General features: G+C 67.7%; 99 protein-coding genes, 5 tRNA genes and 3 riboswitches (1 of these 107 only partly in view). Of the genes, 57 read left to right on the top strand and 47 right to left on the bottom strand.

Annotated features, from left to right (window positions below; translation table 11 throughout):
• From OSC30_RS10775 to OSC30_RS10765, 3 genes are all read right to left on the bottom strand, one after another.
• Positions 1 to 610: the 5' portion of a hypothetical protein gene (locus OSC30_RS10775; RefSeq protein WP_267171846.1), read on the bottom strand. It extends 209 nt beyond the left edge of the window; only the first 610 of its 819 coding nucleotides appear in the window; it begins with the start codon at positions 608 to 610; the stop codon falls past the left edge of the window.
• Positions 611 to 763: 153 nt separating this feature from the next.
• Positions 764 to 3,322, bottom strand: a complete 2,559-nt coding sequence (locus OSC30_RS10770) for an NAD-dependent epimerase/dehydratase family protein (RefSeq protein WP_267171845.1) — start codon at positions 3,320 to 3,322, stop codon at positions 764 to 766.
• A gap of 228 nt (positions 3,323 to 3,550) precedes the next feature.
• Positions 3,551 to 3,790 carry a hypothetical protein gene (locus OSC30_RS10765; protein WP_267171844.1) on the bottom strand — a complete coding sequence of 80 codons (240 nt, stop codon included), beginning with the start codon at positions 3,788 to 3,790 and terminating at the stop codon, positions 3,551 to 3,553.
• Positions 3,791 to 3,948: 158 nt separating this feature from the next.
• On the opposite strand from OSC30_RS10765, the gene OSC30_RS10760 reads away from it, so the two are divergent.
• Genes OSC30_RS10760 through OSC30_RS10745 form a run of 4 tightly spaced genes read left to right on the top strand, consistent with a single transcriptional unit; the run spans position 3,949 to position 10,033 of the window.
• Positions 3,949 to 5,223 (top strand): TolC family protein, encoded by a 1,275-nt coding sequence (locus OSC30_RS10760; RefSeq protein WP_267171843.1) that lies wholly within the window; start codon positions 3,949 to 3,951, stop codon positions 5,221 to 5,223.
• Positions 5,220 to 6,518, top strand: a complete 1,299-nt coding sequence (locus OSC30_RS10755; protein WP_267171842.1) for an efflux RND transporter periplasmic adaptor subunit — start codon at positions 5,220 to 5,222, stop codon at positions 6,516 to 6,518. Before OSC30_RS10760 ends, OSC30_RS10755 begins: the two co-directional genes overlap by 4 nt.
• Positions 6,515 to 9,685: an efflux RND transporter permease subunit gene (locus OSC30_RS10750; RefSeq protein ID WP_267171841.1), complete on the top strand. Its 3,171-nt coding sequence runs from the start codon at positions 6,515 to 6,517 to the stop codon at positions 9,683 to 9,685. Before OSC30_RS10755 ends, OSC30_RS10750 begins: the two co-directional genes overlap by 4 nt.
• Positions 9,686 to 9,688: 3 nt before the next feature.
• Positions 9,689 to 10,033 (top strand): copper-binding protein, encoded by a 345-nt coding sequence (locus OSC30_RS10745; protein ID WP_267171840.1) that lies wholly within the window; start codon positions 9,689 to 9,691, stop codon positions 10,031 to 10,033.
• A gap of 263 nt (positions 10,034 to 10,296) precedes the next feature.
• Here the strand turns inward: OSC30_RS10745 and merR are convergent, their stop codons facing one another.
• A complete protein-coding gene (merR, locus tag OSC30_RS10740; RefSeq protein WP_267171839.1) occupies positions 10,297 to 10,701 on the bottom strand; it encodes a mercury resistance transcriptional regulator MerR in 405 nt (134 codons plus the stop codon).
• Positions 10,702 to 10,770: 69 nt separating this feature from the next.
• On the opposite strand from merR, the gene merT reads away from it, so the two are divergent.
• The 3 genes from merT to OSC30_RS10725 are packed head-to-tail and all read left to right on the top strand — an operon-like array spanning position 10,771 to position 11,633.
• Complete coding sequence (merT, locus tag OSC30_RS10735) at positions 10,771 to 11,121, top strand: mercuric ion transporter MerT (protein WP_267171838.1); 351 nt, start codon at positions 10,771 to 10,773, stop codon at positions 11,119 to 11,121.
• 10 nt (positions 11,122 to 11,131) lie between these two features.
• On the top strand, positions 11,132 to 11,428 hold the full coding sequence (merP, locus tag OSC30_RS10730) for a mercury resistance system periplasmic binding protein MerP (RefSeq protein WP_267171837.1): 297 nt from the start codon (positions 11,132 to 11,134) through the stop codon (positions 11,426 to 11,428).
• A complete protein-coding gene (locus tag OSC30_RS10725) occupies positions 11,418 to 11,633 on the top strand; it encodes a GDCCVxC domain-containing (seleno)protein (protein ID WP_267171836.1) in 216 nt (71 codons plus the stop codon). The genes merP and OSC30_RS10725 overlap by 11 nt, the downstream gene beginning before the upstream one ends.
• 101 nt (positions 11,634 to 11,734) lie before the next feature.
• Here OSC30_RS10725 and OSC30_RS10720 read toward each other — a convergent pair whose 3' ends face one another.
• Positions 11,735 to 12,370 (bottom strand): class I SAM-dependent methyltransferase, encoded by a 636-nt coding sequence (locus OSC30_RS10720; RefSeq protein ID WP_267171835.1) that lies wholly within the window; start codon positions 12,368 to 12,370, stop codon positions 11,735 to 11,737.
• 24 nt (positions 12,371 to 12,394) lie between these two features.
• Between OSC30_RS10720 and OSC30_RS10715 the strand changes: the two genes are divergently transcribed.
• The 3 genes from OSC30_RS10715 to OSC30_RS10705 all read left to right on the top strand — a co-directional run bounded on the left by OSC30_RS10715 (position 12,395) and on the right by OSC30_RS10705 (position 14,353).
• Positions 12,395 to 12,760 (top strand): hypothetical protein, encoded by a 366-nt coding sequence (locus tag OSC30_RS10715; RefSeq protein ID WP_267171834.1) that lies wholly within the window; start codon positions 12,395 to 12,397, stop codon positions 12,758 to 12,760.
• 41 nt (positions 12,761 to 12,801) lie between these two features.
• A complete protein-coding gene (locus tag OSC30_RS10710) occupies positions 12,802 to 12,930 on the top strand; it encodes a hypothetical protein (protein ID WP_267171833.1) in 129 nt (42 codons plus the stop codon).
• Between the two features lie 79 nt (positions 12,931 to 13,009).
• Positions 13,010 to 14,353: an MFS transporter gene (locus OSC30_RS10705; RefSeq protein WP_425474742.1), complete on the top strand. Its 1,344-nt coding sequence runs from the start codon at positions 13,010 to 13,012 to the stop codon at positions 14,351 to 14,353.
• 88 nt (positions 14,354 to 14,441) lie between these two features.
• Here OSC30_RS10705 and dmeF read toward each other — a convergent pair whose 3' ends face one another.
• Positions 14,442 to 15,386: a CDF family Co(II)/Ni(II) efflux transporter DmeF gene (dmeF, locus tag OSC30_RS10700; protein ID WP_267171832.1), complete on the bottom strand. Its 945-nt coding sequence runs from the start codon at positions 15,384 to 15,386 to the stop codon at positions 14,442 to 14,444.
• 65 nt (positions 15,387 to 15,451) lie between these two features.
• Between dmeF and OSC30_RS10695 the strand changes: the two genes are divergently transcribed.
• Positions 15,452 to 15,712 carry a metal/formaldehyde-sensitive transcriptional repressor gene (locus OSC30_RS10695; protein WP_425474741.1) on the top strand — a complete coding sequence of 87 codons (261 nt, stop codon included), beginning with the start codon at positions 15,452 to 15,454 and terminating at the stop codon, positions 15,710 to 15,712.
• 165 nt (positions 15,713 to 15,877) lie between these two features.
• Here OSC30_RS10695 and arsH read toward each other — a convergent pair whose 3' ends face one another.
• Complete coding sequence (gene arsH, locus OSC30_RS10690) at positions 15,878 to 16,696, bottom strand: arsenical resistance protein ArsH (protein WP_267171867.1); 819 nt, start codon at positions 16,694 to 16,696, stop codon at positions 15,878 to 15,880.
• A gap of 54 nt (positions 16,697 to 16,750) precedes the next feature.
• Here arsH and OSC30_RS10685 point away from each other — a divergent pair, with 54 nt between their 5' ends.
• From OSC30_RS10685 to arsB, 3 genes are read left to right on the top strand one after another with little or no spacing between them, the layout of a single operon-like run.
• Positions 16,751 to 17,068 carry an ArsR/SmtB family transcription factor gene (locus tag OSC30_RS10685; protein ID WP_267171830.1) on the top strand — a complete coding sequence of 106 codons (318 nt, stop codon included), beginning with the start codon at positions 16,751 to 16,753 and terminating at the stop codon, positions 17,066 to 17,068.
• Between the two features lie 24 nt (positions 17,069 to 17,092).
• Positions 17,093 to 17,608 carry an arsenate reductase ArsC gene (locus tag OSC30_RS10680; protein WP_267171829.1) on the top strand — a complete coding sequence of 172 codons (516 nt, stop codon included), beginning with the start codon at positions 17,093 to 17,095 and terminating at the stop codon, positions 17,606 to 17,608.
• Entirely contained in the window at positions 17,605 to 18,678 is a 1,074-nt protein-coding gene (arsB, locus tag OSC30_RS10675; protein WP_267171828.1) for an ACR3 family arsenite efflux transporter, read from the top strand. The genes OSC30_RS10680 and arsB overlap by 4 nt, the downstream gene beginning before the upstream one ends.
• An 87-nt stretch (positions 18,679 to 18,765) precedes the next feature.
• Here the strand turns inward: arsB and OSC30_RS10670 are convergent, their stop codons facing one another.
• On the bottom strand, positions 18,766 to 19,773 hold the full coding sequence (locus OSC30_RS10670; protein WP_267171827.1) for a sodium:calcium antiporter: 1,008 nt from the start codon (positions 19,771 to 19,773) through the stop codon (positions 18,766 to 18,768).
• Position 19,774: 1 nt separating this feature from the next.
• Positions 19,775 to 19,950: riboswitch (yybP-ykoY riboswitch) on the bottom strand.
• Between the two features lie 548 nt (positions 19,951 to 20,498).
• Here OSC30_RS10670 and OSC30_RS10665 point away from each other — a divergent pair.
• The 5 genes from OSC30_RS10665 to OSC30_RS10645 all read left to right on the top strand — a co-directional run bounded on the left by OSC30_RS10665 (position 20,499) and on the right by OSC30_RS10645 (position 27,381).
• Entirely contained in the window at positions 20,499 to 21,800 is a 1,302-nt protein-coding gene (locus OSC30_RS10665) for a TolC family protein (protein WP_267171826.1), read from the top strand.
• Positions 21,801 to 21,811: 11 nt separating this feature from the next.
• On the top strand, positions 21,812 to 22,894 hold the full coding sequence (locus OSC30_RS10660) for an efflux RND transporter periplasmic adaptor subunit (protein WP_267171825.1): 1,083 nt from the start codon (positions 21,812 to 21,814) through the stop codon (positions 22,892 to 22,894).
• Entirely contained in the window at positions 22,894 to 26,025 is a 3,132-nt protein-coding gene (locus tag OSC30_RS10655; RefSeq protein WP_267171824.1) for an efflux RND transporter permease subunit, read from the top strand. Before OSC30_RS10660 ends, OSC30_RS10655 begins: the two co-directional genes overlap by 1 nt.
• Positions 26,022 to 26,345, top strand: a complete 324-nt coding sequence (locus OSC30_RS10650; protein WP_267171823.1) for a P-II family nitrogen regulator — start codon at positions 26,022 to 26,024, stop codon at positions 26,343 to 26,345. Before OSC30_RS10655 ends, OSC30_RS10650 begins: the two co-directional genes overlap by 4 nt.
• A 91-nt stretch (positions 26,346 to 26,436) precedes the next feature.
• A complete protein-coding gene (locus tag OSC30_RS10645) occupies positions 26,437 to 27,381 on the top strand; it encodes a cation diffusion facilitator family transporter (protein ID WP_267171822.1) in 945 nt (314 codons plus the stop codon).
• A 19-nt stretch (positions 27,382 to 27,400) separates the two neighbouring features.
• Here OSC30_RS10645 and OSC30_RS10640 read toward each other — a convergent pair whose 3' ends face one another.
• Positions 27,401 to 27,976: a cation efflux transmembrane domain-containing protein gene (locus tag OSC30_RS10640; RefSeq protein ID WP_267171821.1), complete on the bottom strand. Its 576-nt coding sequence runs from the start codon at positions 27,974 to 27,976 to the stop codon at positions 27,401 to 27,403.
• Between the two features lie 125 nt (positions 27,977 to 28,101).
• Between OSC30_RS10640 and OSC30_RS10635 the strand changes: the two genes are divergently transcribed.
• The gene (locus OSC30_RS10635; protein ID WP_267171820.1) at positions 28,102 to 28,776 is read left to right on the top strand and encodes a MerR family transcriptional regulator; all 675 of its coding nucleotides are present in this window, start codon (positions 28,102 to 28,104) and stop codon (positions 28,774 to 28,776) included.
• Here the strand turns inward: OSC30_RS10635 and OSC30_RS10630 are convergent.
• The 12 genes from OSC30_RS10630 to serC all read right to left on the bottom strand — a co-directional run bounded on the left by OSC30_RS10630 (position 28,670) and on the right by serC (position 40,256).
• Positions 28,670 to 30,907, bottom strand: coding sequence for a S8 family peptidase (locus tag OSC30_RS10630; RefSeq protein WP_267171819.1), 2,238 nt, complete (start codon positions 30,905 to 30,907; stop codon positions 28,670 to 28,672). The genes OSC30_RS10635 and OSC30_RS10630 overlap by 107 nt on opposite strands.
• 11 nt (positions 30,908 to 30,918) lie before the next feature.
• Positions 30,919 to 32,079 carry an AAA family ATPase gene (locus OSC30_RS10625; protein WP_267171818.1) on the bottom strand — a complete coding sequence of 387 codons (1,161 nt, stop codon included), beginning with the start codon at positions 32,077 to 32,079 and terminating at the stop codon, positions 30,919 to 30,921.
• A gap of 355 nt (positions 32,080 to 32,434) precedes the next feature.
• Positions 32,435 to 32,521, bottom strand: a tRNA-Leu gene (locus OSC30_RS10620).
• Between the two features lie 119 nt (positions 32,522 to 32,640).
• Positions 32,641 to 32,714: transfer RNA gene (locus OSC30_RS10615), tRNA-Cys, on the bottom strand.
• 72 nt (positions 32,715 to 32,786) lie between these two features.
• Positions 32,787 to 32,862 (bottom strand) — tRNA-Gly (locus OSC30_RS10610).
• Between the two features lie 125 nt (positions 32,863 to 32,987).
• Positions 32,988 to 33,063: transfer RNA gene (locus tag OSC30_RS10605), tRNA-Gly, on the bottom strand.
• Positions 33,064 to 33,100: 37 nt separating this feature from the next.
• Complete coding sequence (pgsA, locus tag OSC30_RS10600; RefSeq protein ID WP_267171817.1) at positions 33,101 to 33,706, bottom strand: CDP-diacylglycerol--glycerol-3-phosphate 3-phosphatidyltransferase; 606 nt, start codon at positions 33,704 to 33,706, stop codon at positions 33,101 to 33,103.
• A gap of 50 nt (positions 33,707 to 33,756) precedes the next feature.
• Positions 33,757 to 35,583 (bottom strand): excinuclease ABC subunit UvrC, encoded by a 1,827-nt coding sequence (gene uvrC / locus OSC30_RS10595; RefSeq protein ID WP_267171816.1) that lies wholly within the window; start codon positions 35,581 to 35,583, stop codon positions 33,757 to 33,759.
• Between the two features lie 125 nt (positions 35,584 to 35,708).
• Positions 35,709 to 36,482, bottom strand: coding sequence for a 3-deoxy-manno-octulosonate cytidylyltransferase (kdsB, locus tag OSC30_RS10590; protein WP_267171815.1), 774 nt, complete (start codon positions 36,480 to 36,482; stop codon positions 35,709 to 35,711).
• Positions 36,483 to 36,705: 223 nt separating this feature from the next.
• Entirely contained in the window at positions 36,706 to 38,031 is a 1,326-nt protein-coding gene (aroA, locus tag OSC30_RS10585) for a 3-phosphoshikimate 1-carboxyvinyltransferase (RefSeq protein ID WP_267171814.1), read from the bottom strand.
• Positions 38,028 to 39,116 carry a prephenate dehydratase gene (gene pheA, locus OSC30_RS10580; protein WP_267171813.1) on the bottom strand — a complete coding sequence of 363 codons (1,089 nt, stop codon included), beginning with the start codon at positions 39,114 to 39,116 and terminating at the stop codon, positions 38,028 to 38,030. The genes aroA and pheA overlap by 4 nt, the downstream gene beginning before the upstream one ends.
• 54 nt (positions 39,117 to 39,170) lie before the next feature.
• A complete protein-coding gene (gene serC / locus OSC30_RS10575) occupies positions 39,171 to 40,256 on the bottom strand; it encodes a 3-phosphoserine/phosphohydroxythreonine transaminase (RefSeq protein ID WP_267171812.1) in 1,086 nt (361 codons plus the stop codon).
• 187 nt (positions 40,257 to 40,443) lie between these two features.
• Between serC and OSC30_RS10570 the strand changes: the two genes are divergently transcribed.
• Together OSC30_RS10570 and aat are read left to right on the top strand one after the other, a co-directional pair.
• A complete protein-coding gene (locus OSC30_RS10570) occupies positions 40,444 to 41,580 on the top strand; it encodes a GNAT family N-acetyltransferase (protein WP_267171811.1) in 1,137 nt (378 codons plus the stop codon).
• A complete protein-coding gene (aat, locus tag OSC30_RS10565; protein ID WP_267171810.1) occupies positions 41,577 to 42,311 on the top strand; it encodes a leucyl/phenylalanyl-tRNA--protein transferase in 735 nt (244 codons plus the stop codon). Before OSC30_RS10570 ends, aat begins: the two co-directional genes overlap by 4 nt.
• On the opposite strand, the gene OSC30_RS10560 is transcribed toward aat, so the two are convergent.
• The 3 genes from OSC30_RS10560 to OSC30_RS10550 all read right to left on the bottom strand — a co-directional run bounded on the left by OSC30_RS10560 (position 42,308) and on the right by OSC30_RS10550 (position 45,940).
• Positions 42,308 to 43,138 carry an HD-GYP domain-containing protein gene (locus tag OSC30_RS10560; protein ID WP_267171809.1) on the bottom strand — a complete coding sequence of 277 codons (831 nt, stop codon included), beginning with the start codon at positions 43,136 to 43,138 and terminating at the stop codon, positions 42,308 to 42,310. The genes aat and OSC30_RS10560 overlap by 4 nt on opposite strands.
• A gap of 150 nt (positions 43,139 to 43,288) precedes the next feature.
• Entirely contained in the window at positions 43,289 to 44,548 is a 1,260-nt protein-coding gene (ispG, locus tag OSC30_RS10555; protein ID WP_267171808.1) for a flavodoxin-dependent (E)-4-hydroxy-3-methylbut-2-enyl-diphosphate synthase, read from the bottom strand.
• Positions 44,549 to 45,454: 906 nt separating this feature from the next.
• Positions 45,455 to 45,940 (bottom strand): hypothetical protein, encoded by a 486-nt coding sequence (locus tag OSC30_RS10550; RefSeq protein WP_267171807.1) that lies wholly within the window; start codon positions 45,938 to 45,940, stop codon positions 45,455 to 45,457.
• Here OSC30_RS10550 and OSC30_RS10545 point away from each other — a divergent pair.
• Positions 45,939 to 47,237: an SDR family oxidoreductase gene (locus tag OSC30_RS10545; RefSeq protein WP_267171806.1), complete on the top strand. Its 1,299-nt coding sequence runs from the start codon at positions 45,939 to 45,941 to the stop codon at positions 47,235 to 47,237. The two genes, OSC30_RS10550 and OSC30_RS10545, sit on opposite strands and share 2 nt — an antisense overlap.
• Positions 47,237 to 47,704 carry a DUF2269 family protein gene (locus tag OSC30_RS10540; RefSeq protein ID WP_267171805.1) on the top strand — a complete coding sequence of 156 codons (468 nt, stop codon included), beginning with the start codon at positions 47,237 to 47,239 and terminating at the stop codon, positions 47,702 to 47,704. Before OSC30_RS10545 ends, OSC30_RS10540 begins: the two co-directional genes overlap by 1 nt.
• A 51-nt stretch (positions 47,705 to 47,755) precedes the next feature.
• Here the strand turns inward: OSC30_RS10540 and OSC30_RS10535 are convergent, their stop codons facing one another.
• Positions 47,756 to 49,705 (bottom strand): acetyl-CoA hydrolase/transferase C-terminal domain-containing protein, encoded by a 1,950-nt coding sequence (locus tag OSC30_RS10535; protein WP_267171804.1) that lies wholly within the window; start codon positions 49,703 to 49,705, stop codon positions 47,756 to 47,758.
• 80 nt (positions 49,706 to 49,785) lie between these two features.
• On the opposite strand from OSC30_RS10535, the gene OSC30_RS10530 reads away from it, so the two are divergent.
• From OSC30_RS10530 to OSC30_RS10520, 3 genes are all read left to right on the top strand, one after another.
• Positions 49,786 to 51,207, top strand: coding sequence for a phospholipase D-like domain-containing protein (locus OSC30_RS10530; RefSeq protein WP_267171803.1), 1,422 nt, complete (start codon positions 49,786 to 49,788; stop codon positions 51,205 to 51,207).
• A gap of 172 nt (positions 51,208 to 51,379) precedes the next feature.
• Positions 51,380 to 52,735, top strand: a complete 1,356-nt coding sequence (gene xseA, locus OSC30_RS10525; RefSeq protein WP_267171802.1) for an exodeoxyribonuclease VII large subunit — start codon at positions 51,380 to 51,382, stop codon at positions 52,733 to 52,735.
• A gap of 117 nt (positions 52,736 to 52,852) precedes the next feature.
• Positions 52,853 to 54,286: an aldehyde dehydrogenase family protein gene (locus OSC30_RS10520; RefSeq protein WP_267171801.1), complete on the top strand. Its 1,434-nt coding sequence runs from the start codon at positions 52,853 to 52,855 to the stop codon at positions 54,284 to 54,286.
• Positions 54,287 to 54,300: 14 nt separating this feature from the next.
• Here OSC30_RS10520 and OSC30_RS10515 read toward each other — a convergent pair whose 3' ends face one another.
• Positions 54,301 to 55,068, bottom strand: a complete 768-nt coding sequence (locus OSC30_RS10515) for a YdcF family protein (protein ID WP_267171800.1) — start codon at positions 55,066 to 55,068, stop codon at positions 54,301 to 54,303.
• A 113-nt stretch (positions 55,069 to 55,181) separates the two neighbouring features.
• Between OSC30_RS10515 and OSC30_RS10510 the strand changes: the two genes are divergently transcribed.
• From OSC30_RS10510 to OSC30_RS10490, 5 genes are all read left to right on the top strand, one after another.
• A complete protein-coding gene (locus OSC30_RS10510) occupies positions 55,182 to 55,772 on the top strand; it encodes an IMPACT family protein (RefSeq protein ID WP_267171799.1) in 591 nt (196 codons plus the stop codon).
• Positions 55,773 to 55,896: 124 nt separating this feature from the next.
• Positions 55,897 to 57,888 (top strand): OPT family oligopeptide transporter, encoded by a 1,992-nt coding sequence (locus tag OSC30_RS10505; RefSeq protein WP_267171798.1) that lies wholly within the window; start codon positions 55,897 to 55,899, stop codon positions 57,886 to 57,888.
• 162 nt (positions 57,889 to 58,050) lie between these two features.
• Entirely contained in the window at positions 58,051 to 59,820 is a 1,770-nt protein-coding gene (locus tag OSC30_RS10500; protein ID WP_267171797.1) for an ABC transporter transmembrane domain-containing protein, read from the top strand.
• A 186-nt stretch (positions 59,821 to 60,006) separates the two neighbouring features.
• Entirely contained in the window at positions 60,007 to 60,993 is a 987-nt protein-coding gene (locus OSC30_RS10495; RefSeq protein WP_267171796.1) for a ligase-associated DNA damage response exonuclease, read from the top strand.
• A gap of 3 nt (positions 60,994 to 60,996) precedes the next feature.
• Complete coding sequence (locus OSC30_RS10490; protein WP_267171795.1) at positions 60,997 to 62,589, top strand: ATP-dependent DNA ligase; 1,593 nt, start codon at positions 60,997 to 60,999, stop codon at positions 62,587 to 62,589.
• A gap of 105 nt (positions 62,590 to 62,694) precedes the next feature.
• Here the strand turns inward: OSC30_RS10490 and OSC30_RS10485 are convergent, their stop codons facing one another.
• Positions 62,695 to 63,462, bottom strand: coding sequence for an FHA domain-containing protein (locus OSC30_RS10485; protein WP_267171794.1), 768 nt, complete (start codon positions 63,460 to 63,462; stop codon positions 62,695 to 62,697).
• Between the two features lie 96 nt (positions 63,463 to 63,558).
• On the opposite strand from OSC30_RS10485, the gene OSC30_RS10480 reads away from it, so the two are divergent.
• Positions 63,559 to 63,843, top strand: a complete 285-nt coding sequence (locus tag OSC30_RS10480) for a polyhydroxyalkanoic acid system family protein (RefSeq protein WP_267171793.1) — start codon at positions 63,559 to 63,561, stop codon at positions 63,841 to 63,843.
• 83 nt (positions 63,844 to 63,926) lie between these two features.
• A complete protein-coding gene (infA, locus tag OSC30_RS10475; protein ID WP_019466733.1) occupies positions 63,927 to 64,145 on the top strand; it encodes a translation initiation factor IF-1 in 219 nt (72 codons plus the stop codon).
• 406 nt (positions 64,146 to 64,551) lie between these two features.
• On the opposite strand, the gene clpA is transcribed toward infA, so the two are convergent.
• Positions 64,552 to 66,822, bottom strand: coding sequence for an ATP-dependent Clp protease ATP-binding subunit ClpA (gene clpA, locus OSC30_RS10470; protein WP_267171792.1), 2,271 nt, complete (start codon positions 66,820 to 66,822; stop codon positions 64,552 to 64,554).
• A gap of 66 nt (positions 66,823 to 66,888) precedes the next feature.
• Positions 66,889 to 67,215, bottom strand: a complete 327-nt coding sequence (gene clpS / locus OSC30_RS10465; protein ID WP_267171791.1) for an ATP-dependent Clp protease adapter ClpS — start codon at positions 67,213 to 67,215, stop codon at positions 66,889 to 66,891.
• Between the two features lie 130 nt (positions 67,216 to 67,345).
• Between clpS and OSC30_RS10460 the strand changes: the two genes are divergently transcribed.
• The 3 genes from OSC30_RS10460 to hflD are packed head-to-tail and all read left to right on the top strand — an operon-like array spanning position 67,346 to position 69,586.
• Positions 67,346 to 67,834 carry an NUDIX hydrolase gene (locus OSC30_RS10460; RefSeq protein ID WP_267171790.1) on the top strand — a complete coding sequence of 163 codons (489 nt, stop codon included), beginning with the start codon at positions 67,346 to 67,348 and terminating at the stop codon, positions 67,832 to 67,834.
• Positions 67,831 to 68,943 (top strand): tRNA 2-thiouridine(34) synthase MnmA, encoded by a 1,113-nt coding sequence (gene mnmA / locus OSC30_RS10455; protein ID WP_267171789.1) that lies wholly within the window; start codon positions 67,831 to 67,833, stop codon positions 68,941 to 68,943. Before OSC30_RS10460 ends, mnmA begins: the two co-directional genes overlap by 4 nt.
• Positions 68,944 to 68,962: 19 nt before the next feature.
• Positions 68,963 to 69,586, top strand: a complete 624-nt coding sequence (gene hflD / locus OSC30_RS10450; protein WP_267171866.1) for a high frequency lysogenization protein HflD — start codon at positions 68,963 to 68,965, stop codon at positions 69,584 to 69,586.
• A gap of 128 nt (positions 69,587 to 69,714) precedes the next feature.
• Here hflD and OSC30_RS10445 read toward each other — a convergent pair whose 3' ends face one another.
• Positions 69,715 to 70,641: a LysR family transcriptional regulator gene (locus tag OSC30_RS10445; protein ID WP_267171788.1), complete on the bottom strand. Its 927-nt coding sequence runs from the start codon at positions 70,639 to 70,641 to the stop codon at positions 69,715 to 69,717.
• A 262-nt stretch (positions 70,642 to 70,903) separates the two neighbouring features.
• Between OSC30_RS10445 and acnA the strand changes: the two genes are divergently transcribed.
• Positions 70,904 to 73,582: an aconitate hydratase AcnA gene (acnA, locus tag OSC30_RS10440; protein ID WP_267171787.1), complete on the top strand. Its 2,679-nt coding sequence runs from the start codon at positions 70,904 to 70,906 to the stop codon at positions 73,580 to 73,582.
• Between the two features lie 149 nt (positions 73,583 to 73,731).
• Here the strand turns inward: acnA and OSC30_RS10435 are convergent, their stop codons facing one another.
• A complete protein-coding gene (locus OSC30_RS10435; protein ID WP_267171786.1) occupies positions 73,732 to 74,172 on the bottom strand; it encodes a hypothetical protein in 441 nt (146 codons plus the stop codon).
• 98 nt (positions 74,173 to 74,270) lie between these two features.
• Here OSC30_RS10435 and OSC30_RS10430 point away from each other — a divergent pair, with 98 nt between their 5' ends.
• The gene (locus OSC30_RS10430) at positions 74,271 to 75,965 is read left to right on the top strand and encodes an AMP-binding protein (RefSeq protein WP_267171785.1); all 1,695 of its coding nucleotides are present in this window, start codon (positions 74,271 to 74,273) and stop codon (positions 75,963 to 75,965) included.
• A gap of 86 nt (positions 75,966 to 76,051) precedes the next feature.
• Positions 76,052 to 76,711, top strand: a complete 660-nt coding sequence (locus tag OSC30_RS10425; RefSeq protein WP_267171784.1) for a hypothetical protein — start codon at positions 76,052 to 76,054, stop codon at positions 76,709 to 76,711.
• A gap of 54 nt (positions 76,712 to 76,765) precedes the next feature.
• Here the strand turns inward: OSC30_RS10425 and OSC30_RS10420 are convergent, their stop codons facing one another.
• Entirely contained in the window at positions 76,766 to 77,134 is a 369-nt protein-coding gene (locus tag OSC30_RS10420; protein ID WP_267171783.1) for a PilZ domain-containing protein, read from the bottom strand.
• Positions 77,135 to 77,905: 771 nt separating this feature from the next.
• Between OSC30_RS10420 and OSC30_RS10415 the strand changes: the two genes are divergently transcribed.
• From OSC30_RS10415 to arsC, 4 genes are read left to right on the top strand one after another with little or no spacing between them, the layout of a single operon-like run.
• Positions 77,906 to 78,808 (top strand): segregation and condensation protein A, encoded by a 903-nt coding sequence (locus tag OSC30_RS10415; RefSeq protein WP_267171782.1) that lies wholly within the window; start codon positions 77,906 to 77,908, stop codon positions 78,806 to 78,808.
• A gap of 28 nt (positions 78,809 to 78,836) precedes the next feature.
• Positions 78,837 to 79,688 carry an SMC-Scp complex subunit ScpB gene (scpB, locus tag OSC30_RS10410; protein ID WP_267171781.1) on the top strand — a complete coding sequence of 284 codons (852 nt, stop codon included), beginning with the start codon at positions 78,837 to 78,839 and terminating at the stop codon, positions 79,686 to 79,688.
• Positions 79,685 to 81,115: a pseudouridine synthase gene (locus OSC30_RS10405; RefSeq protein ID WP_267171780.1), complete on the top strand. Its 1,431-nt coding sequence runs from the start codon at positions 79,685 to 79,687 to the stop codon at positions 81,113 to 81,115. Before scpB ends, OSC30_RS10405 begins: the two co-directional genes overlap by 4 nt.
• Complete coding sequence (gene arsC / locus OSC30_RS10400) at positions 81,115 to 81,465, top strand: arsenate reductase (glutaredoxin) (RefSeq protein ID WP_267171779.1); 351 nt, start codon at positions 81,115 to 81,117, stop codon at positions 81,463 to 81,465. Before OSC30_RS10405 ends, arsC begins: the two co-directional genes overlap by 1 nt.
• Before the next feature lie 176 nt (positions 81,466 to 81,641).
• Here arsC and OSC30_RS10395 read toward each other — a convergent pair whose 3' ends face one another.
• From OSC30_RS10395 to OSC30_RS10375, 5 genes are all read right to left on the bottom strand, one after another.
• Entirely contained in the window at positions 81,642 to 82,556 is a 915-nt protein-coding gene (locus OSC30_RS10395; RefSeq protein ID WP_267171778.1) for a DUF1684 domain-containing protein, read from the bottom strand.
• Positions 82,557 to 82,745: 189 nt separating this feature from the next.
• Entirely contained in the window at positions 82,746 to 84,548 is a 1,803-nt protein-coding gene (mutL, locus tag OSC30_RS10390; protein ID WP_267171777.1) for a DNA mismatch repair endonuclease MutL, read from the bottom strand.
• Between the two features lie 64 nt (positions 84,549 to 84,612).
• The gene (locus OSC30_RS10385; RefSeq protein WP_267171776.1) at positions 84,613 to 86,052 is read right to left on the bottom strand and encodes an N-acetylmuramoyl-L-alanine amidase; all 1,440 of its coding nucleotides are present in this window, start codon (positions 86,050 to 86,052) and stop codon (positions 84,613 to 84,615) included.
• A gap of 172 nt (positions 86,053 to 86,224) precedes the next feature.
• Positions 86,225 to 86,683, bottom strand: a complete 459-nt coding sequence (tsaE, locus tag OSC30_RS10380) for a tRNA (adenosine(37)-N6)-threonylcarbamoyltransferase complex ATPase subunit type 1 TsaE (RefSeq protein ID WP_267171775.1) — start codon at positions 86,681 to 86,683, stop codon at positions 86,225 to 86,227.
• Positions 86,680 to 88,170, bottom strand: coding sequence for an NAD(P)H-hydrate dehydratase (locus OSC30_RS10375; RefSeq protein WP_267171774.1), 1,491 nt, complete (start codon positions 88,168 to 88,170; stop codon positions 86,680 to 86,682). The genes tsaE and OSC30_RS10375 overlap by 4 nt, the downstream gene beginning before the upstream one ends.
• A gap of 39 nt (positions 88,171 to 88,209) precedes the next feature.
• Here OSC30_RS10375 and queG point away from each other — a divergent pair, with 39 nt between their 5' ends.
• A complete protein-coding gene (gene queG, locus OSC30_RS10370) occupies positions 88,210 to 89,283 on the top strand; it encodes a tRNA epoxyqueuosine(34) reductase QueG (RefSeq protein ID WP_267171773.1) in 1,074 nt (357 codons plus the stop codon).
• 65 nt (positions 89,284 to 89,348) lie between these two features.
• On the opposite strand, the gene pgi is transcribed toward queG, so the two are convergent.
• Complete coding sequence (gene pgi / locus OSC30_RS10365) at positions 89,349 to 90,977, bottom strand: glucose-6-phosphate isomerase (protein ID WP_267171772.1); 1,629 nt, start codon at positions 90,975 to 90,977, stop codon at positions 89,349 to 89,351.
• 137 nt (positions 90,978 to 91,114) lie between these two features.
• The gene (gene panD, locus OSC30_RS10360; protein ID WP_267171771.1) at positions 91,115 to 91,501 is read right to left on the bottom strand and encodes an aspartate 1-decarboxylase; all 387 of its coding nucleotides are present in this window, start codon (positions 91,499 to 91,501) and stop codon (positions 91,115 to 91,117) included.
• Positions 91,502 to 91,750: 249 nt separating this feature from the next.
• On the opposite strand from panD, the gene metG reads away from it, so the two are divergent.
• The gene (metG, locus tag OSC30_RS10355; RefSeq protein ID WP_267171770.1) at positions 91,751 to 93,829 is read left to right on the top strand and encodes a methionine--tRNA ligase; all 2,079 of its coding nucleotides are present in this window, start codon (positions 91,751 to 91,753) and stop codon (positions 93,827 to 93,829) included.
• 100 nt (positions 93,830 to 93,929) lie between these two features.
• On the opposite strand, the gene OSC30_RS10350 is transcribed toward metG, so the two are convergent.
• Complete coding sequence (locus OSC30_RS10350; protein ID WP_267171769.1) at positions 93,930 to 94,223, bottom strand: hypothetical protein; 294 nt, start codon at positions 94,221 to 94,223, stop codon at positions 93,930 to 93,932.
• A 77-nt stretch (positions 94,224 to 94,300) separates the two neighbouring features.
• Here OSC30_RS10350 and OSC30_RS10345 point away from each other — a divergent pair, with 77 nt between their 5' ends.
• Both OSC30_RS10345 and nth read left to right on the top strand, forming a co-directional pair.
• On the top strand, positions 94,301 to 94,918 hold the full coding sequence (locus tag OSC30_RS10345; protein WP_267171768.1) for an RnfABCDGE type electron transport complex subunit B: 618 nt from the start codon (positions 94,301 to 94,303) through the stop codon (positions 94,916 to 94,918).
• A complete protein-coding gene (nth, locus tag OSC30_RS10340) occupies positions 94,915 to 95,553 on the top strand; it encodes an endonuclease III (RefSeq protein ID WP_267171767.1) in 639 nt (212 codons plus the stop codon). Before OSC30_RS10345 ends, nth begins: the two co-directional genes overlap by 4 nt.
• Before the next feature lie 70 nt (positions 95,554 to 95,623).
• On the opposite strand, the gene OSC30_RS10335 is transcribed toward nth, so the two are convergent.
• From OSC30_RS10335 to OSC30_RS10325, 3 genes are all read right to left on the bottom strand, one after another.
• The gene (locus OSC30_RS10335) at positions 95,624 to 96,406 is read right to left on the bottom strand and encodes a sulfite exporter TauE/SafE family protein (protein ID WP_267171766.1); all 783 of its coding nucleotides are present in this window, start codon (positions 96,404 to 96,406) and stop codon (positions 95,624 to 95,626) included.
• Positions 96,407 to 96,445: 39 nt separating this feature from the next.
• Positions 96,446 to 96,871: a protein tyrosine phosphatase family protein gene (locus tag OSC30_RS10330; RefSeq protein ID WP_267171765.1), complete on the bottom strand. Its 426-nt coding sequence runs from the start codon at positions 96,869 to 96,871 to the stop codon at positions 96,446 to 96,448.
• Between the two features lie 283 nt (positions 96,872 to 97,154).
• Positions 97,155 to 98,405 (bottom strand): porin, encoded by a 1,251-nt coding sequence (locus tag OSC30_RS10325; RefSeq protein ID WP_267171764.1) that lies wholly within the window; start codon positions 98,403 to 98,405, stop codon positions 97,155 to 97,157.
• Between the two features lie 199 nt (positions 98,406 to 98,604).
• Between OSC30_RS10325 and rnt the strand changes: the two genes are divergently transcribed.
• The 6 genes from rnt to phoU all read left to right on the top strand — a co-directional run bounded on the left by rnt (position 98,605) and on the right by phoU (position 104,110).
• A complete protein-coding gene (rnt, locus tag OSC30_RS10320) occupies positions 98,605 to 99,264 on the top strand; it encodes a ribonuclease T (protein ID WP_267171763.1) in 660 nt (219 codons plus the stop codon).
• Positions 99,265 to 99,386: 122 nt separating this feature from the next.
• Positions 99,387 to 100,475, top strand: a complete 1,089-nt coding sequence (gene pstS, locus OSC30_RS10315; RefSeq protein ID WP_323374210.1) for a phosphate ABC transporter substrate-binding protein PstS — start codon at positions 99,387 to 99,389, stop codon at positions 100,473 to 100,475.
• A 164-nt stretch (positions 100,476 to 100,639) separates the two neighbouring features.
• The gene (gene pstC / locus OSC30_RS10310; RefSeq protein ID WP_267171762.1) at positions 100,640 to 101,650 is read left to right on the top strand and encodes a phosphate ABC transporter permease subunit PstC; all 1,011 of its coding nucleotides are present in this window, start codon (positions 100,640 to 100,642) and stop codon (positions 101,648 to 101,650) included.
• Entirely contained in the window at positions 101,650 to 102,513 is an 864-nt protein-coding gene (gene pstA / locus OSC30_RS10305) for a phosphate ABC transporter permease PstA (protein WP_267171761.1), read from the top strand. Before pstC ends, pstA begins: the two co-directional genes overlap by 1 nt.
• Positions 102,514 to 102,520: 7 nt before the next feature.
• A complete protein-coding gene (pstB, locus tag OSC30_RS10300) occupies positions 102,521 to 103,321 on the top strand; it encodes a phosphate ABC transporter ATP-binding protein PstB (protein ID WP_425474744.1) in 801 nt (266 codons plus the stop codon).
• Between the two features lie 72 nt (positions 103,322 to 103,393).
• Positions 103,394 to 104,110: a phosphate signaling complex protein PhoU gene (gene phoU / locus OSC30_RS10295; protein ID WP_267171760.1), complete on the top strand. Its 717-nt coding sequence runs from the start codon at positions 103,394 to 103,396 to the stop codon at positions 104,108 to 104,110.
• A 112-nt stretch (positions 104,111 to 104,222) separates the two neighbouring features.
• On the opposite strand, the gene OSC30_RS10290 is transcribed toward phoU, so the two are convergent.
• Genes OSC30_RS10290 through rnr form a run of 3 tightly spaced genes read right to left on the bottom strand, consistent with a single transcriptional unit; the run spans position 104,223 to position 108,141 of the window.
• Entirely contained in the window at positions 104,223 to 104,516 is a 294-nt protein-coding gene (locus OSC30_RS10290; RefSeq protein ID WP_267171759.1) for a CBU_0592 family membrane protein, read from the bottom strand.
• Positions 104,513 to 105,265, bottom strand: a complete 753-nt coding sequence (gene rlmB, locus OSC30_RS10285; RefSeq protein ID WP_267171758.1) for a 23S rRNA (guanosine(2251)-2'-O)-methyltransferase RlmB — start codon at positions 105,263 to 105,265, stop codon at positions 104,513 to 104,515. Before rlmB ends, OSC30_RS10290 begins: the two co-directional genes overlap by 4 nt.
• Complete coding sequence (gene rnr, locus OSC30_RS10280; protein ID WP_267171757.1) at positions 105,262 to 108,141, bottom strand: ribonuclease R; 2,880 nt, start codon at positions 108,139 to 108,141, stop codon at positions 105,262 to 105,264. Before rnr ends, rlmB begins: the two co-directional genes overlap by 4 nt.
• Positions 108,142 to 108,277: 136 nt before the next feature.
• On the opposite strand from rnr, the gene OSC30_RS10275 reads away from it, so the two are divergent.
• Positions 108,278 to 108,362 (top strand) — tRNA-Leu (locus OSC30_RS10275).
• A gap of 88 nt (positions 108,363 to 108,450) precedes the next feature.
• Complete coding sequence (locus tag OSC30_RS10270) at positions 108,451 to 109,110, top strand: hypothetical protein (RefSeq protein ID WP_267171756.1); 660 nt, start codon at positions 108,451 to 108,453, stop codon at positions 109,108 to 109,110.
• Positions 109,111 to 109,166: 56 nt separating this feature from the next.
• Here the strand turns inward: OSC30_RS10270 and OSC30_RS10265 are convergent, their stop codons facing one another.
• Positions 109,167 to 109,580 (bottom strand): VOC family protein, encoded by a 414-nt coding sequence (locus OSC30_RS10265; protein ID WP_267171755.1) that lies wholly within the window; start codon positions 109,578 to 109,580, stop codon positions 109,167 to 109,169.
• 157 nt (positions 109,581 to 109,737) lie between these two features.
• Positions 109,738 to 109,823: riboswitch (glycine riboswitch) on the top strand.
• A gap of 1 nt (position 109,824) precedes the next feature.
• A riboswitch (glycine riboswitch) is annotated at positions 109,825 to 109,906 on the top strand.
• A gap of 43 nt (positions 109,907 to 109,949) precedes the next feature.
• Here OSC30_RS10265 and gcvP point away from each other — a divergent pair.
• On the top strand, positions 109,950 to 112,853 hold the full coding sequence (gene gcvP, locus OSC30_RS10260) for an aminomethyl-transferring glycine dehydrogenase (RefSeq protein WP_267171754.1): 2,904 nt from the start codon (positions 109,950 to 109,952) through the stop codon (positions 112,851 to 112,853).
• Positions 112,854 to 112,991 lie beyond the last annotated feature (138 nt).

Here is a 112,991-nt window from a genome sequence, read left to right as displayed (position 1 = left end):
CGTTCATCACGCAACCGGAAGCTGCCAGCAGCAGGAGTGGAGCCCACGGACGGCCTGCTCGCCAGAGAGAGACGGCGGCGCTGATCGTGGCTACCGACAAGGACACGCGGCCTGCGATAGCCAGTATCGGGCTGTCCGTGCCACCCAGGATGGGATGGGTCCAGATCGCTTCGATGGCCTCACGCCAAGCCATCGGCGTACCCGAGGTGTGTGCAATCTGCACCAGGCTGCCGACCACGATGCCGGCCGCGGTGTCGAACACCACGAAGCTCATGGCAAACACGAACAAGGCCAGGCGGCATAGCGCCGCGGCTGGATCCGGGCGAGCGCGCACCAGCCTGGCGATGGCGAGTGCGGACAAGGCAAACAGCGGCACCTGGATGTAGTGGACGGTGAGCCAGGTGCGCACGTCCAAAGCCATGAGGTCATCCGGGTGAGGATGGAACATCTCCAGGATCGCCAGCAGGGCCGGCGCGCAAGCGACCGCCACAACGTTCCACAGAGGCGCCCATCTCTCTGGGATGAGCTGCGCCTCTTGCTGTTGGGAAGGTCCGCCGGTGGCGCCGCGAAAGGTCCGCCCGAGCGCCGCGCGATACGTCAGAAAAGCCATGGGCCTTGGTCGATCCCTTGGTTGTCGATGAGGCGCGATGCACGGATCGCGCGAGCCGCCAGTCAAACGCAGCTGCGGTCGAGGTGGCGTTAAAGAGCTTGACGGTGGTGTCGGCTCGCAGGCAACGCACGCAGCGCTTCGCTGCGCACGGGGCTAGAGGATGTACCGATCCCAGCCGGCATAGTGCTCCTGACTACGCGGACCGCGGGGCAGGCTGAGCGCGATCAAGGCCACACCCAGCGCCAGGCTGACCACGGTCGCCACGGCCGAATGGCCGGTGAGCACCCACGGCGCGATGAAGAGCCACGCACCGAGCGCGACGTTCACCAAGCGTAGGGCGCGGGCCACCTCGGCGGTCGCAATGATCGCCACCGTGATGGTCAAGGAGCCGATCAGGTGATCGCTGTTGGCCATGGCGCCGGACGACTCCAGCGCCAACCGGGTGAACATGAGGAACGCGCCGATCGCCATGCTCGCGACCAGCGTCCACGGCAGGCTCAGGCCGCGCCGCGTGTCCTGCCAGAAGGTGGTCGGATCGATCAGATGGTCGGCGGACGTCTCCTCCCCCGCCGTCACCGCGCCGCCGCGGAAGAAGACCGCCAGCAACGGCTTGCCTTGCCGGTACGCCCGGAGCAGGTACTGCCCCATGGCGATCACTTCGTCCAGCGCGAACGGGATCATGACCACCATCGCCAGTGCGGCGACGAGGGCCGGCGTGCTCCAGGTACCAATGACGATCGGCTGGATGATGATGAAGTAGATGCTCACCACGCCCAGCGGGATCACCAGGATGCCGAAGAAGGTGACCATCCACGGCATGGTGCGCCAGCGTGCCCGCGTGCCCATGACCGCCATCAGGATTTCCAGCATGTAGCTGACCGCACCGAGGCCGGCGTCGGGGATCGGCCAGGCTTTGGAGACGCTGGAAGTAATGATTTCCTCCGTGCCGTTGCGCGCGTCGAGCGGGTTGCCCGCGAAGAACGGCTCCCACACCGAATCGACGTGGCCGAGCTGGTAGGCCGCCAGCATGCGCGAGATCAGCAGGCCGATGAGGGCCAGGGCGGCGATCGGCAAGCGCTGCGCGCCGGTGGAGGGGCAGTAGGTCCAGCCCGGTGGCACGACCTTGGTATCCATCATCCCTTCCATGCTCATGCCCGGCATCATGACGACCAGGACGGAAAAGGCGATCGCCAGCGCGCCTACCAACAGGTCGTTCTGGAACTGCGCGGCGCTCGGGCTCCACAGCGCCAACGGCGCGAACAGCAACCAGACACCGATGAATGCGGCCATCCACTGGCCAAACCAGGCCGTGCGGCGGGAGAGGGACAGGCCACCGGCGATCACCAGCAGCACGCCGCTGGCCACGTCGCTGAACGTCAACGCGGCGGCGCGCCACTCGACCGGTGGCAGCTGCCGCTCCAGCGTGACTTCATAGACCCGGCGAGTAATCGTGGCGGGAGTCGTGAAGCCGGTGACCCACGAGGTGGTCATCAACCAGAAGCCGAGCCCGATGTTGGCCAAGTGCGGCCAACGGGTCGGCGCCCCGTCGTGGTCCATGGCGTGATGATCGGGTTGCGATGTTCCCTGCGCCTGTTTCGACCCGTGGCGCGAGCTGCCGCCATGGCTCGCTTCGCGCCCCGGGCTGCGCCAGGCCACCCGCGCTGCATCGAGCTGGTTGGCTTTGTACCAACCGGTCGGATCGTCCTGCAGCGACCGCACCATCGTGGGCAGGGTGTCGCGCAAGCTGTACGCGGGCTGCCAGCCCAGCACATCCTTGGCACGATGCGTATCGAGCAGGTAGTGGTCGTTGGCCTGCTCGACCATCCACGGCTGGATGAACTCGCGATCCCCCAGCACATTGGTCTCCAGCCAAGCGCCGATCTCGGCGGCCGCCTCCGGCACGCGCACGGTCTTCCAGGCATGTCCCCGCAGGGACTCGCCGATGATGTTCTGGATCTCGGCATAGCCCAGGGCTTCGGCCTCGCCGATCAGTACCGGCCACTCCGGCGGCAGTTGCTCGCGGCAAGCAATGACCCGTGCGAAGGCCTCGGCCAGATCCGCCACGTGCACAAACGCCTGCCCCGCGCAAAGCATGCCGGGGTAGACGTGGGACAGGACGCCACCCTCGTAGATGCGCGCGATCTGCTGGACCGGGAACGGCGAATGGCCCATGTCGTCATACACGCCGGCGATGCGCATCAGAACGAGCGGGATCGCGCCGTGGCGCGCACGAAGTACCGCCTCGGCGTCCAACTTGGACTGCGGGTAGGGCCACGTCGCGCCCAGCGGTGAGTCCTCGCTGATCGGCTCGTTCGGGCCTTGCCTGGGTTCGTAGACGAGCATGGTGCTGGCATAGACCAACTGCGCCACCTCGAACCCATCCAGCGCGTCGATCAGCCGCCGCGTGCCCTCGACCGTGATGCGCGCATAGAGCGGATTCGGTTCGCCGCTCAGGTCGTAGTAGCCGGCCAGGTGAACCACTGAGGCGATCTGCCGGCCCACTCGCTCGGCTACCTCCGCCATGGCCTGCTGGATCGAGGCGGCATCGCCCAGGTCACAGGCGATCCGTTCGATAGGCGCACCATGCTCATCGAACCCGGGGCGATCCAGGCCCACCAGCATGTAGTCCGGCGCAAGGCGCCGCACCAGGGTGCTTCCAATGAAGCCTGAAGACCCCGTGATCAGCACCACGGGTTTGCGGGCATCGGGCATGGATGGCTCCGGGCAATCGGATTCCCCAATCGCATGCTCCTCCAGCTGCCGTCGGATGCCGGTGAGCACGTCGTGAACGCGGCAGCGAACCGTGGACCCGGGTCCATGCCGCGGCGCGGTGTACCATCGCCGCATGCGTCCCACGCACCGCCTCCGTTCCCGCACCCGCCGCCGGCTGACCTGGCTGGCGGTCGTGCTGCTTACGTGGCACCAGCTCGCATTGGCCGCTTACGCCTGCGCGATGACTCCGACCGCTCCGCCCATGGCGATGGCCTCGGCCGCTGGCATGGCGATGTCGGGGACCTGTGCCTCGATGGGCCAGGGGCCGGAGCACCAAGGCGCGCTGTGCCAGGCGCACTGCCATCCGGATCGTGCGACCCAGCCGGACGCACGCACGGGGTCGGTGCCGCCCAGCGCGCTGGCCGCCCTGCCCGTGTACTGGCCCGAGCCGGCGCTCATCGTCGCCATGCCGAGCCGTGTGCCGGAGCGGTTCGTCCGGCTTCGAGCTCCACCGCCACCCACTACGTTGTTGTACTGCTCACTCCTGATCTAGGCCGGCGCGCGCCACTGCGTGCGCCCTCGTGCCGCCGCGCACGAGGTCCCTCGATCACCGGGAGTGTTCTTCCATGCTCTGCTTACCTTCTGCCCGACGCGGCTTGGCGTCGGGCCTGGCTGTTGTCCTTGCGTGGGTGACGGTCACCGCCGCCTATGCCGCCGAAGCGCCTGTTTCACTCGAACAGGCCGTTCGCCAGGGCGTCACGCAAGCTCCCTTGCTTTCAGCGCGTGACGCCGATATCGAAGCGGCCCGCGACGAGGCCATGCGTGCCGGCCGGCTGCCCGATCCCTCGTTGACGTTCGGCATCTCCAATTACCCGGTCACCGGGCCGGGCGCCTTCAGCGTGGATTCGGACACGATGACCATGCGCACGGTCGGCGTGACGCAGACGATTCCGTCGCACGCGGCGCGCGAGGCCGACCGCCGCTTCGCCGATGCGCAGATCACGGCGGCCACGGCTGATCGCGCGGCCACCACACAGAACGTGCGCGAGCAGATCGCCGATGCCTGGATCGAACTGTGGGCAGTGCAACGCAAGCGCGACTTGCTCATCGCCTTGCGCGACGAGAGCGGCCTGGCCGTCAAGCTGACCCAGGCGCGCCTGCGCGGCGGCGAAGGCAGCGCCTCCGACGCGTTGGCCGCGCGCGCCGAGGCCGCGTCGTTGGACAATCGCCTGGATGGTGTCAAGGCCGAGCTGTCCGCCGCGCAGGCCGGTCTGCAGCGCTGGCTTGGCGAACCCGTGACAACCCTTGGCGAGGCACCGGACTTCGGCCGCCTGCCGGTCGCGCCGGCACTACTGGAACAGGCGATCGATCGCCAAGCGCCCATGCAAGCCTGGCAAGCCCGCGAGGCACTCGCCGAGGCGGCACTGACCCAAGCGCGCGCTGCCAAGCATCCGGACTGGAGTGTGAGCGCCAGCTATGGCCGTCGTGCTTCCGGCCTGTCCGACATGGTGATGCTGGAAGTGGGCGTGAGCCTGCCCCTGTTCACCCGCAACCGGCAAGACCGCGGCATCAGCGCAAAACAGGCGCAACGCGATGCGGTGCAGGCCGCCCATGAGGACGCCCGCCGCGCCCAGCGCGAGGCCGTGGCGCGCGCGGTGGCGGCCTGGCAGGGCTGGGGCGATCAGCTCCAGCGCTACCGCGACACCTTGCTGCCGCTGGATCACGACCGCGCGAAGACAGCGCTGGCCGGCTACCGCGGCGGTGGCGACCTGCAGCCGTGGTTGGACGCACGGCGCGACGAGATCGAACGCCGGCTGGCCTACGCCGACGCGCTGGCCGCCCATGCGCGGCTGTGGGCGGCGCTTGCCTACCTGTTGCCCAGCACGGAGGATGCCCCATGAAACGGCTTTTGATCGCACTGCTGATCGCGGTGCTGGGCCTGATGTTGCTCATCGCCGGCTACGTCGTGGGCCGCCGCCAGGCGCCCGCATCCCCCGCTTCGACGAACACGGGCAAGACCGACGCCGGCGGCCGCAAAGTCCTCTACTGGTACGACACGATGGTGCCGCAGCAGCACTTCGACCATCCGGGCCTGTCGCCGATGGGCATGCAGATGGTGCCCAAGTACGCCGACGAGGCGGCGGGCAACCCGGCGGGCGTGGTGAAGATCAACCCGGCCACCGTGCAGAACCTGGGCGTGCGCACCGCGCCGGTCGAGCGGCGCCTGCTCCGCGCCGCGGTGCAGGTGCCCGGCACGGTGACCTGGAACCTGCGCGAGGCAACCACGATCAGCGCCCGGGTCGATGCCGTGATCACCAAGCTCGACGTGCGCGCGCCCTACACCACCGTCACTGCCGGCGAGCCGCTGGCCGAACTGCTGGCGCCGCAATGGAACAGCGCGCTGGCCGAATACCGCGCCTTGCAGCAGGCGCAATCGGCCGATGCAAAGGCACTGCGCGCCGCGGCGCGCGAACGGCTGCGGGTGCTGGGCCTGACCGATGCGGACATCCGGGCCGCCCACCCGGGCGGCAACACGGCCATCACCCTGCATGCGCCGCAAGCCGGCGTGGTCACCACGCTGGACGTGCGCGAGGGCCAACGCGTGGCCGCCGGACAGACCCTGATGACGCTCAACAGCCTGGCGACCGTGTGGGTGGAAGCGGCGCTGCCGCAAGGGACGGCCGGCGCGGTGCCGGCCGGCACACCGGTGACGGTCACCGTCGACGCGGTACCCGGCCGCACGTTCCACGGCAAGGTCGAGACGCTGCTGCCCGACATCGACAATGCCACCCGCACGCAAAAGGCGCGCATCGTCATCGACAACCCCGACGGCGTCCTGAGCCCGGGCATGTTCGCGTCCGTGCAGCTCGCGCCTTCGCGGGACCAGGCGGTGCCGGTGGTGCCCGACGAGGCCGTGATTGCCACGGGCACCCACACCCGAGTGATCCTCGCTGAAGGCGAAGGCCGCTTCCGCGCCGTGCCGGTACGCACCGGCCGTTCGGCCGGCGGCTACACGCAGGTGCTCGACGGCCTCAAGGGCGGCGAGCAGGTCGTCACCTCCGGCCAGTTCCTGATCGACTCGGAGGCAAGTCTGTCCGGCGCGCTGGAGCGCCTGGATACTCCGGCCCATCCGGCGCCGGCATCCAGCGCGCGCTCGATGCCGGGGATGCCCATGCGCCCCGGGGACCAGCCATGATCGCCGCCCTGATCCGCGCGGCCATCGCGCACCGCGTGATGGTGCTGCTGGCGGCACTCGCGTTGGCGCTGGCCGGCGTGTTCGCGGCGCTGCACACGCCCATCGATGCGCTGCCGGATCTGTCCGACACCCAGGTGATCATTCGCACCTCCTGGCCGGGCCAGTCGCCGCAGGTGGTCGAGGATCAGGTCACCTACCCGCTGGCGACCACCATGCTCTCGGTGCCCGGCGCGAAGACCGTGCGCGGCTATTCGTTCTTCGGCGACTCCTACGTCTACGTGCTGTTCGACGACCACACCGACCTGTATTGGGCGCGCTCGCGTGTGCTCGAATACCTGAGCCAGGTGCGCGCCAGCCTGCCGGCGGACGTGAGCCCCGCGCTCGGCCCGGACGCGACGGGCCTGGGTTGGATCTACGAGTACGCGCTGGTCGACCGCACCGGCAAGCACGACCTCGGCCAGCTGCGCGCCTTGCAGGACTGGTTCCTGCGCTTCCAGTTGAAGACCGTGCCGGACGTGGCCGAGGTGGCGAGCCTGGGCGGCATGGAGCGCGCCTGGCAGATCGTGCCCGACCCGCAGGCGCTGGCCGCGCGCGGCATCACCGTGCAGCAACTCGTCGATGCGGTGAAGGCCACCAACGGTGCCAACGGGGGTTCGGTGATCGAGCAGGGCGAGGCTGAACTCATGGTGCGCAGTCAGGGGTACCTGCGCAGCAAGGCCGACTTCGAGAACGTACCCGTCACCGCCACTGGCAGCGGCGTACCCGTGCTGTTGCGTGACGTCGCCACCGTGCGCCGTGGCCCCACCTTCCGTCGCGGCATCACGGAGCTGGACGGCCAGGGCGAAGTCGCCGGCGGCGTGATCGTGTTGCGGACGGGCAAGAACGCCAAGGCCGCCATCGCCGCGGTGAAAGCGAAGCTCACCGAGCTCAAACGCAGCCTGCCCGCCGGGGTCGAGATCGTGCCGACCTACGACCGCTCCCGGCTCATCGATGCGGCGGTCGAGAACGTCTGGGGCAAGCTGCTGGAAGAATTCCTCGTCGTCGCGTTGGTCTGTGCGCTGTTCCTGGGCCACCTGCGCTCCTCCCTGGTGGCGGTGATCACGCTGCCGCTGGGCGTGCTGGCGGCTTTCATCGTGATGGACCTGCAAGGCGTAACCGCCAACCTGATGTCGCTGGCCGGCATCGCGATCGCCATCGGCGCGATGGTCGATGCGGCCATCGTGATGATCGAGAACACCCACAAGCACCTGGAACACTGGCGGGAGAATCACGGCGACGAGCCACAGGGCGCGCAGCGCTGGTCGCTGATCGCCCAAGCCAGCGCCGAAGTCGGCCCGGCCTTGTTCGTGAGCCTGCTCATCATCGCGCTCTCGTTCGTGCCGGTGTTCGCGCTGCAGGGCCAGGAAGGCAAGCTGTTCTCGCCGCTGGCCTTCACCAAGACCTATGCGATGGCAGCGGCCGCCGGCCTAGCCGTGACGCTGGTGCCCGTGTTGATGGGCTATCTGGTACGCGGGCGCATCCGCAGCGAGATGGAGAACCCCCTCAACCGGTGGCTGATGCGTGGCTACCGGCCGGTCATCGATGCGGTGCTGCGCTGGCCCAAGACGACCCTGGCGCTCGCCGGCCTGCTGCTGCTGAGCGCCGTGATACCGATGGGCCGCCTGGGCAGCGAGTTCATGCCGCCGATGGACGAAGGCACCCTGCTGTACATGCCTACCGCCCTGCCCGGCCTCTCCGCCGGCAAGGCCAGCCAGTTGCTGCAGCTCACCGACCGCATGATCAAGACGGTACCGGAGGTCGCGCATGTCTTCGGCAAGGCCGGCCGCGCGGAGACGGCGACCGACCCGGCGCCGCTGGAGATGTTCGAGACCACCATCACGTTCAAGCCGAAGGACCAATGGCGGCCCGGCATGACGATGGCCAAGATCAAGGACGAGCTCAATAAGGCGGTGAAGGTGCCCGGCCTCACCAACCTGTTTGTGCCGCCGATCCGCAACCGCATCGACATGCTATCCACCGGCATCAAGAGCCCGATCGGCATCAAGGTGCTCGGTACCGACCTCAAGACCTTGCAGGACGTGGCCGACCGCATCGAGACGCTGGCCAAAGGCTTGCCCGGGGTCAGCTCGGCCATCGCTGAGCGACCCACCAGCGGCCGCTACGTCGACGTGCACGTGCGGCCGATCGATGCGGCGCGCTACGGTCTCACGCAGGCACGCGTCCAGCAGCTGGTGGCCACCGTGGTTGGCGGCGACCCGATCGGGCAGACCATCGAAGGCCGCGAGCGCTACCCCATCGTGGTGCGTTATCCGCGTACCGAACGCGATTCGGTCGGCGCCCTGCGGCAGTTACCCCTCGTCGCCCCCGATGGCGCTCAGCTGACCTTGAGCCAGGTGGCCGACATCACGCTGGCGGCCGGGCCGTCCATGCTCAAGAGCGAGGATGGCCAACTGGCGACCTACGTGTACGTCGATACCGATGGCAGCGATCTGGGCACCGTCGTCGGCCGCCTGCAACATGCAGTCGCGCAGCAGATCGAGCTGCCGCCGGGCGTCACCGTGGCCTGGTCGGGCCAGTTCGAGTTCCTCGCCAGCGCCATGCAGCGGCTCAAGCTGGTGGTGCCGATTGCGCTGGTGATCATCTTCGGATTGATTTACGCCGTGTTCCGGCGTGCGAGCGAGGCGGCGCTGATCATGCTCAGCGTGCCGCTGGCGCTGGTCGGCGGGCTGTGGCTGATCTGGCTGCTTGGCCACGCGGTGTCGGTGGCGACCATCATCGGCTTCATCGCGCTGGCCGGCGTGGCCGCCGAATTCGGCGTGGTGATGCTGCTCTACCTGCGCCAGGCCTGGGATCGCCGGCTCGCGCTCGATCCGCAGGCCGGGCCCGCGGCCTTGGACGAGGCCATCCGCGAGGGCGCCGTGCAGCGCGTGCGGCCCAAGGCCATGACGGTGGCCGTGATCCTCGCCGGCCTGTTTCCGATCCTGCTCGGCCATGGCGCCGGCTCCGAGGTCATGCAACGCATCGCCGCGCCGATGATCGGCGGCATGCTCACCGCGCCGCTGCTGTCGATGGTGGTGCTGCCGGCCGCCTTCCACCTGCTGGTGCTGCGCCGCCTGCGCAAGGCGCAGCGCCCTTCCACCGCTTCACCCAACCCGCAAGGAGACTGACCCATGAAGACGAAAGTACCGGCCCTTTGCCTGATCGGCACGCTCGCAGTCGCGCCGGCCTTCGCCGGTCCGCTGCAGATGGACCCCAACATGCCGGGCATGCAGCACACTGCCAAGCCGACCGAGGCACAAGCAGTAGGCGTCATCAAAGGCATCGACCTCAAGCAGGGCACCATCACCTTGCAGCACCAGGCGATCCCGGCGATCGGCTGGCCCGCCATGACCATGCCTTTCCACGCCACACCCGAGGTGCTCAAGCAGGCCAAGGTAGGCGAGAAGGTGCAGTTCACGCTTCGCCCGGATGGCATGAACAGCGTGGTCACTGCGCTCAAGAGCACGCAATCCTGACGGCAACATGTCTCGCCTGCGACAGCGGCGGACGCATCACCGTGCCGAGCTTGCACGGGCGTACCCCTCGATCAGCCGCGCACAAGGAGAGTCCAGACGCTCAGCCACAAACGGATGGGGTTTGGCGGCCTGGACCCACGGCGGTGGACTCCTACGTACCGATGGCATGAGTACGCTCCAAGCTCGCGCATGTGTTGCAGCGCCTGCGCATCAGCTTGTTGTTTGCCCGGTGGCGGGCGTCCGTCTGCTCGCGCCAAGCCACCTCAAACCGCCACATCCGCCTCCAGCGAGGCCATCATGGGACATTGCACCTTGCCGCGGTTGCGGTGGCACTGCTGGACAAGCCCGGCGAGCGCCTGCTCTACCCGGCGCAGCTGGTCGATGCGTTCGCGCACCATCGCCAGCTTTTTGGCACCGATGCGTTCGGCATCACGGCAATGCCGCCCGTCATCCAATGCGAGCAGGTCGGCGACTTCATCCAGACTGAAGCCCAGCACCTGCGCATGCTTGATGAATCGCAAACGGCGCGCGTGCGTTTCGTCGTAGCGGCGAATACCGCCTGGCGGTTTGGACGGCTCGGCCACCAGCCCACGGCGCTGGTAGTAGCGGATTGTCTCGACGTGGACATCCGTCGCCTTGGCAAGGAGGCCGATGGTGAAGCTCGTCATGGTTGACCCCGTAGTCGACTACGGAAGTAAGGTTACGCCGTGAAACCTTCAAACGACACCGGTTCGGTCATGGCCCAGCGCACCAGCGAAAAGAGCACCCTGGCGATCGGTGGCTTGGCGGCCATTCTGGCGTCGGCCTGCTGCCTGGGGCCGCTTGTCCTGGTGAGCATCGGGCTGAGTGGCGCCTGGATCGGCCAGTTGACCCGGCTCGAACCGTTGCGGCCGTTGTTCCTGACGGTATCCCTTGTCGCGCTGGTGCTTGCCTACCGCCGCATCCATCGCCCTATGGCGGCCTGCCGGCCGGGCGAGGTCTGTGCGGTGCCTGCGGTGCGCCGGGCCTACAAGCTGGTGTTCTGGAGCGTGGCGGTTTTGGTATTGATCGCCTTCGCCTTTCCCTACGTTGCCCCATGGTTCTATTGAGGAGCCCCGCATGAAAACCCTGCCTGCCATCGCTTTTGTCCTCGCTTGCGCCGTCTCGAGCGTGAGCCTGGCGTCCACGCGGCAAGTCACCCTGGCCGTACCGGGGATGACCTGCCCGACCTGTCCCCTCACCATCACGAAAGCGCTGCAGAAGATCGACGGGGTCGGCAACGTGGCGGTGGACCTGGCCAGGAAAACCGTCACCGTCAGCTACGAGGACACCAAGGCGCGTCCGGATCAACTGGCCAAGGCCACGGGCGAGGCGGGTTACCCTTCCACGATCCAGGCGATGCCTCATGGCGGCTGACATGACGCTGCAGAGCACGTTGACGTGCCCCCAGTGCGGCCATCAGGCGACCGAGACCATGCCAACCGATGCCTGCCAGTTCTTCTACGACTGCACCGGGTGTGGCGAATTGTTGCGACCGAAACCTGGCGATTGCTGCGTGTTCTGTTCCTACGGCACCGTGCCCTGCCCGCCCATCCAGCAGCAGAAGACCTGCTGCGGATAGTGCCGTACCTGACTCAGGCAGCAGGTCGGCCACGGCCGATCGGGGCTTGACCTCTCCGCAGCGGCCGGATGCAATGACCAAGCACTACGGTCGCTACCTCACTACCGCGCCTGCGCTCCGTCAGACCGGCGCTGGAACAAGGCATGGAGGAACTGCTGGCTCGTGCCCGAGGGTGTCGCGTGCATCGCCAGCTCACTATCCAGCAGCGCCCAATCGCTGCCGAGTACGCGCGCTAGTCCGTCGGCGTCGTAGCGCATCGCGTCGAGCCCGCTGCATTTCATCGGACCTTCGGGGCCAAACGTCGCCATAGCCGCATAGCCGCCCGGTCGGATCGCGTGATTGAGCTGGGCGACGTAGCGCGCTTGTTGCTTCGGCTGGATCAGGAAGTGGAAGACGGCGCGGTCGTGCCATAGCTGATAGCGCGCCGCCGGTAGAGGCGCGTCGAGCAGATCCGCGGCCAGCCAGGTCGCGCTATGGGCCCGTTCCCCGAGGCGCCGGCGGGCGACGTCCAGCGCCTGTGCGGAAATATCCAGCACGCTGAGGTCGCGATAGCCCGCCGAAAGCAGGTCATCGACCAGGGTGGACGCGCCGCCGCCGACATCGAGGATGGCGGTGCCGCGATCGGGTGCGACCCGCTCAATGACCCGCAGCGAATGATCCAGATGCGGGCGGTACCAGCTGACCGCGTCCGATGCCTTGTTGCCATAGACCGTTTCCCAGTGCTGCTGGCGATTCATGGAGGCTCCTCAGTACCTTGACCGATGGCCGTTGTTGCGCCGAAAGCGCAAATGGCGCGAAGAAATAGCGGCGACTTCTGGAGCGGAGGAACCCATGCTCCCGATGGTGCCGCGGTGAAGATTACGCCGACGATCAAGGAAGCTGTTGCAAACCGCGTCAGCCGGCAGACGATTAGCAGCGAGCCACAGACGATCTCGGCGACACTGACGAAGGGCCTGGCACACGCGGCGCGCGCGTGCCGTCGGCCTCAGCCTGTCGATGCGGTGACCGTCGCATTGGATCGCGAACGACGGATCATCGAAGCGGCCTATACCGATGCCACCAGCATCTCACGCGCTGGCAAGCGGCAGAAGACAGCGCCCGCAACGCACGCGATACGGCGCAGCTGACCCAGCGTGCCTATGCGCTCGGCGAGGCGGATGTGCAGACCATGCTGCTGGCGCGACGCCAGTCGCTGGACGCTGCGCAGGCAGCGCTTGACGCGCGCGTGACCGCATTGCATGCGTACTATCGGCTGCAGATCGACGCGCACGGCATCTGGAAACTTGCCCACGAGTAGGTATGCGAACGCCGGGAGGTTTCCGCCCGGCCGGCCTTCCACCGCGTGCGTAGCGCTTGCCCGTGATACGGAGCCCGCCATGTTGTTCGAAGTCCTTACCGATCGGGTCTACCGGCATCTGTTCGCTGCCCAGGCCACGTCGCTGGTCGGCACCGGCCTGATGACCGTGGCGCTGGGCCTGCTGGCCTACGACCTGGCGGGCGAGCGCGCCTCCGTAGTGCTGGGCACTGCACTGGGCATCAAGATGGTGGTGTACGTGCTGGTTTCTCCGCTGGCCACGGCGTATGCCGCGCGCTGGCCGCGCAAGCCCTTCCTGGTCAGCATGGACCTGGCCCGCGCCGCGCTGGCGCTGTGCCTGCCGTGGGTCACTGCCACTTGGCAGATTTATGTCCTGGTCGCGGTGCTGCAGACCTGCTCGGCGGCCTTTACGCCCACTTTCCAGGCGACCATTCCGGACGTGTTGATCGACGAGGCGCAATACACCCGCGCGCTCTCGCTGTCACGGCTCGCGTACGACCTCGAGAACCTGCTCAGCCCGCTGCTCGCGGCGCTACTGCTGGGCATCGTCAGTTTCCGCGCCCTGTTCGGCTTCACTTTGCTGGGCTTCGTCAGCTCCGCGGTACTGGTTTGGACCATCGCACTTCCACAGCGGCTGGCGCCGCCCAGTGCCCGGCCGCGGGTACTGGCTGGCCTGCGCCGGTATCTGGCGACGCCACGGCTGCGCGGCATGCTCGGCCTCAGCCTGGCCGAGGCGGCCGCAGGCTCCTTGGTGATCGTCAACACCGTGGTGTACGTGCGCGATTGGCTGGGCGGCAACAATCGGGACGTGGCGCTGACCACCGCGGTATTCGGCGGGTTTTCAATGATCGCCGCGCTGGCCCTGCCACGCTTGCTCAAGCGCTGGCCCGACCGCGCCGTGATGCTCGGCGGAGCGATGTTGGCAGGACTGGGGCTTGCCCTCTTTGCGGCGCTTGCGTCGGTCGTGTCGCCGGACCAGCGGCAATGGTTGATCGCCGTGGCATGGGCATTGATCGGCGCCGGTTACGCGGCCATCCTCACGCCCGGAGGCCGCCTCTTGAAACGCTCCGCCAATGCGCAGGACCGCCCCGCCCTGTTCGCCGCCCAGTTCTCCCTGTCCCACGCCTGCTGGCTGCTCATGTATCCACTGGCCGGCTGGCTCGGAACCTTGCCATCGCCAGCTTGGGGCGCAGCCCCGATGGCGGCGGTCGTCGTCCTAGCCATTTCCGTGAGCTGGTTGCTCTGGCCACGCAGCGATCCTGAAACCATTGCACACCGACATGACGAGCTTCCTCCGGATCACCCCCACCTGATGTCCGCCGGCAATCGGGCAGGGAGCCCCCATGCCCATCCGTATGTCATTGACGACATGCACCCGCGGTGGCCCGCGGGAAGCCGACACTGAGCTACCCGCAGCAAGAGATCCGAACCGCCGTGCTCCTACGTCACCAGGGAGACCGTCCATCCGCCTTTCATGACGGTGGCAGGGAAGCCTAAGCAGCGGTCGGCTTTGCGACCTCGACCGTGACATGTACGAGCTCTTCGTGGATGGCGAGCGCTTCACGCACTGCGGCAGGGGCGAGCTCCGATCGGCTCACGAGCGCCAGGATGCACGAATAGCGCCCCTTCCCCACCCGCCAGACATGCAGGTCGCTGATCGCTGCCTGGGGAAAACGCTCGGCCACCACGTCGCGGATTTCCTCCACCACCGGGCTGTCCATCTCGGCATCGAGCAAGACCTTGCCCGACTGCTTCAGCAACCCATAGGCCCAGTTGGCGACCAGGCAGGCGCCGGCGATGCCCATGACCGGATCGAGCCAGTTCCAGCCGAAGTACTTGCCGCCAGCCAGCGCCACAATGGCCATTACTGAGGTCGCGGCATCCGCGAGCACATGCACATAGGCCGAGCGCAGGTTGATGTCATGGTGGTGATCGGCGTGATCGTGTCCGTGTTCGTGCCCATGACCGTGATCATGGCTGTGGTGCCCGTCCTTCAGCAGCCAGGCACATAGCAGGTTGACGGCCAGGCCGATGGCGGCGATGACCATGGCGTCGATGTAGTGGATGGGCACCGGCGAGAACAGGCGTTCTACCGATTGGAAGAGCATCAACGCCGCCACGACGCCCAGCAGCAGTGCGCTGCTGTAGCCGCCCAGCACCTCGATCTTCCACGTGCCAAACGCGAACCGCCGATCCTTCGCCAGCCGCCGGGCAAGAGCATAGGCGCCCACCGACAGGCCAAGCGCCAGCGCATGCGAGCTCATGTGCCAGCCGTCGGCCAGCAAGGCCATCGAGTTGAGAAGATAGCCGCCCGTGATCTCGACCACCATCATCACGGCCGTGATGACCACTGCGCGCAGTGTGTTCTTCTCCGCCAGCGGGTTGCCCTCGTTGAACTGGTGGGCATGCACGTAGGCGGATGCGTCGGGCTGGCTCATAGGCGTCGCTCAGGTAGGATAGCCCCCTAGGGTATACGACCAGAGGCAGCCGATCCATGTCCCACATGTCCACCGACAACAAGAAGCTCGTCGCGCGCGTGCGCCGGATCGGCGGCCAGGTTGCCGCCCTGGAACGTAGCCTCGAAGCGCAGGCCGAATGCGGCGCGATCCTCCATCAGGTGGCCGCCGTGCGCGGCGCAATCCAGGGGTTGATGCTGCAAGTGCTCGAAGGCCACCTGCAGGAGCACGTGGCCACCGGCTCCGCCTCCAAACGCCAAGCGGAGCTTGAGCCCGTGCTGGCCGTGCTCAGGAGCTACCTGAAATAGGCAAATTGCTTATGTGCGGGGCCTCTGAACCCAGCGCCGACCAGGCACGGAGGCCGGCGCAAAGCCAGCCCGCCGCTGTTCCTGGCCTGTCATCTATTTCCCGCAATGGCCGGCTTGCGCGGCATCACCGGCAGGGTTTTCAAGATCGAACACCGACAGCCTCCGTCATGCGCAGGCCCCGGCCGCGCTGCAACAGGCCGTACGCGCAGGTGCTGGACGCGGCGTCGAGGTAGCCTCGGCGCTTGCCGCGGGCACGACGGAGCCTTCAGCGCCTCCGGCGGCTTGCGCAAGCATTGCAGCTGCCGCTGCACCCTTGCGCTCGCTGTAACGGCTTGCCAGGTAGTCCGACCGATCACGGACCATCAGGGTGAACTTGAACAGCTCCTCCATGACGTCGACCACCCGGTCGTAGAACGAGGAGGGCTTCATGCGGCCGTGCTCGTCGAACTCTTGCCATGCCTTGGCGACAGAGGACTGGTTGGGGATGGTCACCATGCGCATCCAACGGCCGAGCACGCGCAGGGTGTTGACGACGTTGAACGACTGCGAGCCGCCGCATACCTGCATCACGGCCAGGGTCCGGCCCTGCGTCGGACGAACGCTGCCATCTTCCAGCGGCAACCAGTCGATCTGGTTCTTGAATACCCCGGTGATGGTGCCGTGCCGTTCGGGGCTCACCCAGACCTGCCCCTCGGACCACTGGGACAATGCGCGCAGTTCCTGCACTTTCGGGTGGGTGGCCGGCACACTATCCAGCATCGGCAGGTCGTGCGGGTCGAACACCCGGGTTTCGGCACCAAACTGCTTGAGGATGCGTTCGGCCTCCAGCGCCAGCTTCCGGCTGAAGGACTGCGGCCGCAGGGAGCCGTAGAGGATCAGGATGCGCGGTGGATGGTCGGCGCCGGACGGAAGATCAAGCTTGTCCAGGGTCGGGTAATCCAGGGCTTCGGCCTGGACGTGAGGAAGAAGATCCTTGAGCGTCATGGCAAACACGCGTTCCGATTTGCTTTCGTTCAACAATTCTATCATTATTGAAATATGGAAACAAAGACCGCCGTTCGCGCACTGGCCGGCCTGGCGCAAGACAACCGGCTGGGCATCTTTCGCTACCTGGTCACGCGTGGCCCGGAGGGTGCCGTGGTGGGTGAGATCAGCGAGCACACCGGGCTGAGCGGGTCCAACCTGTCATTCCATCTGAAGGGTCTGGTGCAAGCAGGTTTGGCGGAATCCTTCGCTGAAGGACGCTACATCCGCTATCGCGCGAATTTTCCCGCCATGCGGGAGCTGATCGATTACCTAACGGAGCACTGCTGCGAGGGGCAGCCCGAGCAATGCCGACCGCCCAAATGCTTCTGATCCATTTCACGACGAGAGATCCCCATGCATCCTTGCCGCGTCCTCTTCATCTGCACGGGCAATTCCGCGCGCAGCATCCTGTCGGAGGCCACGCTCAACTACCTAGGTAAAGGCCGATTCGAAGCCCGCAGCGCGGGCAGCAAGCCGACCGGTCAGGTGAACCCCTACGCGCTGGAGGAACTGGCGACCGCACGTATTCCCGTCGAGGGATTGTCCAGCAAGTCCTGGGACCGGTTCGTCGGTGAGCAGGCGCCTGCGCTCGACATCGTCATCACCGTGTGCGACAGCGCAGCGAGCGAGCCGTGCCCTGTGCTCTTTGGGGATTTCGTGCGCACCCATTGGGGCCTTCCCGATCCGGCAGCCGCCACGGGAGGTCCCGAGATGATCCAGGAGGCATTCCACAAGGCGCACAGACTGATCACCGACCGGATCATCGCGTTGCTCCAACTGCCAGTGGAGACGATGGACCGGGAAGAGCTCAAGCGGACGCTCGACGCCATCGGTGCGCTGAAAGCGGACCGTGCGGAGGACGCCGCATGAACCAGGCGCCGAACCCACATCGGGCCACGCCGAAAGCAGCTCGTATCGGCTTCTTCGAGCGCTACCTCACAGCGTGGGTCGCGCTGTGCATCGCCACGGGCACGCTGCTCGGCCACATCCTGCCGCGCACCTTCGAGGCCCTTGGCCATATGGAGGTCGCCCAGGTGAACCTGCCGGTCGCGGCGCTCATCTGGCTGATGATCATCCCCATGCTGCTGAAGATCGACTTCGGTGCATTGGCCGGTGTGAGGCGGCAATGGAAAGGCATTGGCGTGACCCTGTTCGTCAATTGGGCTGTCAAGCCGTTTTCGATGGCGCTGCTGGGCTGGATCTTCGTACGCCACGTGTTCGCGGCCTACCTGCCCGCGGAGCAGCTGGATTCCTACATCGCCGGGCTGATCCTGCTTGCTGCCGCACCGTGTACCGCCATGGTCTTTGTGTGGAGCAATCTGTGTCAGGGCGAGCCAAACTTCACCTTGAGCCAGGTGGCCTTGAACGACGCCATCATGGTCGTGGCCTTCGCGCCCATCGTGGCCTTGCTGCTCGGAATTTCCTCGATCACGGTGCCGTGGAACACGCTCATTCTTTCTGTGTTGCTCTACATCGTGGTGCCGGTCGCCTTTAGCGTGTTTCTTCGACGCTTCATTCTGGCGCGGGGTGGCGCGGCCCAGCTGCAGGCGCTGCTGCAGCGGTTGGGGCCCGTGTCGCTGGTGGCCCTGCTGGCCACACTGGTCTTGCTGTTTGGCTTCCAGGGTCAGCAGATTCTCGCCCAGCCGGCTGTCATCGTAATGCTTGCCGTGCCTATTCTGATCCAGGTGTATTTCAATTCGGGGCTGGCGTACTGGCTCAACCGCCGCTTCGACGTGCCGCATTGCGTGGCAGGCCCTTCGGCCCTGATCGGCGCCAGCAACTTCTTCGAGTTGGCTGTGGCAACCGCCGTGGGCCTCTTCGGGGTGCATTCGGGCGCGGCATTGGCAACCGTCGTGGGCGTGCTGATCGAAGTGCCAGTGATGCTTTCGGTGGTGCACATCGTCAATCGCTCGCGCCACTGGTACGAAGCACGCGCCTAACCGGACGGAAACGGCACGCGTGCCGTTTCCGTCCCGTTAAGCGGTGGTGGTCGTCTCAAAAGGTGTGCTCCCAGTAGGCAGCACGACTTAGGCCAAGTGCAGGGCGACCAGCAGCACCGCAAACACTACGTACCACAGGGCCATCGACGCCAGGAGCTTGCGCGAGATCACGCCATGGCGGAACGCCACAAACATCGTTCCGACGGCCACCATGGTGATGACCGCGGCAAGCACCAGGGCGCGATCGAACACCCACGGGGTGAAAAACAGACCTAACGCGGTGGGCACCGTTGCCTGGATCATCATCGCTCCGCTGATATTGGCCAGCGCCAGACGATGCTTGCCTTGGCGTACCCAGATGATGGCGTTGAGGGTCTCGGGCAGTTCGGTGGCGATGGGGCTCAGCAGCAGCGCGAGCAGTTGGGAGTCTATGCCGAGCATCGGCGCCAGGGCGTCGAGCTGGGCCACGAAAAAGTGAGAAGCCACGAAGATGACCACCAGGGCGATCAACGTCTGCGCCCCCGCCGCCCACGCATGGGGCGTGTCGCGTTTGGGTTGGAACTTCAACGGCTCCAGTTCCCCCTCTTCCTCCACCTGCTCACTGCCCATCTCCTTCCAGAAATAGAAGGCATAAGCCGCCAGGAACAGCGCGCCCAACCAAGGCTTGTAGGCAAACACCACCAAGCCCAAGGTGATCTTCACCAGGAAGATGGCAAGGAACCAGCCTTGGTCGTGCGCCAGGCGCTTGAACTGGCGCGCAACTGCTTCGGTCTGCGGCAACGACTTACGGGTCGCAAGCAAGGTGGCGCCCACCACCGCGTAGGCGATCGTAGCCAGTACCAGGGGACCACCGAGCGCCGCGCCCACACCGATCGCCTTCTGGCTGGCGTCGGCGCCGAAAACCACGGCGATGAAGGTAACCACGCTCTCGGGCAACGCAGTGCCGAAGGCGGCAAGGATGGAGCCCGTGGCCTGCTGGCCGACGGCGAGCTTGCGCCCCACCCATTCCACGCCATTGACGAAGTATTCGCAGGCGAGATAGATCACGACAGCCGAGCCCAAGAGGAAGGCCAGCGTTAGCAACAAGCTTTGCATCGAGGAACCTTGGGCCGGGCGAAAAAGCCAATGGCGCCTGCGCTCTCGCCCGACCGGGACGAACGCAGGTACCAATGGTCTTGCCAAGTCGCTTATGACCGGTTGCGCCATGGCCATGGGGCCAAGTGTGTTGACGCGACCCCTTCTGGATACGAAGGCGGCTACTCCCCAAGGGAGCGGCGAGGGTAAAGGTGCCGTCTGGTCGCGTCAAACGACCGCATGCGATTGTGTAACGGCGTGAGCGCCGCTTAGCATCAAGGGATGCCTCCGCACGCCACGCCACTGCTGACCCGACTGCGCCGCCACCGCGGCCTGTGGGTGTTGGCCGTGTTCGTGCTGCTGGTCAAGTTTGCTACGGGTACCGTGTGCCTGGCCGATGGTCCGGGCACCTCTCGTGCGGCAGACTCCACGGCAATAGCCCCTCTCGACACCTCACCTGACCTCGCCATCGACGCACCCTCGGCAAGCGACGATGGCACCTGTTGGCTGGGCGAAGGCAGTCGTTGCCATTGCGCCTGCGCCCACTCGATGACCTTGCCCTCCAGTGCGGCAACACCTGCCCTCGCGCAGGAGCCCCAGCTCCCTGTACCCGCCCTTTCGTCCGGATGGGTGCCAGCCGTCACCGGCTCGCTGTTGCGCCCTCCAATCGCCTGAAATCGCTCCCGTCCTGAGGTAGCCGCCTTGCGGCTGCCTCGCCCGTGAACGTTTTTTCAGGAGATGGCTGTATGGCTGTTTTGCGTCTGGTGCCCGTGGGTGCCGCGTGTTTGTTGTCCGCGCTGGCGTTGCACGCCGCGCCGCGACCCGATCAATCCCTTTCCCCTTCGTCCACTACCGCGGTAGCGATAACCGCGCCCGGCGCGTTACAGGTGGCGATACGCCGCGTCTGGGACGCCAGTCCCCAAGTGCAAGCCGCGCGTGCCGAGCTCGATGCCGCCCGGGCGCGAGCGCAGGCGGCCGCGCAGCCGCTGTACAACCCCTCGCTCGATCTGGCCGCCGAGAACGCCGACGTGGATCGGCGTACCGCCGGCGTCAGCCTGGCGTTGGATCTTTCCGGCAAGCGCCGGGCCCGTGCGAGCCAGGGCGCGGCGGAGCTGCACGCCAGCGAGGCGGGCTATGCGCTCCTGCGGCGCGACATCGCGACACGCTGGCTGACCGCCTGGTCGACCGCTTCGCTGGCGGAGCGCCAAGCGGAACTCGGACGCCAACGGCTCGCGCTGATGCAGCGCTTCGACACGCTGGCCGCCCAGCGGCTCAAGGTCGGTGACATCAGCAGCCCGGAGCGGGACCTGGCCGGCCTCGCCCTCGGCGAGGCCCAGGTCCAGCAGGCGACGCTGGAGGGCAACGAGGCCGCCGCGCGTGCGGCGCTGCTGGCGATCAGCGGCCAAGCCAGCGGTAGCGCGGACTTGCCGCCGCTGCCCAAGGCCCTCCCGCCGGACGCCGCGAGCATCGCGCCACGTCCGCTCGACGAGTTGCCGCAACTCACCCAGGCACGGGCCGAACTCGCAAGCGCCGAGGCCGGTGTCAAGGTCGCGCGGCGCGCCCGCATTCCCGATCCCACACTGAGCCTCACCGGTGGCCAGGTCCGCAGCGGCCCGCGTACCGATCAAGTGATTGGCCTGGCCGTGTCCATCCCCTTGCCCGTGCTCAATACGGGCCGGGCCGAGGTGCTGGCAGCCAACGCCGAAGCCGATGCCGCGAGCGCCAACGTGCGGGCACAGGAGCAGACGGCGCGTGCTGCGCTGCAGGAGGCGCAGGCACGCTACAGCGCCTTGCGCTCTGCTGCCGGGGCGTTCCGCCACGGTCGCGCAGCCGCCTTCGAGGACCGCACCACGCTGCTGGAAAAGCTCTGGCGCGCCGGCGAGATCAGCACCTCCGACTACCTCGTGCAGCTCAAGCAGAGCCTGGACACCGCACTGTCCGGCCAGGAGCTGGAAAGCCAGGCCTGGCAGGCCTGGTTCGATTACCTCACCGCTGCCGGCCGCCTCGCCGACTGGATCGATGGCCGCCCACAGGATGCTTCCCGATGAAAAAGACGAACATGCAACGACACCTTCTTGGCTGGGCCTTGTTGGCCGCGCTGGCCGCGCCGGCCCTGGCCCAGGAGCCGGCGCCCGCCGATCCGCTGGCGCTGGATGCCAAAGCCCTACAGGAGGCGGGCATCGTGCTCGCCAAAGCCGCGCCGCGCACGTTGACCGACGAGCTGAAGGCGCCCGGCGAGGTGAAGGCGGACGCCTATTCCACGGTGCTGGTCTCGCCGCGGGTGGAATCGCAGGTACTGGCCCGCAAGGCCAAGCTCGGCGACGTGGTGAAGGCCGGCGATCCGCTGGTCGTGCTCTCCAGCGTCGAAGTGGCGGAAACCCAAGGCGCGCTGATCGTGGCCGCGCAGGATTGGCAGCGCATCGCCGCGCTGGGTCCGCAGGCCGTCTCGGCCCGCCGCTACAACGAAGCCAAGGTTGCGCGTGACCAGGCCCGCGGCAAGCTGCGCGCCTACGGCCTGTCGGAAGGACAGATCACCGCGCTGCTGCGCAAAGGCTCGGCGGCCGCCGACGGCAGCTTCGAGCTGCTGGCGCCGGCTGCTGGCCGTGTCACCACCGATGACTTTCTGGTCGGCGAACGCGTCGAACCCGGCCGCACGCTGTTCACCCTGGTCAAGGAAGATTCGGTGTGGGTCGAGGCGCAGCTTGCGCCCGCCGACGCCGAGCGGGTCGAGGCCGGCGGCCAGGCCCGCGTGATCGCACACGACACCTCCCTTTCCGGCACCGTGGTGCAGCGCTCGCACCAGACCAACGAACGCACCCGCACGGTGCCCGTGCGTATCGAGGTCGACAACCGCAAGGACCTGCTGCACCCGGGCGAGCTGGTCGAGGCGCGCCTGGCCGTCGGCGGCAGTTCCCACGCGCTGGCGGTACCCGCCGAAGCGATCGTCCTGCTGCAGAACCAGCCCACCGTGTTCCTGGCCAAGGGGAAAGGTCAGTTCGAGCCGGCACCGGTGGTCACCGGCGATACCCGTGACGGCTGGACCGTCATCACCCAGGGCCTCAAGCCCGGCGACACCTACGTGCGCAAGGGCGCCTTCGCCCTGAAGGCGCGGTTGTTGCGCTCGCAACTGGGAGAGGAATGATGCTCGAACGCCTCGTCGAACTCTCCCTGCGCTACAAGGTGCTCGTGCTGATCGCCTTCGCAGTGATCGGCTTCCTCGGCTTCCAGGCCGTGCGCCAGCTTCCCATCGATGCCTTCCCGGACGTCACGCCGGTGCAGGTCAACGTCTACACCGAAGCCTCTGGCCTGGCGGCCGAGGATGTGGAGCAGCTGCTCACGACGCCGGTCGAGTCGGCCCTCGCCGGCCTGCCGAAGGTGCAGCAGATCCGCTCGGTCAGCCTGTTCGGCCTGTCCTATGTGTCGGTCTACTTCGATGACGACATGGACATCTACTTCGCCCGCCAGCTCGTCAACGAACGGCTGCAACAGGTGGGCGACCGCCTGCCGGCCGGCTACGGCAAGCCGGAGATGGGTCCGAACACATCGGGCCTGGGCCAGGTGTTCTGGTACACCGTCGAACGCGCCGACGCCAAGCTCAAGGATGCCGCCAAGGCACCCAACGACATGGACCTGCGCACGCTGCAGGACTGGACCATCCGCCTGATCCTGCGCACCGCGCCGGGCGTGGACGATGTCACCTCCTGGGGCGGTCAAGAGAAGCAGTACCAGGTGCGCATCGATCCGATGAAGCTGATCGCCCACGGGCTGGGCTTCAAGGACGTGATCGAGGCCTTGCAGGCGAACAACGCGCAAGTGGGCGGCAACTTCATCGACGTCGGCCGCGAGCAGTACCTCGTGCGTGGTCTGGGTCTAGTGCAGGACGCCAAGGACATCGGCAGCATCGTGCTCAAGAGCGAGGACGGCACACCTGTCTACGTGCGCGACGTCGCCGACATCGTCGAAGCCGGCGCACCGCGCACCGGGGCGGTCACCCGCGACGGCAAGGAAGTGGTGATGGGCCAGGCGCTGGCACGCATCGGCGAGAACGCCAAGAGCGTGGTCGATGCGGTCAAGGCCAAGCTCGACACGGTCAAGCAGGCGTTGCCGCCGGGCGTGGTGGTCAAGCCGGTGTACGAACGCACCGAGCTGGTCAACGCGGCGGTGGAAACCGCGGTGCGGGCGCTGATCGAAGGCTCGATCCTGGTCGCGATCATCCTCTTCCTGTTCCTGGGCGAGTTCCGCAGCGCACTGGTCGTGGTGGTGGCCTTGCCGCTCGCCATGCTGATCGCCTTCATCTGCATGAACCAAGTCGGCCTTTCGGCCAACCTGATGTCGCTGGCTGGCCTGGCGATCGGCATCGGCATGATGGTGGACGGCGCGGTGGTCATGGTGGAGAACGCCTTCCGCATCATGGCCGAGCGCAAGGCGCACGGATTGCCGGTGGACCGCACGGCTGCCGTGCTGGCGGCCGCCCGTGAGGTCGCCAACCCGGTGGCGTTCGCCATCCTCATCATCATCGTGGTGTTCCTGCCGCTGTTCAGCCTGCAGGGGCTCGAAGGCAAGATGTTCAAGCCGATGGCCTTCAACATCAGCTTCGCCATGGGCGGCTCCCTGCTGCTCGCGCTGACGCTGATCCCGGTGCTCGCCGCGCTGGTGCTCAAGCCCAAGGAGGAGAAGGACACACGCCTGGTGGCCTTCCTCAAGCGCCACTACGCCACGGTGCTGGCCTGGTCACTGGCCCGCCGCAAGATCGTGCTCGCCATCGCCGGTGCGGCGCTGGTTGGCAGCCTGGCGCTGTTCCCCTTCCTGGGCAAGGAGTTCATGCCCAACCTCAAGGAGGGCGCGATCATGTGGCGCATCACCTCCATTCCCTCGGCCTCGCTGGACGAATCGATCGACATCTCCAAGCAGGTCGCCACGCTGATCAAGCAGAAGTTTCCCGAAGTGGAAACCACGCTGGCGATGATCGGCCGCGCCGAGAAGGGTGAGACGGCGGACGTCAACTACATGGAGGTGTACACGCCGCTCAAGCCCAAGGACCAGTGGCGCGATGGGCAGACGCTGGAAAGCATCGAGGAGGACATGCAGAAGGAGTTGACCGCCGCGCTGCCCACCGCGGTGGTGAGCTACACGCAGCCGATCCAGATGCGCATCGAGGAGCTGATCTCCGGCGTGCGCGCCACCCTGGCGTTGAAGCTCTACGGCGACGATCTGGGTGAGCTCGACCGGCTAAGCGGCCGGATCAAGGACGTGCTGGCCGGTGTTCCCGGCGTGGCGGACCTCGCACTGGAAGCGAACATCGGCAAGCCGCAGATCCGTATCCAGGTCGACCGCGATGCGCTGGCGCGATACGGGCTCAACGCCGACGACGTGCTCACCGTGGTCAAGAACGGCATCGGCGGCGAACCGGTCTCCACCCTGCTCGACGGCGTCCGGCGCTTCGACATCACCGTGCGGCTGGACAAGGACGACAAGGCCTCGCTGCAGGCGATCGAGCGCATTCCGCTGCGCACGTCCAACGGCGCCATCGTGCGCCTGGCGCAGGTCGCCAAGGTCAGCGATGCGGAAGGCTACTCGTTCATCCGCCGCGAGCAGTTGCAGCGCTACGCGGTGATCCAGATGGACGTGCGCGGCCGCGACATCGACGGCTTCGTCAAGGACGCCAACGCGAAGATCGCCCAGCAGGTGAAGCTGCCGACCGGCTACTACGTCGAATGGGGCGGCGCGTTCGAGAACCAGCAACGCGCACTGAAGCGGCTGTCGCTGATCGTGCCGGCGACGATCTTCTTCATCTTCGTGCTGCTCTACACCGCCTTCAATTCGGTCAAGTACGCGGGACTGATCCTTGCCAACGTGCCGTTCGCGACCATCGGCGGCATCGTCGGCCTGGCGATCACCGGGCAATACCTGTCGGTGCCCTCGGCGATCGGCTTCATCGCGGTGTTCGGTGTGGCGATGTTGAACGGCATCGTGCTGGTGAGCTTCTTGAACGAACAGCGTGAAAAGGGCTTGCCCGTACGCGAGGCGGTGATCCGCGGCACCGCCTTGCGCATGCGCCCGGTGATGATGACCGCCAGTGTGGCGATCCTCGGCCTGGTACCGATGCTGCTCTCCAGCGGCGTCGGCGCCGAGACCCAGCGCCCGCTCGCCACCGTGGTGGTCGGCGGCCTGATCACCTCCACTTTGCTCACCCTCGTGCTGCTGCCAGTGCTCTACGACTGGATCGAAGAGCGCGCCGCGCGACGCCTGGCCCAACAGGAGACCCAACCGTGAAAGAAGTCAAAGCGTTCATTCATCGCGGGCGCATCGCCGACATCGTCCATGCGTTGGAACAGGCGGGCTTTCGCCACCTGTCCATCATCGACGTCAAGGGGCTGCTGCGAGCACTGAGCGATCGAGAGCAGAACTACTCGATCGAGATCGGCGACCGCGTCACCGACGAGGTCAAGCTCGAAGTGTTCTGCGAGGACGAGCAGGCCGAACGTGCGGTCGGGCTCATCCGGCTGCACGGACGCACGAGCCAGACCGTCGCCGGCTGGGTGTACCAGAGCACCGTCGATCACGCCTGGCCGATCGACGGGCGCACGGACTGATGGAAAGGCGGCGCGCCGCGCCGCCTCGTCGTGCGTGATGACATAACACCGTGGCGGCCGCGTAAGGTGGCCGCCGCCTCCGGAGAATCCCATGAGCGATACGTCCCCGCATAGTCACGACCACGGCCATCATCACGACCACAGCCATGGCGTTGCCAAGGATGCGGACAAGCGCTACCTGGTCATTGCGCTGTTGCTGTTGCTGGGCTTCATGGCCATCGAGGTGGTCGTGGGCATCCTCGCCAAGTCGCTGGCGCTGATCTCCGATGCCGGCCACATGCTCACCGACGTCGGCTCCATCGGCCTGGCGCTGGTCGCCATGCGTCTGGCCGCGCGTCCAGCCAGCGGCAGCTATACCTACGGGCTCAAGCGGGTGGAAATTTTGAGCGCCCAGGCCAATGGCCTGACGCTGCTCCTGCTCTCGGTGTGGTTCGTCGTCGAGGCCGTGCGTCGGCTGATCCATCCGCCTCAGGTGGAAGGCGTCCTGGTCACCGTGATCGCCGTAGTAGGTATCGGCGTGAACCTGCTCGCCGTGTGGGCGATGAGCAAAGCCAATCGGCAGAGCCTCAACGTGGAAGGCAGCTTCCAGCACATCCTCACCGATCTCTACGCCTTCATCGCTACCGCTATTGCCGGCGCCATCATCTGGTGGAGCGGCTGGAACCGCGTCGATGCGCTGGCGGCGCTGGTCGTCGCCGGACTGATGCTCAAGGCTGGCGTCGGCCTGGTGCGCGATTCCGGCCGTATCTTCCTGGAAGCGGCGCCACGCGGGCTCGACCCGGAAGCCATCGCCGCCGCCATCTGCGGGGTACCGGACGTGGTGCGGCTCGACGACCTGCACGTGTGGGAGGTCACCTCTGGCATGCCCGCGCTATCGGGGCATCTCGTCGTCCACGAAGATATCGATTGCCACGAAGTGCGCGGCCGGGTGGAAGCCATGCTGCATGATCGCTTCAATATCCTGCACACGACGCTGCAGACCGATCACGGGCACTCTCAAGCGGGTTCAGCCAGTTGCAGTTTTGAACGTAGCTGAAGCAAGCATCCCCTTTAGGTCAGTCACCCACGTTAGGGTTAAGGTGCTGGGAAGAGAATTGTGGCCACGCCGTGCTCAGCACCTCGATCCCAGTTCGGAGGAACAGCAAAGCCAGCCCCGCACCGAAGATCAGATCCAGCCACCGCCAGCCTGTCCATGCGATGAGTGCCGTTGTGAGCAGCACGCCGGCATTGCCGATCACGTCATTGCGCGAGCACAGCCATACCGAACGCATGTTGATGTCGTCGCGGCGGAAGCGGGTCAACAGTGCCAGGCAGGTGACGTTGGCGATCAAAGCCACGCTGGCGGCAACCGCCATCACCGATGGGAGCGGTGCAGCACCAACGATCAACTTGCGTGCGACCTCAGCCAGCACGGCGCCGGCGAAGACGAGCTGGGTGCCGCCCTTGGCTAGGGCTGCTCCGGCACGAGCGCGCAGCGATCGTCCCAGCACCATCAGGCTCAGCCCGTACACCAGGGCATCCCCCAAGCTGTCCAGCGAATCGCCTTGCAGGGCCGTTGAGTCGGCCCAAACACCCGCGCCAAACTCAGCCAGGAAGATGAAGATGTTGATGGCCAGCACGGCCCACAGCACACGACGCTGTACCTTGGACTGGACCAGGGCTTGGCCGGTCGACTCGCACTCACAGCAAGGCATCGCTGGCCCCTAATCGAGATAGGTCACTAGGCTAATGTCCGTAGCAGATACAGGGTCAAGCCATGCGCATCGGTGAGTTGGCGAAGAAATCGGGTTGCCATCTGGAAACCATCCGCTACTACGAGCGGATTGGACTGATGCCATCCCCACCGCGCTCCTTGTCCGGCTACCGGCAGTACACCGTCACCGATGTGGAGCGTCTGAATTTCATCGTGGGCAGCCGCGCCCTCGGCTTCCATCTGGACGAAGTCCGAAGTCTGCTGCGGCTGGCCTCCGAATCGGCGCTTTCGTGCGCTGAGGTTGATGCCATGGCCCGCGAACACTTGGCCCAAGTGAAGGATAAGCAGCGTGAACTCGCTTCACTCGCGAGCGAGCTGCAAGCCATGATCGGGGCTTGCGGCCAAGGCTCGCGTGCACAGTGCACGATTCTGCGATCACTGAGCCACCGCCCTTCCTTCGGCAAGAGGCGCTTGCGGGAAAGCTTACCGACCGGCCACTTAGGTTCAAACTACCGCGGGCTGGACTGGCTGCTCTCGCCACAAAGCCCTTCACATGACGTTATTGGAATGGCGAAATTCAGCAAGCGACCAATCGGTCAGATGCACGGAAGCCCGGGGAAATTCCCGCCACTCAAACCCGGATCGGGAGTGGCAAATGCGTCCGCGGACGGATCGCGGCCAGCGTCGGGTAGTGGGCGACGACTTGGTCGTATAAGTCCGGATGCTTGCTTGCGGTGACTGTCACCACCAGCGCGTAAGGTAGCTTGATAGCGCTGGAAGGGCTCAGCTTCGACCCCGGTTCGCGTGCCTGGTAATGGATATCGAACACTGGCCGGTCCAGCGAGCTGGCACGGAAGCGGTGCCGCGCATGCCGGGTAGTGTCCCACTTGAAGGAGTCATGACGCAGAGCCTGCTCGGTGTTCCGACCCACTCCCTCGAAGAACGATTTGGACTCCGGAAAGTCAGGGTCGGTCCTGAAATTCGGCGGCGAAGGTTTCGGGAACCGGCCCTGATGCGGGCGGAACGTAATTCCCAACCCTGCGCGGGTGTAGTCGCCGGGCGTGTGCGGGTCGGTCTGGCAGAGGTAGCAGAAGGTCGCCGCGATCTCGACCATGCCTTCCAGCTCTCCTGGGGGCAGCGGGACCTCGGTCCGGATCACCTTCGACGGGTCGAGGTGGCCTTGGTATAGCACGCGCACGCTCCCGTCCGGACAGACCGTAATCGCTGAAAGGTCGCTAGGCACCAGGCCCCAGCCCACCTCTTCGCGCGGATGTTCGTCCGGGTTTACGGCGCTGTGGATGAGCAAGGCGCGAATGCCGACCGTTGAGATGCCCGCTCCGAAATGGGCGCGCACGCCGCTGGCAATTCGCATAACTGCCGGTGTCGCGAAACTCGTGCCGATCGCCTCGGCGATGCTCGGCCCAGGGAAGACAAACTTGAACTGGCTGGCCGCGATACCACCGAACTGCAACAGGTCGGGCTTCACCAGCCCTGGGGCACGCCCCGGGCCGACGCAGCTATAAGGCGCTCGCGCCCAGCCTGGCGCCCCGGAACTGGACGCACCGATCGCCAAGGCATTGACGCAGTCGCTCGGTACCTGCACACGGTTCATAGGTACCGGTGCTTCCCCGGCGTTACCGACCGCGATGGTCCCGAGCATTTGACCCTGTTGAAAGTGATCGTCGAGCATGGTGGTCCACGCCGTGACCTTGTCGTCGCCGACGATCTCGACAGGACCAATACTCAGCGTCGCGAACTCGTAGTTGGACTGGCTAAGAATCTGATCGATGTAGAGCATGACGGGATACAACTTGGCATCGACAGTCTGGTCGCCGAGAACCCGGAAATGGTCTACACCAGAATACGGGCGCGGCTGCAGGCCGCTTTGCACGCTGCCGAACAGGAGCGCAGAAGTTACGGCGAGCCCGTGCTCAACGTATTCATCAATCGAGCTGCCGATGCCATCCTTTGCCGCCGGTTCAATCCGGTTCGCCCATAAACCGAAAGGGTGGTCCATCGGCAGGCCTCCATCGAAAATGGCGACGCGAAAGGACGAATCCAGCGCCTCTTCGCTAGGCAAGGCGATATGCGGCACGTTCTGCATCGCGCGCAACATCTGCGGGCGCTTGAGTGGGCGCAATTTCGGCATTGGCCGGATGGCGCGGACAAAGGCAAAATTCGCAAGCCGCGTAGCGGCGGCCGCGCTCGCCAACGCAGGCATGAACCAAAGACCACGTGACTGGTACTCCCGCGCCTGATCCAGTTCTACGCCGCTCGCCGACGCGAACTCAAGGAAAGCGTCTTCCCAGTTCATATCGACTTCGGCGTCGTGGTGCAGCACGATTTCGACGAGTTCGGGCGAGCTGCCGAGCGAGCCCATTAGCCGGTCTTCCGCTTGCATGGCCGCCATCGACTCGATCTTTATCAGGTCTTGGATCAGCGAGTCCTCGATGTCTCCAGTACTGATTTCGAGGAGGCGCTGGAACTGGACCCGGCGACCGGCTAGAAACAGGACTGTCGAAGGGATGCCACCCTCTTTATTGCTGCCACGCCCGTCGCGCGGCTTCACCATGATGGGTCTACTCCCTACCAACCGCAGGCCTATGCTGCCCGCGAGCTCCGAGGGAAAGGCGGAACGGGAGTAGTACTGTGGGTGCAGGGTGACGGCCGAAACTACGCGGTCTCCCGGGCATGCCTCCAGCGGCAGCTGGCGAAACACCTCCTGTTGTGCCGCCATCTGAGGTAGGAGGTGTGCGCGCTGAACGTCCCAGGTGTACGGCGGCTTCGCATCATTTGGACCGCTGCGGTAGCGGCTTTCCCGGTTAAGCGTCTCGCCTCGACCCAACAGAAACTTCGGTTCGCTTGCCATGATTTATTTCCCTAGAGCGTCGAACGTAATGTTTCGCGGGCAACTTTGGCCAGCTTGCTGGCTTCCCGTTGCGAGATGCCAGCCTTCACCAGCGATACTGCGAGCCGCTTGCGGTCGCCGAGTTTGAGATCGGGAGCGCGGGCAGCCAAGAGCTCGGTGAGTACCTGCCGACCGTTAGTCTTGCCGCCTAGTAGCGTGGCCCTGCGTAGGCTGTTGAGATCACGGATGTAGTCGCTTTGAGAACTGTTGGCCCCGACCATCGCCAGCGCATCGCGCCACTCTCGTGGCACTAGGTCGGACTTGTCCGAAACCAGTTCACCGAGCTCTCGTAGTTGATCTGCGGTGGGCGAGGGGAACTCGACCGTACTGTCAAAGCGCCGCCAGACTGCAGGGTCAAGAAGGTTGGCGTGGTTGGTCGCGGCAACAAGTAGATTGTTCGGGCCCCAAAGATCAATCTCCTGCAGCAGCACCGTCACCAGGCGCTTTAGCTCGCCTATATCACTGTCGTCGTCGCGACGCTTGGCAATCGCATCCAGCTCGTCGAGGAAGAAGACACAGTCCCGGCGCTTGGCAAAATCAAAGGCCTGCTTAATGTTGTTCCCGGTGCGGCCGAGGAAGCTGCTGATCACACTCGCCAGATCAAGGACGAGCAGCGGCAGTTGTAGCTGCAGCGCCAGGTGACGCGCGGCTAGCGTTTTGCCAACGCCGGGTGGACCGGTGAACAGCACCGCGCGCGATGGCTGCAAGTTGGCACGGGCGAGCTTGGAAGCAGAGCGACGTTCGGCAACTAGCGTGTCGAGGCGCCGGATGACGTTGGGGGATTGCACCAACGGGTGCGGCATTACTGGCGGGTCTTCGACCCTTAGCAGATCAAGACGGCTATCGCCGTCAGTTGGTACCGGCACCGACAGACTGGTCCCGCCCTGACCGCGGACCGACCGAATGGCGCTGGCCGTGGTCGCCTCATCCCGACCGAAAACCGCTGCCTGTAGAACATCGGCCAAGTCGTCGCCTTCAGCGCGCAAGGCGCGGATCAGCCGGAGCACCTGGATCCGTAGCCGCTCACCGTCACCCTTGGCGCCAAGTCGCGCGATCTGGACCAATTCTGACCTTAATCTATCAATTTGGGCCGAATCTTTCTTATCTAATTGTTGTTGTTCTTTTTTTATCATGACTTAGGTGGCCTAATTTAGGCCAATCCTTGCATACGGCCTCAATCCTTGCAACTCCCTGTACCCGCGGACGCCCGGCGCTTCGTCAGGTGGCGACCAGGCAAAGCGCACAGGCAGGCCGCGAATGGATACCAATCCGCGGCAAGCTGGTTGAGAACGGCTGTCAACGGCGTCAGTGACGGCTTATGGCAGCAAGCGATGAATCGCGTGCCCGGGCGACGCTATCTGCCCGCCGGCGAATGCACGTAGGCCTGGTTCAACGCGACATGCGCTCGCACAGGGACTACGTAGGGACGCGCACTGATTTTTGTTGTACGTGCAAAAGCTAAGATGCTACGCAAGCTTTTGTTTTCATTGGTGCCCGGAGCGGGGGTCGAACCCGCATAGCCTCGCGGCTGAGGGATTTTAAGTCCCTTGCGTCTACCAGTTTCGCCATCCGGGCGTGGGGTCGGATCGTAGCATCCGATGGCGCTGCGGGAGCCCGATTGCGATCCTTGGGGAGCCGCGCGGGCACCGGCAACGAAAAGGCCCGCCGGTGGCGGGCCTTCGATAACTGCGCAATGGAGGCCAGGGTCGGAATCGAACCGGCGTACGCGGCTTTGCAGGCCGCTGCATGACCACTCTGCCACCTGGCCATCGCGCGCGGAACGCGTCGCCGCGGTCCGCCAAAAAAACAAAACCCCGGTGGTCCGAGGTTTTGCGAAAACTGGAGCGGGAAACGAGACTCGAACTCGCGACCCCGACCTTGGCAAGGTCGTGCTCTACCAACTGAGCTATTCCCGCGTCAGAGTCGGAAAGGATAGCAGAAGTTGGCCGGATGTGAAGAGGCCGATGGCCGTTTTCGCCCGCTTTCCGCTGTGTCCGCCGTAAACGACGAAGCCCCGGCAGGCCGGGGCTTCGAAAGAAACTGGAGCGGGAAACGAGACTCGAACTCGCGACCCCGACCTTGGCAAGGTCGTGCTCTACCAACTGAGCTATTCCCGCATCGGAGCCGCGCATTTTAGCGGCGAAAACGGGATCGTCAACCCTTGCGCGCACCAGGCTGCTTCGGCGCGTCGCCGCGCAGCATCGGCCAGGCCGCCAGCAGGTAGTGCATGCCCGACCAGATGGTCAACGCACCGGCGATCACCAGCAACCCTTCGCCGATGTGGTACAGCCGCAGCGCCTCGGCTTCCTTTTCGTGCTGCACGATCAGCACCACCAGCGCGATCATCTGCATCACCGTCTTGAGCTTGCCGACGAAGGCCACCTTGACCGTGGCGCGCATGCCGATCCCGGCCATCCATTCGCGCAGCGCCGAGATGCTGATCTCGCGGCCGACGATGACCGCCGCGGTGATCGCCATCAGGATGCCCGGCCAACCGCCGCGGTGGGATTCGACCAGCAGGAACAAGGTGACCGCGACCATCAGCTTGTCGGCCACCGGGTCGAGGAACGCGCCAAAGGCCGACGTGAGGTTCATCCGCCGCGCCAGGTAACCGTCCAGCCAGTCGGTGATCGCGGCCAGCAGGAACACCACCGCGGCGGTGATGTTGTGGCCGCGGAACGGCAGGTAGAACACCACCACCATCACCGGCAGCAATGCCACGCGGAACAGGGTCAGCCAGGTGGGGAGGTTGATGCGCATCGTCCTTTCCGTCGGTTGGATTTGCTCAGTGTCGCACGGGGAAATGCGAGTTATCCGTGCAGGGCGGCATAGATGCGCTCGGCCAGGCCGCGATCGATGCCCTTGATCGAGGCAAGCTCCTCCACGCCCGCGGATTCGACGCCGGCCAGGCCGCCGAAGGCCTTGAGCAAGGCTGCGCGGCGCCGTGCGCCGATGCCCGGCACGTCCTCCAGCACGCTGCGCTCGCGCGCCTTCTCGCGACGTTTGCGATGGCCGCTGATGGCGAAGCGGTGGGCCTCGTCGCGCACGGCCGCCACCAGGTGCAAGGCCGGCGAGGCCGCGCCCGGATGGATCTCGCGGCCGGAATTGGCGAGCACCAGGGTTTCCTCGCCCGCGCGGCGTCCCGGGCCTTTCGCCACGCCGACCACGTCGATACCGGAGACGCCGAGCTCGGCGAGCACGTCGAGCGCCTGCGCGACCTGTCCGCCACCGCCGTCGATCAGCAGCACGTCGGGTTTGGCGCCCTCGCCCGCCGCCACTTTGCGGAAGCGCCGGGTGAGTGCCTGGTGCATGGCCGCATAGTCGTCGCCCGGCGTGATGCCGGCGATGTTGAAGCGCCGGTAGTGCGACTTCTCCGGACCTTCGGGGCCGAACACCACGCAGGAGGCCACCGTCGCCTCGCCGCGCGTGTGGCTGATGTCGAAGCATTCGATCCGGCGCGGCGGCCCGGACAACTCCAGCAGCTTCTGCAGATCCTCGAAGCGTGCCGTCAACGTCTGCCGGCTGGCCAGGCGCGAGGTAAGCGAGGCCTGCGCGTTGCGCTCGGCCATCTGCAGGAACCGCGCGCGTTCGCCGCGAACGCTGGACTTGAGCTCTACCGCATGGCCGGCCTGCTCGCACAACACCTGCGCCAGCAGCGCCTGATCGGGAATGGCCTCGCCCAGGATCAGTTCGCGCGGCACCGGCCGCTCCAGGTAGTACTGCGCGATGAACTGGCCGAGCACGTCGGCCGGTTCGGCATCCAGCGGCAGGCGCGGGAAGAAGTCGCGCGTGCCCAGGCTGATGCCGTTGCGGAAGAACAGCACGCTGACGCAGGCGATGCCGCCCTCGATGCGGCAGGCGATCACGTCCATGTCCGCGCTGGCGCCCTGCACGTGGTGCTGCGCCTGCAACTTGCGCAGTGCGGCGACCTGGTCGCGCAGCGCGGCGGCACGTTCGAAGTTCAGCGCGGCGGCGGCCTTTTCCATGGCGACGGCAAGTTCGTCGATCACCGCGCTGCTGCGCCCTTCGAGAAACATCTCGGCGTGGCGCACGTCGTTACGGTAGTCCTCCACCGAGATCAGCCCCACGCAGGGAGCGCTGCAACGGCCGATCTGATACTGCAGGCACGGCCGCGAGCGGTTGCGGAAATAGCTGTCCTCGCACTGGCGCACCTTGAACAGCTTCTGCATCAGGTTGAGGCTTTCGCGCACCGCGTAGGCACTTGGGAACGGTCCGAAATAACGCCCCGGCAGGTTCTTGGCGCCACGATGGAAGGCCAGTCGCGGGTAATCCTCCCCGCCGGACAGATAGATGTACGGGTAGCTTTTGTCGTCGCGCAGCAGGATGTTGTAGCGCGGCTTGAGCGACTTGATCAGCTGCGATTCGAGCAGCAGCGCCTCGCCCTCGGTGCGCGTGACGGTGATCTCGCAGCGCGCGATCTGCGACACCATCGCGCCGATGCGCGGCTCCATCCGGGGCTTGAGGAAATAGCTGCCGACGCGTTTCTTGAGGTTGCCGGCCTTGCCCACGTACAGCAGCTCGCCGTCGGCGTCGAAGTAACGGTAGACGCCGGGCGAGGTGGTCAGTGTATGGACGAAGGCCTTGCCGTCGAACGGCGGCGACTGGGACGGCTGCATGCGACGATTCTAGCCGCTCCGTCAAGGGTCGCCGTGAGCAGTTGCCGAACGGGTGCCGTAGGGTGGGCTTCAGCCCACCGTCCCGGTCGCGGCAGGAGCCGGTGGGCTGAAGCCCACTCTACGGCTCATGGCTGGGTGGCGAGCCAGCGCTCCGCGCGCTCCAGGTCCGCTTCGGTGTCGATGCCGGGCGGGAACGGCTCGGGCGTCAGCCGCACGGCGATCGGGAAGCCGTGTTCGAGCACGCGCAGTTGCTCCAGCGATTCGACCTGTTCCAGCGGCGTGCGCGGCAGGCCGGTGTAGCGGCACAGGAAACCGGCGCGGTAGGCGTAGATGCCGATGTGGCGAAGGAACGGCATGTCTTCGGGCAAGCTGTCGCGGTCGGCGGCGAAGGCGTCGCGCGCCCACGGCAACGGTGCCCGGCTGAAATACAGCGCACGCCCGTCCGTTCCGCGCACCAACTTGACCACGTTGGGGTCGAACAGCTCATGCGCCTCGCTGACCGGCGTGGCCAGCGTGGCCATCGGCGCATCGTCCTCGGCCAGTGCGCGGGCCACCTCGCGGATGCCGGCGGCCGGGGCGAACGGCTCGTCGCCCTGCAGGTTCACCACGATGGCGTCGTCCGGCCAGCCGTAGCGGGCGGCGACCTCGGCCAGCCGATCGCTGCCGGAGGCATGGTCGGCGCGGGTCATGCAGATGTCCACGCCCTGCCCGGCCAGCGCCTCGGCCACGCGCGGATCGTCCACCGCCACCACCACCTGTCCCGCGCCAGCGCGCAAGGCGCGCTGCGCCACGCGGACGACCATCGGTACGCCATCGATGGCGCGCAGCGGCTTGGCCGGCAGGCGGGTGGAGCCGTAGCGGGCGGGAATGGCAACGATGAAGGGCGGGACGGCGGGCATGGTGTGGAAGACACGGGAAAGCGGCGAGCCTAGCATCGGCCGAACCGGGACGGCAGGCCCGGCGCCCTTCCCGGCCTCGTCGCCGCTCCGTTCTCGATAGGAACGCCCTTGGGCGCGACCGTAATGGTCGATGACGGTCGCGCCCAAGGGCGCTCCTGCAAGATCCGTCGGAAGCCAGGAGCCCTTCCCGGGTACACGCCGGGAAAATCGCCGGAGCGATGGGTCAGGCCAGTCTCAGCGCGAACCCGCAGCCGTTGGCCAATTCCATGAAGCCGGGGAACGAGGTCGCCACGTTATGGCAGTCCTCGATGCGCACGCCGTCACGGGCGACCAGGCCCGCGACAGCGAAACTCATCGCCACGCGGTGATCGCCGTGGCCGTGGACGGTGCCGGACGCCAGCGTGCCGCCGGTGATGGCGGCGCCGTCGGGCGCTTCCTCCACCGCCACGCCGAGCGTGCGCAGGCCGGCGGCCATGGTGGCGATGCGGTCCGATTCCTTCACGCGCAGCTCCGCCGCGCCACGGATCACGGTGGTCCCTTTCGCGCCCGCGGCGGCGATGAACAGCGCCGGCAACTCGTCGATCATGTCCGGCACCAGCGCCGTGGGCAGTTCGATGCCGTGCAGCGGTGCATGGCGCACGCGCAGGTCCGCCACCGGTTCGCCGCCACTGTGGCGCTCGCCGATGACCTCGATGTCGGCGCCCATCAACCGCAGGGCCAGCAACAGGCCTGTGCGGCGCGGGTTGAGGCCGACCGCGCGCAGCAGCAGGTCCGACCCCGGCACCAGGCTTCCGGCGACCAGGAAGAACGCCGCCGAGGAAAAATCGGCTGGCACGTGCACGTCGGTCGCGCGCAGCGCGTGGCCGCCGGCGAGCCGCACGCGTCCGGGCTCGAACCGGATCGGCCAGCCGAACGCGGCAAGCATGCGCTCGGTGTAGTCGCGGGTCGGATGCGGCTCGAGGATGTCGGTTTCGCCCTCGGCGTAGAGACCGGCGAGCAGCAGCGCGGACTTGACCTGTGCGCTGGCCACCGGCGACTCGTAGCGGATGCCGCGCAACCGTTGCCCCCCATGGACCTGCAGCGGCGGCAGGCCGTCGCGCGTGTCGATGCGCGCCCCCATCCGCACCAGCGGCTCGGTGACGCGGCGCATCGGCCGGCGCGACAGCGAGGCATCGCCCACCAGCGTCGCATCGAACGCCTGGCCCGCAAGCAGGCCGGCGAGCAGGCGCATGCCGGTACCGGCGTTGCCGCAGTCCAGCGCGCGATCGGCACCGCGCAGGCCATGCAGGCCGACGCCGTGCACGATCCGCTCGCCCGCCGCGGGCGTTTCGATCGACACACCCAGTTGCGCCAGCACCGCCGCGGTCGCGCGGGTGTCCTCGCCCTCCAGGAAGCCGCTGATGTGCGAGTTCCCTTCGGCCAGCGCCGCCAGCATCAGCGCCCGGTGCGACACCGACTTGTCGCCCGGCATCGCGAGAGTGCCGCGCAGCGGACCGGCAGGCCGGCTGACCCAGTCCAGCCGCGCGGCGGCGTCGAGCGCGCCGCTCACGGCAAGGCCACCGGATAGGAGCCCAGCACGCGCACCTGCGTGGCGACCGGTCCCATGTCGTCGAGCGCGGCCTGCAGCGGCGCATCGTTGATGTGGCCGGAGACGTCGATGAAGAACGCGTACTGCCACTTGCCCGTGTGCGCCGGGCGCGACTCGATGCGGTTCATGCTCACATGATGTCTGGCGAACGGGCTGAGCACGTCGTACAGCGCGCCGGGCTTGTCGTTGACGGTGACCAGAAGCGACGTGCGGTCGTTGCCCGAAGGCGGAAACAGCGAGCGGCCGATCACCAGGAAGCGGGTGGTGTTGTCGGCGCGATCCTCGATGCCTTCGGCGAGCGCGGCCAGGCCATACACCTTGCCTGCGGTCCTGCCGGCGATGGCCGCTGCGTCGTCCGCATGCCGCGCCAGCCGCGCCGCCTCCGCATTGCTGCCCACTGCCACGCATTCGACCTCCGGCAGGTTGATGCGCAGCCAGGTCTTGCACTGCTGCAGCGACTGCGCGTGCGCGAACACGCGCCGCACGTCGCCGAGCGCGGCAGCCTTCGACAACAGGCACTGGTGCACGCGCAGTTCGATTTCGCCGCAGATGCGCGCCTCCGAAGTGAGGAACAGGTCCAGCGTGACCTGGATCATGCCTTGCCCCGAGTTTTCCACCGGCACCACGCCGAAGTCCGCATGCCCGGCGGCGACCTCCTGGAACACCTCCTCGATGCTGCCCAGCGGCAACCCATAGGCGGCGTGGCCGAAATGCTTGCGTACCGCCTGCTCGCTGAAGGTGCCTTCCGGCCCGAGGAAACCGATCTTGAGCGGATCTTCCTGCGCCAGGCAGGAGGACATGATCTCGCGGAACAACCGCACCATCTCGGCGTCCGACAGCGGACCGGCGTTGCGGTCCACTACCATGCGCAGCACGTGCGCCTCGCGCTCGGGCCGGTAATAGTCGATCGCCGAAAGCCCCTCGCCCTTGACCCGTGCCACCTCCTGCGCGCGGTTCGCGCGTTCGGAAATCAGCTCCTGGATCTGTCGGTCGATGCTGTCGATGCGGTCACGCACCTTGCCCAGCGATTCCTTCGGGTCGTTCATTCGGATGTCCGGAAGTCTAGAAGGCCAAACGTACAGGAAAGTCCGGCGCGATGCTCAGCCATGGCGGCGCTTGAAATCGCCCATGAAATCCACCAGCGCCTCGACCGCCTCCAGCGGCACGGCGTTGTAGAGCGAGGCACGCATGCCGCCGAGTGCCTTGTGACCCTTCAGCGCGAGCAGGCCGGCCGCCTCCGACTCGGCCAGGAACGCCGCCTCGAGTGCGCCGTCGTGCAGGGTGAATGGCACGTTCATGCGCGAGCGCGAGGGCGGATCGACCGGGTTGCGATAGAAGCCATCCGAGTCGTCGATCACCCCGTAAAGCCGCGCGGCCTTGGTGCGGTTGCGCTCGCCGACGGCGGCCAGGCCGCCCTGCCGCTTGAGCCACTGGAACGTCAGCCCCGCCAGGTACCAGCCCCAGGTGTTGGGCGTGTTGAGCATGGAGCCGGCGGCGGCGTGTTCGGCATAGCGGAAGATCCGCGCCATCGGCCGGCCCGGCCGGTCGAGCAGGTCGCGGCGCACGATCATCAGCACCAGCCCGGACGGACCGATGTTCTTCTGCGCGCCGGCGTAGACCAGGCCGAAGCGCCGCACGTCGAGCGGCCCGGACAGGATGTTGGAAGACAGGTCGGCGACCAGCGGCACCTCGCCCACCTCGGGCACGTCGTGGAATTCGACGCCATGGATGGTCTCGTTGGGCGTGTAGTGCACGTAGGCCGCGCCGGGATCCAGCCGCCACTGTCCCCGCGGAGGCAGTCGCAGGTGGCCTTCGGCCTTGCTGCTGGCGGCCAGGTTCACGTGCAGGTAGGGCGCGGCCTCGCTGGCGGCCTTTTCGCTCCAGTGTCCGCTGACGATGTAGTCGGCGCGCTCGTCCGGCCCGGCCAGGTTCATCGGGATCTGCGCGAAATGCTGGGTGGCGCCGCCCTGCAGGAACAGCACCGCGTAGTCGTCCGGCACGCCGAGCAGGTCGCGCAGGTCCGCCTCGGCCTGTTCGGCCATGGCGATGAAGCGCTTGCCGCGGTGCGACTGCTCCATCACCGAGGCGCCGCTGCCGTTCCAATCCAGCAGCTCGCGCTGCGCCTGCTCGAGCACCGCCTGCGGCAATGCGGCCGGCCCTGCACTGAAGTTCCAGACCCTGCCCACGGCTCGCGTCCAAATCTTGGGGGAAGCCGCATTATGGCGCGGTGCAACATGGCGCCGTCAAATGGCCTCGCCGAACCCTCCCGAGCGCCAGGCGGGGGGGCGCCGCCGCTGGTGCGCCGTGCGTTGGGGTGCGCAAGTTCGCTAGTCTTGCCGCGTGCGTCCTTCGCCATCTCAGCCGTCCCCATCGATGCTCACCGCCCGCTTCCATCCCGACATCGCCGAGCTTCCGGCGGCGACCTGGGATGTGTTGCTGGGCGGCGACCATCCGTTCGTCTCGCATGCGTTCCTGCAGACGCTCGAGCGCACCGGCTGCATCCGGCCGGAGTGGGGCTGGCAGCCGCATCACCTGGGACTCTACGAAGGCGATCGCCTGGTGGCTGCCGCGCCGCTGTATCTGAAAGGCAATTCGCACGGCGAGTTCGTGTTCGACTGGAGCTGGGCGGGTGCGTGGGAGCGCGCCGGCGGCAGCTACTACCCCAAGCTGCTCAACGCCGTGCCCTACTCGCCCGTGCCCGGACCGCGGTTGCTTGTCGGCCAGGGCGCGCACGCGTCGCGGTTGCGGCAGGCGCTGGTGGAAGCCATGCGCGCCGAGACCGACCGCCTGGACCTGTCATCGGCGCACGCCAACTTCCTGGCTCCGGACGAGCTCGCCGCGTTCGGCCCGGAGTGGCTGGCGCGCTCGGATGTGCAGTTCCATTGGCACAATCGCGACTACGCCGATTTCGACGCGTTCCTCGCCACGCTCAAAGCCAAGAAGCGCAAGAACATCCGGCAGGAGCGCGCGCACGTGGCCGCCAGTGGCCTGGCGATCCGGATGCGACCGGGCAGCAGTCTGGGTGCCGCCGAGTGGCGCCAGGTGCATGCGCTGTACATGGCGACGTTCGATGCCAAGGGTAACCACGCGGTGCTGACCGGCGATTTCTTTTGCGCACTGGGCGAACTGGGCGACACCGTGCAGGTGGCGACCGCCGGCGAGGACGACCGCATCCTGGCCATGGCGCTGTTCCTGCAAGGCGAAGACACGCTCTACGGCCGCTACTGGGGCGCCCACGTGGCCGTGCCCGGGCTGCATTTCGAGCTGTGCTACTACCTCGGCATCGAGCACGCCATCGCCAACAGTCTGCGGCGCTTCGAGCCCGGCGCGCAGGGCGAGCACAAGCTCGCGCGCGGCTTCGTGCCGATGCGCACCCATTCGCGCCACTATCTGGCCCATCCGCAGTTCCGCCTGGCGGTACGCGATGCGCTGGTGCACGAGGCGCGTGCGATCGACGACTACATCGCCGAGCTGGCCACCCACACGCCCTATGCGGAGGCTTGCCGGTGATCCGTCTGCCGCTGCTTGACCCGCTGTCGCCCGAACGCTTTCCCGACGCTCGCCAGGCGTTGACCGAACCCAACGGCCTGCTCGCCTTCGGCGGCGACCTGTCGCCGCGGCGTCTGCTGGCCGCCTACGAGCACGGCATCTTCCCGTGGTTCGGCCCGGGCGAACCGCTGCTGTGGTGGTCGCCCGATCCGCGCTGCGTGTTCGATACGGCCACCCTTCGCGCCAACCGCAGCCTGCGCCGCGCGCTGGCCGGCAAGGACTGGCGGGTGACCGTGGACCAGGCCTTCGTGCGCGTGATGCACGCCTGCGCGGCACCGCGGCCCGGGCAACCGGGTACCTGGATCGGGTCGTCGATCATCGATGCCTACGCCGCGTTGCACAGCCAGGGCCACGCGCACAGCGTGGAGGTGTGGGAGGGCGAGGTACTGATCGGCGGCCTCTACGGCGTCGGCGTGGGACGGCTGTTCTGCGGAGAATCGATGTTCAGCGCGCACAGCGGCGGCTCGAAGCTGGCCCTGGTGGCGCTGGCGACGCTGTTGCGCGAATGGGGTTTTCCGCTGCTGGATGCGCAGGTGAGCAATCCGCATCTGTTGGGCCTGGGCGCGCGCGAGATTCCGCGCGAGGCGTTCCTTGCGCAGGTGCGCAAGCTCGTGGCCGAGCCGTTCGATGCGGCGCAGTGGAGCAAGGTCGGCACGCGGTCCGCGACCGACTATCTCCAGGCCAGCCCCTAGGCCTGCGTCATCGGCTGGGTGGCTTCGCCCATGCCCAGCGCTTTGATGTCCTGGTAATGGTCGAGAAACAACTGCACCAGGTGCGGATCGAGCTGGCTGCCGGCGGCGCCGCGCAGGTAGCTCAGCACCTCGCTTTCGGGCCAGGCCGGTTTGTACACGCGCGGAAAGCTCAACGCGTCCCACACATCGACGATGCTGAAGATGCGCGCGGCCAGCGGAATCTCCTCGCCGCGCAAACCGCGCGGATAACCGCCGCCATCCCAGCGCTCGTGATGCGCATGGGGAATGTCGGTGGCCTCGCGCAGGAAGTCCACCTGCTCCATCAGCTCGCGGCCGATGTCCGGGTGCCGGCGCATGTGCGCCATCTCGGCCTCGTCCAGCTTGCCCGGCTTGATCAGGATGGCATCGGGAATGGCCAGCTTGCCGATATCGTGCAGCAGCGCGCCGAACTTGAGCGAGAGCAACGCCTCGCCCTGCATGCCGACCAGCCGTGCCAGGCCCATCGCCATGCGCATCACGCGGTCGGAGTGGTCGCGGGTTTCCTTGTGGCGGATGTCCATCGCCGAAACCAGCACGCGCAGGGCTTGCTCATGTCCATGCACCAGCTGCCGGTTGATCGCCGCCAGGCGGGTCAGGTCACGGCCGATCAACCAGTACAGCATGGCGCCGGTCATCACGACGAAGAACCAGCCCTTGAAACTTTGCGCCCAGGTCAGCTTCGACGGATCGAGAACGAGCATCGCCAGGGCATGATCGGACAGCCAGATCCACAGCGCGGACAGGGCGACGTAGAGGAAGACGGTGCGGAACTGCGGGCTGATGGACACGCCGGGACTCCCCTGCCGATACGGCGGAGCGGCCATTCTTCCGTGCCCGTGAAGACACTGTCGACAAACCATCTCCGGACCTTGTCACCGGATCACGCCAGCGTGATCTGGCGCACAGTTTCGATACAACGTCCCCGCTTGAAAAACGAGTCAACCGGCGCGCGTCACGTACTTGCGGGCCACGTAGTCGTCCAGGATGCGGACGAATTCCTCGGCAATGTGCTCGCCACGCAGCGTCATCGCCTTCTCACCGTCGATGAACACCGGCGCCGAAGGCGCCTCGCCGTTGCCGGGAAGCGAGATGCCGATGTTGGCGTGCTTGGATTCGCCCGGGCCATTGACCACGCAGCCCATCACCGCGAGGGTGAGGTTCTCCACGCCGTCGTACATCACGCGCCATTCGGGCATCTTCGCGCGCACGTGCGTCTGCACGGTCTTGGCCAGTTCCTGGAAGAACTCGCTGGTGGTGCGGCCGCAGCCCGGGCAGGCGGTGACCAGCGGGGTGAACGCGCGCAGGCCCATCGTCTGCAGCAGCTCCTGCGCCACCACCACTTCGCCGGTACGCGGGGCGCCCGGCTCGGGCGTCAGCGAGATGCGGATGGTGTCGCCGATGCCTTCCTGCAGCAGCACCGCCAGTGCCGCGGCCGAGGCGGTGATGCCCTTCGAGCCCATGCCGGCCTCGGTCAGGCCAAGATGCAACCCATAATCGCAGCGCGCGGCCAGGTCGCGGTAGACCGCGATCAGCTCCTGCACACCGGAGACCTTGCAGGACAGGATGATGCGGTCGCGCGGCAGGCCCAACTGCTCGGCACGTGCCGCCGAATCGACCGCCGACCGGATCAGTGCCTCGCGCGCGACCATGCCCGCTTCCCACGGCTGCGCGCGCTGCGCGTTCTCGTCCATCAACGTGGCGACCAGCGCCTGGTCGAGCGAGCCCCAGTTGGCGCCGATGCGCACCGGCTTGCCGTACTGGACGGCCTTCTCGATGATCGCCGCGAACTGGCTGTCCTTCTTCTTGCCGAAGCCGACGTTGCCGGGGTTGATGCGGTATTTGGCCAGCACCTCGGCGCAGGTCGGCTCGGCTTCCAGCAACTGGTGGCCGTTGTAGTGGAAGTCGCCGACGATCGGCACCTCCACGCCCATCATCGCCAGTCGATCGGCGATGCGCGGCACGGCCGCCGCGGCGGCGGGCGTATTTACCGTGATGCGCACGATTTCCGAGCCGGCGCGCGCCAGTTCGGCGATCTGCTTGGCGGTGCTGGCCGGATCCTCGGTGTCGGTGTTGGTCATCGACTGCACCACGATGGGCGCGCCGCCACCGACCATCACCTTGCCCACGCGTACGCCCACGCTGGACCGGCGCATCGCGGGGCCGGCCGGACGCGGCTGCTGGGAAACGGAATCACTCATGGATCGCAATCTGGGTCACGCCGCGATGGCTGCGGCAATGCACAAGAATACCACCCGTGTGAGCGTCGCTCGTTGAGGTCTTACTTCCTGGGAAAAGGTTGGTCTGAGGGGCGGGCTCGCGGGAATGCGGGTGGGAATGTTGTCGTTCTTGCGTGGCCTTTCCGCGACTTGGCTCGCCTGCGGCGGGCTTTCGATCGCCTGTCGGCGCTCGAGTCTCTTTTCTTTGCGGACCCAAAGAAAAGTAACCAAAAGAAAGGGTCTGGTGGAGCGCGGTGAGAGAGAAGAGCTAGGCGCCCTCTCGCCTTGCCTGGCTTGCGCCTGCTCATAGAGGAGCTGCCGCCGCTTTACCGCGGTAGCTCGGGAGCTGCGTGCTCTGCTCCCTCTCCCCTCCGGGGAGAGGGCTGGGGTGAGGGGCCGGGGCTCGCGGGAATGTCGGCAAGGACGCTGTCTGGGCTTGTCGTTCTTGTGCGGCCTTTCCGCGACCTGGCTCGCCTGCGGCGGGCTTTCGATCGCCTGTCGGCGCTCGAGTCATTTTTCTTTGCGGACCCAAAGAAAAGTAACCAAAAGAAAGGGTCTGGTGGAGCGCGGTGAGAGAGAAGAGCTAGGTACCGACTCGCCTTGTTTGGCGAGCCCCTGCTCTTAGAGGAGTTGCCGCCGCTTTGCCGCGGTCGCGCGGGAGCCGCGCTCCGCTCCCTCTCCCCTCCGGGGAGAGGGCTGGGGTGAGGGGCCGAGGCTCGCGGGAACGTCTGCAGGGCTTGTTTTGCTCGCTGTTCTTGTTTTCCCGTGGCTTGGCCCGCCTGTCGGGGAACGAGGCTCCATCCTCAATTTGCCTGGGTGATCGAGTTGGAAAGATTCGGCGCTGGGCTTACGTGGGTTCTCTCTCGTCTTCGATGGGATGACCAGCCATCAGCGCACGTAGCGCCGGCAGGCCCGGGCGCCGGCGAACAGGCCCATGCCGAAGGCCACGTAGACGGCCGCGATGGACCGGCGGCTGATGTGGCGTTCGAAGCCGGGCCGGAACCGGCGCGGCGTGATGGTGTAGTCGACCACGCAGGCTGCCGTCGCCACGATTGCGGCACGCGCGGCCGATACGCGCGGCGGCGCGGGCCGGCGCAGGCACCAGGCCTCATAGATGCCTGCCCACAGCAGCGAGCTGAAGTGGTGCACGAGGTAGCCCACCGCCGTATAGCGCCAGCTCGGTGCCATGTGCCGCTTTGCGCGCCTGCCCCAGAACCACTGGCTGGCGGCGTTCACCCCGGCGAAGGGTGCGCGCGCTTCGCATGCACTACACGTAGCCACCACCACGCTCGATAGCACCGCGGCGATAGTGCCGCTGAAGTTGGTGCGGACGATCCATGAGGGCGGTTTCAGGCGCGCGAGCGGCGTGGGCATGATCGAGGGCTCCGAGGGGAACAAGACGCGCCTGCGCGTGCTGGTGCTGGGTGCCGAGGGGTTGATCGGCCGCGCGGTGTGCGATGCACTGCAGGCCGCCGGCCATCGCCCGGTGCCCGGCGTCCGACGCCGGCAGGGTAGCGGTGGCGCGGGTGTAGACCGCGTCGAGGTGGATTTCGCCCACGACATCCACCAGGCCGACTGGCTGCCGCGGCTGCGCGGCATCGACGCGGTGGTCAACGCGGTAGGCATCTTCGCCGAGCATGGCGCGCAAAGTTTCCGGCGCATCCACGCGCAGACGCCGCGCGCGCTGTTCGCGGCCTGCCGCGAGACCGGCATTACGCGGGTGGTGCAGATCTCCGCGCTGGGCGCGGACGAGCATGCCAGCAGCCGCTTCCACCGCAGCAAGCGCGCCGGCGATGCCGCGCTGCGGGCGATGGTGCCCACCGGCACGGTGTTGCAGCCCTCGCTGGTGTTCGGCGCGGCGGGCGCGAGCAGCCGCATGCTGATGTCGCTTGCCTGGCTGCCGCTGGCGGTGTTGCCCGGCGGCGGGCGCCAGCCGATCCAGCCCATCCATGTCGACGACCTGGCCGCGCTGGTGGTGCGCCTGCTCGAACACGACACGCGACCGGAGTGCCTGGCCGCGGTTGGCCCGCAGGCATTGTCGCTGGTGCGCTACCTGGCGCTGTTGCGCCACGCGCTGGGTGGCGGCCGGCTGCGCGTGCTCGGCATTCCCACGACCTGGCTGGCGCGGCTCGGCCGGCTCGGCGGACATTGGGTGGATCGCGAGGCGCTGGCCATGCTCGAGCGCGGCAGTACGGCCGATGCGGCGCCGGCCACGCGATGGCTGGGACATGCGCTGCGGCCGCCGCGACTGTTCCTGTCCTCGGCCGAGGCGGCGGACCTGCGCGTACTGCTGGCCTGGCGAGCCTGGGCCGTGGCGGGGCGCGTGGCGGTGGCGCTGGTATGGCTGGTCACCGGCGTGCTGTCGCTGGGCGTGTATCCGGTCGCCGGCAGCCTCGCCCTGCTCGGGCGCGTCGGGCTGCACGGCACGATGGCTTATGTCGCCCTTTACGGGGGTGCGCTGCTCGATCTCGCGTTTGGCGTCGCCACCTTGTTGCTGCGGCGCCGGGCCTTGCGGCGGGCCTACCTGGCGCAGGTGCTGCTGATCCTTTCCTACACGGCCATCATCACGGTCGCCCTGCCCCAGTTCTGGCTGCATCCGTTCGGGCCGATCCTGAAGAACCTGCCGATGCTGGCGCTGATCGGCATGCTGTATGCGTCGGAGCGGCGCTGATGGAATACCTGGTCGTCAAATGGCTGCACGTGCTGTCGTCCACGCTGCTGTTCGGCACCGGCATCGGCACGGCGTTCTATCTGCTGGTGGTGAGCCTGCATCGCGACGTGCGGGTGGTGGCGGTGGTGGCGCGCTACGTGGTGATCGCCGACTGGCTGTTCACCGCCACCACGGTGGTGTTCCAGCCGTTGAGCGGCTTCTGGCTGGTGCACTGGGCGGGAATGCCCTGGCGCAGCGGCTGGCTGGGCTGGTCGGTGCTGCTGTATGCGCTGGCGGTGGCGTGCTGGCTGCCGGTGGTGGTGCTGCAGGTGCGCATGCGGGACCTGGCGGTCCAGGCCGATGCCGATGGCGAGCCATTGCCGCCGGCATATTGGCGCGCGTTCCGCGCTTGGGTGGTGCTTGGGGTGCCAGCGTTCTTCGCCTTCGTGGCGGTGTTCTACCTGATGGTGGTCAAGCCGCCTTTGTAGGGTGGGCTTCAGCCCACCTTGTGGTGCGGGGATGGTGGGCTGAAGCCCACCCTACGAGGATTTCGAACGGCGCAAGGCGGCGAGGACGATGCGCTGTTGCAAACGGTTGCCGATGCCTTGGGGCCGGACCAACTGCATGCGTTCGAGTGCCGCGGCCTCGCCCGCCACTGGTTCGCCCGGCCGCATGAACGCCTTGGCCAGCGCCACGCGTCCACGCCAGGTCACGGCCCGCTCCTTCAACCAGCCCAGCGCAGGCAGCAGTTGCTGCTCGATCTCGTCGAAGTCGCTGCCGAACGGAAAGGTCGGCAGCAGGGCGGCGCGCCGCAGCGGCGCCAGCGCCTCGGCCAGGCACTCGGGGCGATGCCGGCGCCAGGCGTCGGGAATGCGGAAGCCGGGCGCGAGCTTGCCGTTGGCCTTGGCCTCGGCGGCCAGCGCGTCGAGGAAGCGTGCGTCGCAGATCGACAGCATCGCCTCGATGCACTCGCTGTCGCTCTTGCCGCGCAGGTCGGCGGCGCCGTATTCGGTCACCACGATGTCGCGCAGGTGGCGCGGGATGGTGGTATGGCCGTAGTCCCAGCGGATGTTGGTGCGCACCTCGCCATGCTCTCGGCGGGTGGCGCGCAGCAGCAGGATCGAGTGGCCGTCGTCGAGCTCGTGGGCCATCGCGACGAAGTTGTACTGGCCGCCCACGCCGCTGACCACCTGGCCGTCTTCCAGCGCATCGGACACCGCCGCGCCGAGCAGCGTGGCCATCATGCAGGTGTTGAAGAAGCGCGCGCCGCGGCGCTGCAAGGCGGCCAGCACCTGGTGGTCGCCGTAGAGCTGGTTGACGTTGGACACCGGGCACATGTCGATCGCGTCCGGGTCGGCGGCCTCGGTGGCGTGCAGCCATTCGTATAGTTCGCGGCTGCCCAGGAAGAATGCGCCACGCAGGTAATGCCCGCCTGGCGTGGCGGGGTTCAGCCGTCCGGCCACCGCCGCCTTCTCCAGCGCCAGGTTGTCCCAGCTGCGGCGCTTGAGGATGCCCGCGCGGGCCAGGTGCATGAAGCCGTCCATGACCATCTCGCTGGCGCCGTACAGGCCCGTCGCGAACGGCTCCAGGCCGCCGATGCGCCGGGCCAGCGCCAGGGTCGGGCTTTCTCCATCGAGCGCGCGCAGGCCGTCGCGCCAGGCGGTATTGTCCCGCTGGCGCAGCAACAGGGCCTGCACTAGAGCATCGGACAGCGCACCAATGCCGATCTGCAGGCAGCCGCCGTCGCGGACCAGCGCGCTGGCGTTGAGGCCGATCGCGTATTCGGCGATGCCTACCGGCACGCGAGGCAGCGCGAACAGGCGCGGGGATTGCGCCGGCGCCAGCTCCATGTCGAAGAACTCCGCCGCAACCTCGGCATGCCCGCTCATGTAGGGCAGATCCGGATGCACCACCGCCACGCACAACGGCCGCGGCTTGCCGGCGCGCTCGCATTGCGCCAGGAAGTCCAGCGTCAGATCCGGATTGCTGGACAGGCTGTAGCGCACGCCCCCGGACGTCTCGCGCCGCGCCACCAGTTGCACCAGCAGGTTGACGTCCTGCGCGGCCAGGTCGCGCGCCACGTGGGTGTAGTTCTGACTGATGTAGTCCCGCTGCGCCCGCGGCGCGTGCAGCAGCGCGCCGGACTGCAGGTAGAACTCGTGCACCGCCACGTTGCCGGGCAAGGCATGACGCTGTTCGGCCAGGGCGTATTCCGGATCCTCGTAATCGTCGCCGAAGTGGCGTTCCAGGAAGGGCGCGAGGAAACGCTCCTCCAGGCCCGGCCGCGGTTTCGGCCGGGTCAGCGACAGCGCGGTATAGAGCGTGAGCGAGCGCGCCGGATCGGCCACGGTCAGCCGGTACAGGGCGTTGAGCAGGCCGTGCGGTTTGCCCAGGCCCAATGGCGCGGCGACGCACAGGTGCGGCCCCAGCCGGTCGGCGATGAGGTTGGCGCAGGCGGCGGTGTCCTCGAGGCGCGGCGCGGGCGGCATGCACCGATCATGGCAGAAGCCGGCCGCGGCGCGCATCCGCTTCGACGTGGATCTGCCGGGCCATGCCATACACTCGCCCCATGGCGACCCTACCGCTGATTCCATCCGCGCCCAGCCGCTTCCTTGCCGAACAGGCATTGAGCCGGGCCGCCGGCGCGCCGCTGATCGGCGGCAACGCGGTCGAGCTGCTGATCGACGCGCAGGCGCACTACGACGCCTGGCTGGTGGCCATCCGCGGCGCCCGCGAGCGCATCCTGCTGGAAAACTACCTGATCAGCGACGACACGGTCGGCCGCGCCTTCCGCGACGCGCTGGTCGAGCGCGCCCGCGCTGGCGTCACGGTGGCGGTGGTGTACGACTGGCTCGGTTGCCTGGGCCAGTCCGGCCGCGCGTTCTGGCTGCCGTTGCGGCGCGCCGGCGGGGAGGCGCGCGTGTTCAACCCGCCGCAGCTGGGCAAGCCGTTCGGCTGGATCACCCGCGACCATCGCAAGATGCTGGTGGTCGATGGCGACCAGGGCTTTCTCTCCGGCGTGTGCATCAGCGCGCGCTGGCTGGGTGACGCGGCGCGCGGCGTGCCGCCTTGGCGCGACACCGGCGTGGCGCTGCGCGGCCCGGCCGTGGCGGAGCTGGAACACGCTTTCGCCCAGAGCTGGGCCGGCCTGGGCAAGCCGCTGGCGCTGCCGCCGCCGCAGGACCGCACCGCCGGCGAGATCGCCCTGCGCGTGATCGCCACCCAGCCGGCCACCGCCGGCATGTACCGGCTCGACCAGCAGGTCGCGGCGATGGCGCGCCGCACGCTGTGGATCACCGACGCCTACTTCGTCGGCATGGCGCCCTACGTGCAGGCCCTGGCCTCGGCGTCGCGCGACGGCGTGGACGTGCGCTTGCTGGTGCCGGGCACCAGCGACATCCCGATGGTCGCCGGGCTGTCACGCTCGGGCTACCGGCCGCTGCTCAAGGCGGGCATCCGCGTGTTCGAGTGGAACGGATCGATGCTGCATGCCAAGACTGCCGTGGCCGACGGCCAGTGGGCACGCGTGGGCTCGTCCAACCTCAACATCGCCAGCTGGCTGGGCAACCGCGAGATCGACGTGGCAGTGGAGGACACCGGCTTCGCCGGCCAGCTCGAGCGGCAATACGAGCGCGATCTGGAAAACGCCACCGAGATCGTGCTGGCGCCACGGCGTCGCCGCCCGCACATCGCGCGCGTGCAGGCCAGCACCGAGCGCCCGCCGCGGCCCAAGCGCCCGGGCGGCAGCTCCAGCCGCGCCGCGGCGGGAGCGCTGCGCATCGCCAATACGGTCGGCGCGGCGCTGACCGACCGCCGCGTGCTCGGCGACACCGCCCGCGGTCCGTTGCTGGCGGGCATCGTGGCGCTGTCCCTGCTGGCGGCGGTCGCGCTGGCCTGGCCCAAGGCAGTGAGCTGGCCGATCGCGGTGCTGTCGGCGTGGTTCGCGTTCAACCTGGGAATCCGCTTGTGGCGGTTACGCCGACGGCATTGACACGCCCGCCCCTTTTGCAGGAACTCGTTGTGGGCGATGTTTTACGACGCCCGGCCAGGAACATCGCCCACAAGTGGGCTTCTGCAAAGGCTTGCGTTGACGTGAGGTAGATCCTGCGCTTGTTCACCCAAGCGCATGTCAGGCAAGCACTTCATGCTAGGCTCCCCGGTCCATGCGCACCCCCGACCAAGCCACGGCCCCGCCGCGCAACATCCTCACCCCGAGCACGCTCAACCGGCTGGTGCGCGGGCTGCTGGAGGATGCGCTGCCGCTGGTGTGGATCGAGGGCGAGCTGTGCAACGTGTCGCGCCCGGCCTCGGGGCATCTGTACTTCACCCTGAAGGATGCCGGCGCCCAGGTGCGCGCGGCGATGTTCAAGCCCAAAAGCAGTTGGCTGCGCTTCAAGCCGGTCGACGGCATGCACGTGCTGGTGCGCGCGCGGGTCGGGCTGTACGAGCCGCGTGGCGAATTCCAACTGGTCGCCGAACACATGGAACTGGCCGGCGAAGGTGCGCTCCGGCGCGAGTTCGATCTGCTCAAGGCGCGACTCGATGCCGAAGGCCTGTTCGAGCCCTCCCGCAAACGCCCCCTGCCCCGGTTCGCCCGCCGCATCGGCGTGATCACCTCGGCCACCGGCGCGGCGATCCGCGACGTGTTGAGCGTGCTGCGGCGGCGCTGGCCGCTGGTCGAGGTCGAGGTATTGCCGGTGCCGGTGCAGGGTCGCGAAGCGCCGCCAGCGATCGTGGCGACGTTGCGCAAGGCCTCGGCCAGTGGTCGCCACGACGTGCTGCTGCTGACCCGCGGCGGCGGGTCGCTGGAAGACCTGATGGCCTTCAGCGACGAGGCGGTGGCCCGTGCCGTGCACGCCAGCGCGATCCCGGTGGTGAGCGCGGTCGGCCACGAGATCGACTTCTCCATCGCCGACTTCGTTGCCGATCTGCGCGCGGCCACCCCGTCGGCGGCCGCCGAACTGCTGGTACCCGATGCTCTGGCCGTGCGCCGCCACCTCGGGCAACTGAGTGAACGCCTGCAATTGCTGCAACGCCGGCGGCTGCAGGCACAGACCCAGCGGGCCGACCACCTGCTTGCCCGGTTGCAGGCGCAACGGCCGCAGGCGCGGCTGGCACGCGACCGCGAACGACTGGCGCAACTGCACCGCCGCCTGCACGCCGCGCTGCGCGAGCAGGCGCGCGCCCGCGCCAACCGCCTCGACCGCCTGCGGGCCGGATTGCTGGCGCAGCACCCGCGGCAGCGCCTGGAGGTGCTGCGGCGACGCCTGGCCGAACGCGAGCGCTCCCTGCAGCAGTGCATGGGCCATCGCCTGGAACGCGCGCGCCTGACCCTGCGCCAGTCCGCGCGTGCGCTGCAGGCGGTCAGCCCGCTGGCCACGCTGGAGCGCGGCTACGCGATCGTGTTCGACAACGAAGGCCGCGTGCTGCGGGCCGCGAAGGATGCGCCGCCGGGTACGACCCTGCGGGCGCGGCTGGCCGAAGGCGAGCTTTCGCTCAAGGTCACCGACAAGTCGTAGGGTGGGCTTCAGCCCACCGTCGTCGCACCGGGATGGTGGGCTGAAGCCCACCCTACGACTCACGCGTCGGCAACGCGGTCGGCGGCAACCTGCCCTGGCCCCATCCGGGAGACGCCCATGCTCGACAAGACCTACCCCTATTACCTCGCCAATCGTCCGCAGCAGCCCAACGCCGAGCTCGAGGTGCGCGACAAATACAGCGGCAAGGTTGCCACCCGCGTGGCCGTGCCGGATGCGCGCGCGATCGAGAAGGCGATCGTGGCAGCGGTCAAAGCCACCGCGCCGATGCGCGCGTTCAAGCCCTGGGCCCGCCAGGCGGTGCTGGAACATTGCGTGGCGCGTTTTACCGAGCGCCGCGACGAGTTGGCGATGGCGCTGTGCGTGGAGGCAGGCAAGCCGATCAGGGACGCGGCTGGCGAGGTCACCCGCCTGATCGAAACCTTCCGTATCGCCGCCGCCGAAGCGGTGCGCCTGGATGGCCAGACGCTCAACCTGGAGCTGGCACCGCGCCTGGATGGCTATCACGGCTACACCCGCCGCGTACCGATCGGAGCGGTGTCGTTCATCACGCCGTTCAACTTTCCGCTCAACCTGGTCGCGCACAAGGTCGCGCCGGCGATCGCCGCCGGCTGCCCGTTCGTACTCAAGCCTTCGGAGAAGACGCCGATCGGCGCGCTGATCATCGGCCAGGTGCTGGCCGAGACCGACCTGCCCCGCGGCGCGTTCTCGATCCTGCCGGTGGACGGCGAACATGCCACGCCGCTGGTCGAGGACGAGCGCTTCAAGCTGCTCTCCTTTACCGGCGGGCAGATCGGCTGGGACCTGAAGGCGCGCGCAGGGCGCAAGAAGGTGGTGCTGGAGCTGGGCGGCAACGCGGCCTGCATCATCGACGCCGACCAGGCGGGCAAGCTCGACGCGATCGTCGAGCGGCTGGTGTTCGGAGCGTTCTACCAGTCCGGCCAGAGCTGCATCGGCGTGCAGCGTATCTATGCGCACGCCTCGCTCTACGAGCCGCTCAAGAAGAAGCTGGTCGCCGCCACCAGAAAGCTCAAGGCCGGCGACCCGAAGAAGAAGGACGTCTTCATCGGCCCGATGATCGACGAGGCCGCCGCCGAACGCCTGCAGGGCTGGATCGACGAAGCCCGCCGCGCCGGCGCCCGGCTGCTCTGCGGCGGCAAGCGCCAGGGCAACATGCTGGAGGCGACGCTGATGGAGGACGTGCCCCGGGAGGCCAAGGCCAACCGGCTGGAAGCTTTCGGTCCGTTCGCCCTGCTCGCGCCGTTCGACACCCTCGACGAGGCCATCGCCCAGGTCAACGACGCCGACTACGGCCTGCAGGCAGGCATCTTCACCGACTCGCTGGAACACGCCATGCGCGCCTGGGACGAGCTCGAACAGGGCGGCGTGATCGTCAACGACATTCCCAGCTTCCGCGTGGACAACATGCCCTACGGCGGCATCAAGCTCTCCGGGTTCGGCCGCGAGGGCGTGGGCTACGCCATCGAGGACATGAGCGAGGTGCGGCTGATGGTGATGCGCCGGAGGGAGTGAGCCCCCGCCCGGGTTCAATCTTCGGCCGGCCTGCTGTTCTTTATCGCCACGCCGCCGCGGCCGCGCCACGCGTACCAGTGGTAGAGCGCCATGCCGACGTATTCGTGCAGCGCGATGTTGGTGACATACAGGTTGTAGGTGCTCGGTGCCAGCGACCACACCCCTTTCAGGTAGTCCGCGCGCACCGGGGTCACCGCGATGCCGAAGTGCTCGAACGAAAACACCGCCCGCCGCATGTGGTGCGCCGAGGTCACCAGCCATACCCGGTCGGCTCCGATCCGCCGCAGCTTTGCGCGCGCATAGCTGGCGTTGCCCCAGGTATCGAGGCTGCGCCGTTCCAGCACCTGGTCCTGCGCCGGCACGCCTAGCTTCATCAGCGTGCGCTGGTAGGTGTCCGACAGGGACTCGCCCGTCTTCTCCGCATCGCCGCCGCTGACCAGCACGGTGCAGCGCGCACCGGACTGGCGGCAATCGCGGTACAGCGCGACCGTCTCGGCGATGCGCGAAAAGGCCGTATGCCCCGGCTCCAGCGGACCGCCCGGCGGATAGGTAGCCCCGGCGGTGAGCAGCACGATGGCATTGGACGGGGCCCAATCCAGCGCCGGTCGCTGCGCGTAGGGCGACTGCCATGCCCGCAACAGCAACTTCGGCAGCGCGCCGCAGCCGGCCACCACCAGGAACGCCAGTCCAGCCACGATGCCGGCCAGCCGCAACCGCCGCCAGCCGAAATGGCCGGCCAGCCATGCTCCGCCAAACAGCGCCATCAGCAAGTACAAACTCATCTGAAGTCCTTCACTTCGATCGCCTGTGCATTATGCCGGTGTGCGCGATGCGCCCGGCCTGGCGGTGGAGCGGCGCGTGCTACCGTGCCCGCGTTTTCCATCACCTCGTCCGCATGTCCGACACCCTGCACGTCCTCCTCGCCCCCCACCGGCACGCCCAGGACATCCGCAAGAGCCGCTTCCTCGCGCAGGCCGCGCCCGTGTCGTCGGTCGAGCAGGCGATGGCTTTTTTGCAGGAGGTGGCCGACCTCGCGGCCACGCACAACTGCTGGGCCTACCGCATCGGCCAGGACTACCGCTTCAACGACGACGGCGAACCGGGCGGCACCGCCGGCCGCCCGATCCTGCAGGCGATCGAGGGCGCGGGCATCGACCGCGCGATGGTGGTGGTGACGCGCTGGTACGGCGGGATCAAGCTCGGCGCCGGCGGGCTGGTGCGCGCCTACGGTGGTACCGCAGCCGAATGCCTGCGCCTGGCCGAACGCGAGCCGCTGGTGGCGATGGTGCGTTTGTCCGTGCATTGCCCGTTCGCCGACCTGGCGCTGCTCAAGGCGCGGTGCCCCGCCTGGCAGGCGCGGATCGAGCACGAGAGCTTCGATGCCGAAGGTGCCACGCTGGAACTGGAGCTGCCGGCCGACCAACGCGAGGAGGCCTGCGCGCGCATCGTCGACCTCACCCGCGGCCAGGCCCGCCTGCGCGCGTGACAGGCTGGCGGGTGGGGTGCGATCGGCCCTATCCGCTATGCTCCGGCTGCGGGCGCCGGGGAGCGGCCGCGAGGGGCGTGCCGCTTCGGGCGCGCAGGGGAACCAACCAGAACGGAACCGCCACGTGACTGCCCAATCCCAAGGCGCCAAGCGCATCGAATTCACCCTGCGAGGCCTGATCATCGGCATCGTGATCACCGTGGTGTTCACCGCGGCCAACGTGTTCTTCGGCCTCAAGGCCGGGCTGACCTTCGCCACCTCGATCCCCGCCGCAGTGATCTCGATGGCGATCCTGCGGGCGATGAAAAACTCCACCGTGCAGGAAAACAACATCGTGCAGACGGTGGCCTCGGCCGCCGGCACGCTGTCGGCGATCATCTTCGTGCTGCCGGGCCTGATCATCATCGGCTGGTGGAACGGCTTTCCGTTCTGGATGTCCTTCGGCATCTGCGCCACCGGCGGCGTGCTGGGCGTGATGTACACGATCCCGCTGCGCCGCGCGCTGGTCACCGATTCGGACCTGCCCTATCCCGAAGGCGTGGCCTGCGCCGAGGTGCTGAAGGTCGGTTCCAGCAGTTCGCCGGAGGCGGCCGAATCGGTCGAGTCCGGCGGCGCGGGCCTGAAGGCGGTCATCGTCGGCTCCGTCGTTTCGGCGGTGTTCTACGTGGTCGTCAAGACCCAGCTGTTCGCCGAAGCGGTGTCCAACTACTTCCGCGTCGGCGACCGTGGTGCGGCCACCGGCTTCGACTTCAGCCTGTCCTTCGCGCTGTTCGCGGTCGGCCACCTGGTCGGGCTGTGGGTCGGCGTGGCCATGCTGGTCGGCGCGTTGATTGGCTGGGGCTGGGCGGTGCCGCACTTCCTGCTGCTGCATCCGGAAGCCGGCGGCGCGGCGGAAGCGGCTCAGGCCACCTGGAGCCATTACGTACGCTTCGTCGGCGCCGGCACCATCGGCGTGGCGGCGATCTGGACGCTGGCCAAGCTGGTCAAGCCGGTGATCAGCGGCCTGGCCGGCGCCATGGCCGCCTCGCGCGTGCGCAAGGCCGGCCAGCTCGCCACCCTGCCGCGCACCGAGCATGACATCCCGATCGGCATCGTCGGCCTGGTCACGCTGGTCTGCCTGGTGCCGGTGGCGTGGCTGCTCGGCCACTTCGCCAACGTCAGCGGGCTGGGCTCGCATACCGCACTGCTGGTGATCGGCGGCGTGATTTTCGTGGTGATCCTGAGTTTCCTGGTCTCGGCCGTGTGCGGCTACATGGCCGGTTTGATCGGTTCATCCAACAGTCCGCTGTCGGGCGTGGGCATCCTGGTGGTGATCATCGCCGCGCTGCTGCTCGTGCTGGGCGTCAAGGCGATGATGCCGGAGGACGCCGGCAAGGCGCTGGTGGCGTTCGCGCTGTTCATCACCGCAATCGTCTTCGCGGTGGCATCGATCGCCAACAACAACCTGCAGGATCTCAAGACGGGCCAACTGGTCGACGCCACGCCCTCGCTGCAGCAGTGGGCGCTGGTGGTCGGCGTGATCGCGGGCGCGCTGGTCATTCCGCCGGTGCTGGACCTGCTCAACCAGGCGTACGGCTTCCTCGGCGCGCCGGGCGTGGATCCCTCGCGTGCCCTGCCGGCACCGCAGGCCGGTCTCATCTCCGCGCTGGCCCAGGGCGTGATCACCGGCAACATCGACTGGAGCCTGATCGGCATCGGCGCGGGGATCGGCGTGGCGCTGATCGTGGTCGACGAGGTGCTGGTGCGCACCGGCACGCCCGCACGCCTGCCCCCGCTGGCGGTCGGCCTGGGCATCTACCTGCCCACCTCCACCACGCTGATGGTGGTGGTCGGTGCACTGGTCGGCGCCTGGTTCGACCGGCGCGCGGACCGCGGCCGCAATGGCGACGCCACCAAGCAGCTCGGCGTGCTGCTGGCGTCCGGCCTGATCGTCGGCGAGAGCCTGCTCGGCGTGGTGGTAGCGGCGGTGGTGGCGATCTCGGGCAGTCAGACGCCGCTGGCGCTGGTCGGCGAGGGCTTCGAAACGCCGGCGATCTGGATCGGCGGCATCGCCTTCATCGCCTGTATCGTCGTGATGTACCGCTGGATCGCCCGCATGGGCCGCGCCGCCACCTGACGGGTCGCGATTTGCCCTGTAGGAGCCCACTCGTGGGCGATGCTCTTCGCTCGGATCGAACAAGAGCATCGCCCACGAGTGGGCTCCTACAGGTTCACGTGGCTTGGGGCGATGGGCTGGCGCCCCCACATCGGGTGACTCCCGCTGGAAGCCGCCCTCCCGATGAGTGATCCCACGCCCGCCGACAAACCGGCCCGCCGCGTTGGCGCCCTGCGCCAGCTCTGGCCCTTCCTCAAGCCGCACAAGGCGCTGGCGATCGGCTGGCTGGTTTTCCTCGGCCTGTCCTCCGGCTCGACGCTGGTGCTGCCGATGGCGGTCCGGCACATGATCGACGCCGGCTTCGGCCACGCCAGCAGCGACACCATCAATCGCACCTTCCTCGGGTTGTTCGCCCTGGCCCTGGTGCTGGCCTTCGCCACTGCGGCACGCTACTTCTGCATCACGCTGCTGGGCGAGCGCTCGCTGGCGGCCCTGCGCACGAAGCTGTACGCGCACGTGATCCGCCTGGATGTGGGCTTCTTCGAGCGCTCGCGCGTGGGCGAGCTGACGTCGCGCCTGGGCACCGACACCGAGGTGGTGCAGGCGCTGATCGGCTCGGGCATTTCGGTGGCCCTGCGCAGCGTCGTCATGCTGCTGGGCGCCAGCGCCATGATGGTCTGGACCAGCCCGCGCCTGGCCGGACTCACCGCGCTGGTGATCCCGGCCGTGATGCTGCCGATCCTGGTGTTCGGCCGACGGGTGCAGAAACTCTCGCGCGCCAGCCAGGACCGCCTGGCCGACGCCGCGGCGATCGCCAACGAAACGCTCAACGCCGCGCCGGCGGTCAAGGCCTACGCGCGCGAAGGTATCGAGAGCGGCCGCTATGGGCATGCCATCGTGCGCGCGCTGGAGAGCGCACGCCGGCGCATCGGCATGCGCGCGCTGCTCACGGCCGGGGTGATCGTGTTGTTCTTCGGCGCCATCACGCTGGTGCTGTGGGTCGGCGCGCGTGACGTACTGGCCGGCGAGCTCGATGCCGGCATCCTGGGCCAGTTCGTGCTGTACGCGGTGTTCGCCGCCGGCTCGGTGGCCGGCCTGTCGGAAGTCTGGGGCGACGTGCTGCGCGCCGCCGGCGCCATGGAACGCATCGGCGAGCTGTTCGCGGAGCGCCCGCAGATCGCCGATCCGCCGCAACCGCTCGCCCTGCCCAGCCCGCTACGCGGTGCGCTCGCCTTCGAGCACGTCGGTTTCCACTATCCCTCGCGACCGGACGCACCGGCCCTGCACGACTTCACGCTCGACATCCGTCCCGGCGAAACCGTGGCGCTGGTCGGCCCTTCCGGCGCCGGCAAGAGCACCGTGTTCGCGCTGCTGCTGCGCTTCTACGATCCGCAGACCGGCAGCATCCGCCTCGATGGCATCGACCTGCGCGCGGTCGCGCTGCCGGCACTGCGTGGCGCGCTCGCGCTGGTGCCGCAGGAGACCGTGATCTTCGCCGGCAGCGCCGCCGACAACATCCGCTTCGGCCGACAGGATGCGACCGACGACGAGGTCCGCGAAGCGGCCCGCGCCGCCGAGGCGCACGATTTCATCAGCGCGCTCGGCGACGGCTACGCGGCCGAACTGGGCGAGCGCGGTGCGCGACTGTCGGGCGGCCAGCGCCAGCGCATCGCCATCGCCCGCGCGATCCTGCGCGATGCGCCGCTGCTGCTGCTGGACGAAGCGACTTCCGCGCTGGACGCGCAATCGGAGGCGGCCATCCAGCAGGCCTTGGAGCGTCTGGAAAAAGGCCGCACCACGCTCGTGATCGCCCATCGCCTGGCCACCGTGCAGCGCGCCGATCGCATCGTGGTGATGGATGGCGGACGGATCGTGGCCCAAGGCACGCATGAGAGCCTGCTGGCCGAGGGCGGGCTCTACGCCGAGCTGGCACGGCTGCAGTTCGTGGCTTGATCCCGAGACCGTTCGGGCCCTGATCCCCGAACTGTTCGGGCCCTGATCCACCGAAACCGTTCGCCCTGAGCGTAGGCCCACAGGGCCGAAGTCGAAGGGCGGCCAAGCCAGCGAACGGGTTTCCCTTACCACTCCACGGTCCCCATATTGGCGCGGCATTGACGCGCCCGCCCCTAGCGTCGCCACGTGCCCGACCTCCTGCTCGATCCGCGGCCCGAAGGCCTGTACTGCCCCGCCGGCGGCTTCTACATCGATCCGGCCGAGCCGGTGGCGCAGGCCGTGGTGACGCACGCGCATGGCGACCATGCGCGCCAGGGCAACGCGCGCTACCACGTGGCGCGCGCCGGGCTCGGGCTGATGCGCGAGCGGCTGGGCGAGCCGGCGGCGATCGAGGCCTACGACTACGGCGAGGCATTTACGCTCGGCGAGGTGCAAGTGTCGCTGCATCCGTCCGGCCACATGCTCGGCGCGGCGCAGATACGCATGGAACACGCCGGGAACGTGGCGGTGGTTTCGGGCGATTACAAACGCGAGCCGGATCCAACCTGCGCCGCCTTCGAACCGGTCCCCTGCGACACCTTCGTCACCGAATCGACTTTCGGCTTGCCGGTCTACCGCTGGCCGCCGATGACGCAGGTGATCGATGAATTGCTCGCATGGTGGGACGACTGTGCCCGCCGCAAGGTGTCGGCCGTGCTGTTCTGCTACGCGCTGGGCAAGGCGCAACGGCTGCTCGCCGAGCTTGCGCCCCGCATCGATCGCGTGATCTACCTGCACGGCGCGCTGCTGCGGTTGACCGAGCTCTATCGCGAGGCGGGCGTGGCGCTGCCGGCGACGCAGCCGCTGGAGGAGCATGCGCGTGGCGCTGCGCTGGCCGGGGAGCTGGTCCTCGCGCCGCCGTCGGCCGCCGGTTCGCCGTGGATGCGGCGCTTCCCCAACGCCTCGACCGGGTTTGCGTCGGGCTGGATGCAGATCCGAGGCAACCGCCGCCGGCGAGGCTACGACCGCGGCTTCGTGGTGTCCGACCATGCCGACTGGGACGGACTGGTGCACAGCGTGCGCGACAGCGGCGCCAGGCGGGTCTACGTCACCCACGGCGACGGCCACGCATTGGTGCGCTACCTGCGCGAGCACGGCCACGATGCGCTGCCGCTGGCGGCGCTGGGCGCCTGAGCCATGCGCCGCTTCGTCCAGCTCTACGCCGCGCTCGACCGCACCGGCTCGACCACCGCCAAGCGCGACGCCATCGCGGCCTACCTGCACGACGCGCCACCCGACGACGCCACCTGGGCGGTCTACGTGCTCGGCGGCGGCAAGCTGCGCCGGCTGGCCAGCGCCACCGAGTTGCGCCAGGCCACGCGCGAAGCCACCGGTTATCCCGATTGGTTGGTGGAGGAAAGCTACGCGCACGTGGGCGACCTGGCCGAGGCGATCGCCTTGCTGCTGCCGTCCGGGGCGTCTGGCGACGATGCCGCGCTGCACGTGTGGATGGAGGATCGGCTGCCCGGCCTGGCGCGGCTCGATCCGGCCACCCGCGTGGCACAACTGCGATCCTGGTGGCAGGCCCTGCCGACGGACGAGGTCTACCTGCTCAACAAGCTGATCACCGGCGCGCTGCGCGTGGGCGTATCGCGGCGGCTGGTGGTGCAGGCGCTGGCGCAGTGGTCGCAGTTGCCTACCGACCTGATCGCCCATCGCCTGAGCGGCGACTGGACGCCGGGCGCCGCCTCGCTGGCCGCCCTGGCGCAACCGGCGGAGGATGACGCCCATCGCGCGCACCGGCCGTATCCGTTCTTCCTGGCCTCGCCGCTGGAAGCGCCGGTGGAGAGCCTGGGGGAGCGCGACAAGTGGCTGGCCGAATGGAAATGGGACGGCATCCGCGCCCAACTGATGCGTCGCGACGACCAGGCGCAGCTATGGTCGCGTGGCGAGGAGCGGCTGGATGGCCGCTTCCCGGAGATCGAGCAAGCCGCCTGCACCCTGCCCGCCGGCTGCGTGCTCGACGGCGAGATCCTGGCCTGGGATGGCGCTGCCTCGGCGCCGCGGCCGTTCACCGCTTTGCAGAAACGCATCGGCAAGCTCAAGCCAGGCGCCAAATTGCTCGCCGAAACACCGGTGCGCTTCATGGCCTACGACCTGCTCGAACAGGACGGCGCCGACCTGCGCGAGCGACCGCTGCGCGAGCGGCGGGAACGGCTCGCCACCCTGCTCGAGGGCATGCCGCCGACGCTGCTGCTCTCGCCGGCCGCCGACACGGACGGCTGGGCGGCCTTGACGCAGTTGCGCGAGCAATCGCGCGAGCGACACACCGAAGGCCTGATGCTCAAGCGCCTGGATTCGCCCTACCGCGTCGGCCGTCGACGCGGCGACTGGTGGAAGTGGAAAGTCGATCCCTACACGCTCGACGCGGTGCTGATCTACGCCCAATCCGGCCACGGCCGCCGCGCGGGATTGTTCACCGACTACACCTTCGGCGTGTGGGATCGCGGGCACCTGGTGCCGGTGGCCAAGGCCTACTCTGGGCTGGACGATGCCGAGATCGCGCGGCTGGATGCCTGGGTCCGCGCGCATACGCTCGAGCGCTTCGGGCCGGTACGCTCCGTCGAACCCGAGCATGTGTTCGAACTGGCGTACGAGGCGATCCAGCGATCGAGCCGGCACAAGTCGGGCGTGGCCGTGCGCTTCCCGCGGATCCTGCGCTGGCGGACGGACCTGTCGATCCGCGACGCGGACCGGTTGGAAGACCTCAAGCGCATGGCGGAAGGTTGATTGCCACCATGGCGGCCCCTGTAGGAGCCCGCCTGCGCGCGACCGCGTGCATCCCTGTCGCGCACAGGTGCGCTCTTACAGAAATCTCGTTACGGGAGCATGCGGCTAGAACCGCACCAGCAGGATCAGCGCGATCAGCAGTGCCAGCACCGCGGCCGTGGCGATCAGCCACCACACCTCGCCGCGCGGGCCGGCCTCGTCCTCGGGCAGGTGTTCGGCCGGCACGTCAGGGGCGGTACCGACCGGTGCAGGCAACAACCCGGGAGCGTCTACCAGGAAGCGGTGCATGGCGATGCCGAGCTGGTCGCCAGGTTGCAGCGCCGCCTGCTCAACCGCCACGCCGTTGAGCCGTAGCGGGTACCGCGGCGGGGTCGATCCGGCGGCCACGCGCAGCTCGCCCTCCTTCCAGAACAGCGCGAGCGTGGCGCTGGCTGCCTGCGGCAGCTCCAGCGGTTGGTCGCCCTGCGGCCCCAGCTCCAGCCGCTCGTGCAGGGGAAACACGCGTCCGGACAGCGGGCCGGCCACCGCCCGCAGCGCCGCCGTGCAATGCCCCTGCTCCGTCATCGTCACCGGCGCGCGCGCCGACGGCGCCTCGTCCGTGCACAGCAGCATGCGGCAATCGCCCAGACTCAGGATGTCGCCGGGGCGCAGCAGCGCGCGCTCGCGCACGGGACGCGCGTTGACGTACACGCGGCCGGCGCCGGAAAGCACCTCCAGCACCCAGCCACGGCGATCCTGCAGGATGCGCAGGTGGTGCGCCGAACCTTGCTGGGCCGACACCACCAGGTCATTGTCCGGCGCGCTTCCGATGCGCAGCGCGACCTGCGTCCAGCGGAGCTCCTCGCGGGCCGAATTGGGGAACTCGATGCGCATCTGTGAACGATCCAAAGATGCAGGGGACTCTAGCAGAAGCATGGCATCTCCTTCGCGCACGCCGCGTAAGATGGGCGTCCCCTACGGAGGCCCTCCATGCCCAAGATCGACATCCGCCGCCCGCACCACCTGCCGCCGGACCAGGCTCGCGCCGTGGTCGACAAGGTCGCCGCACGCATGCGCGAGAAGTTCGACATGCAGAGCCAGTGGCAGGGCGACACCCTGCGCTTCTCGCGTTCGGGCGTGAGCGGGGCGATCGCCATGGCACCGGACGCCGTCCACGTCACCGCCGAACTCGGCCTCATGCTGTCCCCGCTCAAGGGCATGGTGGAGCAAGAGATCCGGCGCAAGCTGGACGAGTATTTCGGAGACACCGCCTGAGGTTTCTTTAATCAGGCGCCCGGACGTGGCATACTTCCCCGCTTACGCGGCCGCCACGGCCGGGCCCAGACACACCGGAACGCATGGCCAAAGACGACGTCATCGAAATGGAAGGCACGGTCCAGGAGACCCTGCCCAACACCATGTTCCGCGTGCAACTGGAGAACGGGCACGTGATCACCGCCCACATCTCCGGCCGCATGCGCAAGCATTACATCCGCATCCTCACGGGCGACAAGGTCAAGGTGGAAATGACTCCCTATGACCTGACCAAGGGGCGGATCACCTACCGCATGAAGTAGGGCCTGCGAGACGAGGAAAAAGGCCGCGCACTTGCGCGGCCTTTTTCGTGGGCGTCATTCCTGGTTGCACAGCGGTCGGGCCTGCCCGCGCGCGCTGTGTAGGAGCGCACCCTGTGCGCGACCGCGCGGCGGCACGAAACTCCGCGGTCGCGCACAGGGTGCGCTCCTACAGGGAACCTCGAAGAACCCTCTTTTTGCTCAGCGAAAGCGCACTGCTGCCCGGATCTGCGGGGCCTCCGATGGAGCTCCTCCCCCTGCTTGCAGGGGGAGGTTGGGAGGGGGTGAGGCTTTGATCTTAAAGCCAAGAGCCCCCCTACCCAGCCCTCCCCTGCAAGCAGGGGAGGGAGCCGAAGCGGCGCCTGTCACCGGGAGTTTTTCGAGATCCCCTGCAGGGGCAGAGGCGAATTTACTCCACCACCGCCGGCATCTTCTCCGCCGCCTCGGTCTCCACGTGCAGCTCGCCGTCGCGCACGCTCAGCAGCACCTTGCCGCCTTCGGCCAGCTTGCCGAACAGCAGTTCGTCGGCCAGCGCCCGCTTGACCTTCTCCTGGATGACGCGGGCCATCGGCCGCGCGCCCATCTGCGGGTCGAAGCCGTGCTCGGCCAGCCAGCGACGGGCCTCGGCGTCCACGTCCAGCGCGACGTGCTTGTCGGTCAGCTGCGCCTCCAGCTCGATCAGGAACTTGTCGACCACGCGCAGAATGTGCTCGAAGTCCAGCGGGTGGAACTGGATGGTCGCGTCCAGACGGTTGCGGAACTCCGGCGTGAACATCTTGCGGATCGTCTCCATCGCGTCGGTGGCATGGTCCTGCTTGACGAAACCGATGGTGCGCCGGGCCGCCTGCTGTGCGCCGGCGTTGGTGGTCATCACCAGGATCACGTTCTTGAAATTCGCCTCGCGCCCGTTGGTGTCGGTCAGCACGCCGCGATCCATCACCTGCAAAAGGATGTTGAATACGTCCGGGTGAGCCTTCTCGATCTCGTCCAGCAGCAGCACGGCGTGCGGGTGCTTGGTCACCGCCTCGGTGAGCAGGCCGCCCTGGTCGAAGCCCACGTAGCCCGGGGGCGCGCCGACCAGCCGCGAGACCGAATGCGCTTCCATGTACTCGGACATGTCGAAACGGATCATCTCGATGCCCAACTGCAGCGCCAGCTGCTTGGTCACCTCGGTCTTGCCCACGCCGGTAGGGCCGGCCAGCAGGAAGCTGCCGATCGGCTTGGTCGGGTCGGCCAGGCCGGAACGGGCCATCTTGATCGACGCGGCCAGCGATTCGATCGCCTGGTCCTGGCCGAACACCACCATCTTGAGGTTGCGCTCGAGGTTCCTCAGCACGTCGCGGTCGGACGCGGAGACCTGCTTGGCCGGGATCCGCGCCATCTTGGCCACGATGTACTCGACCTCCGGCACGTCGATCCTGTCGACACGCTGGTCTTCCGGCAGCAGGCGCTGGCGTGCGCCGGCCTCGTCGATCACGTCGATGGCCTTGTCCGGCAGCAGGCGGTCGGGGATGTGCTTAACCGACAGATCCACCGCGGCTTTCAGCGCCTCGTTGGTGTAGGCGACGTTGTGGTGCTCCTCGAAGCGGGTCTTCAGGCCCTTGAGGATCTCGATGCTGTCGGCCACGGTCGGCTCGACCACGTCGATCTTCTGGAAGCGCCGCGCCAGCGCGCGGTCCTTCTCGAAGATGCCGCGGAATTCCTGGAAGGTGGTCGACCCGATGCAGCGCAACTCGCCCGAGGCCAGCATCGGCTTGATCAGGTTGCTCGCGTCCATGGTGCCGCCCGAGGCGGAACCGGCGCCGATGATGGTGTGGATCTCATCGATGAACAGGATCGCGCCCGGCTGCTTCTTGAGCTGGGTGATCACCGCCTTCAGGCGCTTTTCGAAATCGCCGCGGTACTTGGTGCCGGCCACCAGCGCGCCCAGGTCCAGCGCCCAGATCACGGCACCTTCCAGCACCTCCGGCACCTCGCCCTCGACGATGCGCTTGGCCAGGCCCTCGGCCAGCGCGGTCTTGCCCACGCCGGCCTCGCCCACGTAAAGCGGATTGTTCTTGCGGCGGCGGCAGAGCACCTGGATGGTCCGCTCGATCTCGTCCTGACGGCCGATCAGCGGATCGATCTTGCCCTCCAGCGCCAGCTCGTTGAGGTTGGTGGCGTACTCGCTGAGCGGGTTGCCCTTGCTGTCGGCACCCTCTTCGCCCTCGCGCTCGCTGCCAGGCATGCCGGCGCTCGGCTCGTCGCCGATCTTGGCGATGCCGTGCGAAATGTAATTGACCACGTCGAGCCGGGTGATCTCCTGCTGATGCAGGAAATAGACGGCGTGCGAGTCCTTTTCGCCGAAGATCGCCACCAATACGTTGGCGCCGGTGACTTCCTTACGGCCGGACGATTGCACGTGGTAGACCGCGCGCTGCAGTACACGCTGGAAGCCGAGCGTCGGCTGGGTGTCGCGTTCGTCGCCGTGTGGCAGCACCGGCACCGTCTCGGCGATGATCCGCTCGAGTTCGGCCGACAGGCGCGGCAGGTCCACGCCGCAGGCGCGCAGGGCGCCCAGGGCGGACTGGTTTTCGGTAAGCGCGAGCAGCAGGTGCTCCACGGTCATGAACTCGTGGCGCTGCTCGCGGGCCTGCTTGTAGCAGTGCCCGATGGTGACTTCGAGATCCTTGCTGAACATCCGGACCTTCTCCGCTGGGGATGGCGTGGGCGGCCGTTTGCCGCGATGGCTACAAGTTGGGGTCGCTCATAGCTTTTCCATAGTGCACAACAAGGGATGCTGATGAGTCCGTGAGTACTCGTTCACCTGGGTCACTTTCGTCTCCGCCACCTCGCGGGTAAAGACGCCGCACACCCCCTTGCCCCGGGTATGCACGTGCAGCATCACCTGGACCGCCTGCTCCTGGTCCATGCTGAAAAAACCGCGCAGCACTTCGACTACGAAGTCCATGGGAGTGAAATCGTCATTCAGCAACACCACCTGGAAAAGCGGCGGCCGTGACAGTTCCGGTCGGCTGGTCTCGACGGCCAGGCCATGTCCGGTGCCGGGGTCGTGTTCGGGTTCGTGGGCCATGTTTCGCGGGGGACGTTTCTACTGTTCTGGAGTATAGCTGCGACGCATGCAGCCCAAGGTCGCGCCCTCGTGCAGGCCGCGCCTTGTTTAGGTGATGGCACAATGACGCATTTCCAGCCCGCCTTCTCCGATGCCTGTCACTTCCTCCGATTCCTCCGTCTGGTGCCCACGCGTCACGGTCGCCTGCGTGGTCGCGCACGGCGATCGCTATCTCATGGTCGAGGAGGAGGTCGGCGGCCGGCTCGCCTACAACCAGCCGGCTGGCCACCTGGAAGACGGCGAGAGTCTGCCGCAGGCCGCCGTGCGTGAGGCGCTGGAGGAAACCGGCTGGAGCGTCGCGCTCGAGCACTTCCTGGGCGTGCACCAGTGGCGCAGCGCCGAGCATGGCGAGGGCGTGGTGCGCTTCAGCTTCGCCGCAAGGCCGCTGGCGCACGATCCGGATCGGCCGCTCGACCGGGGCATCCGCCGCGCACTGTGGTTGACCCGCGCGGAAATCGCCGCGCTCGGCGAGCGCCTGCGCAGCCCGATGGTGCTGCTCAGCATCGACGCCTGGCTGGCGGGCCGGCGCCTTCCGATCGACGCACTGTCCAGCCTGCTCGCGCGACCGGCCCGGCCATGAAGGTGATGGCGGGCGTTTCCGGTGGCGTCGACTCGTCGGTCGCCGCGCTGCTGCTGCAACAGGCCGGCCACGCGGTCGAAGGCCTGTTCATGCAGAATTGGGAGGAGGACGAGCGCAGCGGACCCTGCACCGCCGACGCGGACCGCAAGGACGCCCTCGCCGTATGCGGGCGCCTCGGCATCCCGTTCCATGCGCGCAACTTCGCGGCCGCGTACTGGGATGGCGTGTTCGCGCATTTCCTGGCCGAGTACCGCGCCGGCCGCACGCCGAATCCGGACGTGCTGTGCAATCGCGAAATCAAGTTCAAGACCTTTCTGGACGAAGCGCAGGCGCTGGGTTCGGAAAAGATCGCCACCGGCCACTACGCGAGGGTCGACGCGCGCGACGGCCAGTACCGCCTGCTGCGCGCCGTGGATGCAGCCAAGGACCAGACCTACTTCCTGCATGCGCTGGGCCAGCAGCAGCTGGCCGCCACGCTGTTCCCCGTCGGCGAGATCGAGAAGGCCCGGGTGCGCGAGCTGGCCCGCGCCGCCGCGTTGCCGACGCACGCGAAAAAGGATTCGACCGGCATCTGCTTCATCGGCGAGCGCGATTTCCGCAGCTTCCTGGCGCAGTACATCCCCGCGCGCGCCGGCGAGATGCGCACGCCGGAGGGGGCCTTGGTCGGCGAGCACCAGGGCACCATGTATTACACCCTCGGCCAACGCAACGGGCTGGGCATCGGCGGGCGCCAGGGCAGGAGCGGCGAGCCGTGGTACGTGGTCGGCAAGGACGTGGCGGCGAATGTGCTCTACGTGGCGCAGGGCGGCGAGAACCACTGGCTGCAATCGACGCGCCTGCGGGCCGATACGCCGACCTGGGTGGCCGGCTCGGCGCCCGCAAGCGTGTTCCGCTGCACTGCCAAGACCCGTTACCGGCAGGCGGACCAGGACTGCGAGGTGCAGCTGCTGGCCACCGGCCTGGAAGTGCGCTTCGCCCAACCGCAGCGCGCCGTGACGCCGGGCCAGTCGGTGGTGTTCTACGACGGCGACGCCTGCCTGGGCGGCGCCGTGATCGCGGCCACCGACGCACCGTTCGGTGGCCTCTCCCCTCTTCCCGCAGGAACCTGACGTGCTCGACATTCTCGCCATGAACGAACCGCGCGTGCTCGCGCTGGCCGGCCTGTTCCAGGCGGTGGGCCTGGCGCAACAGCTGGCCAACCAGGGCCGCTGCGACGAGGCGGCGATGGAATCGAGCGTCGCCAGCGTGTTCCGCATCGACGCGCCCTCGGTGGCGGCGGTCTACGGTGGCGTTGGCGGGGTGCGACTGGGCCTGCGCAACCTGATCGGCCAGCTCGACGACAACAGCCGCGACATGGCGCTGACCCAGATGGCGGTCACCGTGATGCGGCTGGAACGCAGCCTGGCCCGCCGCAGCGAGCTGAACGCCAAACTGCAGGAGGGCATCGTTGGCGCCAAGCGCCAGGTCGACCATTTCGGCCAGGACTCGCCGCAGGTCGTGCGGCGACTGGCCGACGTGTACGCATCCACCCTGTCCACCCTGAGCCCGCGCGTGATGGTCAGCGGCAACCCGCAGTTCCTGCAGCAACCGGCGGTGGTCGAGAAGGTGCGTGCGAACCTGCTGGCGGCCGTGCGTTCGGCCGTCCTGTGGCGCCAGGTCGGCGGCAGGCAGTGGCAGATCATCCTCAACCGCCGCCAGTGCAGCATGCTGGCGCGGGGCTTGTTGACCGGGGTGACGCTGGACAACGGTTGATCCCGAGGGGCATGCGTTGGGCCGCATCCCTTGTAGGGGCGCACTTGTGGGCGATGCTGTTACGTCTGATCGCAGTGCCTCGAGCAACACCAGGAGCATCGCCCACAAGTGGGCTCCTACAGTGATCGCTACAGCGACACCACCAGGCCGGGGCGTTGCCTGGCTACCTTGCAGAGCAGTTCGGCGAACGCCTGGATGTCCGCATGCCAGGGCGACGCCTCGCGCCAGTACAGCGCGATCTCGCGGCCCGGCGCAGCGCCATCGAGTTCCGCCAGGGTCAGTTCCGGCATCGAGGCAAGCCGCTCGCGTGCCAGCGCGGGCACCAGGGCATAGCCGCCGCGCAGACCGACCAGTGCGGCCAGGCTTTCCAGGCTCACGTCCTGCACGTGGCCGCCGTACCCGCCGCGGCCGTCGATGCCGTCGGGATGGCTCTCGGCCATCAGCGTCGCCTCTGCCTTGTCCAGTTCGTCCAGCGACACGCGGTCGCGGCCAGCCAGCGTGTGGTCGGCACGGAACAGCACCTGCCACGGCTCGGCGAACAAGGGTCGGCTGGCGATCCCGCTGGCCGCGTTGGCCGGCGGCGCCAGTACGGCATCCAGCTCGCCTTCGTGCAGGCGACGAAGCAGGCCGCGGGGCTTGCCTTCGGACAGGCTCAGCCGTGCGGCGGGAAAATGCAGGGGAAACGGCTCCACCAGATGCGGCAGCAGGTATGGCCCGAGCGAGGCCGGCACGCCCAGCCGCAGTTCGCCGCCGAAGGCGACCGCGCCGGCGCGCGCCGCCTGTTGCAGATGTTCGGCCGCATCCAGCACCGCGGCAATGCGCTCCAGCAACCGCTGTCCGCCGGCGGTCGGCACGATGCGCCGGCCGCCGCGCTCGAACAGCGGCGCGCCCAGCGCCTGTTCGACCTTCTGCACCTGATGCGACAGCCCCGACGGACTGATGTGCATCGCCCGCGCGGCGCTGTTGAAGCTGCCATGGCGATGCACCGCCTGCACCAGCGCCAGGTCGCGCAGCGATACCGCCGAGAGCGCCGTCGAAATCATCGAATGCTGCATGTCACCAAAAGCGTTTGTGCGGCGACGGAAGGCGTCGCATCCTAGGCGGCGAACGGCGAAACGCCGGCGCTTGCTGCCACGGCATTCTAGCCGCCCCGCTCGCCCGCGCCGCGAGCGCGCCAACCGCCCGCCCCTGCCCGACACGACGCGTCGACGGACGCGTGCCGCGGTATTTGCGATAATCGCCGGCCTTTGCGCGCCCCTGCGCGCCGCAATGCCTTGTCTCCCCAGCCGCTTCAAAGCTCAAGCCAGGAGTTTCGTCATGAAAGACTCGTTTTCCATCCGCGACAGCCTCGAGGTCAACGGCAAACGCTACGCGTACGCCAGCCTCGCCAAGCTCGGCGAGCGCTTCGACCTCAAGCGGCTGCCGTACTCGCTGAAGATCCTGCTGGAGAACCTGCTGCGGCACGAGGACGGCATCAACGTCACCAGCAAGGAGATCGAGGCGGTCGCGAAATGGGACGCCAAGGCCGAGCCGGATACCGAGATCTCATTCATGCCGGCGCGCGTGGTGCTGCAGGATTTCACCGGCGTGCCCTGCGTGGTCGACCTGGCGGCCATGCGCGACGCGGTGGTCAAGCTCGGCGGCGACGCCACCCAGATCAACCCGCTGGCGCCGGCCGAGCTGGTGATCGACCACTCGGTGCAGGTCGACGTGTTCGGCTCCGAATCGGCGCTGGAGAAGAACGTCGAGATCGAGTTCCAGCGTAACCAGGAGCGCTACGCGTTCCTGCGGTGGGGCCAGAAGGCGTTCAACAACTTCAAGGTCGTGCCGCCGCGCACCGGCATCGTGCACCAGGTCAACCTGGAGCACCTGGCGCGCGTGGTGTTCACCTCGGAGAAGGACGGCCAGCTGTGGGCCTATCCGGATACCGTGTTCGGCACCGACTCGCACACCACCATGATCAACGGCGTGGGCGTGCTGGGCTGGGGCGTGGGCGGCATCGAGGCCGAGGCGGCCATGCTCGGCCAGCCCTCGTCGATGCTGATCCCGCAGGTGGTCGGCTTCAAGCTGACCGGCAAGCTGTCCGAAGGCGTCACCGCCACCGACCTGGTGCTGACCGTCACCCAGATGCTGCGCAAGCTCGGCGTGGTCGGCAAGTTCGTCGAGTTCTTCGGTGACGGGCTGAAGCACCTGCCGCTGGCCGACCGCGCCACCATCGGCAACATGGCGCCCGAGTACGGCGCCACCTGCGGCATCTTCCCGATCGACCAGGAGGCGCTCAACTACCTGCGCCTGTCCGGCCGCAACGAAGAGCAGATCAAGCTGGTCGAGGCCTATGCCCGCGCGCAGGGCATGTGGCATGACGAGAACAGTGTCACGCCCGAGTTCACCACCACGCTGGAGCTGGACCTCGCCGACGTGCGTCCGTCCATGGCCGGCCCCAAGCGCCCGCAGGACCGCGTGCTGCTCGAAGGCGTCAAGCAGAGCTTCAACGACGTGGTCGGCCCGCTGACCACCCAGCGCAAGCCTGGCGGCGGCAGCATCGGCGTGGAGAAGGACGGCCAGAACTTCACCCTGAAGGACGGCTCGGTGGTGATCGCCGCGATCACTTCCTGCACCAACACCTCCAACCCGGCGGTGATGCTCGGTGCCGGCCTGGTCGCCAAGAAGGCCGCCGCCAGGGGCCTGAAGGCCAAGCCGTGGGTGAAGACCTCGATCGGCCCGGGCTCGCTGGTGGTTTCCGATTACCTGGAGAAGACCGGCCTGCTGGACGAGCTGGAAAAGGTCGGCTTCTACATCGTCGGCTATGGCTGCACCACCTGCATCGGCAATTCCGGCCCGCTGCCGGCCGAGATCAGCCAGGGCATCGGCGCGGCCGACCTGGCGGTGGCCTCGGTGCTGTCGGGCAACCGCAACTTCGAGGGCCGCGTGCATCCGGAAGTGAAGATGAACTACCTGGCCTCGCCGCCGCTGGTGGTCGCCTACGCGCTGGCCGGCACGCTGGACATCGACCTGACCACCGAGCCGCTCGGCACCGGCAACGATGGCCAGCCGGTCTACCTGAAGGACATCTGGCCGACCAACCAGGAGATCTCCGACACCATCGCCGGCGCGATCAACCCGGAGATGTTCGAGAAGAACTACGCCGACGTGTTCAAAGGCGACAGCCGCTGGAACGCCATCCCCTCGGCCGAGGGCGCGCTGTACGCGTGGGAGGATTCGACCTACATCAAGAATCCGCCGTACTTCGACGGCATGACGATGGAACTGTCGCAGGTCGACGACATCCACGGCGCGCGCGTGCTGGGCCTGTTCGGCGACTCGATTACCACCGACCACATCTCGCCGGCCGGCTCGATCAAGAAGGACAGCCCGGCGGGCCGCTTCCTGATTTCCCACGGCGTGGAACCGAAGAACTTCAACTCCTACGGCTCGCGTCGCGGCAACGACGACGTGATGGTGCGCGGCACCTTCGCCAACATCCGCATCAAGAACCTGATGCTGGATGGCGTCGAAGGCGGCTATACCGTGCACGTGCCCTCGGGCGAGGAAATGTCCATCTACGACGCGGCCATGAAGTACAAGACCGAAGGCACGCCGCTGGTGGTTATCGCCGGCAAGGAATACGGTACCGGCTCCTCGCGCGACTGGGCGGCCAAGGGCACCCTGCTGCTGGGCATCAAGGCGGTGATTGCCGAGAGCTTCGAGCGCATCCACCGGTCCAACCTGGTCGGCATGGGCGTGCTGCCGCTGCAGTTCAAGCACGGTGAGGACGCCAACTCGCTGGGTCTGACCGGCAAGGAGTCGATCGAGATCCTGGGCCTGGAAGGTGGCGAGTCGAGGGAAGCGAAGGTGATCGCCACCGCGGCCGACGGCACGAAGAAGGAGTTCGCGGTGCACGTCATGCTGCTCACGCCGAAGGAGCGCGACTTCTTCCGCCACGGCGGCATCCTGCAGTACGTGCTGCGCCAGCTGGCCGGCCGCAAGGCGGCCTGACCCGCTCCACCGCCGAAACCAAGGGCCGCCCGGCAACCGGGCGGCCCTTGTCTTTTTGTAGGAGCCCGCTTGCGGGCGATGCTCTTGGGACGACTCCGAGCAATAGCATCGCCCGCAAGAGGGCTCCTGCAGGCAGCGGTCACATCAAGTCACAACTGCCGCTTCCAGGTCGCGTTGTAGCAACGCCACTCGTCCCCTTCCCTGCGCCAGGCCGTCTCCACCTGGTACACGCCCGCCGAATCCGGCAGCAGGCGGCTGCCCTGGGTGAGGCTCGCGGTGAAGCTCGCCACCAGCCGCTCGCCGCGCGGCTCGATCGAAACCGGCCCGACCGTCACGCCCACGTGCTCGCCGCGCAACCGCGCCAGGCGGATAAGGTTGGCCAGATGCTTGCGCTCGAGCCGGCCGCCGTTGCCATCGAAATCCTCGCTCAGCGACTCGACCACGCCGCCGGCATCGGTCTGTTCGGCCGCCTGTGCGGCCGCGGCGATCGCTTCGCGCACGCGCGTTTCGTCCGGCGTGTGCCGGCAACCCGCGAGCGCGACGACCAGCAGCGCCAAAGCCAGGACAATCAGCTGCTTTCGTGCCTGCATGAACCCTCCAATGCCCGCCGCGGCGCGGCTTGCCGCCGTGCGCGAGCGTATGCTCCAATGCCTCGGCCGCATGGCCGAACGGGGAACAGGAACACTACATGAGCAACGAGCGTCCGTGGCTTGCCCACTATCCGCATGATGTGCCCGCGCAGATCGACGTCAACGCCTATACCTCGGTCGCGGCGGTGGTGGAAGAAGCCTTCGGCAGGTTCAGCGAACGCCCCGCGTTTGCCAGCTTCGGCAAGTTCCTGAGCTACGGCGAGATCGACACGCTGAGCCGCCAGTTCGCCGGCTACCTGACCGGCGTGCTGGGCCTGAAGAAGGGCGACCGGCTCGCCATCATGCTGCCCAACGTGCTGCAGTACCCGATCGCACTGTTCGGCGCGTTGCGCGCCGGGCTGGTAGTGGTCAACACCAACCCGCTCTACACCGCGCGCGAGCTCAGGCACCAGTTGGAGGATTCCGGCGCCAAGGCCATCGTGGTGCTGGACAACTTCGCCTCCACGCTGCAGGAAGTCATCGGCCAGACCCACGTCGAGCACGTGGTCACCACCGGCATCGGCGATCTGCTGGGGTTCCCGAAGGGCGCGCTGGTCAACTTCGTGCTCAAGCACATCAAGAAGATGGTGCCGGCCTACTCGCTGCCGCGCGCGGTGCGTTTCCGCGATGCCCTGGCCAAGGGCGCCTCGCACCCGATGCCCAGGGTCGAGCTCGGTCACGGCGACCTGGCTTTCCTGCAATACACCGGCGGCACCACCGGAGTGGCCAAGGGCGCGATGCTCAGCCATGGCAACATGGTCGCCAACATGATGCAGGCCAGCGCCTGGATCGGCGACTTGGCCAAGCCCGGCGAGGAGGTGATCATCACCGCCCTGCCGCTGTATCACATCTTCTCGCTGACCGCGAACGGCCTGGTGTTCATGCGACTGGGCGGGCTCAACTGGCTGATCACCAATCCGCGCGACATGCCCGGCTTCGTCAAGGAGCTGAAGAAATCCGGCTTCACCGCGCTGACCGGCGTCAACACGCTGTTCAACGGCTTGCTCAATACACCCGGTTTCGCCGACGTGGACTTCTCCCGCCTGCACCTGACCCTGGGCGGCGGCATGGCCGTGCAACGCGCGGTGGCCGAGCGCTGGAAGAAGACCACCGGCTGCACCCTGGCCGAGGCCTACGGCCTGACCGAAACCTCGCCGGCCGTGTGCATCAACCCGCTTGACCTGGCCGATTACAACGGTTCGATCGGCCTGCCTGTGCCTTCCACCGACGTGGCGATCTGGTCCGAGGACAACCAGCCGCTGCCGATCGGCGAAACCGGCGAATTGATGGTGCGCGGCCCCCAGGTGATGCAGGGCTACTGGCAGCGACCCGAGGAAACCGCCAAGGTGCTCGGCGCCGACGGCTGGCTGCATACCGGCGACATCGCACGCATGGACGAGAGCGGCTACGTCTACATCGTCGACCGCAAGAAGGACATGATCCTGGTGTCCGGCTTCAACGTTTATCCGAACGAGGTCGAGGACGTGGTCATGCAGCACCCGGGCGTGGCCGAGGTCGCCGCGGTGGGCGTGCCGGACGAGCACTCCGGCGAAGTGGTGAAGGTGTTCGTGGTGCGCAAGGACCCGGCCCTTACCGCCGAGGCGCTCAAACAGTTCTGCCACGACAACCTGACCGGTTACAAGCGGCCGCGCCACGTCGAATTCCGCGATTCGCTGCCCAAGTCCAACGTCGGCAAGATCCTCCGCCGCGAACTGCGCGACGAGAGGAAACCCACGGAGGCACCCGCCGGCTGACGTACAGCGCGCTAGCGTCGCCTGCGCTGGTCGCACCGCCTTCTTGCCGGCGGGAAGGCACTAAGCCACTCCAAACGGAGGACACCATGAAGTGCTCGCTGGCTGTTCCTTGCTTCCTGCTCTTGCTCGCATCGGCCTGCACGGCGGCGAAAGAGGCTGCGCCCGCCGCGCCGGGTGTCGACGCCGATTCTCCTGCCGAGGTTGGGCAGACAGCGGCAGGCGTCAAGGTTCCGCCAGAGATGAACCGACTTTATCCCCGGATCGGAAAATGGCAGGCCACCATCCGTACGCTGCCAAGCGCCGCTTCGCCGCAAGGCGGCGTCGACAACGGCATCATGGCGATCGAAAAGGGGCCTGGAGGGTTTTCCATCGTGCAGAACTTCCGATCACGCGGCATCAGCGGCCACGTGATCGGCCAGGGCTACACGTGGTGGGACACGCAGACCAGCTCGTACAAGAGCGTCTGGTGCGACAACGTGCAAGGCTGCACCGAATTCACGACCGCGGTCCTAGGCCGTTCCTGGACGGTCGAACTGGATGGCACCGCCAACGGCAGGAAGGTCCACACGACCATTCGCGCGACCATGAGCCCGGATCGCGATTGCATCCACGAAGAATTTGCCAACGCCTATGACGGCGGGCCTCCCAGGACGGAAACGGTGAGCGAATACCGGCGGATCATCCCGGGCATGCCGGCGGACAAACAGCCGTCCTGTCAAAAGGAAAACGACAGCTCGCCGCGGTAGCCGGTCGACGGCCGCCGGGATCGAACCCGGGTGATCGCAGCACGGGCCGGGCCGTTACTCCTCGCGCCAATGCTCCAGGATGTCCGCGTAGCCGCCCAGCAGGTTCCACAGCGGCACCTGCTTGTCCTCGGGAATGCGCGAATAGGCGAAGCCGATGTGGCGGTCGGAAATGCGCGCAACCACCGCTTCCAGATGGATGTGCAGGTCGCGGCCGAAAATCATGTCCAGCATCCAGCTCTGCCCGAGTTCCCCTTGCCAGCCCAGCGGCCGGCGCAGCAGTGCGCCCGTGGCCGAGATGTCGACCAGTTCGGTCGGGTGCGACTGCACGCCGTGGCTCATCAGCACGGTCGTCTCGATACGCATGCGCGCGGGCCGCAGGAACTTCGGGCCCGAGTCATCCGCAACGTTGTCTTCGATCGTCATCTAGCTCCCCAAGCGAGGCGGCCCCCGGGCCTCCTGCGACGTCACTGCGATCGTACGGCGCATTCCGCGATTTTCGATGGCTGGCCGCTGAAGCGGTCGTCCTGACCAACCAGCCATTCGCGGCCCGCATCCCCTGTCCTTCGAGGGCGCAGGCAACCTTTCTGCCGCACCATGGCATCACGAAGCAAACGTCATGCCATCGACCGGACCGGACGCGACATCATCCCATATTCCGCGGATGATCCATCCAGGTGCCGCAGGTGGCGTCAGCAGGACGCAGCGTGTCACATGCTGCCCAAGTGCAGTGGCCGCCGGGTGCCGCGTGCTGTCCGCCGCGCGCTAGCCGCAAAGGCCCTCGCCCACTGGACTTGCCGCGGCGCTGCGGCTAACCTGTTCCACATGCCCGGATTCCAGCGTGCGCCGTGCCGGTCGGTTCCGGCCACCGCGGCACGCATTCCAGGATCCCGGCAGATCGATTGGAAACCGTCCGTGGCGCAGTGTCGCCGTCCTGTCTTGCGTTCTTGCCAGGGCTTGGCTCCCTGCCCGGACGCCTTGGTGGTTGCCTGAGCCCGCCTGATCGAACCGCCATTCCGTGCGACTTCGTCATGCGATACGCGAAGACGGCTCCCGCCGGAAAGCGGCAAGCCAGCTTGACCGGCCGCCGGCCCGAAGCCGCGGTCGCGAGGGGATATCCGTCCGCAGGGCGCCGCCCCGCGACGACGAAAGGTTGAAGCATTGCCGGCCGCGTGAGCGGCCCCACGACATGCATTGATGAGCACAGAACCGCAGCAGCCGGCCGTACCGTCGCAGGACGCCTTCGCGTCGATCCCCCAGCAGCAGGAAATGCCGCTGGCGGTCGTGCGCGGCGAACCTATGCTGCAGATGCCGCAGGACCTGTACATTCCGCCGGATGCGCTGGAAGTCTTCCTCGAAGCGTTCGAGGGCCCGCTCGACCTGCTGCTGTATCTGATCCGCCGGCAGAACCTGGACATTTTGGACATCCCGATTGCCGAGATCACCCGGCAATACATGCAATACATCGACATGATGCGGGACGTGATGCGGCTGGAACTGGCCGCCGAATACCTGCTGATGGCCGCGATCCTGGGCGAGATCAAGTCGCGCCTGCTGCTGCCGCGGCCGCCGGTGGAGGAAGGCCTCGAAGACGATCCGCGCGCCGAGCTGGTGCGCCGGTTGCAGGAATACGAGCGTTTCAAGAAGGCCGCCGAGGACATCGAAACGCTGCCCAGGCTCGAGCGCGACACGGTGGTCGTGCAGGCCGACGTCGGCGAACGCAACGTGGTCAAGCTGCCGCCACCGCTGGATCTGAAGGAAATGCTGCTGGCGCTCAAGGACGTCATGCATCGCGCGGAGCTCTTCGGCCACCACGCGATCAAGCGCGAGGCTTTGAGCGTACGCCAGCGCATGGGCGAACTGCTGAGCCGGCTCGAAGACGGAACGTTCCATCGTTTCGAGAGCTTGTTCGATCCCAACGAAGGCCGCCTGGGCGTGGTGGTCACGTTCCTGTCCATGCTCGAACTGGCCAAGGAAATGCTGGTGGAGATCGTGCAGGAAGAACCGCTGGCGCCGATCTACATCAAGGCCAGGGCCGCGCTGGCCGAAGAAAGCGATCCATTCCCGGACGACATGCCGGTTCCCGCCGCCGCCGAATAGGGCGCGGCCTCATCTGACCTGACAGGCCATGCAGATCGAGCAACTCAAACCGATCATCGAGGCAGCCCTTCTCGCCGCCAGCCAACCGCTGACCGTGGCGCAGTTGGGCGACCTGTTCGTCGAGGAAGACCAGGTCGACCGCGAAGCGATCGCCCGTGCGCTCGAAGCGCTAGCCGAAGATTGCAGCGGCCGCGGCATCGAGCTCAAAGAGGTGGCCTCCGGCTTCCGCTACCAGGTCCGCCAGGACGTGCACCCATGGGTGTCGCGCATGTGGACCGAGAAGCCCAGCCGCTATTCGCGCGCCCTGCTGGAGACACTGGCGTTGATCGCCTACCGCCAGCCGATCACCCGCCCCGAGATCGAACAGATCCGCGGCGTGGTGGTGTCCTCGAATATTGTCAAAACCCTGGAAGAACGCGAATGGATCCGCGTGGTCGGCCACCGCGACGTGCCCGGCCGGCCGGCCCTGTTCGGCACCACCCGCGCCTTCCTGGACTACTTCAATCTCAAATCGCTGGACGAACTGCCGCCGCTTTCCGAAATCCGCGACATGGAAGACCCCCAGCTCCGGCTTGACCAGGAGCCGCTGCCGCCGCGGGTGATCAAGGACCTGCCGATCGATCCGGATGAGGAAACCGGGGCAGCCGGGGACACGTCTGACCCGTCCGTCACTGACCCATCCGTGGACGCCGAACCGGCCGTCGACGTCGCCACCGCCGAGGCCGGAGCGGACACCGCCACGGCCCAGGCCATCGAACCCGCCGAGCCTGCGTCCGACGAGGACGCGCTCACCCCATCCGCCACTGCCGACGAGGCAGCAGCCCCTGCGGACGTCGAACCCGACGCCGCCGAGCAGGACACCGAGGAGTACCGCGCATGACTGCGCCGCAGAAATCCGTATTGACCCTGAAGCGCGAAACCCGCGCCGATACCATCGACACCCCCGCCCTGGAAGAACGCCTGCACAAGGTGCTGGCCAACGCGGGCCTGGGCTCGCGCCGCATGCTTGAGCAGCGCATCCAGGCCGGCGAGGTCGAGCTCAACGGCGCGCCCGCCGAAATCGGCGCCAGCGTCCACGCCGGCGACCGCGTGGTGCTCGACGGCAAGCAGTTCGTCGTCGCCACCGACAATCGTGATGACACCGAAGTCCTGCTCTACCACAAGCCCGAAGGCGTGCTGACCACCCGCGAGGACCCGGAAGGCCGCCCCACCGTGTTCGAACAGTTGCCGCGTCTGAAGGGCGCACGCTGGGTCGCCGTGGGTCGCCTGGACATCAACACCACCGGGCTGCTGCTGCTCACCACCGACGGCGAGCTGGCCAATGCGCTGATGCATCCCAAGAGCGGCCTCGGTCGCGAGTATCTCTGCCGCGTCCATGGCGAAGTGCCGGACGAGGTGATCGAGAAGCTCAAGGCCGGCGTCGAACTGGAAGACGGCCCCGCACGCTTCGACGAGATCGCCATCATCAGCCGCGGCGGCAGCCACAGCTGGTTCCGCGTGGTGATCCGCGAAGGCCGCAACCGCGAGGTGCGCCGCCTGTGGGATTCGCAGGGTTTCCTGGTCAGCCGCCTGAAGCGGATCCGCTATGGCGCCATCGAGCTGCCGCGCACGCTGCGCCGTGGCGACAGCGAGGCGCTTGCCGAAGACGCCATCAAAGATCTGCGCAAGTCCGCCGGCCTGGGGCCGGCCCAGCCGGCACTCACGCTGAGTCCGGTGTTGCACCAGCGCCGCGCCAACCGCAGCGTCACCGAATACCGTCCCGAGCGCGGTACCACCGGCGGCTGGAGCAGCGCCTACCAGGACGAGGCGCGCGAAATCCGCGCCTTCGACCGCATCCGCGAAGAACCCACGCGCGGCAGGCAGCAGCGTCGTCGCCCGGGCAAGGAAGTCAACGGCAACGTCGCCCGCCCCGAGCGCCCGGCCAGCCCCGGCCGCCGCAAGAGCAAGCGCGGCGTGGCGCCGGGCCAGGAGCTGCCGTCGGTACGTACCTGGTTCGCGGGCGAAAGCCGCGACGGCGGCGCCCGTGGCCAGGCTTCCACCGGCAACAAGCCCGGCGGCAACGCGGCTGGCGGCAATCGCCGCGGCGGCAAGCCGGCCGGCGGTCGCGGCGGCGAGGCGCGTAGCGCCAGCCCCTACGCCGGCTTCAGCGGTGGCGGCGGCAACCGGAACGGCAATCGCCAGGGCGGCTCGCCCGGCCAGGGCGGCCGGCCGCAGAACCGTGGCAACCGCCCGCAGGGCCAAGGTGGTGGCCGCCCGCAAGGCAGCGGTGGCGGCGGCCGCGGCGGCAACCGGCACGGCAATCGCTGATGAGCGTGCGCATCTACCACAACAGCCGCTGTTCCAAATCGCGCGGCACGCTCGAATTGCTGCAGGCACGCGGCATCGAGCCGGAGGTGGTCAACTATCTCGACACGCCGCCCAGCGTGGCCGAGCTCAAGACCCTGCTGCGCCAGCTCGGCATGGAGCCGCGCCAGCTGCTGCGCACGGGCGAGCCGGAGTACAAGGAACTGGCGCTGGCCGATCCGGCCATGAACGATGAAGCCATCCTGCAGGCGATGGTCAGTCACCCCAAACTGATCGAACGGCCGATCGTGGTCGCCAACGGCAAGGCCGTCATCGGCCGCCCGCCCGAAGCGGTCCTCGCCGTTCTGGACTGACACCACGCCCCGCCAGCGGCTCTCCGGGGAGGCCCACTCGCGCGGCGGCCTGCCGGCTGCCGCCGGATAGACTCGATCGGCCGCCCGGACAGCTGTCCCATACTGCCCCGGCGTTGGGCGGTCCCTCCGCCTCGCATCGATCCGGCCATGGTGGGCTGAAGCCCACCATGGCCGGATCAATGGTCGCCGCGGTATTTCTTCTCGCCGGCGGTCACCGCCACGTCCAGCCGGTTTTCCGGCGGCGCCAGGGGGCAGGTGGCGAACGGGGTGAACGCGCAGGGCGGGTTGTAGGCCTTGTTGAAATCCAGCTCCACCCTGCCCGGCTTGTCCAGGCCGCCGGCCGGCAGCGCGGCGTAGAAGAAGCGCGCGGCGCCGTAGGTTTCCTTGCCCGAGGTGCGGTCGGCGATCACGAAAAACAGCTCGCCGCCCGGCTCTTCCTGGTAGGGAAGCAGTTCGAATGTCTGGCCGTCGCGCTGGAACACCGCCTTGCCTGGCACGTCGACGTCCTCGATGGTGCCGATCACCGAACCGATCGGAAGCTTGTGGGCGGGCTGGAACGGCACCCAGTCGGCCTCGATGCGCCAGGACGGGTCGATCGGGAAAGACTCGATGCCGAGGAAGTGCGCGCGGGCCGGCGCGGCCGGATCCTTCACGCGCAGCGCCTTGCGGCCGTCGCGGTCGATCACGTAAAAGCTCGCGCTGCCGAAGCGAACGGTGGACGGACCTTCGGCACCTGCGTGCATGTCGTCGACCAGCACCGCGTCGGTGACCGCCCTGCCGTCGACGGTGGCGCCCGAGGCAGGGTCCAGCGCGATGCGCATGCTGCCGTCTGCTGCCAGCGTGAGCGTGCCCAGGTGCGCGGGACCGGCCTTGAGCACGATGTCGTTGTCCGCGGCGCTACCCACGCGGTGGGTGCCCTCGTGCAGCCATTCCAGTCCGATCAGGCTCAGCCAGCCGTCCGACGCCGTCAGCCGTGCCACGCGGTCGGCGCGCCACTGTTCGATCTGGCGAGTGTACGGATCGGTATCGGCGGCGTGCACGGCAACGGCTCCCAGGGTGATGGCGGCAAGAAACAGGCTGGCGCGAAGCATGGGCTCTCCAGCTTGGGGTGGCTTGTGAGTATAGACGCAGCCCCTGCAGGAGCGCCGCTTGGGCGCGATCCGGATGCCGTCACCCGCTCTCGTAGGAGCCCACTTGTGGGCGATGCTGTGCTTTTGACGGGTCCATCGGAGCAGGAGCATCGCCGCTCCTACAGCGGCGTGGCGGCTAACGCCGGATGGTCAGCGGCCGCGCAGGAACAGGCGATCCAGTTCGCCGAGCGAAAGCTGCACCCAGGTCGGTCGACCATGGTTGCACTGCCCGGACCGTTCGGTCGCTTCCATCTCGCGCAGCAGCGCGTTCATTTCCGGATGGGTCAGCCGCCGGCCAGCGCGTACCGAGCCGTGGCAGGCCATGGTCGAAAGCAACTCGTTCTCCAGCTCCTGCAGACGACGCGAGCTGCCGTGCTGTGCCAGCTCCGCCAGCACGTCGGTGGCGAGCTGGTTGACGTCGGCGCCTTCGAGCAACGCGGGAATGCGCCGCACCACCACGGTCGAAGGTCCGCTGCGCGACAGTTCCAGGCCCCAGTCGGCCAGTGCCTCGGCGTGTTCCTCGGCGGCAGCGGCCTCTTTCGCACTGACCGACAGGGCGAGCGGCACCAGCAGCATCTGCGAACGCAGGCTGCTGCAGGCACGGCCGGCCTTGAGCTTCTCGTAGGTGATGCGCTCGTGCGCGGCGTGCATGTCCACCAGCACCAGGCCGTGCGCATTCTCGGCCAGGATATAGATGCTCTTGAGCTGCGCGATGGCGAAACCCAACGGCGGTGCCTGGCTCTCGTCTGCGTCAGGCATCGCCACGGGCGCGCCATCCGCCGCGGCGGGCCGCTCGCCCAGCAGCGTGGCGTAGTCGGCCAGCGGCTCGTCGCGCAGGCCCAGGCTGAGCCGGCTCTGCGCGAACGGTGCCGGTCGCGCGGAGCCGATCCCGGGATACGCATACGCCGGGGCCGTGACGGGTTCGGGCGGCGCGGCGAAACCGGCCTGCCCTGCGCGCGTCTGCGCCAGTGCCTCGTGCAGGCTGCGGAACAGGAAATCGTGCACCAGCCGCTGTTCGCGGAAACGCACCTCGTGCTTGGCCGGATGGACGTTCACGTCGACGCCCGCCGGATCCAGCTCCAGGTAAAGCACGAACGCCGGATGGCGGCCGTGGAACAACACGTCCGCATAGGCCTGGCGCACGGCGTGGGCGACCACGCGGTCGCGCACCAGCCGGCCGTTGACGTAAAAGTACTGGCCGTCGGCCTGCGCACGCGAGGCGGTCGGCAGGCCGACCCAGCCGGACAACTGCATTCCCGCTGCGGCGTGTTCGATGCGCAGGCTCTGCGCAGGAAAGCCCTCGCCCAACACCTCGGCCACGCGTAGCAGCGCGGTGGCGTGATCCTGGCAGGACTTGAACAGCCGCAGCGGCCTGCCGTTGTGGCTCAGGCGGAATTCCACCGTGCGCCGCGCCAGTGACAGCGACTTCAGCAGGTCGTCGATGTGCGCGAATTCGGTGCGCTCCGCGCGCAGGAATTTGCGCCGCGCCGGCACGTTGAAGAACAGGTCGCGCACTTCGACGCTGGTGCCGACCGGGTGTTGCGCCGGCCGCACCGGCTGCATGCGGCCGCCGTCCACTTCCAGCCGGAACGCACTGTCGGCGTCGCGCAGGCGAGAGGTCAGTGCGAAACGGGCCACCGACGCGACCGAGGCCAATGCCTCGCCGCGGAAACCCATGCTGGCGACGTGCTCCAGGTCGTCGAAGCTGCCGATCTTGCTCGTCGCGTGGGACGCCACCGCCAGAGCCAGCTCGTCCGGCGCGATGCCGCCGCCATCGTCGCGCACGCGGATCAATCGTGCGCCGCCCTGCTCGATGTCCACCTCGATGCGGGTGGCGCCGGCGTCGAGGCTGTTCTCGACCAGTTCCTTGACCACCGAGGACGGTCGCTCGATCACCTCGCCGGCGGCGATCTGATTGATGAGGTCGGAGGGAAGCTGGCGGATGACGGGCATCGCGCAAGCTTAAAGCGTAGGCGTGGCGTTGCCCATGCCGGGACAGGGGTGCCGGGGGCCGGGATCAGCCCGCGGGGATCGCCAGCACCGCCCCGGCCTGCAGCGCATCGCTGCTCATGCGGTTGGCGCTCTTGAGCGCACGGACGCTTACGCCGTAGTGGCGGGCGATGCTGCCCAGGTTCTCGCCGCGCTCGACCCGGTGCAGGTCGCGCACGTTGGCGTCGGCGCGGGCGCTGGCCATCGACGTGGCCGGCCTGGCGGTGGACGCAAGGGTGCCGTTGCGGCGCATCGCCTGCGCGGCAAACCAGGTGCCGGGCGGCGGGGTGGCTTCGAAGTAGTTGCGCACGCCGCCCATGACCGCCTCGGCCAACTTGCGCTGGTGCTTGGGATCGCGCAGCTTGCGCTCTTCGGTCGGATTGCTGATGAAGGCGGTCTCGACCAGGATCGACGGCACGTCCGGCGAGCGCAGCACCACGAAGTTGGCGTGCTCGACGTAGCCGCGGTGGGTCGGGCCCAGCTTGGCCAGTGCCTTGAGCACGTTGCCGGCGATCGCGTCGCTGGCCTGGATCGCGTAGCCCTGCTGCAGGTCCAGCAATACGGCCGCGAGGCTGTCGTCCTTGTCGTCCAGCGACACGCCGCCAATCAGGTCGGCGCGGTTCTCGCGGTCGGCCAGCCAGCGCGCCGCCTCGGAGGTCTTGCCGCGCGGCGACAGGACCCACACCGACGAACCCTTGGCGTCGCCGCTGCGGAAGGAGTCGGCATGGATCGAAACGAACATGTCCGCGTTCTGCTCGCGGGCGATCTGGTAGCGGCGCTTGAGCGGAATGAAGGAGTCGCCGTCACGCGTCAGCACGGCCTTCATGCCCGGCTGCTTGTTGATCTCGTCGGCCAGTGCGCGGGCCACCGCCAGGGTGACGTCCTTCTCCTGCGTGCCGCTGGGGCCATGCGCGCCAGGGTCGACGCCGCCGTGGCCGGCATCGACCGCGACGATCACCTTACGCTCGCCACCGAGCAGCGCAGCCGCCTGTTTTGCCCCCGCGCCCACGCTGTTGTGGGTCGGCTTGATGCCGGCCAGGGCACCCGGCTTGCCGTCGTCGGCCGAGGCATCTCCACCCGGGTAGAGATCCAGCACCAGGCGATAGCCGTGTTCGCCGGAGGGCTTGAGCAGGAAGCTTTTCGATTGCGCGCCGTCAGTGGCGCGCGTCAGCAGGCGCAACTCGCCGCCCGCCTTGTCGCTCTCCAGGCCCTGATAGAGGCCCTGGGCGGCGGGAACATCGAATCCGCGGGCCAGGCCGCTGCCGTCCAGGTCCAGCGCGATCGTGTCGCCATCGCGGCTGAGCTTGTAGTGGACCGGGCCGGACAGGTCGAATACCACGCGGGTGTACTCGGGGCCGGCCCAGACGCGCGCAGCCTGCACGTCGGCTGCCTGCGCGGGACACAGCGGCAGCGCGGCGGCAAGAGCCACCAGACCGAGATTTCCCAGGCGCGCGAGCGTACGTGTCATGGCGCCGATTGAAACCCAGCAAAAACGCGATTGCAAGGGTTTTTCCCTTGGATATCCATAACCTGCACCGTATTTGTCATCCGAACCCAAGGTATCGGCGGCAAGCCGCGCTTTTGCAGTGCAAATCCGGCCGGATCGGCAGCGGGATGCTTTTTTCTTACGGAACCGTAACTTAGCTTTCGCCCAGGCGGCCCAACAGGGCTTCGCCGCGGGCGCTACGGGGCTCGGCGCGGGCGCGTCGCCCGCTGCCGGTGTGCTCCAGCTCCAGCACCAGATCCGCCGCCGGCAGCGCGCCGGTGCCGCGCTCGGGCCACTCCACCAGTACCAGCGCGTCGGGGTCGCCCAGCGCGTCCAGCCCCAGCCATTCCAGTTCGCCCGGGTCGGCGATGCGGTAAAGGTCCAGGTGCCAGGCAGCGAGATCGCCGGCGCGATAGGACTCGACCAGGCTGTAGGTCGGGCTCTTGACCCGCTCGCCCACGCCCAGCGCGGTCAACAACGCACGGGCGAAACTGGTCTTGCCGGCGCCGAGATCGCCGTGCAGGTAGATCACCAGGCCGCCGTCGACCGCGACGGCGAAGCGTTGCGCCAGGGCGCTGGTGGCGGTGTCGTCGGGGAGGGTCCAGTAGCTCATGCATCCAGTCCGTTGAGCAGGCGGCGAAGGGGGGAAAGCAGATCGCTGGCGACGAGTCCGCGCTCGCCCTCGCGTGCGGCCCGGTCGCCAGCGCGTGCATGCAGGCCTACGCCCAGGCGTGCGGCGTCACGCGCCGTGCAGCCCTGCGCCAGCAGCGCGGCGATCAGGCCGGTGAGCAGGTCGCCCATGCCGCCCGAGGCCATACCCGGGTTGCCCCACGGACAGACGTCCAGACGGCCATCCGGATCGGCAATCAGCGAACCCGCACCCTTGAGGACCGCGACGGCACCGAAGTGCCGGGCAAGCGCGCGGACGGCGACGAAACGGTCGCGCTCGACCTCGGCAATGGCGCAGCCGAGCAACCGGGCGGCCTCGCCGGGATGCGGCGTGAGCACCACCTGGCGCGCGGCATCGAAACGGCGCGGCTCGGCGGCGAGCAGGTTCAGCCCATCGGCATCGAGCACCAGCGATTGCGGAGCGTCCAGCGCGGTCAGCCACAACGCGTGGCCCCAGGCGCCCTGCCCCAGCCCCGGGCCGACGGCCAGCACGCTGGCGCGCTCCAGCAACGGTTCCAGCGCCTGTGGCCCGTTGACCGCATGCGCCATCAGTTCGGGGCGGGCGGCGTTGAGCGCGACCAGGTGTTCCGCCCGTGTCGCCACGCTGACCAGGCCGGCGCCGCCCCGCAGCGCAGCTTCGCCGCACAGGCGGACCGCACCGGCGGTGCCGTGCTCGCCGCCGATGGCGAGCACGTGTCCGTTGCGGCCCTTATGCACATCGCGCGGGCGCGGCGGCAGGGTGGCCGCTTCGAGCACCTGCGCGTCCGGTGCCGGCCCGTCCTGCCACAGGGTTTCGGGCAGGCCCAGCGTGGCCAGCTCCAAAAACCCTGTGCGTGCGCTGGCCTGCCCGGTGTGCAGGCCGCGCTTGGCAGCGATGAAGCTCACCGTGAGCTGGGCGCGCACCGCCACGCCGGGGCAATGACCGGTGTCCGCATCCAGGCCCGAAGGCACGTCCAGCGCCAGGATCGGCGCGCCGGCCGCGTTGAGGCGCTCGATCAGGGCGGCTGCGGCCGGTTGTGGCGGACGGTTCAGGCCGATGCCGTAGAGCGCATCGACATGCACGTCGGCGTGGGGCAATGCGGCGCTGTCTTCCCAGTGGCGCACCGGCAGGCCGGCCTGCTCGCAGGCCGCGCGCGCGCGGGCCGCGTCGCCTTCGCCCACGGTATCCGCCAGCGCCACGACTTCGACCGCCAGCCCGGCCTCGTGGGCCAGCAGGGCGACCAGGTAGCCGTCGCCGCCGTTGTTGCCCGGTCCGCAGTACACCGCGATGCGCTGCGCGTGCGGCCAGTGCCGGCGCAGGCTGGCAAACGCGGCGGCGGCCGCCCGCCGCATCAGTTCGCCGGCGGGGATACCCAGCGCCTCGATGGCGCGCCGGTCGAGCGCGCGTACCTGGGCTACGGTGTAGAGGGCGTGGCAATGCGGCGCAGTCATGGGCCGATTATAGGTGTGGCCCGCAATTACAATGGCGCCATGTCCGTTGTTCCCTCCCCCGATCACGCCGCGCTGGCCCGCGATATCAAGCTGTGGGCGCGCGAGCTCGGTTTCGCGCAAACCGCGATCAGCGGCGTCGAGCTGGGCGATGACGAGTCGCACCTGGCGCGCTGGCTGGGCGAAGGCCTGCACGGCGAGATGGATTACATGGCCCGCCACGGCACCCGCCGCAGCCGGCCGGCCGAGCTGGAGCCGGGCACGCTGCGAGTGATTTCCGTACGCATGGATTACCGCGCGCCCGGCGCCCGCCACGCCTGGGACGTGCTGAACGATGGTGAGGCGGGCTATGTATCCCGCTACGCACTCGGCCGCGACTATCACAAGCTGATGCGCAACCGCCTGCAGAAGCTGGCCGAGCGCATCCGCGCGGCCATCGGCGAGTTCGGCTACCGCGCCTACGTCGATTCGGCCCCGGTGCTGGAAAAGGCGCTCGGCCGCAATGCGGGGCTGGGCTGGATCGGCAAGCACACCGTGCTGATCAACAAGGATGCCGGCTCGTACTTCTTCCTCGGCGAGCTCTACACCGACCTTCCGCTGCCAGTGGATGCGCCGGCCACCGCGCACTGCGGCACCTGCTCGCGGTGCATCGACGTCTGCCCGACCCAGGCCATCCTCGGCCCTTACCGGCTCGACGCGCGGCGCTGCATTTCCTACCTCACCATCGAGTTGAAGGGCTCGATTCCCGAGGAACTGCGCGCGCCGATGGGCAACCGCATCTTCGGCTGCGACGACTGCCAGCTGGTGTGCCCCTGGAACAAGTTCGCGCAGGACGCCACCGAGCCGGATTTCGCCCCACGGCACAGCCTGGACGGGGCGAAGCTGGTGGAGCTGTTTGCCTGGAGCGAGGAGGAGTTCCTGCGGCGCACCGAGGGGATGGCGATCCGCCGCACCGGATACGAGGGCTGGCTGCGGAACATCGCGGTGGCGCTGGGCAATGCACCTTCGTCGACGGAAGTGGTGGCCGCGCTGCGTGCGCGCGAACGGCATCCTTCGCCCGTCGTCCGCGAGCACGTGGCCTGGGCGCTGGCACGGCACAGGGACCAGCTCCTGTAGGGTAGGCTTCAGCCCACCGCTTCGATGGCGCCCGCGAGCGATGGGCTGAAGCTCACCCGACGCCGTCAACTACGGCGTTCGTGGATGGCGGCAATCAGCGCGCAGGTGGCCGCATCCAGCGGCGGCACGTCGGACTGCTCGCCGCGCAGCGCCGGCAGGATCTGCCGCGCGATGCTCTTGCCCAGCTCCACGCCCCACTGGTCAAACGCGTTGATGCCCCACAGGTGGCCGAGCAGGAACACCTTGTGCTCGTACAGTGCGATCAGCGCGCCCAGGCTTTCCGGGGTGAGCGCATCGAGCAGGATCACCGAGCTGGGGCGGTCGCCCGGGAAGGTGCGCTGCGCGGCCAGTTCGTGCCCTCCGTCCGGGCTTTCCGCCAGCGCTTCCTCGGCGGTCTTGCCCAGCGCCAGCGCGGCAGCCTGTGCAAGCAGGTTGGACAGTAGCGCATCGTGGTTGCCGTGCAACGGGTGGGCCGGGTTGACGATGCCGATCAGGTCCAGCGGCACCACTTCGGTGCCCTGGTGCAGCGCCTGGAAGTAGGCGTGCTGGGCGTTGGTGCCCACGCTGCCCCACACCACCGGCACGGTCGGCTGGCCGACCGGCACGCCCTGTGGCGTCACCGATTTGCCCAAGCTCTCCATCTCCAGTTGCTGCAGGTAGCTCGGCAGGTCGCCGAGCAGGTCCGCATAGGGCACCACCGCGCGCGTGGGATGACCCAGCACGTCGCGGTTCCAGATCTCGACAAGTGCCAGCAACACCGGCAGGTTTTCCTGCCATGGCGCGCTGCGGAAGTGGTCGTCCATGCGGGCGCCGCCGGCCAGCACCGCGCGGAAGCCTTCCATGCCGACCGCCAGCGCCAGCGACAACCCGACTGCCGACCACAACGAGTAGCGCCCGCCGACGTAGTCCCACATCGGGAAGATCTGCTTCAGCGGCACGCCCCAGCTTCCGGCCACTTCGGTGTTGGCGCTGACCGCCAGGAAATGCCGCGCCACCGCGCGCTCGTCGCCATTGCAGGCCTCCGAAATCCAGCCTCGCAGCACGTTGCCGTTGAGCAGCGTCTCCTGCGTGGTGAAGGTCTTGGAGACCATCACCACCAGCGTGGTCTTCGGGTCGAGTCGGTTGATCAGGTCGAACGCGGCCTGGCCGTCGACGTTGGTCAGGAAGTGGCTGCGCACCTTCGGCGTGCGGAACGGCGCCAGTGCGGCGACCGCCAGCCGCGGGCCCAGGTCGGAACCGCCGATGCCGATATTGACGATGTCGGTCACCGTCCCGGGCAGACCCAGGGCTTCCTGGCGACCGTCATGCACGGCATCGACCAGTTCGCCGATGCGCGCAAGCGTCGCCTCGATCTCGCGTTGCGCCTCGGCGGGTGCGGGTGAAGGCATCGCCGAGCCGCCGGCGCGCAGCGCCGTATGCAGCACCGCACGCCCTTCGGACGTGTTGATCGGCGCGCCGGCGAACATTGCATCGCGCGCGGCCTGCCAGCCACTGGACTCAAGTTGCGCGCCCAGCGCGTCCAGCGCCGGCACATCGAGCTTCTGCCGGCCGAGGTCGAGCAGCAGCGGCCCGGCGCGATGGCGCAGCCGCGCGCCGCGCGCCGGATCGGCGATCAGCGTGCGCAGGTGGGTCTGCGAAAGACGGCGGGCATGGTCGGCGAACAGCGAGGCGTACGTCGGGACGTTGGCTGGCATGGGCAGACGCGCTGGCTAGGGAAGCCTTGCATCTTAAGCCGGGCACGCGTGAGGAACACGTAGGGTGGGCTTCAGCCCACCGCCACGCCGCCGCAGATCAACGGTGGGCTGAAGCCCACCCTACCGTCTATCGCAGGTCAGGCCGCGGCCATCTGCTTGGGGATCGAACGGTTGGTGTGGCTGATGCGGTTGTCCGCATTCACATAGACCAGCGTCGGCTGGAACTTCTCCAGCTCCGCCTCGCTGAGCTGGACGAAGGCGGCGACGATGATCAGGTCACCGGCCTGCGCGCTGCGCGCGGCGCTGCCGTTGACCGAGATGATCCCGGAACCTTCCTCGGCGCGCAGCGCGTAGGTCACGAAGCGCTGCCCGCTGTTGATGTTCCACGCGTGGATCTGCTCGTACTCGCGGATGCCCGAGGCATCCAGCAACAGGCCGTCGATCGCGATCGAGCCCTCGTAGTGCAGCTCCGCGTGGGTCACCGTGGCGCGGTGGATCTTGGCCTTGAGCATGTTCAGGTGCATGGCGTATCTGGTTTCCGGCAGGAACAGCCTGCTGTCCGCCAATTATCGAGCCCCTCGCGCTGCATCGCAACATTGCGTCCTGCTCCCTCCCCCGCGGGCAGGGGGGAGGGTCGGGCGGGTCCCACCTGATTGCGAAGAACCCACTCCCTCCCAACCTCTCCCTGCAAGCCGGGGAGGGGCGATTGGCCATCCAAATCGCCAGCCGGCCGCGTGCCATAATGTGCGATTCCGCCGCAACGCCACCCCGCCATGAACCGCCGCCTGCTCGTCACCAACGCCCTGCCCTACGCCAACGGCCCGCTGCACATGGGCCACCTGTTGGGCTACATCCAGGCCGACATCTGGGTGCGCGCGCAGCGCATGGCGGGCAGCGAGGTGGTATACGTCTGCGCGGACGACGCCCACGGCACGCCGATCATGCTGGCGGCGCAGAAGGCCGGCACGACGCCGGAGGCCTTCATCGAGGGCATCCGCGCCGGCCATGAGGCGGATTTCGCCGGGTTCGGCGTGCACTTCGACCACTACCATTCGACCCACTCGGAAGAAAACCGCGAACTGGCGACGCTGATCTACACGCGCCTGCGCGAGGGCGGTTTCATCGCCCGCCGCGACATCAAGCAGCTGTTCGATCCGGAAAAGGAAATGTTCCTGCCGGACCGCTACATCAAGGGCACCTGCCCGCGCTGCGGCACGCCCGACCAGTACGGCGACAACTGCGAAAACTGCGGCGCCACCTATGCACCCACCGACCTGATCGAGCCCTACTCGGTGGTCTCCGGCGCCGCGCCGGTACTGCGCGATTCGGAGCATTACTTCTTCGAGCTGTCCAAATTCGAGGCCTTGCTGCGCGACTGGTTCGCCGGCCGCTACACCGGCGGCGCGCCGGTGGCCAACCCGGGCGTGGCGGCCAAGCTGCGCGAATGGCTGGACGCCGGCCTGAAGGACTGGGACATCTCGCGCGACGCGCCCTACTTCGGCTTCCCGATTCCCGATGCCCCCGGCAAGTTCTTTTATGTGTGGCTGGATGCGCCGGTTGGCTACCTCGCCAGCTTCAAGGCGCTGTGCGACAAGACCGGCCTGAAGTTCGACGACTTCCTCTCGCCATCCAGCCGCGCCGAAATGCACCATTTCATCGGCAAGGACATCATAAACTTCCACGGCCTGTTCTGGCCGGCGATGCTGCACGGCGCCGGTTTGCGCACGCCCACCGCGCTGCACGTCAACGGCTACCTGACCGTCAATGGCGCCAAGATGTCCAAGTCGCGCGGCACCTTCATCCAGGCGCGCACCTACCTCGACGCCGGCCTCAACCCCGAGTTCCTGCGCTACTACTTCGCCAGCATGCTCGACGACGCGCCGGTGGACGTGGACCTGGACCTGAAGGCCTTCGAGGAGCGCGTCAATTCGCACCTGGTCGGCAAGTGGGTGAACATCGCCAGCCGCACCGCCGGCTTCGTCCACAAGTTCTTCGACGGCCGCCTGGCTGCCCACTTCGGCACTGCCGAAAAAGAGCTATGGAACACGTTGCTGGAGCAGTACGACGGCATCGATGCGCTCTACGACGCGGGCGATTTCGCGGAAATCACCCGCCGGTTCGTGCTCATGGCAGACGTGGTCAACGGCCACATCGCCGCCACGGCGCCGTGGGCCATGGCCAAGGACGCGGCGCGGCGCGACGAGCTGCACCATGTCTGCTCGTTCGCGATCGCCGCCTTCCGGCTGCTCGCGGGCCTGCTTAAGCCGATCCTGCCGGCCACCGTCGCGGCGGCCGAAGCGTTCCTCCGCGCGCCGATCGTCGACTTCGACAATGCCCGCGCGGAACTGCACAACCACACGATCGGATCGTTCGAGCCGTTGCTCGGCCGCATCGATCCCAAGCGCATCGAGGCGATGATCGACGCTTCGAAAGAATCACTCGCGCCCGCTCCGGCGGTCGCGCCCAAGCCTTCCAGGGAAACCCGCAAGACCATGACCGAACCTGCCTCCGACACGCCCGCCACCATCTCCATCGACGACTTCGCCAAGCTGGACCTGCGCATCGGCAAGGTCACCACCTGCGAGCTCGTGGAGGGTTCGGACAAGCTGCTGCGCTTCGAGCTGGACGCAGGTCCCTTGGGCATGCGGCAGATCTTCTCCGGCATTCGCGCCGCCTACGCCGAGCCGGAAAAGCTGGTGGGCCGCAACGTGGTGTTCGTCGCCAACCTTGCGCCGCGCAAAATGCGGTTCGGCCTGTCCGAGGGGATGATCCTGTCCGCCGGCGAAGGCGGCGGCGATCTGTTCCTGCTCGATGCCGACCAGGGCGCCAGGCCCGGCGCCACCGTTCGCTGAAAGCCTGCTTTCGTAGGAGCCCGCTTGCGGGCGATGCTTTTCGCGAATTGAAGAAGAGCATCGCCCGCCAGCGGGCTCCTGCAGGATCCGGAGCGCGTGTTCAGCGCGCGTAGGTAACGAAGAAGCCCACCAGGTCGCCGTTCTCGTTGTACGCCTCCAGGTCCACGAAGTGATAGCCGCGCGCGGCGTACTCGGCGTGGCTCTTGGTCAGCTTGTTGGCCATGTGGTTCTTGCGGAAGCCCAGCGTGGCGTCGACGAACACGGTGACGGTGTCGGCGGAGACGGACTCTGCCTGCGCCGGGGTGGCATGCGCCAGGCACAGCGTGCCGCCGATGCCGACGGCGGCGGCCAGCGCCAGCGAGGCCAGGCGCAGGGAAGGACGAAACGGGGTCATGTGAAGCTCCTACGGACTTGCGAGACAATGGAGCGCTGATTATGCCGATGCCCGCCCGGCAACGCGCCCGGAACACCATGAACGACGTCACCGATCTCGCCACCCGCATCGATGCCCTGCTGCCGCAGACCCAGTGCGAGCAGTGCGGCTTCCACGGCTGTCGCCCGTACGCCGAAGCGATGGCACGCGGCGACGCGCCGATCAATCGCTGCCCGCCCGGCGGCGCGGCAGGCATCGCCCGACTCGCCGCCTTGCTGCACACACCCGTGCTGCCGCTCGATCCCACCCACGGCGTGGAGAAGCCGCGCACGCTCGCGCACATCGTCGAGGCCGACTGCATCGGCTGCACCAAGTGCATCCAGGCCTGCCCGGTCGACGCCATCGTCGGTGCGGCCAAGCTGATGCATACCGTGCTGCCCGACCATTGCACCGGCTGCGAGCTGTGCGTGCCGGCCTGCCCGGTCGATTGCATCGAGCTTGAACCTATGCCGCTGGCGCAGGTGGAGGATACGGCGCAGGCGGATACGTCCCGTGCGCATTTCCAGCGCCGCGAAGCGCGCCTGGCGCGCGAGCGTGCCGAGCGCGAGGCGGAACTGGCCTCGCGCAAGGCCGCCGTCGACGCGCCCGCCACCCCGCAGAACCCGGTGCTGGCGGCGCTTGCCCGCGCCCGCGCCAGGCAAGGCTCCAAGGCATGAAGCGCGCCGACGTAGTCGAACTGTTCACCCGCCTGCGTGAGCTCAACCCGCACCCCACCACCGAGCTCGAATACCGCACGCCCTTCGAGCTGCTGGTCGCCGTGGTGCTCTCCGCGCAGGCCACCGACGTGGGCGTCAACAAGGCCACCCGCAAGCTCTACCCGAAGGCCTGCACGCCGCAGGCGATCCTGGCGCTGGGCGAGGAAGGCCTGAAGCGCTATATCAGCACCATCGGCCTGTACAACGCCAAGGCGAAGAACGTGATCGCGCTGTGCCGCATCCTCGTCGAGCAGCACGACGGCGAAGTGCCGCGCACGCGTGAGGCGCTCGAAGCCCTGCCGGGCGTGGGCCGCAAGACCGCCAACGTGGTGCTCAACACCGCCTTCGGCGAGCCCACCATCGCGGTGGATACGCACATCTTCCGCGTCTCCAACCGCACCGGCCTGGCGCCGGGCAAGGACGTGCGGGCGGTCGAGGACAAGCTGGAAAAGGTGGTGCCGGCCGAGTTCAAGCAGGACGCCCACCACTGGCTGATCCTGCACGGGCGCTACGTCTGCAAGGCACGCAAGCCCGACTGCCCGCTCTGCCCGATCCGCGACCTTTGCCGGTACAAGCACAAGACGCCACCGGCATAGCCTCCTGCAAGGAGGCTTGTAGGAGCGGCCTTGGGCGCGACCGCCATCCCGGTCGCGCCCAAGGGCGCTCCTACACCATCCGGATCGAACGGTAGAGCATGTACAGCGCCACCACCACGATCACCCCGGCGAAGACCACGTTGAGCGTGCCGCGCGTCCTGGCCAGGCGGCGCGCCCCCAACGCGCCCAGCCAGCCGCCGATCACGCCGCCACCGATGAATTCGGCCGCGATACGCCAGTCGACCAGGCCGGAAGCAGCGTAGTTGCCCGCGGTGGTCGCCGCAAAGATGCCGACGGAGAACAACGAAGTGCCGATGGCATTGATGATCTCCATGCCGCTGGCAAACATCAGCCCCGGCACGATCAGGAACCCGCCGCCGATGCCGAAGAAGCCGGCCAGACCGCCAGCACCGACGCCCACGGCGCCAAGCCGCGGCAAGGTATGGGGCAACGGATAACGATCCGGCCCGCCGCCGCGCCGCCCGCGCAGCATCAGGAAGGCCACCACCAGCATCAGCAGCGCGAACAGCGCCAGCAGGCGGTGGCCATCCATTGCCTTGCCCACGCTCGAGCCCAGCCAGGCGCCGAGCACGCCGGCGGCGGCGAACACGAACGCCGCACGCCAGCGCACGTGCCCGGCGCGCGCGTGCGGCAGCAGATTGGCAAAGGCATTGGCCGACACCGCCAGTGCGCTGGTGCCGATCGCCACGTGGGGTTCGCGCACGCCGACGACGTAGAGCAGCAGCGGTGTGGCCAGGATCGAGCCGCCGCCGCCGATCAATGCAAGCGAAAAGCCGACGACCGAGCCGCAGAGAACTGCCAGCAGTCCGCCGGCTTCGGGCAGCAGGGTCATCGCGACATCCAGTGGCGCCCGGTAATGTGGCCCGCTCGCTCAGGCACGCCGTGCCGCACGCAACCGCGGCGCGAGGGCGGCCAGGTCGTAGCCCGCATCACCAGCGATCCTTACCACCACATCGGCGTCGGCTGCCCGAGCCGCCTGCAGCGCCCACAGCGACGTCGAGCGCGTACCGGTGCGGCAGAACGCCAGCATCGGCGCGGGCAGTTCGTCGATAGCCCGGGCCATCGCGTCGATCATGTCGGGCTGGTATTGCCCGGGAACCACCGGAATATGGCGGTAGGCCAGGCCATGCGCGAGCGCGGCGTCGGCCATCTCGGCGCTGGTCGGCTGGTCGTCCGCCTCGCCGTCGGGGCGGTTGTTGATCACGCTGCGGAAGCCGGCGGTCGCGAGATCGGCCAGTTCGCCCGGCAGGATCTGCGGCGAGACACTGATGTTGGCGGTGAGCTTGCGGATCTGCATGACACGCTCCTCTGGCCGACGGTGAGCTGGATCGTTTCCTGTAGGAGCTCACTTGTGGGCGATGCTCCCGACTTCGATGGCACGCCAGGAGAAAGAGCATCGCCCACAAGTGGGCTCCTGCAAAGATAACCAGACGAGCGCCAAAAAAATAACGGCGGGCTTGCGGCCCGCCGTTGTCCCTCCCTGGGTAGAACTCCCTTCCGATAACTACTCCTTGACACGCGGCTAATCATCCACGAGCCGCGTGAAGATTTGCTCAACACACTGCAAACGCAATGCCTGCCTAGAACGCCACTTCGCCGAACACGCCGATCTCGTTCGTTTTCACGTTTTGTACATGCGGCGGTACCGGATCGGCGACCGAATGTTCGGCCTTCTGGTGCTTCCACACGGCGGCCAGCTTGAAGCCCTTGGTCACCTGGTACTGCAGGCCGAGGTTGTAATAGACGTCGCCGGCGTCCTCGTCCAGGTCCTTGCTCAACGTGGCGTTGTCGTAGCGGGCGAACAGGTCCACCTCGTCGGTCAGTGCGACCGAGCCCCACAGCGAGTAGCCGTCGGCCTTGTCCTCGATCGGACCGAGCACCAGGCTGCCCCAGTTCTTCGCGGTGAAGTATTCGGCGCCCACGCGCACCTTCTTGCCCGCGTAGGCGACCATGACGTCGCCGCGCTGGGCCGTGTGCGTTGCGTCGATGTTTTCGGTCTCCTCGCCCAGGTGTCCGCTGTAACCACCGACCGCCACCACCATGCCCTCGAAGGGCACGAAGCCCACGCGCGCCTCGAAGTCCACGCCCTTGCTGCGGGCGGGATGCTTGTAGCCGCCGCCGTTGACCACCGACACCGCGTAACTGGCCGACTTGTTCGCGCCGAGGTCGCCGAACAGATGCAGGCCCCAGTCGGCCGAGTTGGCGTACTTCAGGCGATCGGTGAGCGTGTTCTCGACGTAGCGGAAGCCGTAGTACTTCTCCACGAACGGGATCCAGGGCATGTCCGCCGAGCCGATGCGCAGCACGGCCGCCGGGTCGAACCTGCCCTGCACGTAGGCCTTCTTGACGAACAGGTTGGTCTGGCCATCGTTGCTGACGTAATTGAAGTCGGTGGTCAGGTTGGCCGACCAGATGTCGTTGAACGCATGGTCCACGCCCAGGTAGAAGCGCTTGACGTCCAGGCCGGTGCCGGAGGCATCGGTCTTGCCGGTGTCGCTGTTCTTCTGGTCGATGTTGCTGAAGTCGAAGTACATCTTGCCGGAGAAACGGGTGTCGGCCAGCGCCTTGTCCAGCGAGGACGAGGACGTGGCCTGGGCCTTGCGCATCGCCGCGATGTCCTGGCCCGTGCTCACGTTGATATCGGACTGCGCATCGGTGCGCTGCTCCAGCTCGTCGACCTTGGCCTGCAGGGTGGCCAGTTGGGCCTTGAGCTGCTCGACCGTTGTGCTGGCGGACGGCGGTGCATCCTGCGGGGCGGCTGCCGCATGCACGCCGGTGCCTGCCAGCCCCAAACCGGCGGCGATCGCCGCCACGAGCATCTTCGAACGCATGTACTTCTCTCCTGTGGGTAAGAACCACTCGACCGCCCCCTTCGATACGGATGGCCAAGCAGGGACGGTGCAGAGGATGCGGCACGCGTTTTACGGTTCCATGCCGTTTGCATGACAGGGAAAAGACAGGCGGCCCGCGCACCAGCGACCGACGGCCGATACACGCAATCGGGCGGACGCGCGCTGATATGCTTCGTCGATGGAATTCACAAGCAACAGCATGGCCGCCCGCATGTGCCAGCGGTTCCGCGGCTTCATGCCGGTGGTCGTCGACGTTGAGACCGGTGGCTTCGACGCCGAAGGCGACGCGCTGCTGGAAATCGCCGTGGTCACCCTGGGCATGGATGGCGAGGGCTACCTTCACCCGCGCCCGCCGGTGTTCACCCACGTCGAGCCCTTTCCCGGCGCGCGCATCGATCCGCGCTCGCTGGAAATCACCGGCATCGATCCAGACAACCCATTGCGGGGGGCGCTGTCCGAGCGCCAGGCCCTGGACCATGTGTTCGCCCCGGTACGCCAGGCCATGCGCGAGAGCGAATGCCAGCGCGCGGTGCTGGTCGGCCACAACGCCGCCTTCGACCTGGCCTTCCTCAACGCCGCCGTGCGCCGTTGCGGGCACAAGCGCAATCCGTTCCATCCGTTCAGCTGCTTCGACACCGCCACACTGAGCGGGCTGGCCTACGGACAAACCGTGCTGAGCAAGGCGGTGCAGGCGGCCGGGCATGCCTTCGACGGGCGCGAGGCGCATTCGGCCATCTACGATGCCGAGCGTACGGCCGAACTGTTCTGCTCGATCGTCAACCGCTGGCGCCGGCTGGAGACGCTCGAGCGGGATCAGGCTGGGCTGACGCTCAGCTGATCGTTGCAGGAGCGCCCTTGGGCGCGACCGCGATCCCGGTCGCGCCCAAGGGCGCTCCTACAAGGCGGCTGTCATCCGGCTGAAATATTTCCCTCATCCGGCTGCAACACGATTGTCCTCAAATGCGTTCGACGGGAATTGCCCGCGACGCATCTTTGAAGAGAGGAACGAACGTGTTGACTGCAACCACCACCGTTTCCCGCCTCGGCTCGGCCGCCGTGCTGGCCGCCGCCACCCTGCTGGGCGCCAACGCCGCCCAGGCCACCGACATCACCGGTGCCGGCTCGAGCTTCGTCTACCCCGTGATGTCTCGCTGGTCGGCGGACTACGCCGCCAAGACCGGCAACCGGCTCAACTACCAGTCGGTCGGCTCCGGCGCCGGCATCGCGCAGATCAAGCAGGGCACCATCGACTTCGGCGCCTCCGACGCGCCGATGACGGCCGCGGACTTGAAGAAGTTCGGCCTGGGCCAGTTCCCGGTGGTCGTCGGCGGCATCGTGCCGGTGGTCAACATCGCCGGCGTGCAGTCCGGCCAGGTCAAGCTCGATGGCGCCACGCTGGCGGACATCTTCCTGGGCAAGATCCGCAACTGGAACGATCCGAAGATCGCCGCACTCAACACGGGCCTGAAGCTGCCGGCCGGCAAGATCACGGTGGTGCATCGCTCCGACGGTTCGGGCACCTCGTTCAACTTCACCAATTACCTGTCCAAGGTGAGCAACGAGTGGGCCTCGAAGGTCAAGTTCGGTACCGCGGTCGACTGGCCGACCGGTGTGGGCGGCAAGGGCAACGAAGGCGTGTCGCAGTACGTCAAGCAGATCAAGGGTTCGATCGGCTACGTCGAATATGCCTATGCGGTGAAGAACAAGATCAGCTGGGTCGATCTGAAGAACGCCGCCGGTAACGTGGTTTCGCCGAGTGCCGACAGTTTCGCCGCGGCGGCCGGCACCGCCGACTGGGCGAGCGCGAAGGACTTCAACCTGATCATGACCAACGCGCCGGGCGCCAAAGCCTGGCCGATCACCGCCACCACCTGGGTGGTCATGTACAAGCAGCCCCGCAGCGCCGAGCGCAGCTCGGTCGCGTTCGATTTCTTCAAGTGGGCACTGGAGAACGGCCAGGCCCAGGCCGCCGCACTGGATTACGTTCCGCTGCCGCAGGGTCTGGTGCAGAAGATCGAGGCGTACTGGGCGAGCGAGTTCAAGCACTGAGTGTTCCTCCCGCTCGCCTGATCAGCCCCTCTCCCCCGCTTGCGGGGGAGAGGTTGGGAGAGGGGGAGGCTCTTCGCTCGATGCGGCACCAGAGCCCCCCTCTCCCCAGCTCTCTCCCCGCAAAGCAGGGGAGAGGGAGCTTTCTTCGCAAGGCCCGAAATCTCATGCCAGAACCTGTCATTGCCATCGCCGCCCCCGAACACCGCGCCACCCGCGACGCCCGCCACGACCGCCTGTTCGCCGGCCTGCTGAAAGCCTGCGCGTTCCTGGTGCTGGCCGCGCTGCTCGGCGCCGCGTTTGCCACGCTGTGGGGCGGGCGCGAGGCGTTCGACACGTTCGGCTGGCGCTTCCTGACCAGTGCCGCGTGGGATCCGGGCAGCCAGGAGTACGGCGCGCTGGTGCCGGTCTACGGCACGCTTGCCACCTCGGCCATCGCACTGCTGATCGCCGTGCCGGTGAGCTTCGGCATCGCGCTCTATCTTTCCGAAGTGGCGCCTCGCTGGCTGCGCACGCCGGTGGCCTCGGCGATCGAGCTGCTGGCGGGCATCCCTTCGATCATCTACGGCATGTGGGGCCTGTTCGTCTTCGCGCCTTTCTTCGCCGAGCACATCAAGCCCTGGCTGACCACCTACCTGGGCAACAACCCGGACGACGGCAATCCGTCGTGGGTGGCCGGGCACGTGCCGTTCATCGGCAAGATGTTCGCCAGCGACTATCCGTTCGGCGCCAGCATCCTCACTGCCGGCATCGTGCTGGCGATCATGATCATCCCCTTCATCTCCTCGGTGATGCGCGAGGTGTTCCAGACCGTGCCCACGCGGCTGAAGGAGTCGGCCTATGCGCTGGGCTCGAGCACCTGGGAAGTGTCGTGGGACATCGTGCTGCCCTACACCCGCTCGGCCGTGATCGGCGGCATTTTCCTGGGACTGGGCCGCGCGCTGGGCGAGACCATGGCGGTGACCTTCGTACTCGGCAATGCGATGGACCTGTCCGCCTCGCTGCTGGATCCGGGCGCCTCGATCGCCTCGACCATCGCCAATCAATTCAGCGAGGCGGTCGGCCTGCAGAAGTCGGCGCTGATGGCGCTGGCCTTCCTGCTGTTCGTGGTGACCTTCGTCGTGCTGCTGATCGCGCGGCTGATGCTGCGCCGGCTGGCCAGCCGGGAGGGCCGCTGATGGACGCGCTGTACCTCCGCCGCCGCCTCACCAACGCGCTGGCGCTCGTCCTCAGTACAGCCGCCACGCTGGTGGGGCTGGCCTTCCTGGCGTGGATCCTGTGGGAGACGTTGCGCCAGGGCATCGCCGCGCTGGATCTGAAGCTGTTCACCAAGATCACCGCCTATGGCGACCAGGGCGGCCTGGCCAACGCGATGGTCGGCAGCCTGATCATCAACGTCGTCGGCATCGCCATCGCCACGCCGGTCGGCGTGCTGGCCGGTACCTGGCTGGCCGAGTACGCCAATCGCACGCGGCTGGGCGAGACGATCCGCTTCTTGAACGACATCCTGTTGTCCGCGCCCTCGATCGTGATGGGCCTGTTCGTCTACACCATCATCGTGCTGCCCAGCACCGCGCTGAGCGACGGCAACACCACGTTTTCCGGCTTCGCCGGTGGCGTGGCGCTGGCGCTGATCGCGCTGCCGGTGATCGTGCGCACCACCGACGAAATGCTGCGGCTGGTGCCCTCGACCCTGCGCGAGGCGGCGCTGTCGCTGGGCGTGCCGCAGTGGAAGCTGACCTCGCAGATCCTGCTGCGCGCGGCGCGCTCGGGCATCGTCACCGGCGTGCTGCTGGCGCTCGCCCGCATCAGCGGCGAGACCGCCCCGCTGCTGTTCACCGCCTTCGGCAACAACTTCATGACGCTCGACCCGATGGACAAGATGTCCAGCCTGCCGCAGGTGATCTACCAGTACGCCAACGACCCGGGCGAGGCCATGCACGCGCTGGCCTGGGCCGGCGCCTTCGTGGTCACGCTGTTCGTGTTGCTGCTGAGCCTGGCCTCCCGTCTGCTGTTTACCCGCAAGGTGTCCCATGACTAGCCGATCCATGAATGCCGCCCTCGCCCTGGCACCCTCGATGGCGCCGCCGGTGGCCGAACCCAAGCTCAAGGTGCGCGACCTCCACTTTCATTACGACGGTTTCCATGCACTCAAGAACATCGGCATGGACATTCCCGAAAGCCAGGTCACCGCGATCATCGGGCCCTCCGGCTGCGGCAAGTCCACGCTACTGCGCATCTTCAACCGCATCTATGCGATCTATCCGAAGCTCAAGGCCACCGGCTCGATCGAGCTGGATGGCGAGAACATCCTCGACCCGCGCTATTCGATGAACCGCTTGCGCAGCAAGGTCGGCATGGTGTTCCAGAAGCCGGTGCCCTTCCCCATGACGATCTTCGAGAACGTCGCCTACGGCATCCGCCACCATGAGCGGCTGTCGCGCGCCGATCTGGAGGCGCGCGTCGAGCAGGCGCTGCGCGCCGCCGCGTTGTGGGACGAGGCGAAGGACAAGCTCAAGGCGAATGCGCTGGGACTTTCCGGCGGCCAGCAGCAACGCCTGTGCATCGCCCGTGCGATCGCGCTCAAGCCCGAAGTGCTGCTGCTGGACGAGCCGACTTCCGCACTCGACCCGATCGCCACTGGCCGCATCGAGCAGCTGATCGAAGAGCTCAAGAGCCAGTTCACCATCGTGATCGTCACCCACAACATGCAACAGGCGGCACGCGTGTCCGACCGCACCGCCTTCATGTACCTGGGCGAGCTGGTCGAGTTCGACGAAACGGAGAAGATCTTCACCAAGCCCGGCAAGAAGCAGACCGAGGATTACATCACCGGGCGGTTTGGCTGACTTCTGAAGCCCCTCTCCCGCCCTTCGGGCACCCTCTCCCGATGGGAGAGGGATAAAACCATGAGGCATCCCATGACCAAAGACCACATCATCAAAAGCTACGACAGCGAACTGGCAAGGCTGACCGGCGAGATCGTGCGCATGGGCGAGCTTGCCGCCGCGCAGCTGGAGGCCGCCATCGATGTCGTCGAACGCCGCGACGACCGCGCCGCGCAGCGCGTGGTGGCCAATGACGACGCCATCGACGCGCTGGAACAGGAAATCAGCCACGACGTGGTCCGCCTGCTGGCCCTACGGGCCCCGATGGCGGGCGACCTGCGCAATGTATTTGCGGCCCTGCGCATCGCCTCCGACATCGAGCGCATCGGCGATTACGCCGCCAACATCGCCAAGCGCTCGATCCCGCTGTCGATGGTCGCCCCGGTGACGCCCACCAGCGGCCTGGGGCTGCTCGCCCGGCTGGCCGCCGCGGAGGTACGCGACGTGCTGGCCGCCTACGCGCGGCAGGATGCCGAGCAGGGCTATCAGGTGTGGAAGCGCGATGCCGGGCTGGACGAGGCCTATACCGGCTACTTCCGCCAGTTGCTGACCTACATGATGGAAGACCCGCGCAACATCACGCCCTGCACGCACCTGCTGTTCATGGCCAAGAACATCGAGCGCATCGGCGACCACGCGACCAACATCGCGGAGAATCTCTGGTACCAGGTGTACGGCGAACCGCTGGGCAAGGAGCGCGACAATCGCGACCTGACCTCGCATCCGGAGATGCCCAGGCTGGGGGGCTGAGGCGAGGCCTCCCCATCCGCCCTGCGTGCAGTCCCCCGAAGGCGGAGGAAGGATCCAGGATGGCGACTCCGGATCCTTCCCCCGGACAGGCGGAGGGGGCGACCGTGCGAGCCTACACGTCCGTCCCCGTTCCCCCACTGATCACCTTGTCCGCCCGCCGCCGCCTCGCGCTGCGCACGATGCCGAAGATCCCGATCGCCATCCACGCCACCTCGAGCGCGAATGCCGAGACGTTGAAGGCGCCGAACAGCAGCGACAGCGTCACGCCCAGTGCGCCCAGCACGTTCATCAACTGATAGGTCAGCCCGTTGCCATGCAGCTTGTGGGCCTGCAGCAGCAGGAACGCGAGCACGACCAGTATCACACCGATGAAACCGGCCCAGTCGTACCAGAACAGCGCATTCATCGCTTCGCCCCCCGTTGTCGCAACGCCTCGAACAGCACCACGCCGGTGGCAACCGACACGTTGAGGCTTTCCATCGCGCCCGGCATCGGGATCTTCGCCACGAAGTCGCACAGCTCGCGGGTGAGGCGGCGCATGCCCTCGCCTTCGCTGCCGAGCACCAGCGCGACCGGACCGCGGAAGTCGACCTCGTAGACGGACGTATCGGTATCACCGGCCAGGCCGGTGATCCAGACGCCGGCATCCTTGAGCTCGCGCAGCGTGCGTGCCAGGTTGGTGACCGCCACCAGCGGCACGCGGTCGGCGCCGCCGGCCGAAGCACGCCGTACCACCGGCGTCAGCCCGACCGCGCGGTCCTTCGGCACGATCACCGCGGTGGCCTTGGCCGCCGCGGCGCTACGCAGGCAGGCGCCCAGGTTGTGGGGGTCGGTGACGCCGTCGAGCACCAGCACCAGCGTCTCCATGCCGTCGCGCTCGAGCAAACTGGCCAGCTCGTCCTCGTGCGTCATCGGCGGCGGCTCGTACAAGGCCACGACGCCCTGGTGGCGCGCCTGCCCGGCGACCTTGTCCAACTGCTCGCGCGGGCGATGGTGCACCGGGATGTGGTGGCTCCGGGCTTGGTCGATCAGTTCCTTGATGCGCGCGTTGCGCTGCGCGGTGGCGACATCCACCAGCACTTCGCGCACGCGCGAGGCGTCGTTGGCGAGGGCGCCCTCGACCGGGTTGATGCCGACGATCCAGCTTTCGCTCATGCCTTGCCCTTCGGTTTGCGTTGCCGGCCCGGCCGCTTGGCGGCATCGGAGGCGGCTTCAAGTGCCTTGCGCTTGCCACCGCCGGCTTTGGCCTGCGTAGCCGGGTTGTTCTTGCCGTTGTCCACGGCCCGCTTGTTCCTGGCCTGCCCGCCTCTGGTCTGGCCGCCCGCGGCCGCCCCTTGCCTGGCCGCGCCGTTTTCAGCACGTGCACCGCCGGCCTGGCTGCCCCTGGCTTGCGACCTGGATTCGGGCGGGACAGCCGATCGGCCGATCGCCTCGGAAGCCAGCTTGGTCGCCTTGGTGCGTGCCTTCGGGCGACCGGTCTCGGCCGGAAGCGCCTGCCGGCCCATCGCCTCGGACGCTACCTTGGCAGCCTTGCCGCGCGGGGCGCGATTATCGCTCGCGGCGGGCGCCGGTGGGGCCGTTTCGATCGCTGCCGGTGCGCCGCGCCCGAACGCGCGGCCCACCGCCCTGGCGGCGCGACCGAACATCCCGGGCGGCTTGGCTGCCGGCGCCGCAGACGCCTTGGGCAGCGAGTAGCGGTCGCCGCTGGCGCTGTAATCGAACGCCTTGCGTGGGGCAGCGGGCGGCGCGGCCTGGTCGCGCCGTGGCACCAGCCGGAAATCGATCTTGCGGTCCTCCAGGCTGGCGCGCAGCACCTGCACGCGCACGTGGTCACCCAGGCGGAACTGCTCGCCCGTGCGCTCGCCCTTGAGCAGTTTCCGGACGGGATCGAAGTGGTAATAGTCGTTGGCCAGCTGGCTGATGTGCACCAGGCCGGACACGCGCGATTCCTCCAGCTCCACGAACAAGCCGAACGAGGTGACGCCGGTGATCACGCCGTCGAACTCGCTGCCGACGTGCTTGGACATCCAGGCGGTCTTGAAGCGCTCGTCGACGTCGCGTTCGGCCTCCTCTGCGCGGCGCTCACGCTGCGAGCAGTGCACCGCCATCGACGCCATGTCGCTGGGCGAATAGACGTAGTCCGAGGGCTTGCCGCCGGTCAGCGCGTAGCGGATCGCGCGATGCACCAGCAGGTCCGGATAACGCCGGATCGGCGAGGTGAAATGCGCGTACGCCTCCAGCGACAGGCCAAAGTGACCGCGATTCTCCGGCTGGTACGCGGCCATGCTCTGCGAGCGCAGCAGCACCGACTGGATCAGCTCGCGCTCGGGACGGTCGTGCACCATGCGCAGGACGTCGGCGAAGTCGCCGGGCGTGACCTCCTCCACCGGCGGCATGCGCAGCTTGAATTCGCGCAGGAACTGCTGCAGGTCCTCGTACTTCTCCGCCGGCGGCGGCTCGTGCGCGCGAAACAGCGCGGGAATCTTCTTCTTGCTGAGGAAGGTGGCCGCCTGGACGTTGGCGGCGATCATGCATTCCTCGATCAGCTTGTGCGCATCGTTGCGCTGGGTGGCGCCCATCGCCTCCACTTCGCCGCGCTGGTCGAGGCGGAACTTCACCTCCGGCGTCTCGAAGTCGATCGCGCCGCGGCGCTTGCGCTGCGCGGCCATCGCCTTGTACAGCGTGTGCAGGTGTTCCAGTTGCGGCAGCACGTCGGCGACCTGGTCGCGCGCTTCCGGATCGAGCAGACCCACCGCCTGCCACACGATGTCGTAGGTAAGCCGGGCGTGCGAGCGCATCACCGCGTCGTAGAACTTCGACTTGACGACCTCGCCGTCGTCGTCGATCTGCATGTCGCAGACCATGCACAGCCGCTCGACCTTGGGGTTGAGCGAACAGATGCCGTTGGACAGGGTCTCGGGCAGCATCGGCACCACGAAACCGGGAAAGTAGGTCGAGGTGCTGCGCTCGTAGGCTTCACGGTCCAGCGCAGTGCCAAGCTTGACGTAGTGCGAGACGTCCGCGATCGCCACGATCAGGCGCCAGCCACCGCCGCGGCGGGGCTCGGCGTAGACCGCATCGTCGAAGTCACGCGCATCGGCGCCGTCGATCGTCACCAGCGGCAGCTTGCGCAGGTCGGTACGGCCCTGGCGCTCGGCAGCGGTCACCTCCGGCTCGACCTGCGCCGCATCGCGCAGCACTTCGGGTGGCCACTCGTGCGGCAGATCGTGGCTGGCGATGGCCATCTCCACCAGCAGCGAGGGCTGCAGGCGTTCGCCCAGTACCGAAACGATGCAGCCCAACGGGCCGCGGTGCGGCGTCGGCGGGTCGGTGATCTCGGCCACCACGATCTGGCCGGCGCGGGCGCCCGCTTCCTTGCCCGGAGGAACCATCACGTCCTGGTGCAGGCGGCGGTCATCGGGCGAGACCAGGGTGACGCCGTTCTCGATCACCACCCGCCCGACCAGCCGCGCCGAGCGCCGCTGCAGCACTTCGGCGATGGCGCCTTGGCGGCGGCCGCGACGATCGATGCCGACCACGCTGGCGAGCACGCGGTCGCCGTGCAACACCATGCGCATCTGCTGTGGCGACAGATACAGGTCGTCGCCGCCTTCGTCGGGGCGCAGGAAGCCGTAGCCTTCGGCGTTGGCCAATACCACGCCGGGGATCAGGTCGAGCTTGCGCACCGGAGCAAAGTCGCCACGGCGGCCCTGCAACAACTGGCCGTCGCGCACCATCGCGCCAAGACGCTTGCGCAGCGCGGCGATGTCATATTCGTCGTGCAGGGCCAACGCCTCGGCGATGCGCGCCTCGCTGAGCATCTCGCCGCGCTCGTCCAGCAGCGCCAGGATCGCCTCGCGGCTGGGAATGGGTCGCTCGTAGCGTTTCGCTTCGCGCTCGGCGAACGGATCGCGCCCGCCCTTGGCATGAGTGTGCCCGGCGGTCGGCGGCGCGCGGCGCCCACGCGGTGCGCGGGTCTCGGCACCGGTATCGCCGCCCTTGCCGGTGCGGGGTGTCTTCTTTCTGGTCACGAAATGTCCTTGTGGTCGAGCACCGCGCAGCATGCCGCGCGATGCAATGAAATTCCTATCAACGAAGTGTTGACAAGCTTGGGGGAGGTGCCTACTCTACGCGGCTCGCGCAGCCCGAACGGCTCGCGCGACACCTGCCCAGGTGGCGGAATTGGTAGACGCACTAGTTTCAGGTACTAGCGGGTAAAACCGTGGAGGTTCGAGTCCTCTCCTGGGCACCAATTGTAGATGAAGCCCGCCGCAAGGCGGGCTTTTTCGTTTCCGGAACGGACGGGTCCCTGCCTGAGGGGCGATCAGCCGTCGCCTGCCATGAAGCAGTCCGCGCGGATGCCATCCGCCGCCGGGCGTCACCGGGCCACGACGATGCGTCAGGCACACTACGCGAACGCCAGGCATCCGCGGAGAAAGCCCATGGCCCACGCAGCTGAACACATAAGAAGCTGGCCGAAGGAGTCGCGCGAGGCGGCCCAGCTCGTCATTGACGCTCACGGCGAACCCGATGAGGTCACCGACAGCCAGCTCGTCTGGCTCGCTGCAGGCCCGTGGAAGCGCGTCGTGGCCACCAAGGCGTTTTTCCAGCACGACTTCCCCGCACCGCACATCGACGCGGTCGAATCGGTCATCGACTACCGCGTGCCACCGGAGAAGTTCGCCGAGCTGGCGAAATTCGACGGCAGCGTGATCGCGGAACGGACCGCGGGCGAGGTCTCTGCACGGTGCCACGATGAGCAGGCCAACTTCCTTGCGCTCAACCTGATGCACGACATCGTCACCGGCACCCGGACCGCCGATGAGGCACGCGCCTATTACGCCAAGGAATTCGCCGACTACCGGCGCAAGAAGCCCACCCCGTACATGGAAAAGCTGCGCTTTGCGCCGGGGCGTGACACCGCCGATCCGGATACGCGCCTGCTCTCCGATGACGACCTGGCACGGGCGAAGAAGGAAGGCGAACAGCACAAGGCGTAGGCGGGGGGCTGGCGCAGCCGCGACTATCTCCCGCGCACCGGGCCGGATCTGGCCGCTTACACCGCTGGCTGTCCTTTCAACTCGATCATGTTGCCCTGCGGGTCGTAGCAGTAGATCGACGGCCCCTCGCCCTGCGCCCCATAGCGCGAACCGATGTCGCCCACACGCACGCCATGCGTCTTCAGGTGCGCCACGATGGCCGCCTCGTCGTAGTTCTCCACGCTCAGGCACAAGTGGTCCATGTTGTGCCCTTCCCTGCCCGGCCCGGCGCCGCCCAGGCGGCCGAGCTTGCCGTCCAGCGGCACCAGGTCGATCAGCGATTCACCCGCGCGCAGCTGCACCAGGCCGATGGCGTCCTGCCGCCGTTCCTGCGTACAGCCGAGCACGTCGCAGTAGAACGCCTGCATGGCGGCCAGGTCGTGGACGCGCAGCACTACATGGTCGATCTGCTGAAGGCGGAACGGGGGCATAACCACTCCTCAGGCAAGCGCTCTTTTACTGTAGGAGCCCACTTCTGGGCGATGCTCTTGCTCTGGCAGGACATCGGAGCGATCGCCCACAAGTGGGCTCCTACGAGAGCTTCGGTGATGCTAATCGTACAGCTGGCCGCGGGGTATAATCGCCCCTTCGCACGCGGCGGGAGAAGCGGGGAACAGCCCGCTGCCGAAGACGCAACGCCCGTAATCGCTCAGGCCCGATACCGCCGCGTGCAGACACTCTGGAGAGACCGGTCGAATCCGGCGCCGAAGGGGCACGAAGCATTTGCTTCCAAACTCTCAGGCAAAAGGACAGAGGGGCGCCCCACGTGCGGCATGCACGCCAGCCTTCGGACGTCCGTCATGAGCCAAACACCCCAATCTTCCCCGGCCGCTTCCTCGCTGCGCGAACTGGAAAGCCACGACGCCTTCATCGCGCGCCACATCGGCCCCAACGATGCCGAGATCGCGCAGATGCTGCGCACGATCGGCCACGACTCGCTCGACGCGATGACCGACGCCATCGTGCCGGGCAAGATCAAGTCGTCCGCCGCGCTGGACCTGCCCAGCGCCATCAGCGAAGTCGACGCGCTGGCCAAGATCCGCGCCATCGCCGACAAGAACCAGGTATTCAGGAGCTTCATCGGCCAGGGCTACTACGGCACCCATACGCCCAACGTCATCCTGCGCAACATCCTGGAAAACCCGGCCTGGTACACCGCCTACACGCCTTACCAGGCGGAGATTTCGCAGGGCCGCATGGAAGCGCTGATCAACTTCCAGACCATGTGCGCCGATCTGACCGGCATGGAGATCGCCAACGCCTCGCTGCTGGACGAAGCCACCGCGGCGGCCGAGGCGATGACGCTGGCCAAGCGCTCGGGCAAATCCAGGTCGAACCTGTTCTTCGTCTCCGACCGGGTGCATCCGCAGACGCTGGAGGTGCTCAAGACGCGCGCCGAAGCGATGGGCATCGACCTGCAGGTGGGCAACGACGCCGACGCGGCCGCGGTCGACAGCTACGGCGTGCTGCTGCAATACCCGGATACCTTCGGCCACATCGGCGACTACAAGACGCTGGCCGAGGCCGTGCATGCGCGCGGCGGCATCGTCTGCGTGGCGACCGACCTGCTCGCGCTCACCCTGATCGCCGCGCCCGGCGACTGGGGCGCGGACATCGTGGTCGGCAACACCCAGCGCTTCGGCGTGCCGTTCGGCTTCGGCGGCCCGCACGCGGCCTTCATGGCCTGCCGGGACGCGTACAAGCGCTCGATGCCGGGGCGCCTGATCGGCGTGTCGATCGACGTCGAGGGCAAGAAGGCTTACCGCCTGACCCTGCAGACCCGCGAGCAGCACATCCGCCGCGAGAAGGCCACCTCCAACATCTGCACCGCGCAGGTGCTGCTGGCGGTGATGGCGAGCATGTACGCCGTCTACCACGGCCCCGAGGGCCTGACCCGCATCGCCCGCCGCGTCCATCGCCTGGCCGCGATCCTGGCCGCCGCGCTGGGCCAGGGCGGGGTCGCCGTGGGCAGGGATTTCTTCGACACGCTCCATGTCACCGGGATCGATGCCAAGGCGATCCTCGCCAAGGCCGAGGCTGCGCGGATCAACCTTCGCCGCCTCGACGACAAGAGCGTGGGCATCAGCCTGGACGAGACCACCACGCGCGCCGACGTCGTCGCGCTGGCCGGCCTGTTCGGTGCGCAGGCGGACGTCGACGCGCTCGACGCGGCCACCTCCGACGCCCTACCCGCCGCGGTCGCACGCAAGAGCGACTTCCTCACCCACCCGGTATTCAACACCCACCACAGCGAGCACGAACTGCTGCGCTACATGCGCGCGCTGGCGGACAAGGACCTGGCGATGGATCGCACGATGATCCCGCTGGGCTCGTGCACGATGAAGCTCAACGCCACCGCCGAGATGATCCCGGTGACCTGGCCCGAGTTCGGCCAGATCCATCCGCTCGCGCCTGCCTCGCAGACGCAGGGCTACAAGCAGCTGATCGACGGCCTGGAAGCGATGCTGGTCGAATGCACCGGCTACGACGAGGTCAGCCTGCAGCCGAACTCCGGCGCGCAGGGCGAATACGCCGGCCTGCTCGCGATCCGGGCCTACCACCGCTCGCGCGGCGAAGGCCACCGCGACATCTGCCTGATCCCCGAGTCGGCCCACGGCACCAACCCCGCTTCCGCGCAGATGTGCGGCATGCAGGTGGTGGTGACCAAGTGCGATGCCAACGGCAACGTCGACCTGGAGGACATGCGCCGCAACGCGGAGAAGTATTCCGACCGCCTCGCCGCGCTGATGATCACCTACCCGTCCACGCATGGCGTGTTCGAGGAAGACATCGTCGCCATCTGCGACATCGTCCACCAGCACGGCGGCCAGGTGTACACCGACGGCGCCAACATGAACGCACTGGTCGGCGTGGCCAAGCCCGGCAAGTGGGGCTCGGACGTCAGCCACCTCAACCTGCACAAGACCTTCTGCATCCCGCACGGCGGCGGCGGCCCGGGCGTGGGCCCGTGCGCGGTCAAGTCGCACCTGGCCCCGTTCCTGCCGCGCAAGCTCGGCGAAGACACGCCGGTGGGCATGGTCTCGGCAGCAAGCTTCGGCTCGGCCTCGATCCTGCCGATCAGCTGGATGTACATCACACTGATGGGCCGCGAAGGCCTGCGCCGCGCCACCCAGGTCGCGCTGCTCAACGCCAATTACATCGCCAAGCGCCTGGCCGACCACTACGCGACGCTCTACACAGGCCGCAATGGCCTGGTGGCGCACGAGTGCATCCTCGACCTGCGCCCGCTCAAGGATGCGACCGGCATCAGCGCGGAAGACGTCGCCAAGCGCCTGATCGACTTCGGCTTCCATGCCCCGACCCTGAGCTTCCCGGTCGCCGGCACGCTGATGGTCGAGCCGACCGAGAGCGAATCGATGCACGAGCTGGACCGCTTCATCGACGCGATGATCCAGATCCGCGACGAGATCCGCGCGGTGGAAGGCGGCCGCCTGGATCGCGAGGACAACCCGCTCAAGCACGCCCCGCACACCGCCACCCAGGTGTCGGCCACCGAGTGGACCCACGCCTACCCGCGCGAGCTGGCCGCCTTCCCGCTGCCCAGCCTGAAGTTCCAGAAGTACTGGTCGCCGGTGGCCCGCGTGGACAACATCTACGGCGACAAGAACGTGTTCTGCAGCTGCGTGCCGATCAACGACTTCAAGGACGACATCGAGGCGTTCAGCGAACCGAACGTGTCCTGATCGGTCGATGGAAAAAGCCCCGCCGCGGCGGGGCTTTTTTTTGGTTCACGCTTTACCAGAAAGGTTGTTCATGCGGATCGGCGCGCGATATCCGGCACCGCGCATTCCCTGCGAAGCGGGGAAAGGTGCCGACAGGCG

It is taken from the genome of Frateuria hangzhouensis (assembly GCF_026410505.1).
Classification (GTDB): domain Bacteria; phylum Pseudomonadota; class Gammaproteobacteria; order Xanthomonadales; family Rhodanobacteraceae; genus Frateuria_A; species Frateuria_A hangzhouensis.
This window is presented reverse-complemented; position numbering and strand designations above follow the sequence as displayed.

Coding starts and splice junctions, on each gene's coding strand:
- arsH (WP_267171867.1), bottom strand. CDS start 16,696: ATGACGCTCAAGGATCTTCTTCCTCACGTCCAGGCCGAAGCCCTGGAT.
- OSC30_RS10765 (WP_267171844.1), bottom strand. CDS start 3,790: ATGGCGACGATGAGCGCCGGCTCGGGCCAGTACACGGGCAGGGCGGCC.
- OSC30_RS10745 (WP_267171840.1), top strand. CDS start 9,689: ATGAAGACGAAAGTACCGGCCCTTTGCCTGATCGGCACGCTCGCAGTC.
- OSC30_RS10460 (WP_267171790.1), top strand. CDS start 67,346: ATGCCTGTCACTTCCTCCGATTCCTCCGTCTGGTGCCCACGCGTCACG.
- OSC30_RS10535 (WP_267171804.1), bottom strand. CDS start 49,705: ATGCCGCCCGCGCCGCGCCTCGAGGACACCGCCGCCTGCGCCAACCTC.
- OSC30_RS10350 (WP_267171769.1), bottom strand. CDS start 94,223: ATGACCCCGTTTCGTCCTTCCCTGCGCCTGGCCTCGCTGGCGCTGGCC.
- OSC30_RS10630 (WP_267171819.1), bottom strand. CDS start 30,907: ATGGCAAGCGAACCGAAGTTTCTGTTGGGTCGAGGCGAGACGCTTAAC.
- pstC (WP_267171762.1), top strand. CDS start 100,640: ATGCCAGAACCTGTCATTGCCATCGCCGCCCCCGAACACCGCGCCACC.
- uvrC (WP_267171816.1), bottom strand. CDS start 35,583: ATGCAGCCGTCCCAGTCGCCGCCGTTCGACGGCAAGGCCTTCGTCCAT.
- OSC30_RS10530 (WP_267171803.1), top strand. CDS start 49,786: ATGGCGACCCTACCGCTGATTCCATCCGCGCCCAGCCGCTTCCTTGCC.
- pstA (WP_267171761.1), top strand. CDS start 101,650: ATGGACGCGCTGTACCTCCGCCGCCGCCTCACCAACGCGCTGGCGCTC.
- OSC30_RS10720 (WP_267171835.1), bottom strand. CDS start 12,370: ATGAATCGCCAGCAGCACTGGGAAACGGTCTATGGCAACAAGGCATCG.
- OSC30_RS10550 (WP_267171807.1), bottom strand. CDS start 45,940: ATGCCCACGCCGCTCGCGCGCCTGAAACCGCCCTCATGGATCGTCCGC.
- OSC30_RS10425 (WP_267171784.1), top strand. CDS start 76,052: ATGAAGTGCTCGCTGGCTGTTCCTTGCTTCCTGCTCTTGCTCGCATCG.
- OSC30_RS10290 (WP_267171759.1), bottom strand. CDS start 104,516: ATGAATGCGCTGTTCTGGTACGACTGGGCCGGTTTCATCGGTGTGATA.
- OSC30_RS10670 (WP_267171827.1), bottom strand. CDS start 19,773: ATGCAAAGCTTGTTGCTAACGCTGGCCTTCCTCTTGGGCTCGGCTGTC.
- OSC30_RS10770 (WP_267171845.1), bottom strand. CDS start 3,322: ATGCCCGATGCCCGCAAACCCGTGGTGCTGATCACGGGGTCTTCAGGC.
- OSC30_RS10420 (WP_267171783.1), bottom strand. CDS start 77,134: ATGACGATCGAAGACAACGTTGCGGATGACTCGGGCCCGAAGTTCCTG.
- merR (WP_267171839.1), bottom strand. CDS start 10,701: ATGACGAGCTTCACCATCGGCCTCCTTGCCAAGGCGACGGATGTCCAC.
- OSC30_RS10345 (WP_267171768.1), top strand. CDS start 94,301: ATGAACGACGTCACCGATCTCGCCACCCGCATCGATGCCCTGCTGCCG.
- OSC30_RS10680 (WP_267171829.1), top strand. CDS start 17,093: ATGCATCCTTGCCGCGTCCTCTTCATCTGCACGGGCAATTCCGCGCGC.
- OSC30_RS10545 (WP_267171806.1), top strand. CDS start 45,939: ATGATCGAGGGCTCCGAGGGGAACAAGACGCGCCTGCGCGTGCTGGTG.
- merP (WP_267171837.1), top strand. CDS start 11,132: ATGAAAACCCTGCCTGCCATCGCTTTTGTCCTCGCTTGCGCCGTCTCG.
- OSC30_RS10710 (WP_267171833.1), top strand. CDS start 12,802: ATGCTGCTGGCGCGACGCCAGTCGCTGGACGCTGCGCAGGCAGCGCTT.
- arsB (WP_267171828.1), top strand. CDS start 17,605: ATGAACCAGGCGCCGAACCCACATCGGGCCACGCCGAAAGCAGCTCGT.
- OSC30_RS10695 (WP_425474741.1), top strand. CDS start 15,452: ATGTCCACCGACAACAAGAAGCTCGTCGCGCGCGTGCGCCGGATCGGC.
- arsC (WP_267171779.1), top strand. CDS start 81,115: ATGAGCGTGCGCATCTACCACAACAGCCGCTGTTCCAAATCGCGCGGC.
- gcvP (WP_267171754.1), top strand. CDS start 109,950: ATGAGCCAAACACCCCAATCTTCCCCGGCCGCTTCCTCGCTGCGCGAA.
- OSC30_RS10375 (WP_267171774.1), bottom strand. CDS start 88,170: ATGACTGCGCCGCATTGCCACGCCCTCTACACCGTAGCCCAGGTACGC.
- OSC30_RS10405 (WP_267171780.1), top strand. CDS start 79,685: ATGACTGCGCCGCAGAAATCCGTATTGACCCTGAAGCGCGAAACCCGC.
- OSC30_RS10705 (WP_425474742.1), top strand. CDS start 13,010: ATGTTGTTCGAAGTCCTTACCGATCGGGTCTACCGGCATCTGTTCGCT.
- OSC30_RS10725 (WP_267171836.1), top strand. CDS start 11,418: ATGGCGGCTGACATGACGCTGCAGAGCACGTTGACGTGCCCCCAGTGC.
- OSC30_RS10485 (WP_267171794.1), bottom strand. CDS start 63,462: ATGCGCATCGAGTTCCCCAATTCGGCCCGCGAGGAGCTCCGCTGGACG.
- rnt (WP_267171763.1), top strand. CDS start 98,605: ATGGAATTCACAAGCAACAGCATGGCCGCCCGCATGTGCCAGCGGTTC.
- OSC30_RS10625 (WP_267171818.1), bottom strand. CDS start 32,079: ATGATAAAAAAAGAACAACAACAATTAGATAAGAAAGATTCGGCCCAA.
- OSC30_RS10325 (WP_267171764.1), bottom strand. CDS start 98,405: ATGCGTTCGAAGATGCTCGTGGCGGCGATCGCCGCCGGTTTGGGGCTG.
- hflD (WP_267171866.1), top strand. CDS start 68,963: ATGAACGAACCGCGCGTGCTCGCGCTGGCCGGCCTGTTCCAGGCGGTG.
- OSC30_RS10430 (WP_267171785.1), top strand. CDS start 74,271: ATGAGCAACGAGCGTCCGTGGCTTGCCCACTATCCGCATGATGTGCCC.
- OSC30_RS10335 (WP_267171766.1), bottom strand. CDS start 96,406: ATGACCCTGCTGCCCGAAGCCGGCGGACTGCTGGCAGTTCTCTGCGGC.
- phoU (WP_267171760.1), top strand. CDS start 103,394: ATGACCAAAGACCACATCATCAAAAGCTACGACAGCGAACTGGCAAGG.
- OSC30_RS10715 (WP_267171834.1), top strand. CDS start 12,395: ATGGCCGTTGTTGCGCCGAAAGCGCAAATGGCGCGAAGAAATAGCGGC.
- mnmA (WP_267171789.1), top strand. CDS start 67,831: ATGAAGGTGATGGCGGGCGTTTCCGGTGGCGTCGACTCGTCGGTCGCC.
- OSC30_RS10760 (WP_267171843.1), top strand. CDS start 3,949: ATGCTCTGCTTACCTTCTGCCCGACGCGGCTTGGCGTCGGGCCTGGCT.
- OSC30_RS10435 (WP_267171786.1), bottom strand. CDS start 74,172: ATGCAGGCACGAAAGCAGCTGATTGTCCTGGCTTTGGCGCTGCTGGTC.
- mutL (WP_267171777.1), bottom strand. CDS start 84,548: ATGCCCGTCATCCGCCAGCTTCCCTCCGACCTCATCAATCAGATCGCC.
- acnA (WP_267171787.1), top strand. CDS start 70,904: ATGAAAGACTCGTTTTCCATCCGCGACAGCCTCGAGGTCAACGGCAAA.
- OSC30_RS10395 (WP_267171778.1), bottom strand. CDS start 82,556: ATGCTTCGCGCCAGCCTGTTTCTTGCCGCCATCACCCTGGGAGCCGTT.
- OSC30_RS10445 (WP_267171788.1), bottom strand. CDS start 70,641: ATGCAGCATTCGATGATTTCGACGGCGCTCTCGGCGGTATCGCTGCGC.
- pgi (WP_267171772.1), bottom strand. CDS start 90,977: ATGCCAGCCAACGTCCCGACGTACGCCTCGCTGTTCGCCGACCATGCC.
- OSC30_RS10655 (WP_267171824.1), top strand. CDS start 22,894: ATGCTCGAACGCCTCGTCGAACTCTCCCTGCGCTACAAGGTGCTCGTG.
- infA (WP_019466733.1), top strand. CDS start 63,927: ATGGCCAAAGACGACGTCATCGAAATGGAAGGCACGGTCCAGGAGACC.
- OSC30_RS10385 (WP_267171776.1), bottom strand. CDS start 86,052: ATGACACGTACGCTCGCGCGCCTGGGAAATCTCGGTCTGGTGGCTCTT.
- OSC30_RS10480 (WP_267171793.1), top strand. CDS start 63,559: ATGCCCAAGATCGACATCCGCCGCCCGCACCACCTGCCGCCGGACCAG.
- xseA (WP_267171802.1), top strand. CDS start 51,380: ATGCGCACCCCCGACCAAGCCACGGCCCCGCCGCGCAACATCCTCACC.
- OSC30_RS10665 (WP_267171826.1), top strand. CDS start 20,499: ATGGCTGTTTTGCGTCTGGTGCCCGTGGGTGCCGCGTGTTTGTTGTCC.
- tsaE (WP_267171775.1), bottom strand. CDS start 86,683: ATGAGCTACTGGACCCTCCCCGACGACACCGCCACCAGCGCCCTGGCG.
- queG (WP_267171773.1), top strand. CDS start 88,210: ATGTCCGTTGTTCCCTCCCCCGATCACGCCGCGCTGGCCCGCGATATC.
- scpB (WP_267171781.1), top strand. CDS start 78,837: ATGCAGATCGAGCAACTCAAACCGATCATCGAGGCAGCCCTTCTCGCC.
- merT (WP_267171838.1), top strand. CDS start 10,771: ATGGCCCAGCGCACCAGCGAAAAGAGCACCCTGGCGATCGGTGGCTTG.
- OSC30_RS10520 (WP_267171801.1), top strand. CDS start 52,853: ATGCTCGACAAGACCTACCCCTATTACCTCGCCAATCGTCCGCAGCAG.
- nth (WP_267171767.1), top strand. CDS start 94,915: ATGAAGCGCGCCGACGTAGTCGAACTGTTCACCCGCCTGCGTGAGCTC.
- OSC30_RS10755 (WP_267171842.1), top strand. CDS start 5,220: ATGAAACGGCTTTTGATCGCACTGCTGATCGCGGTGCTGGGCCTGATG.
- OSC30_RS10500 (WP_267171797.1), top strand. CDS start 58,051: ATGAGTGATCCCACGCCCGCCGACAAACCGGCCCGCCGCGTTGGCGCC.
- OSC30_RS10415 (WP_267171782.1), top strand. CDS start 77,906: ATGAGCACAGAACCGCAGCAGCCGGCCGTACCGTCGCAGGACGCCTTC.
- pheA (WP_267171813.1), bottom strand. CDS start 39,116: ATGAACGACCCGAAGGAATCGCTGGGCAAGGTGCGTGACCGCATCGAC.
- OSC30_RS10645 (WP_267171822.1), top strand. CDS start 26,437: ATGAGCGATACGTCCCCGCATAGTCACGACCACGGCCATCATCACGAC.
- panD (WP_267171771.1), bottom strand. CDS start 91,501: ATGCACCTGAACATGCTCAAGGCCAAGATCCACCGCGCCACGGTGACC.
- kdsB (WP_267171815.1), bottom strand. CDS start 36,482: ATGCCCGCCGTCCCGCCCTTCATCGTTGCCATTCCCGCCCGCTACGGC.
- OSC30_RS10510 (WP_267171799.1), top strand. CDS start 55,182: ATGTCCGACACCCTGCACGTCCTCCTCGCCCCCCACCGGCACGCCCAG.
- OSC30_RS10685 (WP_267171830.1), top strand. CDS start 16,751: ATGGAAACAAAGACCGCCGTTCGCGCACTGGCCGGCCTGGCGCAAGAC.
- dmeF (WP_267171832.1), bottom strand. CDS start 15,386: ATGAGCCAGCCCGACGCATCCGCCTACGTGCATGCCCACCAGTTCAAC.
- clpA (WP_267171792.1), bottom strand. CDS start 66,822: ATGTTCAGCAAGGATCTCGAAGTCACCATCGGGCACTGCTACAAGCAG.
- OSC30_RS10750 (WP_267171841.1), top strand. CDS start 6,515: ATGATCGCCGCCCTGATCCGCGCGGCCATCGCGCACCGCGTGATGGTG.
- pstB (WP_425474744.1), top strand. CDS start 102,521: ATGAATGCCGCCCTCGCCCTGGCACCCTCGATGGCGCCGCCGGTGGCC.
- clpS (WP_267171791.1), bottom strand. CDS start 67,215: ATGGCCCACGAACCCGAACACGACCCCGGCACCGGACATGGCCTGGCC.
- OSC30_RS10270 (WP_267171756.1), top strand. CDS start 108,451: ATGAAGCAGTCCGCGCGGATGCCATCCGCCGCCGGGCGTCACCGGGCC.
- OSC30_RS10490 (WP_267171795.1), top strand. CDS start 60,997: ATGCGCCGCTTCGTCCAGCTCTACGCCGCGCTCGACCGCACCGGCTCG.
- pstS (WP_323374210.1), top strand. CDS start 99,387: ATGCGTTCGACGGGAATTGCCCGCGACGCATCTTTGAAGAGAGGAACG.
- OSC30_RS10265 (WP_267171755.1), bottom strand. CDS start 109,580: ATGCCCCCGTTCCGCCTTCAGCAGATCGACCATGTAGTGCTGCGCGTC.
- metG (WP_267171770.1), top strand. CDS start 91,751: ATGAACCGCCGCCTGCTCGTCACCAACGCCCTGCCCTACGCCAACGGC.
- OSC30_RS10570 (WP_267171811.1), top strand. CDS start 40,444: ATGCTCACCGCCCGCTTCCATCCCGACATCGCCGAGCTTCCGGCGGCG.
- OSC30_RS10540 (WP_267171805.1), top strand. CDS start 47,237: ATGGAATACCTGGTCGTCAAATGGCTGCACGTGCTGTCGTCCACGCTG.
- OSC30_RS10515 (WP_267171800.1), bottom strand. CDS start 55,068: ATGAGTTTGTACTTGCTGATGGCGCTGTTTGGCGGAGCATGGCTGGCC.
- OSC30_RS10660 (WP_267171825.1), top strand. CDS start 21,812: ATGCAACGACACCTTCTTGGCTGGGCCTTGTTGGCCGCGCTGGCCGCG.
- OSC30_RS10635 (WP_267171820.1), top strand. CDS start 28,102: ATGCGCATCGGTGAGTTGGCGAAGAAATCGGGTTGCCATCTGGAAACC.
- rlmB (WP_267171758.1), bottom strand. CDS start 105,265: ATGAGCGAAAGCTGGATCGTCGGCATCAACCCGGTCGAGGGCGCCCTC.
- ispG (WP_267171808.1), bottom strand. CDS start 44,548: ATGAGTGATTCCGTTTCCCAGCAGCCGCGTCCGGCCGGCCCCGCGATG.
- OSC30_RS10330 (WP_267171765.1), bottom strand. CDS start 96,871: ATGCAGATCCGCAAGCTCACCGCCAACATCAGTGTCTCGCCGCAGATC.
- pgsA (WP_267171817.1), bottom strand. CDS start 33,706: ATGCGCATCAACCTCCCCACCTGGCTGACCCTGTTCCGCGTGGCATTG.